The sequence below is a fragment of the Neisseria montereyensis genome (assembly GCF_024834045.1).
Taxonomy (GTDB): domain Bacteria; phylum Pseudomonadota; class Gammaproteobacteria; order Burkholderiales; family Neisseriaceae; genus Neisseria; species Neisseria montereyensis.
In genome coordinates this window covers 173,014-288,356 of sequence record NZ_JANUXW010000001.1, presented here as the reverse complement: position 1 = coordinate 288,356, position 115,343 = coordinate 173,014, and the positions used below count along the sequence as shown (strand labels likewise).

103 protein-coding genes and 2 tRNA genes (2 of these 105 only partly in view) are annotated in these 115,343 nt (G+C 46.5%); 54 read left to right on the top strand and 51 right to left on the bottom strand.

What is annotated here, in order from left to right; all coding sequences use genetic code 11:
* From NXS09_RS01290 to NXS09_RS01260, 7 genes are all read left to right on the top strand, one after another.
* A protein-coding gene (locus NXS09_RS01290) for a tetratricopeptide repeat protein (protein ID WP_259290753.1) crosses the window boundary here: on the top strand, positions 1 to 1,534 show its 3' portion. 776 nt of this gene lie to the left of the window's left edge; only the last 1,534 of its 2,310 coding nucleotides appear in the window; the start codon falls outside the window, past its left edge; it ends in the stop codon at positions 1,532 to 1,534.
* Positions 1,535 to 1,644: 110 nt separating this feature from the next.
* On the top strand, positions 1,645 to 1,989 hold the full coding sequence (locus NXS09_RS01285; RefSeq protein WP_259290752.1) for a hypothetical protein: 345 nt from the start codon (positions 1,645 to 1,647) through the stop codon (positions 1,987 to 1,989).
* Positions 1,977 to 2,288, top strand: a complete 312-nt coding sequence (locus NXS09_RS01280) for a hypothetical protein (protein ID WP_259290751.1) — start codon at positions 1,977 to 1,979, stop codon at positions 2,286 to 2,288. Before NXS09_RS01285 ends, NXS09_RS01280 begins: the two co-directional genes overlap by 13 nt.
* On the top strand, positions 2,285 to 2,563 hold the full coding sequence (locus NXS09_RS01275; protein WP_259290750.1) for a hypothetical protein: 279 nt from the start codon (positions 2,285 to 2,287) through the stop codon (positions 2,561 to 2,563). Before NXS09_RS01280 ends, NXS09_RS01275 begins: the two co-directional genes overlap by 4 nt.
* Entirely contained in the window at positions 2,560 to 2,736 is a 177-nt protein-coding gene (locus NXS09_RS01270; RefSeq protein WP_259290749.1) for a hypothetical protein, read from the top strand. Before NXS09_RS01275 ends, NXS09_RS01270 begins: the two co-directional genes overlap by 4 nt.
* A 126-nt stretch (positions 2,737 to 2,862) precedes the next feature.
* On the top strand, positions 2,863 to 3,171 hold the full coding sequence (locus NXS09_RS01265; RefSeq protein ID WP_259290748.1) for a hypothetical protein: 309 nt from the start codon (positions 2,863 to 2,865) through the stop codon (positions 3,169 to 3,171).
* Positions 3,168 to 3,398, top strand: a complete 231-nt coding sequence (locus NXS09_RS01260; RefSeq protein WP_259290747.1) for a hypothetical protein — start codon at positions 3,168 to 3,170, stop codon at positions 3,396 to 3,398. Before NXS09_RS01265 ends, NXS09_RS01260 begins: the two co-directional genes overlap by 4 nt.
* Positions 3,399 to 3,476: 78 nt before the next feature.
* Here NXS09_RS01260 and msrAB read toward each other — a convergent pair whose 3' ends face one another.
* Positions 3,477 to 5,051: a bifunctional peptide-methionine (S)-S-oxide reductase MsrA/peptide-methionine (R)-S-oxide reductase MsrB gene (gene msrAB, locus NXS09_RS01255; RefSeq protein ID WP_259290746.1), complete on the bottom strand. Its 1,575-nt coding sequence runs from the start codon at positions 5,049 to 5,051 to the stop codon at positions 3,477 to 3,479.
* A 317-nt stretch (positions 5,052 to 5,368) separates the two neighbouring features.
* Here msrAB and NXS09_RS01250 point away from each other — a divergent pair, with 317 nt between their 5' ends.
* The 6 genes from NXS09_RS01250 (at position 5,369) to NXS09_RS01225 (ending at position 11,539) form a co-directional block, all read left to right on the top strand.
* Positions 5,369 to 6,058, top strand: coding sequence for a cold shock and DUF1294 domain-containing protein (locus NXS09_RS01250; RefSeq protein WP_259290745.1), 690 nt, complete (start codon positions 5,369 to 5,371; stop codon positions 6,056 to 6,058).
* Complete coding sequence (locus NXS09_RS01245) at positions 6,055 to 8,328, top strand: Tex family protein (RefSeq protein ID WP_259290744.1); 2,274 nt, start codon at positions 6,055 to 6,057, stop codon at positions 8,326 to 8,328. Before NXS09_RS01250 ends, NXS09_RS01245 begins: the two co-directional genes overlap by 4 nt.
* A 5-nt stretch (positions 8,329 to 8,333) precedes the next feature.
* A complete protein-coding gene (locus tag NXS09_RS01240) occupies positions 8,334 to 8,462 on the top strand; it encodes a virulence RhuM family protein (protein WP_259290743.1) in 129 nt (42 codons plus the stop codon).
* Positions 8,463 to 8,618: 156 nt separating this feature from the next.
* Entirely contained in the window at positions 8,619 to 10,637 is a 2,019-nt protein-coding gene (locus NXS09_RS01235) for a tetratricopeptide repeat protein (RefSeq protein WP_259290742.1), read from the top strand.
* Between the two features lie 8 nt (positions 10,638 to 10,645).
* Positions 10,646 to 11,236, top strand: a complete 591-nt coding sequence (locus NXS09_RS01230) for a uracil-DNA glycosylase family protein (protein WP_259290741.1) — start codon at positions 10,646 to 10,648, stop codon at positions 11,234 to 11,236.
* Between the two features lie 108 nt (positions 11,237 to 11,344).
* Positions 11,345 to 11,539 carry a hypothetical protein gene (locus tag NXS09_RS01225; RefSeq protein ID WP_259290740.1) on the top strand — a complete coding sequence of 65 codons (195 nt, stop codon included), beginning with the start codon at positions 11,345 to 11,347 and terminating at the stop codon, positions 11,537 to 11,539.
* A gap of 1,481 nt (positions 11,540 to 13,020) precedes the next feature.
* On the opposite strand, the gene NXS09_RS01220 is transcribed toward NXS09_RS01225, so the two are convergent.
* Positions 13,021 to 14,736, bottom strand: a complete 1,716-nt coding sequence (locus NXS09_RS01220) for a proline--tRNA ligase (RefSeq protein ID WP_259290739.1) — start codon at positions 14,734 to 14,736, stop codon at positions 13,021 to 13,023.
* A 673-nt stretch (positions 14,737 to 15,409) separates the two neighbouring features.
* On the opposite strand from NXS09_RS01220, the gene NXS09_RS01215 reads away from it, so the two are divergent.
* The 4 genes from NXS09_RS01215 to NXS09_RS01200 are packed head-to-tail and all read left to right on the top strand — an operon-like array spanning position 15,410 to position 20,398.
* Entirely contained in the window at positions 15,410 to 15,991 is a 582-nt protein-coding gene (locus NXS09_RS01215; protein ID WP_259290738.1) for a Csu type fimbrial protein, read from the top strand.
* 27 nt (positions 15,992 to 16,018) lie between these two features.
* A complete protein-coding gene (locus NXS09_RS01210; RefSeq protein WP_259290737.1) occupies positions 16,019 to 16,744 on the top strand; it encodes a fimbrial biogenesis chaperone in 726 nt (241 codons plus the stop codon).
* Complete coding sequence (locus tag NXS09_RS01205) at positions 16,731 to 19,331, top strand: fimbria/pilus outer membrane usher protein (RefSeq protein ID WP_259290736.1); 2,601 nt, start codon at positions 16,731 to 16,733, stop codon at positions 19,329 to 19,331. Before NXS09_RS01210 ends, NXS09_RS01205 begins: the two co-directional genes overlap by 14 nt.
* Before the next feature lie 5 nt (positions 19,332 to 19,336).
* Positions 19,337 to 20,398, top strand: coding sequence for a Csu type fimbrial protein (locus NXS09_RS01200; RefSeq protein ID WP_259290735.1), 1,062 nt, complete (start codon positions 19,337 to 19,339; stop codon positions 20,396 to 20,398).
* 124 nt (positions 20,399 to 20,522) lie between these two features.
* On the opposite strand, the gene NXS09_RS01195 is transcribed toward NXS09_RS01200, so the two are convergent.
* The 9 genes from NXS09_RS01195 to NXS09_RS01155 form a co-directional block, all read right to left on the bottom strand.
* Positions 20,523 to 21,005, bottom strand: a complete 483-nt coding sequence (locus NXS09_RS01195) for a GNAT family N-acetyltransferase (protein WP_259290734.1) — start codon at positions 21,003 to 21,005, stop codon at positions 20,523 to 20,525.
* A gap of 200 nt (positions 21,006 to 21,205) precedes the next feature.
* Positions 21,206 to 21,811 carry a recombination mediator RecR gene (gene recR / locus NXS09_RS01190; RefSeq protein WP_259290733.1) on the bottom strand — a complete coding sequence of 202 codons (606 nt, stop codon included), beginning with the start codon at positions 21,809 to 21,811 and terminating at the stop codon, positions 21,206 to 21,208.
* A 167-nt stretch (positions 21,812 to 21,978) separates the two neighbouring features.
* On the bottom strand, positions 21,979 to 22,896 hold the full coding sequence (gene rbsB / locus NXS09_RS01185) for a ribose ABC transporter substrate-binding protein RbsB (protein WP_259290732.1): 918 nt from the start codon (positions 22,894 to 22,896) through the stop codon (positions 21,979 to 21,981).
* A gap of 32 nt (positions 22,897 to 22,928) precedes the next feature.
* On the bottom strand, positions 22,929 to 23,867 hold the full coding sequence (locus NXS09_RS01180) for an ABC transporter permease (protein ID WP_259290731.1): 939 nt from the start codon (positions 23,865 to 23,867) through the stop codon (positions 22,929 to 22,931).
* Positions 23,864 to 25,360: a sugar ABC transporter ATP-binding protein gene (locus NXS09_RS01175; RefSeq protein ID WP_289623047.1), complete on the bottom strand. Its 1,497-nt coding sequence runs from the start codon at positions 25,358 to 25,360 to the stop codon at positions 23,864 to 23,866. Before NXS09_RS01175 ends, NXS09_RS01180 begins: the two co-directional genes overlap by 4 nt.
* The gene (gene rbsD, locus NXS09_RS01170) at positions 25,357 to 25,761 is read right to left on the bottom strand and encodes a D-ribose pyranase (RefSeq protein ID WP_259290730.1); all 405 of its coding nucleotides are present in this window, start codon (positions 25,759 to 25,761) and stop codon (positions 25,357 to 25,359) included. The genes NXS09_RS01175 and rbsD overlap by 4 nt, the downstream gene beginning before the upstream one ends.
* A gap of 90 nt (positions 25,762 to 25,851) precedes the next feature.
* Positions 25,852 to 26,058 carry a hypothetical protein gene (locus NXS09_RS01165; protein WP_259290729.1) on the bottom strand — a complete coding sequence of 69 codons (207 nt, stop codon included), beginning with the start codon at positions 26,056 to 26,058 and terminating at the stop codon, positions 25,852 to 25,854.
* 286 nt (positions 26,059 to 26,344) lie between these two features.
* The gene (locus NXS09_RS01160; RefSeq protein WP_259290728.1) at positions 26,345 to 27,310 is read right to left on the bottom strand and encodes a phosphatidate cytidylyltransferase; all 966 of its coding nucleotides are present in this window, start codon (positions 27,308 to 27,310) and stop codon (positions 26,345 to 26,347) included.
* On the bottom strand, positions 27,307 to 27,999 hold the full coding sequence (locus tag NXS09_RS01155) for a lysophospholipid acyltransferase family protein (protein WP_259290727.1): 693 nt from the start codon (positions 27,997 to 27,999) through the stop codon (positions 27,307 to 27,309). Before NXS09_RS01155 ends, NXS09_RS01160 begins: the two co-directional genes overlap by 4 nt.
* Positions 28,000 to 28,195: 196 nt before the next feature.
* On the opposite strand from NXS09_RS01155, the gene NXS09_RS01150 reads away from it, so the two are divergent.
* Positions 28,196 to 28,858, top strand: coding sequence for a hypothetical protein (locus tag NXS09_RS01150; RefSeq protein WP_259290726.1), 663 nt, complete (start codon positions 28,196 to 28,198; stop codon positions 28,856 to 28,858).
* A gap of 51 nt (positions 28,859 to 28,909) precedes the next feature.
* Here NXS09_RS01150 and NXS09_RS01145 read toward each other — a convergent pair whose 3' ends face one another.
* The 4 genes from NXS09_RS01145 to NXS09_RS01130 all read right to left on the bottom strand — a co-directional run bounded on the left by NXS09_RS01145 (position 28,910) and on the right by NXS09_RS01130 (position 32,132).
* Entirely contained in the window at positions 28,910 to 29,515 is a 606-nt protein-coding gene (locus tag NXS09_RS01145) for a CDP-alcohol phosphatidyltransferase family protein (RefSeq protein WP_259290946.1), read from the bottom strand.
* Between the two features lie 117 nt (positions 29,516 to 29,632).
* Positions 29,633 to 30,328: a lipoprotein-releasing ABC transporter ATP-binding protein LolD gene (gene lolD / locus NXS09_RS01140; protein WP_259290725.1), complete on the bottom strand. Its 696-nt coding sequence runs from the start codon at positions 30,326 to 30,328 to the stop codon at positions 29,633 to 29,635.
* Positions 30,321 to 31,571, bottom strand: a complete 1,251-nt coding sequence (locus tag NXS09_RS01135; protein ID WP_259290724.1) for a lipoprotein-releasing ABC transporter permease subunit — start codon at positions 31,569 to 31,571, stop codon at positions 30,321 to 30,323. The genes lolD and NXS09_RS01135 overlap by 8 nt, the downstream gene beginning before the upstream one ends.
* Before the next feature lie 189 nt (positions 31,572 to 31,760).
* On the bottom strand, positions 31,761 to 32,132 hold the full coding sequence (locus tag NXS09_RS01130; RefSeq protein ID WP_259290723.1) for an Mth938-like domain-containing protein: 372 nt from the start codon (positions 32,130 to 32,132) through the stop codon (positions 31,761 to 31,763).
* A 137-nt stretch (positions 32,133 to 32,269) separates the two neighbouring features.
* On the opposite strand from NXS09_RS01130, the gene NXS09_RS01125 reads away from it, so the two are divergent.
* The 4 genes from NXS09_RS01125 to NXS09_RS01110 all read left to right on the top strand — a co-directional run bounded on the left by NXS09_RS01125 (position 32,270) and on the right by NXS09_RS01110 (position 38,317).
* Positions 32,270 to 33,586, top strand: a complete 1,317-nt coding sequence (locus NXS09_RS01125) for a homoserine dehydrogenase (RefSeq protein ID WP_259290722.1) — start codon at positions 32,270 to 32,272, stop codon at positions 33,584 to 33,586.
* Positions 33,570 to 33,995 (top strand): hypothetical protein, encoded by a 426-nt coding sequence (locus NXS09_RS01120; RefSeq protein WP_259290721.1) that lies wholly within the window; start codon positions 33,570 to 33,572, stop codon positions 33,993 to 33,995. The genes NXS09_RS01125 and NXS09_RS01120 overlap by 17 nt, the downstream gene beginning before the upstream one ends.
* Positions 33,996 to 34,303: 308 nt before the next feature.
* Complete coding sequence (locus tag NXS09_RS01115; protein ID WP_259290720.1) at positions 34,304 to 34,648, top strand: hypothetical protein; 345 nt, start codon at positions 34,304 to 34,306, stop codon at positions 34,646 to 34,648.
* 435 nt (positions 34,649 to 35,083) lie between these two features.
* On the top strand, positions 35,084 to 38,317 hold the full coding sequence (locus NXS09_RS01110; protein ID WP_259290719.1) for an AAA domain-containing protein: 3,234 nt from the start codon (positions 35,084 to 35,086) through the stop codon (positions 38,315 to 38,317).
* A gap of 242 nt (positions 38,318 to 38,559) precedes the next feature.
* Here the strand turns inward: NXS09_RS01110 and NXS09_RS01105 are convergent, their stop codons facing one another.
* Positions 38,560 to 39,387, bottom strand: coding sequence for a mechanosensitive ion channel family protein (locus NXS09_RS01105; protein WP_259290718.1), 828 nt, complete (start codon positions 39,385 to 39,387; stop codon positions 38,560 to 38,562).
* Positions 39,388 to 39,622: 235 nt separating this feature from the next.
* On the opposite strand from NXS09_RS01105, the gene hemL reads away from it, so the two are divergent.
* Complete coding sequence (gene hemL, locus NXS09_RS01100) at positions 39,623 to 40,906, top strand: glutamate-1-semialdehyde 2,1-aminomutase (RefSeq protein ID WP_259290717.1); 1,284 nt, start codon at positions 39,623 to 39,625, stop codon at positions 40,904 to 40,906.
* An 80-nt stretch (positions 40,907 to 40,986) separates the two neighbouring features.
* On the opposite strand, the gene NXS09_RS01095 is transcribed toward hemL, so the two are convergent.
* A complete protein-coding gene (locus NXS09_RS01095) occupies positions 40,987 to 41,196 on the bottom strand; it encodes a hypothetical protein (protein WP_259290716.1) in 210 nt (69 codons plus the stop codon).
* 78 nt (positions 41,197 to 41,274) lie between these two features.
* Entirely contained in the window at positions 41,275 to 41,421 is a 147-nt protein-coding gene (locus NXS09_RS01090) for a hypothetical protein (RefSeq protein WP_259290715.1), read from the bottom strand.
* Positions 41,422 to 41,476: 55 nt separating this feature from the next.
* Between NXS09_RS01090 and NXS09_RS10840 the strand changes: the two genes are divergently transcribed.
* Positions 41,477 to 41,656 carry a hypothetical protein gene (locus NXS09_RS10840; RefSeq protein WP_434802995.1) on the top strand — a complete coding sequence of 60 codons (180 nt, stop codon included), beginning with the start codon at positions 41,477 to 41,479 and terminating at the stop codon, positions 41,654 to 41,656.
* A 341-nt stretch (positions 41,657 to 41,997) separates the two neighbouring features.
* Positions 41,998 to 42,861, top strand: a complete 864-nt coding sequence (pdxY, locus tag NXS09_RS01085; protein WP_259290714.1) for a pyridoxal kinase PdxY — start codon at positions 41,998 to 42,000, stop codon at positions 42,859 to 42,861.
* Between the two features lie 25 nt (positions 42,862 to 42,886).
* Here the strand turns inward: pdxY and NXS09_RS01080 are convergent, their stop codons facing one another.
* The 4 genes from NXS09_RS01080 to NXS09_RS01065 all read right to left on the bottom strand — a co-directional run bounded on the left by NXS09_RS01080 (position 42,887) and on the right by NXS09_RS01065 (position 44,034).
* Positions 42,887 to 43,042, bottom strand: a complete 156-nt coding sequence (locus NXS09_RS01080) for a hypothetical protein (RefSeq protein WP_259290713.1) — start codon at positions 43,040 to 43,042, stop codon at positions 42,887 to 42,889.
* Entirely contained in the window at positions 43,026 to 43,172 is a 147-nt protein-coding gene (locus NXS09_RS01075; RefSeq protein ID WP_259290712.1) for a hypothetical protein, read from the bottom strand. The genes NXS09_RS01080 and NXS09_RS01075 overlap by 17 nt, the downstream gene beginning before the upstream one ends.
* Positions 43,173 to 43,280: 108 nt before the next feature.
* Entirely contained in the window at positions 43,281 to 43,847 is a 567-nt protein-coding gene (locus NXS09_RS01070; RefSeq protein ID WP_259290711.1) for an ankyrin repeat domain-containing protein, read from the bottom strand.
* Between the two features lies 1 nt (position 43,848).
* The gene (locus tag NXS09_RS01065; protein WP_259290710.1) at positions 43,849 to 44,034 is read right to left on the bottom strand and encodes a hypothetical protein; all 186 of its coding nucleotides are present in this window, start codon (positions 44,032 to 44,034) and stop codon (positions 43,849 to 43,851) included.
* 3 nt (positions 44,035 to 44,037) lie between these two features.
* Between NXS09_RS01065 and NXS09_RS01060 the strand changes: the two genes are divergently transcribed.
* From NXS09_RS01060 to recA, 12 genes are all read left to right on the top strand, one after another.
* Entirely contained in the window at positions 44,038 to 44,196 is a 159-nt protein-coding gene (locus NXS09_RS01060) for a hypothetical protein (protein ID WP_259290709.1), read from the top strand.
* A 427-nt stretch (positions 44,197 to 44,623) separates the two neighbouring features.
* A complete protein-coding gene (locus NXS09_RS01055; protein WP_259290708.1) occupies positions 44,624 to 45,160 on the top strand; it encodes a glutathione peroxidase in 537 nt (178 codons plus the stop codon).
* Between the two features lie 33 nt (positions 45,161 to 45,193).
* Positions 45,194 to 46,246, top strand: a complete 1,053-nt coding sequence (locus NXS09_RS01050; RefSeq protein ID WP_259290707.1) for an NADP(H)-dependent aldo-keto reductase — start codon at positions 45,194 to 45,196, stop codon at positions 46,244 to 46,246.
* A gap of 155 nt (positions 46,247 to 46,401) precedes the next feature.
* A complete protein-coding gene (locus NXS09_RS01045) occupies positions 46,402 to 47,535 on the top strand; it encodes a M14 family metallopeptidase (protein WP_259290945.1) in 1,134 nt (377 codons plus the stop codon).
* 142 nt (positions 47,536 to 47,677) lie between these two features.
* Positions 47,678 to 48,256 carry a PH domain-containing protein gene (locus NXS09_RS01040; RefSeq protein WP_259290706.1) on the top strand — a complete coding sequence of 193 codons (579 nt, stop codon included), beginning with the start codon at positions 47,678 to 47,680 and terminating at the stop codon, positions 48,254 to 48,256.
* Between the two features lie 79 nt (positions 48,257 to 48,335).
* A complete protein-coding gene (locus tag NXS09_RS01035; RefSeq protein WP_259290705.1) occupies positions 48,336 to 49,208 on the top strand; it encodes a DUF1853 family protein in 873 nt (290 codons plus the stop codon).
* Positions 49,209 to 49,417: 209 nt separating this feature from the next.
* Positions 49,418 to 49,807 carry a hypothetical protein gene (locus NXS09_RS01030; protein ID WP_259290704.1) on the top strand — a complete coding sequence of 130 codons (390 nt, stop codon included), beginning with the start codon at positions 49,418 to 49,420 and terminating at the stop codon, positions 49,805 to 49,807.
* A gap of 295 nt (positions 49,808 to 50,102) precedes the next feature.
* Positions 50,103 to 51,344: an aromatic amino acid transporter gene (locus tag NXS09_RS01025; protein WP_259290703.1), complete on the top strand. Its 1,242-nt coding sequence runs from the start codon at positions 50,103 to 50,105 to the stop codon at positions 51,342 to 51,344.
* A gap of 248 nt (positions 51,345 to 51,592) precedes the next feature.
* A complete protein-coding gene (gene rpsO, locus NXS09_RS01020; RefSeq protein ID WP_085362895.1) occupies positions 51,593 to 51,862 on the top strand; it encodes a 30S ribosomal protein S15 in 270 nt (89 codons plus the stop codon).
* 216 nt (positions 51,863 to 52,078) lie between these two features.
* The gene (locus NXS09_RS01015) at positions 52,079 to 52,762 is read left to right on the top strand and encodes a pseudouridine synthase (RefSeq protein ID WP_259290702.1); all 684 of its coding nucleotides are present in this window, start codon (positions 52,079 to 52,081) and stop codon (positions 52,760 to 52,762) included.
* 865 nt (positions 52,763 to 53,627) lie between these two features.
* The gene (locus NXS09_RS01010) at positions 53,628 to 55,664 is read left to right on the top strand and encodes an OPT family oligopeptide transporter (protein ID WP_259290701.1); all 2,037 of its coding nucleotides are present in this window, start codon (positions 53,628 to 53,630) and stop codon (positions 55,662 to 55,664) included.
* A 227-nt stretch (positions 55,665 to 55,891) separates the two neighbouring features.
* Positions 55,892 to 56,938: a recombinase RecA gene (gene recA / locus NXS09_RS01005; protein ID WP_259290700.1), complete on the top strand. Its 1,047-nt coding sequence runs from the start codon at positions 55,892 to 55,894 to the stop codon at positions 56,936 to 56,938.
* Between the two features lie 61 nt (positions 56,939 to 56,999).
* On the opposite strand, the gene rep is transcribed toward recA, so the two are convergent.
* On the bottom strand, positions 57,000 to 59,012 hold the full coding sequence (gene rep / locus NXS09_RS01000) for a DNA helicase Rep (RefSeq protein ID WP_259290699.1): 2,013 nt from the start codon (positions 59,010 to 59,012) through the stop codon (positions 57,000 to 57,002).
* 282 nt (positions 59,013 to 59,294) lie between these two features.
* Here rep and NXS09_RS00995 point away from each other — a divergent pair, with 282 nt between their 5' ends.
* Complete coding sequence (locus NXS09_RS00995) at positions 59,295 to 59,783, top strand: DUF456 domain-containing protein (RefSeq protein ID WP_259290698.1); 489 nt, start codon at positions 59,295 to 59,297, stop codon at positions 59,781 to 59,783.
* Positions 59,784 to 59,845: 62 nt separating this feature from the next.
* Here the strand turns inward: NXS09_RS00995 and NXS09_RS00990 are convergent, their stop codons facing one another.
* From NXS09_RS00990 to NXS09_RS00905, 18 genes are all read right to left on the bottom strand, one after another.
* A complete protein-coding gene (locus tag NXS09_RS00990; protein ID WP_151050598.1) occupies positions 59,846 to 60,145 on the bottom strand; it encodes an AzlD family protein in 300 nt (99 codons plus the stop codon).
* Positions 60,142 to 60,852: an AzlC family ABC transporter permease gene (locus tag NXS09_RS00985; RefSeq protein ID WP_259290697.1), complete on the bottom strand. Its 711-nt coding sequence runs from the start codon at positions 60,850 to 60,852 to the stop codon at positions 60,142 to 60,144. Before NXS09_RS00985 ends, NXS09_RS00990 begins: the two co-directional genes overlap by 4 nt.
* A gap of 84 nt (positions 60,853 to 60,936) precedes the next feature.
* On the bottom strand, positions 60,937 to 62,040 hold the full coding sequence (gene serC / locus NXS09_RS00980; RefSeq protein ID WP_259290696.1) for a phosphoserine transaminase: 1,104 nt from the start codon (positions 62,038 to 62,040) through the stop codon (positions 60,937 to 60,939).
* Between the two features lie 332 nt (positions 62,041 to 62,372).
* The gene (gene paeA / locus NXS09_RS00975) at positions 62,373 to 63,719 is read right to left on the bottom strand and encodes a polyamine export protein PaeA (RefSeq protein WP_259290695.1); all 1,347 of its coding nucleotides are present in this window, start codon (positions 63,717 to 63,719) and stop codon (positions 62,373 to 62,375) included.
* 265 nt (positions 63,720 to 63,984) lie between these two features.
* Positions 63,985 to 65,442 carry an aldehyde dehydrogenase family protein gene (locus tag NXS09_RS00970; protein WP_259290694.1) on the bottom strand — a complete coding sequence of 486 codons (1,458 nt, stop codon included), beginning with the start codon at positions 65,440 to 65,442 and terminating at the stop codon, positions 63,985 to 63,987.
* A 346-nt stretch (positions 65,443 to 65,788) separates the two neighbouring features.
* Positions 65,789 to 67,138 carry a deoxyguanosinetriphosphate triphosphohydrolase gene (locus NXS09_RS00965; RefSeq protein WP_434802993.1) on the bottom strand — a complete coding sequence of 450 codons (1,350 nt, stop codon included), beginning with the start codon at positions 67,136 to 67,138 and terminating at the stop codon, positions 65,789 to 65,791.
* A gap of 137 nt (positions 67,139 to 67,275) precedes the next feature.
* A complete protein-coding gene (gene rho, locus NXS09_RS00960) occupies positions 67,276 to 68,535 on the bottom strand; it encodes a transcription termination factor Rho (protein WP_259290692.1) in 1,260 nt (419 codons plus the stop codon).
* Positions 68,536 to 68,914: 379 nt separating this feature from the next.
* Positions 68,915 to 70,600: a glutamine--tRNA ligase/YqeY domain fusion protein gene (locus NXS09_RS00955; protein ID WP_259290691.1), complete on the bottom strand. Its 1,686-nt coding sequence runs from the start codon at positions 70,598 to 70,600 to the stop codon at positions 68,915 to 68,917.
* A 212-nt stretch (positions 70,601 to 70,812) separates the two neighbouring features.
* Positions 70,813 to 72,036 carry an HlyD family type I secretion periplasmic adaptor subunit gene (locus tag NXS09_RS00950; RefSeq protein ID WP_259290690.1) on the bottom strand — a complete coding sequence of 408 codons (1,224 nt, stop codon included), beginning with the start codon at positions 72,034 to 72,036 and terminating at the stop codon, positions 70,813 to 70,815.
* Between the two features lie 92 nt (positions 72,037 to 72,128).
* Positions 72,129 to 74,279 carry a type I secretion system permease/ATPase gene (locus tag NXS09_RS00945; RefSeq protein ID WP_259290689.1) on the bottom strand — a complete coding sequence of 717 codons (2,151 nt, stop codon included), beginning with the start codon at positions 74,277 to 74,279 and terminating at the stop codon, positions 72,129 to 72,131.
* A gap of 45 nt (positions 74,280 to 74,324) precedes the next feature.
* Complete coding sequence (locus NXS09_RS00940) at positions 74,325 to 75,533, bottom strand: TolC family protein (RefSeq protein ID WP_259290944.1); 1,209 nt, start codon at positions 75,531 to 75,533, stop codon at positions 74,325 to 74,327.
* 556 nt (positions 75,534 to 76,089) lie between these two features.
* On the bottom strand, positions 76,090 to 76,662 hold the full coding sequence (locus NXS09_RS00935) for a 50S ribosomal protein L25/general stress protein Ctc (RefSeq protein ID WP_259290688.1): 573 nt from the start codon (positions 76,660 to 76,662) through the stop codon (positions 76,090 to 76,092).
* Between the two features lie 66 nt (positions 76,663 to 76,728).
* The gene (locus tag NXS09_RS00930) at positions 76,729 to 77,715 is read right to left on the bottom strand and encodes a ribose-phosphate pyrophosphokinase (protein WP_259290943.1); all 987 of its coding nucleotides are present in this window, start codon (positions 77,713 to 77,715) and stop codon (positions 76,729 to 76,731) included.
* A 316-nt stretch (positions 77,716 to 78,031) separates the two neighbouring features.
* Positions 78,032 to 78,107, bottom strand: a tRNA-Gln gene (locus NXS09_RS00925).
* An 8-nt stretch (positions 78,108 to 78,115) separates the two neighbouring features.
* Positions 78,116 to 78,191, bottom strand: a tRNA-Gln gene (locus tag NXS09_RS00920).
* Between the two features lie 18 nt (positions 78,192 to 78,209).
* Positions 78,210 to 79,055, bottom strand: coding sequence for a 4-(cytidine 5'-diphospho)-2-C-methyl-D-erythritol kinase (ispE, locus tag NXS09_RS00915; RefSeq protein ID WP_434802992.1), 846 nt, complete (start codon positions 79,053 to 79,055; stop codon positions 78,210 to 78,212).
* Positions 79,056 to 79,074: 19 nt separating this feature from the next.
* Entirely contained in the window at positions 79,075 to 79,668 is a 594-nt protein-coding gene (gene lolB, locus NXS09_RS00910) for a lipoprotein insertase outer membrane protein LolB (protein WP_259290686.1), read from the bottom strand.
* A gap of 100 nt (positions 79,669 to 79,768) precedes the next feature.
* Positions 79,769 to 81,628, bottom strand: coding sequence for a tetratricopeptide repeat protein (locus NXS09_RS00905; protein ID WP_259290685.1), 1,860 nt, complete (start codon positions 81,626 to 81,628; stop codon positions 79,769 to 79,771).
* A 222-nt stretch (positions 81,629 to 81,850) separates the two neighbouring features.
* Here NXS09_RS00905 and NXS09_RS00900 point away from each other — a divergent pair, with 222 nt between their 5' ends.
* Positions 81,851 to 82,456, top strand: coding sequence for an NUDIX hydrolase (locus tag NXS09_RS00900; protein ID WP_259290684.1), 606 nt, complete (start codon positions 81,851 to 81,853; stop codon positions 82,454 to 82,456).
* 101 nt (positions 82,457 to 82,557) lie between these two features.
* On the opposite strand, the gene prmB is transcribed toward NXS09_RS00900, so the two are convergent.
* Complete coding sequence (prmB, locus tag NXS09_RS00895) at positions 82,558 to 83,469, bottom strand: 50S ribosomal protein L3 N(5)-glutamine methyltransferase (RefSeq protein WP_259290683.1); 912 nt, start codon at positions 83,467 to 83,469, stop codon at positions 82,558 to 82,560.
* A 278-nt stretch (positions 83,470 to 83,747) separates the two neighbouring features.
* Here prmB and cysG point away from each other — a divergent pair, with 278 nt between their 5' ends.
* From cysG to NXS09_RS00855, 8 genes are all read left to right on the top strand, one after another.
* Positions 83,748 to 85,172, top strand: coding sequence for a siroheme synthase CysG (gene cysG / locus NXS09_RS00890; protein ID WP_259290682.1), 1,425 nt, complete (start codon positions 83,748 to 83,750; stop codon positions 85,170 to 85,172).
* Between the two features lie 81 nt (positions 85,173 to 85,253).
* Entirely contained in the window at positions 85,254 to 87,038 is a 1,785-nt protein-coding gene (locus NXS09_RS00885; protein WP_259290681.1) for an assimilatory sulfite reductase (NADPH) flavoprotein subunit, read from the top strand.
* A 127-nt stretch (positions 87,039 to 87,165) separates the two neighbouring features.
* Positions 87,166 to 88,029: a taurine dioxygenase gene (gene tauD, locus NXS09_RS00880; RefSeq protein WP_259290680.1), complete on the top strand. Its 864-nt coding sequence runs from the start codon at positions 87,166 to 87,168 to the stop codon at positions 88,027 to 88,029.
* 87 nt (positions 88,030 to 88,116) lie between these two features.
* Complete coding sequence (locus NXS09_RS00875; protein ID WP_259290679.1) at positions 88,117 to 89,472, top strand: APC family permease; 1,356 nt, start codon at positions 88,117 to 88,119, stop codon at positions 89,470 to 89,472.
* An 89-nt stretch (positions 89,473 to 89,561) separates the two neighbouring features.
* Positions 89,562 to 91,325, top strand: coding sequence for an assimilatory sulfite reductase (NADPH) hemoprotein subunit (gene cysI, locus NXS09_RS00870; protein ID WP_259290678.1), 1,764 nt, complete (start codon positions 89,562 to 89,564; stop codon positions 91,323 to 91,325).
* Positions 91,326 to 91,494: 169 nt separating this feature from the next.
* Entirely contained in the window at positions 91,495 to 91,992 is a 498-nt protein-coding gene (gene greB / locus NXS09_RS00865; RefSeq protein ID WP_151050556.1) for a transcription elongation factor GreB, read from the top strand.
* 204 nt (positions 91,993 to 92,196) lie between these two features.
* Positions 92,197 to 92,973 (top strand): exodeoxyribonuclease III, encoded by a 777-nt coding sequence (locus tag NXS09_RS00860; protein ID WP_259290677.1) that lies wholly within the window; start codon positions 92,197 to 92,199, stop codon positions 92,971 to 92,973.
* A gap of 23 nt (positions 92,974 to 92,996) precedes the next feature.
* The gene (locus NXS09_RS00855; RefSeq protein WP_259290676.1) at positions 92,997 to 93,530 is read left to right on the top strand and encodes an alpha/beta hydrolase; all 534 of its coding nucleotides are present in this window, start codon (positions 92,997 to 92,999) and stop codon (positions 93,528 to 93,530) included.
* A gap of 159 nt (positions 93,531 to 93,689) precedes the next feature.
* On the opposite strand, the gene acnB is transcribed toward NXS09_RS00855, so the two are convergent.
* The 5 genes from acnB to pgaA form a co-directional block, all read right to left on the bottom strand.
* Positions 93,690 to 96,275 carry a bifunctional aconitate hydratase 2/2-methylisocitrate dehydratase gene (gene acnB / locus NXS09_RS00850; RefSeq protein WP_259290675.1) on the bottom strand — a complete coding sequence of 862 codons (2,586 nt, stop codon included), beginning with the start codon at positions 96,273 to 96,275 and terminating at the stop codon, positions 93,690 to 93,692.
* A 262-nt stretch (positions 96,276 to 96,537) separates the two neighbouring features.
* Positions 96,538 to 96,825, bottom strand: coding sequence for a hypothetical protein (locus NXS09_RS00845; RefSeq protein ID WP_259290674.1), 288 nt, complete (start codon positions 96,823 to 96,825; stop codon positions 96,538 to 96,540).
* A 38-nt stretch (positions 96,826 to 96,863) separates the two neighbouring features.
* Complete coding sequence (gene pgaC / locus NXS09_RS00840; RefSeq protein WP_259290673.1) at positions 96,864 to 98,090, bottom strand: poly-beta-1,6-N-acetyl-D-glucosamine synthase; 1,227 nt, start codon at positions 98,088 to 98,090, stop codon at positions 96,864 to 96,866.
* 173 nt (positions 98,091 to 98,263) lie between these two features.
* A complete protein-coding gene (pgaB, locus tag NXS09_RS00835) occupies positions 98,264 to 100,189 on the bottom strand; it encodes a poly-beta-1,6-N-acetyl-D-glucosamine N-deacetylase PgaB (RefSeq protein ID WP_259290672.1) in 1,926 nt (641 codons plus the stop codon).
* A 97-nt stretch (positions 100,190 to 100,286) separates the two neighbouring features.
* Positions 100,287 to 102,695 (bottom strand): poly-beta-1,6 N-acetyl-D-glucosamine export porin PgaA, encoded by a 2,409-nt coding sequence (pgaA, locus tag NXS09_RS00830; protein WP_259290671.1) that lies wholly within the window; start codon positions 102,693 to 102,695, stop codon positions 100,287 to 100,289.
* Positions 102,696 to 103,236: 541 nt separating this feature from the next.
* Here pgaA and NXS09_RS00825 point away from each other — a divergent pair.
* Both NXS09_RS00825 and glnE read left to right on the top strand, forming a co-directional pair.
* Positions 103,237 to 103,779, top strand: coding sequence for an isochorismatase family protein (locus NXS09_RS00825; protein WP_259290670.1), 543 nt, complete (start codon positions 103,237 to 103,239; stop codon positions 103,777 to 103,779).
* 117 nt (positions 103,780 to 103,896) lie between these two features.
* Positions 103,897 to 106,590 (top strand): bifunctional [glutamate--ammonia ligase]-adenylyl-L-tyrosine phosphorylase/[glutamate--ammonia-ligase] adenylyltransferase, encoded by a 2,694-nt coding sequence (gene glnE, locus NXS09_RS00820; RefSeq protein ID WP_259290669.1) that lies wholly within the window; start codon positions 103,897 to 103,899, stop codon positions 106,588 to 106,590.
* 85 nt (positions 106,591 to 106,675) lie between these two features.
* Here glnE and NXS09_RS00815 read toward each other — a convergent pair whose 3' ends face one another.
* Together NXS09_RS00815 and NXS09_RS00810 are read right to left on the bottom strand one after the other, a co-directional pair.
* Positions 106,676 to 108,496, bottom strand: a complete 1,821-nt coding sequence (locus NXS09_RS00815; RefSeq protein ID WP_259290668.1) for a monovalent cation:proton antiporter-2 (CPA2) family protein — start codon at positions 108,494 to 108,496, stop codon at positions 106,676 to 106,678.
* 279 nt (positions 108,497 to 108,775) lie between these two features.
* Positions 108,776 to 109,231 carry a c-type cytochrome gene (locus tag NXS09_RS00810; protein WP_259290667.1) on the bottom strand — a complete coding sequence of 152 codons (456 nt, stop codon included), beginning with the start codon at positions 109,229 to 109,231 and terminating at the stop codon, positions 108,776 to 108,778.
* Positions 109,232 to 109,400: 169 nt separating this feature from the next.
* Between NXS09_RS00810 and NXS09_RS00805 the strand changes: the two genes are divergently transcribed.
* Positions 109,401 to 110,228: an SDR family oxidoreductase gene (locus NXS09_RS00805; protein ID WP_259290666.1), complete on the top strand. Its 828-nt coding sequence runs from the start codon at positions 109,401 to 109,403 to the stop codon at positions 110,226 to 110,228.
* 78 nt (positions 110,229 to 110,306) lie between these two features.
* Here NXS09_RS00805 and NXS09_RS00800 read toward each other — a convergent pair whose 3' ends face one another.
* Both NXS09_RS00800 and rnhA read right to left on the bottom strand, forming a co-directional pair.
* Positions 110,307 to 111,779 carry a protein adenylyltransferase SelO gene (locus NXS09_RS00800; RefSeq protein ID WP_259290665.1) on the bottom strand — a complete coding sequence of 491 codons (1,473 nt, stop codon included), beginning with the start codon at positions 111,777 to 111,779 and terminating at the stop codon, positions 110,307 to 110,309.
* Between the two features lie 89 nt (positions 111,780 to 111,868).
* Positions 111,869 to 112,306: a ribonuclease HI gene (gene rnhA / locus NXS09_RS00795; protein ID WP_259290664.1), complete on the bottom strand. Its 438-nt coding sequence runs from the start codon at positions 112,304 to 112,306 to the stop codon at positions 111,869 to 111,871.
* Between the two features lie 194 nt (positions 112,307 to 112,500).
* Between rnhA and NXS09_RS00790 the strand changes: the two genes are divergently transcribed.
* From NXS09_RS00790 to NXS09_RS00775, 4 genes are all read left to right on the top strand, one after another.
* Positions 112,501 to 112,737, top strand: coding sequence for an NGO_0222 family membrane protein (locus NXS09_RS00790; RefSeq protein ID WP_259290663.1), 237 nt, complete (start codon positions 112,501 to 112,503; stop codon positions 112,735 to 112,737).
* A gap of 15 nt (positions 112,738 to 112,752) precedes the next feature.
* Positions 112,753 to 113,352 (top strand): RdgB/HAM1 family non-canonical purine NTP pyrophosphatase, encoded by a 600-nt coding sequence (gene rdgB / locus NXS09_RS00785; RefSeq protein WP_259290662.1) that lies wholly within the window; start codon positions 112,753 to 112,755, stop codon positions 113,350 to 113,352.
* 132 nt (positions 113,353 to 113,484) lie between these two features.
* On the top strand, positions 113,485 to 114,660 hold the full coding sequence (gene hemW / locus NXS09_RS00780; RefSeq protein ID WP_259290661.1) for a radical SAM family heme chaperone HemW: 1,176 nt from the start codon (positions 113,485 to 113,487) through the stop codon (positions 114,658 to 114,660).
* A 175-nt stretch (positions 114,661 to 114,835) separates the two neighbouring features.
* Positions 114,836 to 115,343, top strand: partial view of a LemA family protein gene (locus NXS09_RS00775; RefSeq protein WP_259290660.1) — the 5' portion only. 89 nt of this gene lie beyond the right edge of the window; only the first 508 of its 597 coding nucleotides appear in the window; it begins with the start codon at positions 114,836 to 114,838; its stop codon lies beyond the right edge, outside the window.

Here is a 115,343-nt window from a genome sequence, read left to right as displayed (position 1 = left end):
AAGCATTAAAAAACAAAGTAATGCCAACTATATACTAAGCGCATGTTATTTTCAGTGGTTCTCTAAAAGCAATAACTCAAAGAAAACAAAGGAACTTTTAGATAAGGCTATCAACTATCTTAAAATCCAGTTAGAGTTAGCTAAAGAATTAACTGATAAGCAAACAAGCTCCCAAGAGCAAAATAATGCCAATCTTGCATTAGGCCGCTGCTATATAAAACAATCATTTAAAAACAACAACTTATCAAAAAAAACTGAAGATTTTCAACATGCTAAACAATATTATGAGCAAGCATTAACATTGGCTACTCAACTCCAAGATAAACAACAACAAAATTCGGCTAAATATTGGATAGCTTTTTGTAATTTCAAATTAGGGCTATTTCCAGATTATTTTAAAAAGAAAGCTGAAAGAATTGGAAATAGCCTTAATAGTATTAAAAATAAAAAACTAAAGAACAATATTGCTAAAATTCATGCTGTTCTCAGTATTAATCCTGTTGAAATAGAAAATATGTATTTTGCCCACTATACCAATCCCAAAGTTTGTGATTTGCTCTTGGGTACTGTACCTACACAAGGCAAAAATCAATCTTTTAATAAAATGCGTATGAATAGCTGTACCTATATGAACGACCCAACCGAAGGCAAAAGCCTGCTCGACTTTCTAGGCCATCAGGAGTTATCTTTAGAAAATAAAATCAGCTTTAAAAGCCATAATGCTTTTGCGACCTGTTTTTCAGCAAGAGTCAACGATTTAAATCAGTTCCGCTTATATGGCAAAGTCGGCACTATCGAGGCCTCTGGCTGCTGTTTGATATTTAATAAAACAGGGGATTGGGTAAAACAACCTGATATGAGTTCAGCATTCCGACTACCTACTAATATAAATGAACAATCTATTAATATAAATGAACAATTTATTAATACAAATGAACAATTTATTAATACAAATGAACAATCTATTAATGTAAATAACTCTACACTACCTAATACCAATATCGAATCTAACTCTAATAACCTGCCACTATTCCAAGTAGCCTATATTTACAAAAAAGATGAATATATTCAAAATGATGAAGATAATATTCTTGATAGTGATAAATTTGGTATTCGCTTAAAACCAATTAGTCAAAATAAAATTTGGCACGATTTAAGAAAAAAGGAATTAAAAAAAGCATTGGTTAGTTTACAGAAGCTCTTAAAATTAGACACCAAACTGGAAGAATCCGATATCCAAAATGCTTTAGAGTATATCCGCTATCTCTTTAAAGACTATGCCTTTAGGGATGAAGAAGAATTCCGCCTGCTGCGGATTGAAGCGATTGATAGTGAAAATGTTAAACTTTGCCCGCATACTCATGCCATTTATTTGGAATATGATTTTATTGACGGCATGATAGATGAAGTGATTTTGGGTACCAATTATGAGCACACGGATGAAAAACGGAAAACCGAAACTTTCCGCTATTTATTAAAACAACGTTTCCCACATATTGCCGTGAGCCATAGTACACTGCCGATTAATCATTAAACATTGGTGAATGCCCTATTCGGTTCAAAGCCAATATCAAATTATTAGGCCGTCTGAAATGTTTTCAGACGGCCTAATTTATTATCTTTTATTCCCCTTGCGGTAGGGTGTTGTGGTATAGCCACGCACGCGGTTTTTATTCCTCCAACCAACGCGTGCGTGCCGTCGGCATACACCCTACGCCTGAGCGTTGCAACGGTTTCAAATGGTTTTTTGTAGGGGCGGATTATATATCCGCCCGCGCCTGCCCATCGGCAATGCAACCCTCTACCGCACATGCCAAAACCACACAATCGCGGTTGTATTTTACCGATAACACAATTCAAACAACGGGCGGATATGCAATCCGCCCCTACAAACATTTCTTAATAACAAAAGGCCATCTGAAACATTATCTTTCAGACGGCCTCTATTTATTATCGTTTGTTTCCCTTGCGGTAGGGTGTGTAGCATAAGCCACGCACGCGGTTTTTATTCCCCCAACCAATGCGTGCGTGCCGTCGGCACACACCTTGCGCCTGAGCGTTGCAACGGTTTCAAACGGCTTTTTGTAGGGGCGGATTATATATCCGCCCGTGCCTGCCCATCGGCAATACAACCCTCTACCGCACATGCCCAAACCACGCAATCGCGGTTGTATTTTACCGATAACACAATTCAAACAACGGACGGATATGCAATCCGCCCCTACAAACATTCCATAACCCATGTAGGTCGGATTCTCGAATCCGACATCAACACATTATCACCATGATTCAATATTTCCATCATATCAACCGTTTTGTCGGATACCAGTATCCGACCTACGCTTGTTTTCAGACGGCCTGTACGGGCGGATTAAATATCCGCCCGTACCTGCCCATCGGCAATGTAACCTCTACCGCACATGCCCAAACCACGCAATCGCGGTTATATTTTACCGATAGCGCAATTCAAACAACGGGCGGATATGCAATCCGCCCCTACAAACATTCCATAACCCATGCAGGTCGGATTCTCGAATCCGACATCAACACATTATCACCATGATTCAATATTTCCATCATATCAACCGTTTTGTCGGATACCAGTATCCGACCTACACTTGTTTTCAGACGGCCTGTAGGGGCGGATTATATATCCGCCCGCGCCTGCCCATCGGTAATGCAACCCTCTACCGCACATGCCAAAACCACACAATCGCGGTTGTATTTTACCGATAGTGCAATCCCGACAACGGGCGGATATGCAATCCGCCCCTACAAACATTTCTTAATAACAAAAGGCCATCTGAAACATTATCTTTCAGACGGCCTAATTTATTATATTTGTTTCCCTTGCGGTAGGGTGTGTGGCATAGCCACGCACGCGGTTTTTATTCCTCCAACCAACGCGTGCGTGCCGTCGGCACACACCTTGCGCCTGAGCGTTGCAACGGTTTCAAACGGCTTTTTGTAGGGGCGGATTATATATCCGCCCGCGCCTGCCCATCGGCAATACAACCCTCTACCGCACATGCCCAAACCACGCAATCGCGGTTATATTTTACCGATAACACAATTCAAACAACGGGCGGATATGCAATCCGCCCCTACAAACATTCCATAACCCATGTGGGTCGGATTCTCGAATCCGACATCAACACATTATCACCATGATTCAATATTTCCATCATATCAACCGTTTTGTCGGATACCAGTATCCGACCTACGCTTGTTTTCAGACGGCCTGTAGGGGCGGATTATATATCCGCCCGCGCTACCCCATTCAACAATGCAACCCTCTACCGCACATGCCAAAACCACACAATCGCGGTTGTATTTTACCGATAGCGCAATTCAAACAACGGGCGGATATGCAATCCGCCCCTACAAACATTTCTTAATAACAAAAGGCCGTCTGAAACATTATCTTTCAGACGGCCTTTATATGGTGTTTAAACCGTTAATCCAATCTTTAATATTTAGCGCACTTTGCTAATCAAATCGCCATAGCCTTCGGCTTCCATTTGTTCCAGCGGGATAAAGCGTAGGCTGGCGCCGTTGATGCAGTAGCGCAATCCGCCTTTGTCTGCCGGGCCGTCGGGGAATACATGGCCTAAGTGTGAATCGGCGGCATGGCTGCGTACTTCTACGCGCTGCATATTGTAGCTGTTGTCGTTGCGGCGGGTGATGGCGGAATCTTGAATCGGTTTGGTAAAGCTCGGCCAGCCGCATTGCGAATCGTATTTGTCGGCCGAACTAAACAGAGGCTCGCCGCTCACTACGTCTACATAAATACCGGGCGCAAACAGATGATCGTAATCATGGCTGAAGGCGTATTCGGTGCCGCTTTGTTGGGTTACGCGGTATTGCTCTTCGGTGAGCATGCGTTTTAATTCGGCATCGTCGGGCTTTTTGTATGTGGCGGCATCGAAGCCTTTGGCTTTCGGTTTTTCTTTGCCGGGCAGCGGTTCGTCGGCTTTGCGGATGTCGATATGGCAATAGCCGTTCGGGTTTTTAATCAGATAATCCTGATGATATTCTTCGGCTTCGGCAAATTGTTTCAAGGGCTGGTTTTCCACCACAATCGGCAGTTTGTATTTGGCCTGCTCTCTTTTGAGGGCGGCGGCAATCACGGGCTGCTCGGCGGCATCGGTAAAGTAAATGCCGGTGCGGTATTGTGTGCCGCGGTCGTTGCCTTGTTTATTGAGGCTGGTCGGGTCTACCACGCGGAAGTAGTATTGGAGGATGTCGTCGAGGCTGAGTTTGTCGGCATCGTAGGTTACGCGCACGGTTTCGGCATGGCCGGTGTCGCGGTAAACCACGTCTTCATAAGAGGGATGCTCGGTTTTGCCGTTGGCATAGCCGGAAACGGCATCAACCACGCCGTCGATACGTTGGAAATAGGCTTCCAAACCCCAGAAGCAACCGCCGGCCAAATAGATGGTTTTGGTATTCATCACAGCAGATTCCTTTTTCTGTTTGTCTACTTTATAAAATGTGTGTTGCAAGCTGCTGATTTCGGCTTCGGGATTGTCGATCAACGCCAGCGCCTGCGCTTCGTTAATGCTGCCTTTCACGACCCGCGCCAAATCGCCTTTTTTGTCTAACACTGCCCAAGAGGGATAAACCGCTATATTGAGGCTTTTGGCGATATTGCCACCCTTATCGACAATCACGGGCAGTTTCGGATAGTTTAATCCGGCATACCATTGCTGAAATTCGCCGTCTTTTTTCTCGCCGAGAAAACCGGGTGAGGCCACGGTAATCAGATTGGCTTTTTGTTGAAAACGTTGGTCTTTCGCCCAGCCTTCGGTGTGTTCAAGCTCTGATAAACACAGCGGGCACCAGCTCGCCCAGAATTTAATCAGGGTCGGCTTGCCCTCTTGCAAATAAGATTCTGCCGGCTTGCCCTGTATGTCTTTCAATTTACTCAAAGCCGTAGGAATAGGCGCCGCCGATACTTTCTGCATCTGCGGCAGCAATAATGCCGCGCCCACAATCACACCACCCACCAGTAAGGCCGCTTTCAGGCCGAAGTTTTTTTTCTTAGTCATTATATTTTCCCAAATTTATAGGTTGGTATGGTTTAGACGAAGCAGCCGGAAAATTCTTACAGCCGGTACTGTAAAGATTCGGTTAGGTATCGTAAAGACAACACTATGTTTTCTTTTCAGACGGCCTTGATTCAAGCCGATAGCGATATAGCGTAATATTAACCATATTAAATAATAAACAGGCTTTTTCAAGCCTTTTAAACGGGCATCAATCAACGTTTTATCCCATCACATTACAGGATATTGCCGCTCAGGAAAAATTAAAACGGTTTTGTGCTTCGGTTTCTTTTCTATCATTTATAATAAAAAGGCAGTTTATGAACAGCTCACTAAGCGGCCATCAGCATGGCCAAGGCACCATTTGCCGCTGGAACGACGAACGCGGTTTCGGGTTTATCCGCCCAAGCCAAACGCAAGAAGAAATCTTTTTCCATATTTCCGCATTCGAGGGCGGCGGCAGGCCGAAAGACGGCGAGCGGGTTTACTTTGTAGCAGAACGCGACGGCAAACGCCGCAAAGCCATTAAAGTCTATTCGCAAGACAACCCTTCCAAACAGCAAAAACAACGCATCCGCAAAATCGAACGCCGCCAAAGGGCAAAAGAGCGTTATGCGCGTTTGAGTTGGAAATTATTTTTCTCGGTTTTGGCTTTTGCCGCATGGTTTGCGATAATCGCCCTTTTTATGCCCAAGCTGCTGTTTGCCGTTGATGCGCTGCTGTCGCTGATTTTATTTGTGATGTATGTTAACGATAAAAATGCCGCCTTAAATGGCGAGTGGCGCACTTCCGAAGCGCAGCTACACTTTTTTGCACTAATCGGCGGCTGGCCGGGCGCTTTAATTGCCCGCTATATGCTCAACCACAAAACAGTAAAAACCGAATTTGTGATCACATTTTGGATAACGGTTGTATTGAATATCGCCGCTGCGATTTATTTAAGCACCCATCCGCAATTATTAAGCGATACCTTACCTTTTCTGAAAAACCTATTGAAAACCCTATTATGAATATTACCCAACTGATTGCCAAAGAACTTTCCGTTTCCGCTTCGCAAATCCAAGCCGCGGTCGACCTGCTCGACGACGGCGCCACCGTGCCTTTTGTTGCGCGCTACCGCAAAGAAGCCACCGGCGGATTAGACGACACCCAATTAAGAACCTTATCCGAACGCCTGCAATATCTGCGCGAGCTTGAAGACCGCAAACAAACCGTGCTCAAAAGCATTGAAGAACAAGGCAAGCTCACCCCCGAACTGGCCGCAGCCATTGCCGAAACCGACAATAAAACCGCACTCGAAGACCTTTATCTACCTTACAAACCCAAACGCCGCACCAAAGCCCAAATCGCGCGCGAAAACGGTTTGCAGCCCCTAGCCGATTTACTGCTAAACACCCCGTCCGACCAACCCGAAAAAGAAGCCGAAGCCTATCTCGGCGACAAGGTGCCCGACACCAAAGCCGCGCTCGACGGTGCACGCGCCATTTTGATGGAACAATTCGCCGAAGAAGCCGAACTCATCGGCCACCTGCGCGAAAAACTATGGGCAGAAGCCGAAGTACACGCGCAAGTTGTCGCCGGAAAAGAAAGCGAGGGCGAAAAATTCAAAGATTATTTCGACCACCGCGAAGCCATCCGCACCATGCCCAGCCACCGCGCCCTTGCCGTTTTGCGCGGCCGCAATGAAGGCATTTTGCACGTCGCCCTCAAATACCAGCCCGACGAAACCCCGATTACCGAGCAAAGCGATTATGAAAAAATCATTGCCGCCCATTTCCATATCGGCGACAACAAATGGCTGAAAGACACCGTGCGCCTCACATGGCGCGCCAAAATCTTCCTCTCGCTAGAGCTCGACGCCTTTAACCGCCTCAAAGAAGCCGCCGACACCGACGCCATCACCGTATTCGCGCACAACCTCAAAGATTTATTACTCGCAGCCCCCGCCGGCCGCTTGGCCACCATGGGCTTAGACCCCGGTTTTCGCACCGGCATTAAAGTGGCCGTGGTCGACGATACCGGCAAATTAATCGACACCGCCGTTGCCTATCTGCACCAAGAAAGCAACGCCCTAGCCACCCTTGCCCGCCTAATTAAACAACACGGCGTTAAACTGATTGCCATCGGCAACGGCACCGCCAGCCGCGAAACCGACAAACTGGCGGGCGAATTGGTGAAAGGCCTGCCTGAAGCCAAGCTGCACAAAATCGTGGTTAGCGAAGCGGGCGCATCGGTCTATTCCGCTTCCGAACTGGCGGCCAAAGAATTCCCCGAACTCGATGTATCCCTACGCGGCGCAGTATCCATTGCCCGCCGCCTGCAAGACCCGTTGGCCGAACTGGTGAAAATCGACCCCAAATCCATCGGCGTCGGCCAATATCAGCACGACGTCAACCAAAGCCAGCTAGCCAAATCGCTCGATGCCGTGGTCGAAGATTGCGTAAACGCCGTCGGCGTGGATGTGAACACCGCTTCCGCGCCCCTGCTCGCGCGCATTTCCGGCCTCAATCAAACACTGGCGCAAAATATCGTGGCATGGCGCGATGAAAACGGCGCTTTCGACAGCCGCCGCAAGCTCTTGAAAGTACCGCGCTTGGGTGAAAAAACCTACGAACAAGCCGCCGGCTTCCTGCGCATTAACGGCGGCAAAGAACCGCTCGACGCTTCCGCCGTACACCCCGAAGCCTACCCCATTGTCGCCAAAATGCTCGACGACCTGCACATCAAAGCCGCCGACCTTATCGGCAACCGCGAAAAAATCAAACAAATCAAGCCCACCGCCTACACCACCGAACAATTCGGCCTGCCCACCATTATGGATATCCTCGCCGAACTCGAAAAACCCGGCCGCGACCCGCGCGGCGAATTTCAGACAGCCACATTTGCCGAAGGTGTTAACGAAATCAGCGATTTGGAAATCGGCATGATTCTTGAAGGCGTGGTCAGCAACGTCGCCAACTTCGGCGCATTCGTCGATATCGGCGTCCACCAAGACGGCCTCGTGCATATTTCCGCCCTATCCGACAAATTCGTCCAAGACCCGCGCGAAGTGGTGAAAGCCGGCGACGTGGTAAAAGTAAAAGTGCTCGAAGTAGACCCCGCCCGCAAACGCATCGCCCTAACCATGCGCCTAGACGACCAACCCGGCAGCAGTTCCGCCAGAAATAGGCCGTCTGAAAACCGCAATACACGCGGCGCTAATAAAGCGCAAGGCAACCAGCGCGATAAGCAGCCGGGTAATACTGCGATGGCGGATGCTTTTGCGAAGTTGAAGAAATAATCAAGATGACTGACAACAGCTTAATTCTCTACACCACTTCAGACGGCCAAGCCCAATTCACCCTACGCGAATTGGGCGGCCAGCTTTGGCTGAAAGCGAGCTATCAGAAAGTTCAGTTGTCAACTTACAGTTGACAACTGCTGCAGGCCGTCTGAAAACTGGAAGACATATGGTTGTTCTAATAAAATATATAATAACTAACACAATAAATAATCAGGATATATAAAAGTAGTAGATATTTTTGCGAAATTGAAACATTGAATTTTTATTTTGAATTTAGGAGAAATAATATGAAATCGGCACAAGAATGGTTTGAAGAAGGGGTAAACCTATACAAACAAAACGACCTTGATGGTGCCATTGAGGCATGGAGCAATATTCAGCCCAAGGATTCGCCAAAGTTATATATCCAAGCACAAGTTAATTTGGGCGCGGCCTTGGACGAACAGGGAAAACTTAATGAGGCCATTGAAGCATATCGCAATATTCAGCCCGAGGATTCGCCAGAGTTATATGCCATAGCACAATTTAATTTAGGTAACACCTTACGTAAACAAAATGACCTCGATGGAGCCATTAAAGCATATCGCAATATTCAGCCCAAGGATTCGCCAGAAGTATATATCCAAGCACAAGTTAATTTGGGCGCGGCCTTGGACGAACAGGGAAAACTTAATGAGGCCATTGAAGCATATCGCAATATTCAGCCCGAGGATTCGCCAGAGGCATATGCCATAGCACAATTTAATTTAGGTAACACCTTACGCGAACAAAACGACTTTGACGAAGCCATTAAAGCATATCGCAATATTCAGCCCGAGGATTCGCTAGAAGTATATATCCGGGCACAAGTTAATTTGGGCGCGGCCTTGGCCGAACAAGAAAAACTTAATGAGGCCATTGAAGCATATCGCAATATTCAGCATAAGGGTTCGCCGGAACAATATGCCAAAGCACAATTTAATTTAGGTAACACCTTACGTAAACAAAATGACCTTGATGGAGCCATTAAAGCATATCGCAATATTCAGTCCGAGGATTCGGTAGAGATATATGCCCAAGCTCTGTTGAGCTTGGGCATGCTCTTGGTTGAACAACAAAATATTGATGAAGCAATTGAAATATATAAAAATATTGACGTCAAATATCAATATCATTTTCTTATTAAATTAATGAATATAATTTCAAATTGTAATAAAAAATATTTCAAAAAATTGCTAACAATCATCAAAAAACTCTCTGACTTAATGGATGAGCTTTTTGTTTTTTCTGAAAGCAAATATGAATTAAAAGTAGCCCATTACAGCCGTGGCTCTACTATTTGGAACATGATAGTGGAAGAAAACCCTTCGGCATTTCGCTTAAACACCATTAAAAATGTGAATGACCCTATGGAGGGCTTGGTTTTAAACCAGTATTTACAAAAATCTTGTCAGCCTAAAAACGAACTGTTACCTCAACCCATTATAGAAAATACAAAAAATCAACAGCAATCTGTTTTTATTAGTTGTTTTACTTTCAATCATGATAGTTTGAACCAATTCCGCCTGTATGGTAAAGAGCAAGAGCGCGAAGCTTCGGGGGTAAGCTTGGTTTTTGCAAAAGATTTTTTTAATTACGATCAAAGATATAATATTAATTTTATTGCATCAAACAAAGAACTTGAAATTGGCAATAAAAATCTATCAATAAATAAAAAAGAATCAAATAGCGGACTATTATTAAATAAATTACCGCTTTACCGCTGTATTTATATCGATCCCGAAACAGGCTATTTAAGCTTAGCTTGCAGAGACCAAATCACGTTTTACCATGAAATATTAGCAGGAAATCCTACACAAGATTTTAATAAATTATTTAAGGAAGCTAACAAGCAATGGAATAATTATCAGAAAGAAATATCAACTAAAACAAAAGAAATTAAGACCCTTTTAAAAACAATCATCACCAATATTAAGCATTTAAATACAGCCTTAAATCGCTCAAAAAAAGAAGAAAAAGAAGAAATATTCGAAACATTAAACCTTATTCTGCTGCCGCTTCAATATCTGGTAAAACATGCGGCTTTCCAAGAAGAGCAAGAATGCCGAATAATGTATATCACGCAATTATCCGATAAAAAAATCCAAATGGATTGGAAAAACAAGCAGATGTATGTCGAATATGAGCCGAATGTCAAAGAAAATATAGATAAAATCTATTTATCACCCGGTGCTAAAAGTTATGAAGACTTTTTCAGAAAAGTATTAAATGATAACGGGGATAAAAAGAAAGTCAGAATTTCTACTAATCCGTTTAGAAATAAATAGTCAATGAAATGGCTGATTTGATGGTTGAAACCCACCCCCTCCCCCCATTCGCCCCACCAAACGCCAAGCTGCTGATGCTCGGTTCTTTTCCGCCGCCGCGTGCGCGTTGGAAAATGGATTTTTATTATCCGAATTTTCAAAACGATATGTGGCGGATTTTCGGCTTGGTCTTTTTCGGCGATAAGGATTATTTTGTTGAAGCGGGCGGTAAGGCGTTTAAAGAGGGGTTAATCCGAGCGTTTTTAGCGGAAAAAGGGATTTCCATTAGTGATACCGCTTATCAGGTGCGGCGCTTGCAGGGGAATGCGGCGGATAAGTTTTTGCAGATTGTAAAGCCGTTGGATTTGGCGGCTTTATTAGCCACCATGCCGCATTGCCAAACGGTGATGACGACGGGTGAACTGGCTACCGATACCCTGCTTTCACTAATGCCGTCTGAAACGGCCAAACCGAAAATCGGGCATTATGTGCAAGCCGAGTTTGGCGGGCGCCTATTGCATCTTTACCGTATGCCCTCTTCATCCCGCGCCTACCCCTTGGCCTTGGATAAAAAAGCCGCGATATATGAACGGTTTTTTAAGGAAATCGGTTTATTGTAATCCGAATAGGATTGAATCTAATCATCAAGCAACACGTGCGTACGCCCCCACTACAAAACCAACCATCTCATGAGTAGGGTGTGTGGCATAGCCACGCACGCGGGTTTTATGAAATCCCAACCATTGCGTGCGTGCCGTCGGCACACACCCTACCTATGCTTTCAGACGGCCTGTAGGGGCGGATTATATATCCGCCCGCGCCTAAACATTCTGCTATGCAATCCATTCGTCGCCAATACCAAACCCACACAATCGCGGCTGTATTTACCGATAGCACAATCCCAACAACGGGCGGATATGTAATCCGCCCCTACACATATTCCTTAATAATATCAGGCCGTCTGAAACATTATCTTTCAGACGGCCTTATCAATAAATCACCAATCTAGGTCGGGTTCTCGAATCCGACATTAACACATCATACCAACCGTTTTTCGGATACAAGTATCCAACCTACACTGGCTTTCAGACGGCCTGTAGGGGCGGATTATATATCCGCCCGTGCCTAAACATTCTGCTATCCAATCCATTCGTCGCCAATACCAAACCCACACAATCGCGGCTGTATTTACCGATAGCACAATCCCAACAACGGGCGGATATGCAATCCGCCCCTACAAACATTCTTTATCAATAAATCATCAATATAGGTCGGATTCTCGAATCGGACATTAACACATCATACCAACCGTTTTGTCAGATACAAGAATCCAACCTACGCCGGCTTTCAGACGGCCTGTAGGGGCGGATTATATATCCGCCCGCGCCTAAACATTCTGCTATCCAATCCATTCGTCGCCAATACCAAACCCACACAATCGCGGCTGTATTTACCGATAGCGCAATTCAAACAACGGGCGGATATTCAATCCGCCCCTACAAACATTCTGCTATGCAATCCATTTGTCGCCAATGCTAAACCCACACAATCGCGGCTGTATTTACCGATAGCACAATTCAAACAACGGGCGGATATGCAATCCGCCCCTACAAACATTCTGCTATGCAATCCATTTGTCGCCAATGCTAAACCCACACAATCGCGGCTGTATTTACCGATAGCGCAATCCCAACAACGGGCGGATATGTAATCCGCCCCTACAAATATTCCTTAATAATAAAAGGCCGTCTGAAACATTATCTTTCAGACGGCCTTATTAATGAATCACCAATCTAGGTCGGGTTCTCGAATCCGACATTAACATCATGCCAACCGTTTATCGGATACAAGTATCCGAGCTACGCCGGCTTTCAGACGGCCTGTAGGGGCGGATTATATATCCGCCCGTGCCTAAACATTCTGTTATGCAATCCATTCGTCGCCAATGCTAAACCCACACAATCGCGGCTGTATTTGCCGATAGCGCAATCCCAACAACGGGCGGATATGCAATCCGCCCCTACAAATATTCCTTAATAATATCAGGCTGTCTGAAATATTATCTTTCAGACGGCCTTATCAATAAATCACCAATCTAGGTCGGGTTCTCGAATCCGACATTAACATCATACCAACCGTTTTTCGGATACAAGTATCCAACCTACGCTGGCTTTCAGACGGCCTGTAGGGGCGGATTATATATCCGCCCGTGCCTAAACATTCTGCTATGCAATCCATTCGTCGCCAATGCCAAACCCACACAATCTCGGCTGTATTTACCGATAGCGCAACGCAAACAACGGGCGGATATGCAATCCGCCCCTACAAACATTCCTTAATAATAAAGGCCGTCTGAAATATTATCTTTCAGACGGCCTTATCAATCAGCAAAAAAAACAAATATTTAAGCTTTCAATACCGCGTTAATTTTGCCGACAATTTCACTCAAAGCTACGGTTTGCGCTTGATTTTCGCGGCGGTCGGCATATTCTACATTGCCCTCTTTTAAGGCGCGGTCGCCGATAACGATGCGGTGCGGAATGCCCAATAATTCGCTGTCGTTGAGCAATACGCCGGCGCGTTCGTCGCGGTCGTCCAGCAACACATCAATGCCTTGTTCGGAAAGTTCGGCATAAATCTTGTCGGCCGCTTCTTTTACCGCTGCGGATTTTTTATAGTTCATCGGCACAATCACCACGGCAAACGGTGCCATGGCTTGCGTCCAAATAATGCCGCGCTCGTCATTGTTTTGCTCGATGGCGGCGGCCACAATGCGGGTGATTCCGATGCCGTAGCAGCCCATTTCCATTACTTGTGATTTGCCGTTATTGTCTAAAACCGTGGCATTCATGGCTTGCGAATATTTATCGCGCAGTTGGAACACATGGCCGACTTCGATACCTCGCGCAAGTTTCAGACGGCCTTTGCCATCGGGGCTGGGGTCGCCCTCAACCACATTGCGCAAATCGACAAACACCGGCTCGGCCGCATCGCGCCCGAAATTAAAGCCGGTATAGTGATGGTCGTCTTCATTGGCACCGATAACCCAATCTGCTGCTTTTTCAACGGCATAATCGGCATAAACCCTGCCTTTAAAACCAACCGGGCCGAGTGAGCCGCCGTTGGCACCGAATGTGCGGCGAATGGCTTCGGGCGACGCCATAGTCAGCGGTGATTTCACGCCTGCGAGTTTTTCGGCTTTAATATCGTTAAACTCATGATCGCCGCGCAATAGCAATAGAACCAATTCGCCCTCTTCTTCACCTTCCACCACAATCGATTTCAGTGTTTTTTCGGCAGGAATATTTAAAAAGTTAACCAAATCGGCAATGGTTTTGGCGTTCGGGGTGTTCACTTTGGTAAGCGTTTCAGTGGCGGCTGCGCGGTCGCCTTCTAGCGGCAGCGTCGGCGCCAATTCAACGTTGGCGGCGAAATCGGATTCGTCGCTGTATGCAATCACGTCTTCACCGCTTTCGGCCAACACTTGGAATTCATGCGAACCGGTGCCGCCGATGCTGCCGGTGTCGGCCGCAACCGGTCGGTAGTTCAAACCCAAGCGGTTAAACACGCGGCAATAGGCGTCATACATCGGCTGATAGCCGTCTTTCACCAAAGATTCATAATCGGTATGGAATGAATAAGCATCTTTCATCACAAATTCGCGGGCGCGCATCACGCCGAAACGCGGGCGCACTTCGTCGCGGAATTTGGTTTGGATATGGTAGAAATTTTTCGGCAGTTGTTTGTAGCTGGTGATTTCCTTACGCACAATATCGGTAATCACTTCTTCACAAGTCGGCCCCATGCAAAAATCGCGGTCATGGCGGTCTTTCAGGCGCAGCAGCTCTTTGCCGTAAAATTCCCAGCGGCCGCTTTCCTGCCATAGCTCGGCAGGTTGCACCACCGGCATGAGCAATTCCACCGCACCGGCGCGGTTCATCTCTTCGCGCACAATATTTTCAACTTTACGCAATACGCGCAAACCCATCGGCATCCATGTGTATAAACCCGATGCATTGGCTTTAATCAGGCCGGCGCGCAACATCAGTTTATGGCTGGCAAGCGTGGCTTCGGCAGGTGCTTCTTTTAAGGTGGAAATAAAAAATCGGCTGGCTTTCATATTGGCTTTACAGATAGATAAATAAAAGGGGGATTGTACCGCAAAGTGACTATGCATCGGGGGATTTGCAGCGGATTTTTATTGCCAACACTATTCATCCGCATATTTCAAAAACGATTATTTAGCAGGCCGTCTGAAATTTCAGACGGCCTGCTAGCAGTAAAATAGCATACTCACCCATGGAAACCGCCTCATTACCTCAACCGCACACTACAATCCTATTACCACACCACCCAAACCTAAAACGGGCAGACATAAATTCTGCTTCCACAAAGTTTATATCCTGCTTTTCATGCTTTCCATAAATAAAATAATGTATTTTTTGTATCATCAAATCCACATTCCTATTGGTATTTAATGTTATGCAACATAATTTCTAAATTTAAAATGCCAACAAACAATACTTATCACAATAAAGTTTCAATCCACCCAAAACTATCTTTTTCTTACAAATATCTTCATATATTTAATTTTAGTTAAGAATTGCTTTTTAATGCAAACAATAAGATAATGCCAATATCTTGATAGTTATTATTTCTAAGTTTATATACTTAATAAATATACTGAATCCGTATTATTGGGGAATATTCGGTTTCAGACGGCCTCAAGATAATTTTATTCACATTAGACAAAACAAGCTTTTATATCAAAAGCATAATAAAGGATTTAACACATGAAAACGGTAAAAAATATCTTTACTCTCACTTCCGTTATGGCCGCATTATTGGCTTCAGGCCATGCTGCCGCTGAAGAAGAAAAATCAGCAGATTTCTATGTCACGATTCGGATCATACCGATTTGCGAAGTTGTCACAAGCACAGGCAACAAACCGACTCAAGAAGCAACCGCACCCTCTGCAGGCGCAGATATTAACTTTGGCGAATATGAATCCAATCATAAAGCCAATGTCGATAAAGAAAGTGAAGGCAATAGTTCGGGCGCTATTCAAGTGCAATGTACTAAAGGCACACCTTATAAAGTCGCCCTCACACCTGAAACAGATGATGACAATGCCGGTGGCGGTAAGATGAATGCATTAAACACCAGCAATACTGAAAAAATCGGCTACCACTTATTCCAAGATGCAGGCCGTGCCAAAGCTTGGGGTAATCAAGATGGCAATATGTTAGAAGCCGAAGGTAAAGGTTTTGGCGAAAAAGTGAATCATATTGTTTATGGTCGTGTAAATTCCGATCAGTTTGATAAACCAGCCGGCCGTTATTCAGACAAAGTAACCGTAACGGTTAAATACTAATCAAAATTATTCAATATAATCAAAAATATGCAATGGTATAAACTCAAACCTGTCCTCACCGGCATTGCCCTGAGCGCCTACGCACTCGCAAGCCATGCCGCCGGGCTGCAAATCAGCCCGACAGGGCTTTCCCTGCCCGCCAAACAGCGGGCGGGTATTTTCACCCTGACCAATACGGACGGCGCACCGCTAACCGCGCAAGTGCGTGTTTACCGTTGGACTCAAGATGAAAACGGCCAAGACATGCTCACGCCAACCCGCGATGTGATTGCCAGCCCGCCCATGGTGAAGCTGGCCGCAGGCGGCATACAGCAATTCAGGGTTATCCGCGCACAACCGGCAAAAACGGCAGAAGAAGCCTATCGTTTGGTTATCGACGAGTTGCCAGCAGCGGATAAACAGCCTCAAAAAGGTTTGCAATTTGTATTGCGTTATTCCGTACCATTGTTTTTAAACCAATCCGAAAACCCAGATACACAACTTCAATGGCAGGCTGAAGCATCCGGCGGCAAAGTTATTCTGAAAGCGAAAAACACCGGTGCCGCCCATGCCCAGCTCAGCCATATTGTTTTCAACCGTGCGGCCGACAATAGCGGTAAAAATTTGGTTGCCGGGCTGGCAGGCTATGTATTGCCGGGGAAAACCGGGCAATACACCTTAGATATATCACCCGCCGCCCTGCGCCAAGGCCAGTTGTCGGTTACCGTAAACGGCCGCCCTATCCGACCGGAGGTTCGGTTTGCAGCCCCTTAATGCTGCCTTCCCTTTAAAGCAAACTGTTTACGGCATTTTGTTGTGTTTCTGCACACCCGCATTCGCTGCACAACAAAATCCGCCGCAAACAGCTGCTTACTCTCAAGAATGGCTACCTGTCTATCCGCAAGTATCGGTAAACGGCCGTGTTTCAGACGGCCTATTTCCTTTTATGTCGGATAACGGGCGCATTTTTGTGCAAACCGACACATTATACGCATTAGGCATAAACGTTCCGCAGGCCATTTTACAACAGGCAGATACGCGCCAAAAAAGCCTGAATACCGACACCGAAACCATCACAACAAACGAGCCCCCCCTATCGGCAGTGCCATCCGAAACCCCCGCCGAAGAAGCGGCAACACCTGCCGCATCCGAACCCATCCAAACCGCATACGAACCCACCGTATCGGAAAACCATACCGAATCCGGTAACACGCAAATATGGACGGATTTAAGCTCTATTACCGGTTTGGATATTGAATATAATGCCGCAGAGCAAACCCTTGCCCTAACCGCCCCACTCGACTGGCTAAACCTACCCACCACCGTTATCGGCCAAAAACCGGAACGGGCATACGATATCGCCAAACCGGGCTTTGCCGGCATCCTCAATTACGATGCCAATATCACCCGCAACAGCAGCGGCGGCTCAACACAGGGCATCTTGGCCGAAGCACGTTTCACCACACCCGCCGGCTATCTCAGCCACCAACACATTTGGAGCCGTACCCGCTTTTCGGCAGAGCGCATCAAATCCCAAAACCGTAATGTCCGCTTGGATACTTTCTGGCGCAGCGTATGGCCGGAACAAGGTTTGATTATGACCGCGGGCGACCTGATCACCGGCCAAACAGGCATTTCCGGCAGCGCCCGTATCGGCGGCTTCAAACTGGAACATTCCTATAGAACGCAGCCTTGGCGCAATACCTCGCCGTTACGCGCTTATGTCGGGGAAAGCACACTGCCCGGTACGGTCGATTTATATTTAAACGGCGTCAGACAATACAGCCAAGATGTGGCCGCCGGAGAATATGAAATTACCCTGCCGCCCTCTATTAGCGGACGGGGGAACGCCCAAGTTGTCGCCACCGATATGCTGGGGCGTACCGTCGTTGTCGATATGCCTTTATACGGCGGCAGCGATATGTTGGCCAAAGGCTTGAACGAATGGTCGCTAGAAGCCGGTTATCTGCGCAAAAACTACGGCCTGAAATCTTTTGATTATGATAAGCAACTGGTCGGCAGCGGCACATTGCGCTACGGCCTCACCAATTTCGTTACCACCCAACTTCATGCCGAGGGCGGCGGCGGTTACCGCCGTTTCGGAATCGAAGCCAATACGGTATTGGGCTCATTAGGGCAACTGAATCTCAGCCATGCGCAAAGCTTTTTCAAACAACATAAAGGCAAACAAAGCAGTATTTTCTTCAGTACACAATACGGCAATTGGACATTCGGTTCCGGCTGGAGCAGCACCGACGACGCTTTTACCGGATTCAACGCATTACTCGCCCCGGCGGGCTATCACCCCGAAGCGTTTAAAAGACGCACGGCTTCCGTATCCGTCGGCTGGCACAGCAAATCTTTAGGCTCGTTTAACCTTTCCTATCTGCGCCTTAAATCCGACCGCGATCAAACCGATAAAACCGGCACACTCAACTGGAGCCGCAATATCGGCCGCCGCGCCAGTGTTTTTATGAGTGCATCCAAATATTCCGGCAATCACAACACTTATCACAGCATTTACGGCGGCCTTTCCATCAGCTTCGATAGGGGCTATTCGGCATCTGTAAGTGCACGGCATGAAAGCGGCCGCGAAAACAGCTACCGTGTGGCTTTAAATAAATCCGGCAGCGGTGTCGGCAGCACTTCATGGAATATCGGCTGGGAACAACAAAATAATGCCAACGGCCGCAATAGAGGCCGTCTGAACGGCTTTGTCCGCCATGAAACCCAATACGGCGACGCCCATGCCGCCATTTACCATACGCCGCAATCCACCAACTGGGATGCCGGCTGGCGCGGCGGCTTGGTATGGATGAAAGGTGGGCTGTTCCCCACCCGCAATGTTTACGACAGTTTCGCCGTTGTCAGCACAGCGGGCTTAGCCGGCATACCGGTATCGCTTTCTAATAATCATGTCGGCAAAACCAATAGTAGCGGTTTACTGCTGGTGCCTAATTTATCGGCCTACCAAAAAAATATGATCGGTATCGACACCACCGATTTGCCGCAGGATATTCGGGTCGAACGCGCACGCATTCAAGCCGTTCCCTCGGAACGTTCCGGTATGGCGGTAGACTTCAAACTCAAGCGGATGCAGGCCGCATCCATGATTTTAAAAGATGAAAACGGCCAAGTGTTACCTGCCAACAGCACCGTTTTCCACGCAGACGACACCCCTATTGCCGTAGTGGGTTTCGACGGCCAAACCTTCATCGAACATTTGGTATCCGGCAACAATACTTTTGAAGTATCGCTGCCGGAAGAAGGCGGAATATGCCGCTTTAACATTGACTATCAGGCCAAAAGCCACCTCGGCAGCCTGCCCGATTTAGGTGAAATCTTATGTATCAGACAATAAAACGAATGAACAAACAAACACGGATCCAATATCGTTATAAAGTTTTTGCGTCCCGCAATATTATACTGGCTATAATATGCACTTTGGGTTTATTGCCGGCGCAAGAAGTGGCGGCAGCAAACGGCTGCAATGTTACAATGTCCGATATTAACTTTGGGAAAATCAACGTTATTGACCCTAACCAGCCGTTAGAAGGTTTAGCTACAGTTAAAGTTTCTTGCAGTCGGGGTGGCACACCTAACTCTATAGAAAAGGTCAATGTTTGCCTGGCTGCCGATGGCGGCAGCTCCGCACAAACAAGATCACAGATTAACCCACGCTATCTTTGTGAAAACGGAACATGCGGCACCAATAACCGCTTGGAGTTCAACATTTATACCGACCCGAACCACAGTAAAATATTGGGTTCCCCCAACTACAACATTAAAAATACAATCAATACAATTGTAACTATCGAACCAGGGAAATTGAGTTCCGACGAAGTAGATATTCCCGTATATGCGAGACTAAACGCACCTTTATCGAATGTTACACCGGGCATATATAAAAATGTATTTTCTCAAGGTTCTACCGCTGTGGCATACGAAACCGTCACAAACGACACAGCCCAAAATTGCACTTCAAGATTGCAATCCATCCGCTTTGATTTCAATGTATTAGCAGAAGTGGAAAAAAACTGCATTATCAATAAACCGCAAGATATTGCTTTCGGCACGGTTAATTCTACCGCTACCAATCTTGAAGGACAGACTGCGGTTAATGTTACCTGCACCCAAGGCGTGCCCTACAACGTTAAATTAGAACCGTCCAATCAAAATACAAATGGCAGCGGTGAAATGGCATCAACCCGCGCCGGCAACCCCGACAGAGTCCCCTACCAACTCCGTTCAGGCAGCGGTATGAATGGTAAGATTTGGGGTAATATTGCACTCGGCGCTTCTAACAATACCATTAGCGGCAATGGCAGCGGCCAAACTCAACAACATAAAATCTACGCCACCGTTCCTTCCACCGACTACCGTGCCGGTGATTATCGCGATACGGTCACTGTTAAGGTTGATTATTAAGGTTTTATTGATGGCCGTCTGAATACTTTTCTTGACCATTTAGTAAGCTATCAATCAAACAAGGGCGGATATATATCCGCCCTTGTTTGATTAATCGCTTACGGATTAAAAAATCCATGTCGTATTAAAGGTATTTCCTCATTAACTCGCATTCCACCGTTACATCACGGTTTAAGGGTAATTCGGCACTGCCAAGCGATTCATAGCCGTTGAGTTGGTAAAATGTTACCGAATTGAGCGACGCATAAAGTTTCACCAAACTCAGCCCTGCATTTAATGCCAATTCTTCCGCCCGTTGCAACAATGCCGTACCCAAACCATGATTGTGCACAAAGGGATGTACATATAAGGCATCTAACTGGCCGTCTTTCAAATCCAACTGAAAAAAACCCTGAATATGACCTCGGTATTCCGCCACCCACAAAGCCTTACCGGAGTCTGTCATGGTATCAAGATAACCCGAGGGCGTAAGCAATTTGCTCCACGCTTCCAATATCTGTTGGTTGTAGCTGCGGGTACAAGTATATTGCACCGCATATCGATGGGCATTGTAAATATGCTCGCAATCTTGCGGCACGGCCGGGCGGAGTACGGTAATCAGGCTCATAGTGCATGGTCTTCGGTAGGGTTTTGGAATATGGGAGGCCGTCTGAAAAGAAACGGCAAACAGACATTTAGCGATACCGCTATAGTGTATAAGATACGTTATTTAGCACAAACTGAAAAGTGCCTGTAAATAAACGCGCATTTTTTAAGGCAGGCGGATTGATATTGTCATAGCCATTTTAATCGGCCAAGATGCTGTTTTTATTCTTTCAACATACGCCGCTCATACACCGCCTGCGCCAATGTGCCGGCATCCACATATTCCAATTCGCCGCCCAACGGAATGCCGCGTGCCAAGCGGCTGACTTTATAAGGCAGGTTTTTAAATAATTCGGCCAACACATAAGCCGTGGCATCGCCCTCGGCGGTGAAATTGGTGGCAATAATGATTTCTTCCACTTCGCTATTTTGCAAGCGCGCTACCAGTTTATCCAAGGCAATATGACTTAAATCCATGCCCTGCACCGGATTCACCTGCCCCATTAGCACAAAATACAAACCGTCGTGGCAATTGGCCGCTTCCATACCCGACACATCGGCCGGCATATGCACAATCATTAAGCGGCGCGGATCACGGCTGCTGTCGGCGCAAATATCGCATAAAGTGCCTTCGCAAAAGGTATTGCAGCGTTCGCAATGATGCACTTGTTTTAAGGCGTGTTGCAACGCTTCGGATAATTCCTGCGCACCGTCCCGATTATGCTGTAAAAGCTGATAAGCCATGCGCTGCGCCGACTTCGGCCCGACATTGGGCAGAATTTTCAAAGCATTAATCAAACGGGTAAACGCATCCGGATTTTTAGACATGGTTTCAGACGGCCTAAAGAAATAATTCAATAAAAACGGAATTATAGCCTATATCAAAAACATTGGCTTGATGCACAACACCCGTAAAAAAACCGTGCTCAAGCCAAACAGCCCGAACACGGTTTTATAAAGGCCGCCATCTATCCGACAGCCCGCCATTAGCAAAATTATTGCTGTATCAATTCCAATTCAACGGGAATAGAGGATTCAACGGTTTCGCCGGCAATCACTTTTTGCGCGGTATCCACACCGATTTGACCGATTTCAGCCGGTTTTTGAGCCACTGTCGCCGCCATTTTGCCCGCTTTCACTGCCGCTTGGGCATCATCGGTTGCATCAAAGCCGACCACAATCACATCGTTTTTTTGTGCTGCTTCCAATGCTTTTACTGCACCCAATGCCATCTCATCATTATGGGCAAAAACGGCTTTGACATTCGGATGGCTTTGCAAAATATTTTCCATCACCGTCAGGCCTTTGGTACGGTCGAAATCGGCCGGCTGCTTGGCAACGATTTTAATATTTTGCTGCGCATCCATCACCTGATGGAAACCTTCGCCGCGTTCGCGTGCGGCCGAAGAACCGGGAATCCCTTCCAATTCGACCATCTCACCGCCGGAAGGCAGTTTCGATACGATAAATTCGGCCGCCATTTTGCCGCCGGCAACATTATCCGAAGCCACATGCGACACCACTTCCGCCCCTTGCACGGAACGGTCGATAGAAATCACCGGCACACCCGCTTCATTGGCACGTTTCACCGATGCCGCAGCCGCTTCCGAATCGGTCGGATTAATCAGCAATACTTTGATATTTTGTTGCAATAAATCGTCCACACCGGCAGCCTGTTTGCCTGAATCGTCATTGGCATCCACCACAACCAGTTTCAAACCCAGCTTGTCGGCCTCTGCCTGCGCACCGTCTTTTAAGGTCACAAAAAACGGATTGTTTTGCGTGGAAATCGCCAACCCTACGGTATCTCCATCGGCGGCGGCAGGTGTTTGGTTTTCTGCCTGTTGCTGACCACAAGCAGACAAAATAAGGCCGGCAATCAGCAAACCGGAAGCTTTGCGTAAAAATTTCATTGTGTTCTCCATAGAAACGGTTGGGTTAAAACTTAAGTATTTTTGCGGTCTAGCAGCACGGCAAACAAAATCACCGCGCCCTTAATAATCAATTGATAATTGGCCGACACATTGAGCAGGTTCAAACCGTTGCCCAACACACCGAGCAACACCACGCCGACCAAAGTGCCGAACAACCAGCCGCGCCCGCCGGAAAGGCTGGTACCGCCCAACACAACAGCGGCAATCGCATCCAATTCATACATTATCCCCGCATTGGGGCTGGCCGAAGAAAGACGGCTGGTCACCACCAAAGCCGCCATGCCGGAAAGCAGGCCGGATAAGGTATAGACCCATAATTTCAGGCTTTTCACTTTCAAGCCGGAAATCCGCGCCACCTCTTCACTGCCGCCCAAAGCATAAACATAGCGGCCGAAACGGGTTTTTCTTAACACAAACCATAATACCGCAAAAACCGCCAACATCAACACCACCGGCGTCGGCACCGTGCCAAACAAATAGCCCGAACCTATTTCATTAAAAAAACCGTCTACATTAATGGTAATCGGTCGGGATTGCGAATATTCCTGCGCTATACCGCGAAACAGAATCATGGTTGCCAACGTGGCAATAAAGGGAGCGATACGGCCGATAGACACCAATAAACCGTTTGCCGCACCGCAAAGCGCCCCAAGCAATACGCCGGCAAAAGAAGCCAAAACCGGATCTATGCCGCTCTGAATCAGGCTGGCGGTAATAATCCCCACCAGTGCCAAAATCGCGCCCACCGATAAATCGATGCCGCCGATTAAAATCACAAAAGTCATGCCGAACGCCAGCAACCCGCTATAAGTTACCTGCCGCAACACGCTGAATAAATTGCTGGATGTTAAAAAATTGGGCGTCGCCACACTCAAAACGGCCGATAAAACAATCAACCCCAATAACGGCCCCATTTTTTTCACGGTTGCACCGATTGCCAATGGTTTCATACTGCACTTCCTCCGGCTGCCAATGCCATAATTTTTTCTTGGTCAGCCTCTTTGGTATTCAAAATGCCGTTCAGACGGCCCTCATTCATCACGGCAATCCTATCGGATACACCGAGCACTTCCGGCAATTCCGACGAAATCATCATAATGGCGACACCTTGTCGGCTTAATTCGTTGATAATCCGATAAATTTCCGCTTTACCGCCGACATCGACCCCGCGCGTGGGTTCGTCCAAAATCAGCACTTCGGGCAACTCGACCAACCATTTAGCCAATACGACTTTCTGCTGATTACCGCCGGAAAGCCGCCGAACCGCCTCTTCCGAATCGGCCACTTTGATATTTAATTTTTCAATGGCTTCGCGAATATGTTTCTGCTCGGCGGCATGGTCTATCATGCCGTTGCGGGTCGGTAGATAAACCAACGTGCCGTTTTCGCGCACGCTCATATCTAAAATCAGCCCTTTGGCTTTGCGGTCTTCGGTTACATACGCCATGCGATGGCCGATGGCATCGGCAGGCCGTTTAATCCGCACCGCTTTACCGTTAATCGAAACCGTGCCCGCCGTTATCGGCGAAAGCCCAAACAGGGCATTGGCGATTTCGGTACGTCCCGAACCAATCAGTCCGGCAAACGCCAGAATTTCACCGGCGCGTATATCAAAGCTGATATCGCGAACGGTATGGCCGTCTGAAAGGCCGGACACCTGAAACTTCACTTCGCCGATACGGCTGTCCCGTTCGGGGAAGCGCTCGTCCAACGCCCTTCCCACCATCATGCTCACCACATCGTCAAAATGCGTATCGGCAATGTCTTTGGTGCCGACGGATACGCCGTCGCGCAATACGGTGATGCGTTGGCAGATTTGGAAAATTTCTTCCATCCGGTGCGATACATAAACCAAGCCCACGCCCTGCTCTGCCAACTGGCGCACAATCGCAAACAATTGTTGGATTTCAGGCTCGGTTAATGCGGCAGTCGGCTCGTCCATAATAATGATTTTGGCATGAACGGAAAGCGCACGCGCAATTTCCACCAATTGCTGTTGGCCGACCGAAAGCGATTTCACCAAGGTATCCGGCCCGAAATTGGCCTGCAATGCAGCCAATTGTTCGGCGACTATCCGCTTCATTTCCTGCTTTTGCAAAATACCGTAGCGGACAATCTCACGGCCTAAAAAGAAATTTTCCGCCACCGTCATTTCCGGCAGCAGGTTTAATTCCTGATGGATAATGGCAATACCGAGTTTTTGTGCATCTACCGGCGTTTTAATAATCTCTTCGCGCCCTTCTATCCGCACGCTGCCGCTGTCGGCCTGATAGATGCCGGTAAGAATTTTCATTAAGGTGGATTTTCCGGCACCGTTCTCACCCATCAAAGCATGCACTTCGCCGGCGCGCAAATTAAAATCGACACCGCTCAACACCTGAACCGGGCCGAATGCTTTATTGATTTGCCGCATTTCCACCAATAAGCGGGGTTCGGTAGTCAAAACGGTACTCCGGAATGAAGAATAATATTGGTATAAGGCGTGTTATCACCGGTACGCACCACTGCACGGGCCTCTCGCGACAACTGCTTGAACTGCTCATGAGGTACTTCATCCAATGATACGCGATCGTTTGTATGGATATAATTATCGGTAAACCGCCATAATGCACGACTACGGGTTGCGGTTTCTTCCGCCAGCGTGATTTTTTCCAAACACACTTCGTCCAAAACCGCTTCCAAAACCTGCTGCAAGGTCGGCACACCGAGCGATACGGCCAAATCGATACACGGCACTTGCGGCGGCACCGGTAATCCTGCATCACCGATTACCAACATATCGCCATGCCCAAGCGAAGCAATCACTCTGGCCAATTCCGCATTTAATACACCTGTTTTTTTCATACCCTATCCTGTGCATATACATCTATTTTAAGAATACAAGATATTCGTCCAGCCCTAATAAATATCAAGGATCAATCTAGTTGATTATATTTATCTCAGATACATTCGGGATAATACATATAAAGAAAAAGTTATTACGATTGTAAGAATTATTGCTTGATATATTCTTATCTTTTTTAGTTGTGTCTTATAGTATTCAGACCCTTTAATAGATGAAACTAATTTATCAATAGATTCACTATCTACATTGGATAAATCCAGCATTCCTACATTTTTATTTTTACTTTTATTTTTCATGATGTAAATCCTATTTAGTTAGTATTTAAATTACTATTTACTAATATTGAGCATTAGAAAGAAAGAAAATTTTATTGCTATTTCAAACAAAAAACCTTGTTATACCACCAAATGAAATATTGCCCACATTAGCCAAACGGATTGTGCCAAATATAAGGTATTCATTACAAGGTTTGACGATAAAAGAATGAAACATGTATCAAACGGCAACTATCATTAGCAAATAGAGAAAGGCCGTCTGAAACATTTTCAGACGGCCTATAAATCAATCTATCAAAAACACGATTTAACCGTGCCAGAAATAACGAATAATATGGAAAAACACCGGCGCGGCAAAACAAATCGAATCAACACGGTCAAGCATACCGCCATGCCCCTGAATCATATTGCCCCAGTCTTTCACACCATGATCACGCTTAATCGCCGACATCACCAATCCGCCGAAGAAACCCATCAGGCAGATAACCAAACCAATCAAACCGGCCTGCCAAGTAGAAAACGGCGTTAGCGGCGCCATCAGCATAGCAACCACAACAGCCGAAGCAATACCGCCCACCGTTCCGGCTACGGTTTTACTCGGCGATAAAGACGGCATAATCTTACGTTTACCCAAAGTTTTGCCCCAAATATATTGCAAGACATCACTGGCCTGAACCACACCGATCATAAAGATTAACAACAATATATTCTGTTCTTGCGGGAAACCGTCCAAATGCAAAGTCAACAATGCCGGCACATGCGACAAACAGAAAACAGATATCATCGCCGCCCATTGGGTTTTCGCCGCCCGCTCCAGAAAATGCTCGGTTCTGCCGCTCAAACTACCGATAATCGGCAGGATTAAAAAGCCGTAAACCGGAATAAAGATGGAAAACATGCCGTACCACTCAGTAAACACAAAGTAATACTGAACCGGCAAAAGAATATAGAAACACACCAGCATCACGCTGTAATCGCTGCGGTATTTATAAACCAACGTAAGAAATTCACGCAATGCGGCAAACGAGACGAGGAAAAATAAAACCACCGTGCCTGTTTTGCCGAACCAAAACGCCAGCAACAACACCAGCGTCATCACCCACCAGGCATAAACACGGGCATTCAAATTGGCAACGGTTGTATTATCGCTGCCTTTTTTATATTCCAGCCACTTCCCAATCGCACTGGCGACCATCAATACGATAAAAATAGCCACAAACACCCAGCCGGCCTGAACCGGCATGGCGTATACATTGGAAACAACCGGATTCATAGCGCAGCCTCCCCATTATGCTGATCATTTACAGCGGCTTGTTGTTGTTTTTCAGGCGGCGCCAATGCCAGCAGCGCATCACGGCTGCGCTTTAGAAAAGCGTCTTTATCTTCGTTTTCCTGTAAATACACCACCTCGCCGATATTCACATCACACAACAGCGGCACCGGCAGAAAAGTGCCTTTGGGCAACACATGGTTGATATTGTTGATCCACATCGGCACAAAACCGACATCGGGGTTTTCCCTTGCCAAATGATAAATGCCGCTCTTAAAAGACAACAGCGTCACTTGGTCATCCGTATTGCGGGTACCTTCGGGGAAAATAATCAGCGAATCCTCGTTTTGCAACGCTTCGGTCATCTGTTCGGTAATCGCTTGCGGGTTACCGCTGTTGCGCGGAATCAACAGCGCATTGAACACCCTTTGGATAATGAAACGTTTCAAACGGTTGGTGAGCCAATAATCGGATCCCGCTACCGGACGCACACAGGCACGCCAGCGCTTAGGCAGGGAAATCCACACCAACACAAAATCGCCATGGCTGCCATGATTGGCATAATAAACTTTACGCTGCGGCGTAAAGCCCAAACTCTTGGCCGCTTTCGGCCGCACACCCGTTAAAAACGAAACAAACAGGCAAAGCGCCTGATCGGTCAGCCATGCCAACCGCTGCTTTATCCACTCCATCTTTCTCCCTTTCCGCCGAATATCCAACTATCGGCCTCCACATTAAAAACAAACATATTTTAAATATTACTTTAGATATAATTATTTAAATTAAGATTTCTTTTTTGAAATCAATAAGAAAAATATTCCATTATGATTGTTTTATGACATTTTAATCATTAAAATAGCATTTTTTCAAAACGATAACACAATCCATATGGGCAGTATTTTAAATAATCTCCAACTTTTAGGCATAGCGGCCATGATTCTTGCGGCGCTTCTGCTGATGTATTGGGGCATCACGGTTTACCGCAACACACAGCGGGAAAGCCAACCCGCTTACCAATTGTCTTTTCATAGCAGCAGCCACCCGCTTGCCCCGCAGGTTTTTGCCGACACCTGCCAAAGCCTGAATATCTTTACACAATACAACAACCCTCAAGACGAACGTTTCTTAGCACAATACCCGATAGGCCGGACATTAGCCTACGACGGCGAGAGCTATTTGATTTCCCGCGTGAAAAAATACCTCACCCTCGACGACAAGCAACAACCCCAATTCGGCTATGCCGTTTATTTTCAGGTGTATGAAAAAAGCGAATTTCCACTACATATCGGTTTTACCGACCAAAAACGCTATATTGGCATAATGCTCGATGCAAAAGGCTGCACCGTGATTCAAACCGACGGCAAAATCAGCCGCCTACCCTATGCCGAATTATGCGTAAAAATCAGACGGCAACGCTTTACCATGAAAACACCGCGATACGAACACACCATCAAACGCAGCGATCTGAGTTTGGCCGACGGTACACTTTTAGCAGCCGTATTGCAAAAATACGCAGCTAAATTAGATCTTGACACTACCGATATCGCATAATACCGTTTTCTCATATCACGATTTTAGGCCGTCTGAACCACGCATAAGCGTTCAGACGGCCGCTTTCAACCCGTTTTGCACACGGCGCACGCAGGTATAGGCCAATACCGCCACCAACAACCACATCACCCACACCGTCCAACCCGGCAGCACGCCTGCCAGCGCATACCACAAACCCAAAGCGCCGAACAAAAACGCACGGTCGCTTTTACCGGCCGGGCCGTCGTAACGCCGCCCGTTCTGCCCGTGTACCTGCCCCAGCACCCCGCAAAATTCGCTCATTGCCGCCAGCCAGATAAACAAAGCAATTTGAAAAGCATTAAAAGGCAATACAAAAGCAAACGGCAGATACAAAGCCGCATCGGCCACCACATCGGTGATTTCGTTCAAATAGCCGCCGAGTTTCGACTGATGGCCGAATTCACGCGCCAACATACCGTCGGCCGCATTCAGCGCCATGCGCACAAACAGCCATATCGGCAATAGCCAGAATAAAGCGGGCACATCGGCAAATCCGGCCAACAACACGCCGATAAAAATAGAAATCCCGCAGGCGGTAAGTGTTACCTGATTGGCGGTTACCCCCCGATTATGCAGCTTGCGTACCAGCGGGCGCAGAAGATTTTGAAATTTAGGTTTGAGTGCGTAGATGCTCATCATTAGGCCGTCTGAAAAAAAATAACGATTCGGATTATACCGCATATAGCAAAATCCATTTGCAAAGGCCGTCTGAAAAGTTTTTCAGACGGCCTTTTAAACCTTGCGGCTTGTTACTTACTTATCTTTATCCAGTAACGACAAACAACCGTCATGCATCGTCAGTACACGGTCGAAGCGGTAGGCCAGTTCGTCATCATGCGTCACCACAATCAGGCTGGTACCCAATTCGTTTTTCAAATCCAACATCATATCGAGTACGTTTTGGGCGTTTTTGCGGTCGAGGTTGCCTGTCGGTTCGTCGGCCAATAAGCATTTAGGTTGCGTAACCAAGGCACGGGCAATAGCCGCACGCTGGCGTTCGCCGCCGGAAAGCTCGCTCGGACGGTGCAGCATACGCGCTTTCAGGCCGACTTTATCCAACATCGCCGTGGCGCGTTCTTCTGCTTCGGCTTTCGGTTTTTTACCGATTAACAACGGCATCATCACGTTTTCCAAAGCCGAAAACTCAGGCAATAAATGATGGAATTGGTAAACAAAACCCAGATAGCGGTTGCGCAGTTCGCCCAACTGCTTCTGATTCATTTCACTCAAGTTATGCCCCATCAGGTTCACGCTACCCGAAGTCGGCATATCCAAGCCGCCCAGAATATGCAGCAAGGTGGATTTACCGCTACCCGAAGCACCGATAATACTCACGCTCTGCCCGCCGGCTACTTCCAAGTTCAAACCGTTGAGTACCTGAACATTTAAAGCGCCGTCTTGATAACTCCGATAAAGGTTATCGCATTTCAAAACAATCTGATTATTCATAGCGCAAAGCCTCCGCAGGTTGGGTTTTCGATGCCCGCCAGCTCGGATACAGCGTTGCGATAAAAGCCAATGCCAATGAGATGCAGGCAATCACCACCACATCGCCGGCATTCACATCGCTGGGCACATAATCGATAAAATAAACTTGGGAATTAATCAGGTGCGTACCGGTAATCCGCTCGAAAAAAGCAATCCAATGGCCGATATTCACACCGGTAAACACGCCGGTGACTACGCCGACCAAAGTGCCCATAAATCCGGCAAACGCCCCCTGAACCATAAAGATTTTCATCACCCCGCCCGGCGAAAGCCCTAAGGTGCGCAAAATGGCAATATCGGCCTGTTTCTCGGTTACCGCCATCACCAAAGAAGACACCAGATTAAACGCCGCTACGGCAATAATGAGCGTTAAGATAATAAACATCATGCGTTTTTCCAATTCCACCGCTTCAAAATAACTGCGGTTGGAAAAGGTCCAGTCGCGCGCCCAGATTTTATCCTGATCGGCGGGCGGTATCAGGTTGCGGATAAAGTCCGGCGCATTTTGCGGATCGGACAATCTAATGCGCAACCCACCGACATTGCTGCCCAAACGGTACAACACTTGGGCATCTTGCATGTGAATCATGGCCAAGCTGTTGTCCACTTCGTAAACCCCTGTTTTCACCACGCCGACCACATTAAACTGTTTCAAACGCGGCACCACGCCGGCGGGCGTCACATTACCCTCAGGCGTAATCACGGTCACTTTGCCGCCCACTTCCGCACCCAAAACTTCGGCCAAGTCTTCACCGAGAATAATATCGAACTCGCCCGGTTTTAAGTCGTCGAAGCTGCCTTGCGGCATATCGTTGCCGTAATCGACCACATTTTTTTCTTCTTCGGGCAACACACCGCGAATCTGTACGCCGCGCACTTCGCCCGAATTGGCCAACAAAGCCTGATCAGCCACATAAGGCGCAGTAGCCAATACGCCTTTTTTGCCTTGAACAATCGCGCGTAAGTCTTGCCATGTTTCGCCGTTTTCAGCCGTGTAATAACCGATTTCGGCATGCGGCGCCACATTGAGCAGCTGACCGCGGATTTCTTTTTGGAAACCGTTCATCACCGACAGCACCACAATCAGCGCCCAAACGCCCAATGCAATGCCCAAAATCGAGATAACGGTAATAAACGACATGAATCCGTTGCGTTTTTTTGCCCGCAGATAGCGCAGGCCGATCCAAGTTTCTAATGAAGCCATGTGCGGAAGCACCCTTATATTCAATCAAAATAAACGCGCATTGTACCGTATTTCAAGCTAAACCGCTTTAAGGTATGCCGTTGCTTTGTTAAGAAATTCAATAAACATAGCCGCCTGTTTGCCAAAACAGGCGGCCGTCTGAAAAAAGCGGGAAAATTTAAAGTTTAAACAGTCACGCGCAACAACCGCTTAAGGCCACAACCAAGCCCAAACACGACGGCCTTCACTTTGCAAAATCATAAACGTGCGGCAGGCGGCAGCGGTAGACATACATTCCAAACCGATGCCTTTGGCTGCCAATGCAACGGCTATTTTCGGATGCAGAAACACCTGTTTTTCACCCGTGCCCACCAAAATCACTTCAGGCGGCACCCCTTCGGATACGGCCTCAATAAAATCTTGTGCCGATAAAGCCGCAGGCTCTGTTTGAGTCGGCTTTTCAATACCGGTATCTTTTAAAACAACGGCTTCGGTATAAGCCCGACTATTGATTTCGATTTGGCCGGGGGCGTAGCCGTTAATCTCATTTTGTCCGCCCGGCTGGGTTTCTTCAATCAGCATAAATATTCCTCTTTTTTATCGATACAGGCCGTCTGAAATTCAGGTGCAGAAGCAGCTAAATTCAGGTAGGATAACAGCCTTTGCACCGAATAACAGTGCGCACAGAATACTAACATACAACGGCTTAAGGAGACAGAATGAAGCCAGTGAATATCGGAATATTAGGGTTAGGCACCGTAGGCAGCGGTACCGCCCGCGTTTTACAAGATAATGCACAAGAAATCAGCCGCCGTCTCGGGCGGGACATACACATTGCCGCCGTTTGCCATAGAAGTGAAGAAAAAGCCCGCCAAATCTGCCCCGATGCGGTTTTTGTAGAAGATCCGTTTGCATTGGTAGCGCGTGATGACGTGGATGTAGTGGTCGAACTGTTCGGCGGCACCGGCGTTGCCAAAGAAGCAGTGATTAAAGCTATCGAACATGGTAAACATATTGTCACCGCCAACAAAAAACTATTGGCCGAATACGGCAACGAAATTTTCCCGTTGGCCGAACAAAAAAATGTGATGGTTCAATTTGAAGCGGCCGTTGCCGGCGGCATTCCGATTATTAAAGCCCTACGCGAAGGCTTATCCGCCAACAATATCCGCTCTATTGCCGGCATTATCAACGGCACCAGCAATTTCATTCTGACCGAAATGCGCGAAAAAGGCAGCAATTTTGCCGACGTTTTGCAAAAAGCCCAAGAGTTGGGCTATGCCGAAGCCGACCCGACTTTCGATATCGAAGGCCATGATGCCGGACATAAAATCACCATTATGAGCGCATTGGCATTCGGCACCCCCGTAAACTTCGAATCCTGCTATCTCGAGGGCATTAGCAAACTTGAAAGCCGCGATATCAAATATGCCGAAGAACTCGGCTACCGTGTGAAACTGCTCGGTATCACCCGCAAAACCGATAAAGGCATCGAATTGCGCGTTCACCCGACCCTGATTCCCGAATGCCGCTTATTGGCCAATGTCAACGGCGTGATGAATGCCGTGCGCGTCGATGCCGATATGGTAGGCGAAACGCTTTATTATGGTGCCGGTGCAGGTGCGCTGCCGACTGCCAGTGCCGTGGTCGCCGATATTATCGACATCGGCCGCCTGATTACCGCAGATACGGGCAATCGTGTACCGCATCTGGCCTTCCAACCCAGCCAAGTCAAAGTTCAACCTATGCTGCCGATGGACGACATCACCAGCAGCTATTATCTGCGTGTACAGGCACTCGACGAACCCGGTGTATTAGGCAGAATTGCCAACCTGTTGGCGAAAGAAGGCGTTTCCATCGAAGCGCTGATTCAAAAAGGCGTTATCGACGGCACGCTGGCGGAAATCGTTATCCTCACCCACAGCACCATTGAGAAAAATGTGAAAACCGCCATGAATGCCATCCAAGCACTCAGCGAAGTGAAATCCCCTATTGTGATGATACGCATGGAGAGCCTACATGGACAAAACGGATAAGCCCGAAAACACACCGCAAGCACAACGCAAAAAAGCCCGCGCTAAAATCCGCACCGTCCGCATTTGGGGCTTTGTGGTTTTGGGCCTATTGGCCGTATTCGGTTTATTGTCTAATTGGGCGCTTTCCAAACCGAAAGCCAAACAAGCCATTGTGGATTCCTGCGTAAAAAACGTACCGTTTTCCGAGAAATGGCAAAACGATTTGCAAACAGTCGGCCTGGCCGATAAATCAGACCAAGTCATTCAAGACTACTGCGTTTGCATGTGGGACGAACCATTGGAAAAGCTGAGTGAAGAACAAATCCAATCGCTCAGTTCTCTCGGCCCGGAAGAGCAACTCAACCTGCTTGGTGGTGCGGAAGCTTTCGAAGCACGCGACAAACAATGTATCGCTTCGTTAAAGCCCTAACAAAGTAGTTTTATGCATAATCAAACAAAAAGCCGTCTGAAAGCTTTCAGACGGCTTTTTATATCAAACATAGTGATGCAACCTACGTGCTTCCGAAGAGCCTCGCCCATATTAACTAAAACTGTTCAGATTTTAGGGCATTAAAATTTTCATACAGTTATGCCAATTTTATTTTTTTACTATTTATACAATAACTTATATTTAAATGTTACTATATATCCATCGATTAATACTGATGAATATATAAGTTTGCCCATTAATCGAAAAGGTAATATTTTGGGCCGTATCATTTTTAATAGGAGTGAAATATGCGTTACTTATCTATGCTCGGTTTAGTGTTTTTGTTAGGTGCCTGTGCAGGTTTAGGAGGCAGCACATATCAGGGCAATAGTACAGCCTATGGCAGCCGTACACTGCGCAACGATGTAATGAATAATATCAAGCTGTTTGAAAGAGGAACTTATTCTTGTAACAGCATTCAGTCGGTTAATGCCCAAGTATTGGATTTGAAAGAGGTGCGCGGGCTGGTTCAAGCATTGGAATCATGGCAAGTACAAGCTTGCGGTCAAACACACACCTATCAGGTGAGCTTACGCCAAAGCAGCGATGGCGGCACCAATATCGGCGTAACCTTTAAGAAAGAAGAAGAATAATAGCAGGCAACCGCATAATATTATTCATGCTTCCGATATCTTGACTTAAATATTGGTTTCAACATACAAGGGGGTGTGACACGAACGCATGCGGTTATGAATGATGGCAAAACACATCTGCGTGCCATGCCGTGTGACACATCCTACAAATACAGCGATACTTGGTTATTATTTGACCGAAAAAACCGCACCAATAAGGCGGTTGTTTATGCGCTTTGTTTTATAAAAAAGTTCTCATTACTTTGTTTAATATCAAGAAGACCATTACACTTCCCGCTCATCTATCATTGAAATTTGAACGATATTATTTTAGCGGACCGGTGATTAATCGGCATTTCCTAAATTATCCACGCAGCCACCCGTCTTTTGCATTATGAATAGATATTATTTTTAGATGATTGTATGATATAAAAAAAATTAACTAGCAAAAATATAATGACACAAAGACCTTATTCTGAAAAAGTAATCGATGAGTTTGAAGAGAATCCTCAAACACCTATTACCAATGATCCTCAAAATATTCTGCGCACTTGGACCGCTCTTGAAGTACTTTCCCCGCAAAGTTACCGCAGAGAAACAGATTTAGTGGGAGGGCAACATTCCTATGTTGCACGATTTGAAAAATCCGACCTTCCATGGCAAAAAAATGAAAAAGCCCCACCACCCAAAAAGCGGCTTTATTATGAACTCATTCTTGGCTCGGTTGCCTTAGGCCCTGCTGTAGAGAGTTTGCTCAAAATCTATGCCGACACGCGCCCCGATCAACCGAGTATGCAGGGGTATTGCCCTATTGCCAGCATCCTTCTAGACAATCAAGGGCGCCCGCTTACGGAAAGCAATAGCTTTGCCATTTCCAGCTTTGCATGGGGTGTTCCGATTGCACTTAAAGGCGATCTGCACGCGCTGGCAGAATGGCCTAATTGTGAACAGATTCTGAAAGGTGCATTCCAACAACTTCTATTTCAATGCGATGATCAAGAAAATATATTACCTCTTACTAAAGAGCATATATCCCAACTTTTCAACTTTTTAGTTAACAAAATGAATCTCGATGTATTGGAATTGAAACAACCTTATTTTGCATTGCGGCGCTATGAATATATTGCCAGTAAAACCCCACCTGAGCCGCGCTTACTTAACTCATTTTTTCTGAATGATCTATCTGTTGCAAGAAACCACATAAAAAATGGTACGCTTCCGCATGCCTTGCGCCATTATTTAGGGATAGAAAAGCCCGCGCATAAAATCAATCTTCTTGAAGACACTTTAAAATTACAGCAATTGCTTCAGCCGTCTCAAACACCGTTGGGCAAATGGCCGGGGAACGGCCGCTTTCCGCTGGCTCTATTACAACAGGCTGCCGTAAACGCAGCAACACCTGCATTGATGGAAACAGGGATACTGGGGGTTAACGGCCCGCCCGGTACCGGTAAAACAACATTATTACGAGATGTCGTAGCTGCACGGATTATCGAGCGCGCAGAAGTGATGTCCACCTACACCAATCCGGCAGATGCCTTCTCCCCCACATCTCAAACTTTGCAAAGAAGCGGAGCAAAAATCACACTCCATAAGCTTGATGAAAAGTTGAAAGGCTTCGAGATGGTCGTTACATCTTCCAACAATAAGGCTGTGGAAAATGTCAGTGCCGAACTCCCTGTTATTGAGGCGATTGCCAGCGATGCGCCTGAATTGCGTTATTTTAAAACGATTTCCGATAAACTTTTGGAATGCGATACTTGGGGAACCATCTCTGCCGTGTTGGGAAACGCCGACAACCGCTATAATTTTTCACAAAAATTCTGGCGAGATAATGAAAACGGTTTCTCAACCTATTTAAATCATGCCTGCGGCATTCCTCAGATAGCTTTCGAACGGCAGGATGACGGCACATCAATAAGACGTTATCGAAATATTGTTAACCGCGAATGCCCGCCGGCAAACCCAAAAGAAGCTAATGCACGTTGGGAAGAGGCCCGCATACATTTTCAGCAAGCACTAAAAGCGTCTAAAGATAGCCAAAAAACACTGCAAAAACTGCATACCCAACTACAACGTTTGCTTGCTATCGCTACGGAAATAAAGGATATCGAATCAACGCAATCAGAATTACTCGATAAGATAGCCTCATTTCAATCAGCATTATCAGAAGCCCAACAGCAACTTAAAATGGCAGAAGCTGATAAAACGCAAAAACAAAACCTCAAAGAAACACGCCTTTCCGCACGTCCGGGACTTTTTGCTCGCCTGCTTCAGACACGTCGTTTCCGAGAATGGTCAGCCGAGATTAGCGAGCTGGAAGAAAAAGCACATGCATCCGACAAAATTTATAATAATTGCCGAGAACAGGTTAATACGCTCCACAACGAGCTCACAAAACAACAATCCTTAAGCAACGCATCTGCAAACGAAATTGAAAAATTAGCAGAAGAAAAAAATCGTTTGGATACCCAAACAAAGCAAATGCGTGAAGATTTTGAAGTTCCGGTATTAGATGACGCCTTTTTCACCAATACGCATGAAGATATTCAAAAAGCCAGTGTTTGGTTTAATCAGACTGCCAACAAACTCAGAGACAATTTATTTGAAGCCGCTATTCACCTGCACCGCGCTTTTATTGATGCCGCAGCCGATCCGCTGCGTCAGAATTTATCGATTTTTATTGAATCATTCGGTACCCGTTCTCTTGGAACGGCACAAAAAGATGCATTAATCGCTGATTTATGGGCCTCGTTTTTTCTTGTAATACCCATAGTTTCCACAACCTTTGCTTCAGTTAACAGAATGTTTTCCCGTCTCGCACCGGAATCGCTCGGATGGTTATTGGTAGACGAAGCCGGCCAGGCAGCTCCGCAAGCGGCCGTAGGCGCCATGCTGCGTACAAAACGGGCGGTCATCGTTGGTGATCCGCTTCAAATCGAGCCGGTCGTAACCTTACCGAATAGTTTGACCGAAAAAATATGTGCTTTCTTTGGTGTTGACCCACTTAAATACAACCCGCCCGAAGCATCGGTACAAACCGTCGCCGATATGGCCAGTATGTATTACGCGCGCTTTCCTATCGGTAGCGGTTATAGAGATGTAGGCGCCCCCCTGCTTGTACATCGACGTTGCAACAGTCCGATGTTTGAAATTTCAAACGAGATTGCTTATTCAAACCTAATGGTACAAGCCAAAAAACCTTCACCGGCAAATACCATTCTCGGCCCTTCCGCTTGGATCAATGTACAAGGCAATCCGGGCCCGGATAAATGGTGTGCCGATGAAGCGAATGTACTCATTGATAAACTATACCGATTGCGGCGTGGCGGTATGGATGCCGATTTATATATAGTAACGCCTTTTGTTATCGTGCAAGATAACTTGCGGCAGGCAATCTTAAAAAGCCATGTCCTAAATGATTGGGTAGACAAACCGGATGCTTGGGTTCAGGAACATGTAGGAACAGTGCATACGGTACAGGGACGCGAAGCAAAAATTGTATTTTTCGTGCTCGGTGCCCAAATGACCTCGCAAAATGGCGCCCGCGCTTGGGCCGGAGGAAAGCCGAACCTCGTCAACGTAGCTATCACCCGTGCCAAAGAGTCTCTCTATGTTATTGGCAATAGACATCTTTGGAAAACTGCAGGTGTTTTTGCCGTATTAGATAGATACCTTCCAGATTATTAATCGTTTTTTACGAGTTGGAATGTGTTAATGTCGGATTCGAGGATCCAACCTACTGTTCGTAGTGGCGGATTGCATATCCGTTCACCGTTTGGCATGGCACTATCGCTACAATATACGATTGCGTAGCTTCGACATGTGCGGTAAAAGATGGCATTGTCGAACAGATAGACACGGGCGGATATATAATCCGCACTTATAAAAAGCCGTCTGAAAGGTTTCAGACGGCTTTTTATATTTAGGGCTTATGCTTCGGTAGGCGGCATCAACAGCGGCCGAACACACGACAATACTTGGTCGGTAACATGATGGTCATCACCATAGCCCTGCGCCCACCAATACAACTCAAGCGTTGCCGCCGTATCCGAAAGCGCGGTCATCACCACTTCGGGATCTTCAATATTTTGGCAACGTTCCTTCAAAACTTTCAAAATATCCTGTTTTACCTGTTCGGGGTCGCGCCCTGACGGCAGGGTTAACGTGGTGCTTTGGCGGTATCGTCGGCCGCTGGTGTTCACGGTAACCGGCGAAGTAAACAACTGCGAATTCGGAATCACAATACGCCGCCCGTTGCTCGTACGCAGTGTGGTGGCACGGATTTCGATATTTTCCACCTTCCCCTCAAAATCACCCGAAACAATACGGTCGCCGATTTGAAAAGGTTCGCTCAACAGCAGCAGAATCCCCGACAACAGGTTTTGAAAAATATCTTTAAAAGCAAAACCAATGGCCACCGAACCGATACCCAACGTGCTAATCAGCTTGGTCGGCGTAAAATCAGGCAATGCAATCATCATGGCAGCCAAGAAACCTGAAAACACAATTAAGGCTGCCCCGATACGCTGCAACACCAGCAATAGGTTCATGCGCTCGGCCAAACGTTTGGCCAACAGTTTGCGCACCGTCAATTTAAATAAGCGCGAAACAAACCAAAAAATAATAAATACGGCCAACGCCGTCAGCATATAAGGCACCCGCGCCCAAAATGCCGCCACCATGCTCTGCACCTCTGCCGTCATCACGCCGTAAGGCACATGATTTACCGCTTGTTCAAGTACTTGCTCTGTATCCATAAGTCTATAATTAATTCGATTTTTATCGTCCGAAAGCGTAAAGAGGCCGTCTGAAAACACATGCCTACACGCTTCCCCATCAGGGCGGCAACGGCAACCCGGCCGCATAAAAAACGGCAATATATACCATATTGCCCGGCTTTGGAACGGCAACCGATAAAGCTGTTAAAATACCGCTTTATCTTTGCCGACGGCACGCACCGCCGCTGTTTACCCAATCAAGGAGTTCCCTGCCATGAACCGCAACGAAACATTATTCAACCGAGCCAAAAACATTATTCCCGGCGGGGTTAACTCGCCCGTACGCGCATTCGGCAGCGTCGGCGGCGTACCGCGTTTTATCAAAAAAGCCCAAGGCGCATATGTGTGGGATGAAAACGACACCCGCTATATCGACTACGTCGGCTCATGGGGCCCCGCCATTGTCGGCCATGCCCACCCCGAAGTAGTCGAAGCCGTGCGCGAAGCCGCTTTAGGCGGGCTGTCGTTCGGCGCGCCTACCGAAGGCGAAATCATTATTGCCGAAACCATTGCCGAAATCGTGCCCAGCGTCGAACAACTGCGCCTGGTCAGCTCCGGCACCGAAGCTACCATGAGTGCCATCCGCTTAGCACGCGGCTTTACCAAGCGCGACAAAATCATCAAATTCGAAGGCTGCTATCACGGCCATTCCGACAGCCTGTTGGTTAAAGCCGGCAGCGGCCTGCTCACCTTCGGCAACCCCAGCTCCGCCGGTGTACCCGAAGATTTCACCAAACACACGCTGGTTTTGGAATACAACCATGTCGGCCAACTTGAAGAAACCTTCGCCCGAATCGGCAGCGAAATCGCCTGCGTGATTGTCGAGCCCTTTGCCGGCAATATGAATCTGGTGAAACCTTCCGAAGCGTTTATCCGCGCCTTGCGCAGCCTCACCGAACAGCACGGCGCAGTATTGATTTACGACGAAGTGATGACCGGATTCCGCGTTGCCCTCGGCGGCGCACAATCCTTACACGGCATCCGCCCCGACCTCACCACAATGGGCAAAGTTATCGGCGGCGGCATGCCCTTAGCCGCTTTCGGCGGACGCAAAGACATTATGGCCTGCATTTCCCCGCTCGGCGGTGTTTATCAGGCCGGCACGCTTTCCGGCAATCCCGTGGCCGTCGCCGCCGGATTAAAAACCCTCGAAATCATCCGCCGTAAAGGTTTTTACGAACAACTCACCGAACACACCCAAAGGCTGACAAACGGCTTCCAAGCAGCCGCCAAAGAAGCCGGCGTTACCTTCAGCGCCGATTCGGTCGGCGGCATGTTCGGCCTGTATTTTGCCGACAGCAAACCGCAAAGCTATGCCGATATGACCCGTTCCGACACCGAAAACTTCAAACGCTTCTTCCACGGCATGCTCGAACGCGGCATTGCTTTCGGCCCCTCCGCCTACGAAGCCTCTTTTATGTCTGCCGCCCACACGCCCGAACTGATCGACGAAACCATCGCTACCGCACGGGCAGTTTTCCAAAATATGGCAGCTTAAACCCATTATCGGCAAGCATATATTGATATGGTTTCAAGGCCGTCTGACAGATAAGATTCAGACGGCCTTTTAGACAAATATCAGCAAGCGTAGGTCGGATACTTGTATCCGGCAAAACGGTCGGTATGATGGAAACGTTTAAGCATCGTGATAATGCCCATGTCGGATTCGAAAATCCGACCTACTGTTCGTAGGGGCGGATTGCATATCCGCCCGCCGTTTGAAATGGCGCTATCGATAAAATATAGCCGCGATTGTTTGGCTTTGACTTGCGCGGTAAAGGATTGCACGGTCAATGTGCAGACACGGGCGGATATATAATCCGCCCCTACCAAAGGCCGTCTGAAACCGTTCAGACGACCTTTGTATCAGGCGTATTTTTCCATGAGGGCGATTACGGGCTTGACTTCCTCTTTATCACCAAAATCATCTTTAATTCTGCCTAAAACGCCCAACGGATTGGCGCCCGTTTCCAACATCAATAATGCCGCATCGCATAATGCAATAGCGTGCAACCGCCTCCGGCCTGAAGGCTAACATCCGCTCCGCACGATATAAAAACTCAACTTAATTGATAATATTGTGCCGGAACCATTAGGCGGAGCACATAGAAATACAGATGAAATGGCAAAAAATCTTAAACAATGCCTTTTAGACGATCCGGCTGAATGGGATGAGTTAGAAAATACCGAAGGATTAGTGGACAGACGCTATCAGCGCTTAATGAGCTATGGTTACGTGTCATTGTGATAACAAATAAAACGGCAAGATTAGGTAAATTTTTTACCCAATCTTGCCGTTTTTTAATTCTACATTTTATCGATACAACGTTAAAAAGAAAATCGTTAGGGTATACTGAAAAGTAGTGAATTTAGTAGGGGAATTATAAGGTGAAATGGTGCCGACTATCAAAATAGAACCGGCAACCTACTGATTACAAGCCGGTTACTCTACCTACTAAGCTAAATCGACATATTAATTTGCTATTAAACAGGCATGAATTTTAAGGATTGTTCATCTTGCAAATCGCAATCCGCATCATATCAATAGCTAAAAAGTACTCAAATATAGCAAAAATAAGGAAATCACAAATGAAAAATGTTCTCTCAATCCAATCGCATGTTGTTTATGGTTATGCAGGAAACAAGGCTGCTGTGTTTCCAATGCAATTATTGGGAATTGATACATGGGCATTAAATACCGTACAGTTTTCCAACCATACTCAATACGGACACTGGAAAGGTATGGTTATTCCTAAGGAGCAAATAGGTGAAATAACTCAAGGAATTGATGAAATTAATGCCTTACATGAATGTGATGCAGTTCTTTCCGGTTATATCGGTGCCGCAGAACAAGGTGCTGAAATTATAGCTTCTGTTGAAAAAATCAAAACAAAAAATCCAAATGCCATCTATTTTTGCGACCCGGTAATGGGACATCCTGATAAGGGATGTATCGTTGCAACAGGCGTTTCTGATTTTTTACGGGATGAAGCAATGGCAAAAGCAGATATCATTGCGCCAAACTTAGTTGAATTACGCGAGCTTACAGGCTTACCGGTAGAAAATTTTGAACAAGCCATTGAAGCCATCAAATTTATCTTAAAGAAAGGGCCTAAAATTGTATTAGTGAAACATTTAAGCCGAGTAGGAAAAGACCCGAGTAAATTTGAAATGGTATTAGCAACACAATCAGGCATTTGGCATATCAGCCGCCCGCTACACGAATTTGTTGGTAAAGATCCTGTCGGGGTGGGTGATTTAACCAGCGGATTATTTCTTGCAAATTTATTAAATGGAAAATCTGAAATTGAAGCTTTTGAGCACACTGCAAATGCAGTCAATGATGTAATGAGCATTACCCACCAAAGCGGTAAATATGAGTTACAAATTATTAAAGCCCGTGATGTGATTATTCATCCGCAAAGTGCTTATAAAGCAGTAAAAATTGCTTAATCAAGATAACGGTTAATTTATCTTTTTAATAAGGATAAATTAACCTATAAAACGCATTGGTTTCCGGCGGGCTCTGTTTAACCCTACTCATATCCGCCAGCGTAGGGGCGGATTGCATATCCGCCCGTTGTTTGGATTGCGCTATTGCTAGAATACAGCCGCGATTATCTGGCTTTGGCATGTGCGGTAAACAGCTTGCATGGCAGGATGTTTAGGCACGGGCGGATATATAATCCGCCCCTACCAAAGGCCGTCTGAAACCTTTCGGCAGGCGTAGGTCGGATTCTTGCATCCGACAAAACGGTCGGCATGATGGAAATGTTTAAGCATCGTGATAATGCCCTTGTCGGATTCGAGAATCCGACCTACACGGGGTATTAATCAATAGGCCGTCTGAAACCTTTCAGACGGCCTTTCTATCAGGCGTATTTTTCCATAAGGGCGATAATCGGTTGGGCTTCTTTATCATCCGACGAATTAAGCTTAAGCTCTTCCAAAACCCCAACCTCATTACCACCGCTCAAATAATGTACATCACCACCGTTTTCCAACATCTTTTCCAATACATCCAAACGGTCCGGCATCGCCAACATCATCGCCAATGGAATAACTTGATGGCGGTCGGGAATATTCGGATTGGCACCCGCTTCCAGCATTAATAATGCTACATCGCCGTTACCCACCCGCATCGCATAATGCAATGGCGTGCAACCGTCTCCCGACTGAAGGTTAACATCCACTCCGCGCGAAATATAAAACGCATTGGTTTCCGGCGGGCTCTGTCTAACCCTACTCATATTTACCAGATGCAGATAATTCCAATTTTCATACGGTGTTACCATTAACGGTTCAAGCTTTCCCTCCGCTTCCATCTGCTCTAATAATGCTATATCACCCGCTTTGTTAGCCAATAGGATCAACCTATCGAAATTATCTTCGTATTCTTTCTTCATTTCTTCATAGTTTTGTTTATCTTTATCGTCCATTTTATCTTCCTGTGTCTAAAAAATTTTGTATTTCTTCTTTAATCTCTTCTATTGCCTTTCTATTCATATAAGGATCGTTTCTAGGCATTTCATTTTTATGCGACATGTTTTCTATGCCGTTTTCCAATCTAAAATAATCAGGGCGGCTGTTTACAAAATCATTAAAATCCGACTGACTCAGGCCCATTTCATGGGCCGCATCCCTCAGCCTCCAATGCTCTTTGCCATAGCAAGCGTAGGGGCGGATTGCATATCCGCCCGTTGTTTGGATTGCGCTATCGGTAAAATACAGCCGCGATTATCTGGCTTCGGCATGTGCGGTAAACAGCCTGCATGGCAGGATGTTTAGGCACGGGCGGATATATAATCCGCCCCTACCAAAGGCCGTCTGAAACCTTTCGGCAGGCGTAGGTCGGATACTTGTATCCGACAAAACGGTCGGTATGATGGAAAATGTTTAAGCATCGTGATAATGCCCTTGTCGGATTCGGGAATCCGACCTACACGGGGTATTAATCAATAGGCCGTCTGAAACCTTTCAGACGGCCTTTAATCAGGCGTATTGTTCCGTCTCAATAATCATCAATATTTTATTGATATATCATTGTGAATAAGTTATAGAAAAAGTCAAAAGCCTTTAAACAGACGGCTCCCCAAAGTGATAAAAATATAAAATCTTGTTCCGCCGTTTTACGCTTGATGAAGCGCCCACCGTATCGCTTAAATTAATTTGCGCTACAATGGCAACGTTTGCGATGCCTGAAAAGGAATGATTAATGAGCAATATTTACGGCTTTACGGTTAAAAATACGCAAGGTGCGGATATTCCGTTGTCGGATTATGCGGGTAAGGTTGTGTTGATTGTGAACACGGCCACGCACTGCGGTTTCACGCCGCAATATCGGGAATTGCAAACTTTATATAGCCGCTATGCCGCCGAAGGTTTTGAAATCTTGGATTTTCCGTGTAACCAATTTCGTGCTCAGGCGCCGGAAAGCGGCAGTGAAATCGCGCAAATATGCGAAACCCGTTTCGGCACACAATTTACGACATTTGAAAAAATTGATGTCAACGGTGCCGATGCCCATCCGCTTTATGTTTATTTGAAAACGCAACAGCCGAAAGACGAAGGCGGCCGCCTGATAACGGACGGGCTGTTAAAGCTGGCTTCCTTGGGCAGCAAACGGGCACACGGTGATATTCAATGGAATTTCACTAAGTTTTTGGTTAACCGCGAGGGGTTGGTAACGGCACGTTTTGTGCCGTCGCTTGCGCCGCTTGCTATTGATAAGGCTATCCGCGAATTGCTTTGAACGGCAAACGGATACGATTGGGAAAGGAATAAAATGGAAAAACGCGAACTGGGCAAAACCGGCATTCAGGTAACGAAAATATGCTTGGGCACAATGACTTGGGGCGAACAGAATACGGAAGCCGAAGCGCACGAGCAATTAGACTATGCATTGGCCAACGGTGTGAATTTTATCGACACGGCCGAGATGTATCCGGTGCCGCCGAGCAAGGAAACCTATACCCGCACCGAACAATATATCGGCAATTGGATCAAACGGCGCGGCAAGCGCGATGATTTTGTATTGGCCAGTAAAATCGCGGGGCCGATGCGTTCGAATAATGCACAAAGCTATATTAGAAACGGCAATGATTTTTCACGCGCGCAGATTATCGAAGCATGCGAAGCGAGCCTGAAACGTTTGAACACCGATTATCTGGATTTGTATCAGCTTCACTGGCCGGAACGCCAAGTTAATTTTTTCGGTAAATCCGGTGTTTCCGCACTGCCCGATACCGAGCAATTTACGCCGTTTGACGAAGTGTTGGATGCTTTATCGCTATTGGTTCGACAAGGAAAAATCAGAGCGTTCGGGCTGTCGAACGAAACCCCGTGGGGTACGATGCGCTATTTAAACGAATATGAACGCAATAACGAATTGCCGAGAGTGGCGACCATACAAAACCCTTATAACCTGCTCAACCGCAGCTACGAAACCGGCATGAGTGAAATTTCCCTACGCGAACAGGTGCCGCTATTGGCTTATTCGCCGCTGGCATTCGGTATGCTCACCGGCAAATACCGCAACGGCGCCATGCCCGAAAAAGCCCGCCTCACCTTATACAAACGTTTCCAACGTTATAACAAGCCGCTGGCGTTTACCGCTGTCGATCGTTATGCCGAAATTGCCGAACGATACGGATTAAGCCTAGCCCAAATGTCGCTTGCTTTTGTGAGCAGCCGTTCTTTTGTAGCCAGCAATATTATCGGCGCGACCACGATGGAGCAGTTGCGTGAAAATATTGCTTCCGCCGATTTGGTATTAAAAGACGAAGTGGTTGCCGCCATTAATGCGGTACATGAAGAAATTATGAATCCCTGCCCTTAAGCGACCACTGTTAATATTCCGGCCGTCTGAAAAGCCTTACCTGCTTTCAGACGGCCTTATTTTATATAGCCGAATGACCCGCCGGTAAAGACACACGCAGCCAAACCGTTTACAATATAAAAAGGTGCTTACTTAAAGTCTGAATAGGACAATACATCATGAAAATCACGACCCAGTTTGATGCCGGTTCCGTTATCGTTACCGATTTAAGCAATCCGGCCGATATCCGCCTGAAACTCCGCCCCGACAATGCCTCCGATTTTGCCCAATGGTTTTATTTCCGTTTACAGGGCGCCGCTTATCAAAATTGCGTCATGCATTTTGAAAATGCCGCTTCATCGGCCTACCCCGCCGGTTGGGAAGATTATCAGGCCGTTGCTTCTTACGATCGTCAAAACTGGTTCCGTGTGCCATCCCGTTATGAAAACGGCGTGTTCACCATTGATCACACCCCATTGGCCAATAGTGTTTATTATGCCTATTTCGAGCCCTATTCCAACGAACAACATTTAAACCTGCTCGGCGACGCCCAAGGCAGCGGTTTATGCCAGATTGACGACTTGGGCAGCACCGTTCAAGGCCGCGATATCAATCTGCTGACCATCGGCAATCAAGTGGCCAGCGACCTTAAAGTTTGGATTATCGCCCGCCAACACCCTGGCGAAACCATGGCCGAATGGTTTATCGAAGGCTTGCTCGGCCGCCTGCTCGACTCGCAAGACCCAACCGCCCGCGCATTATTAGACGGCGCAACCTTTTATATCGTCCCCAATATGAACCCCGACGGCGCAGTGTTGGGCAATCTGCGCACCAATGCCGCCGGTGCCAATCTCAACCGCGAATGGCTGGAGCCGACGGTGGAACGCAGCCCCGAAGTGTATTATGTGCGTGAAAAAATGCAGGAAACCGGCGTGGATTTATTTCTCGATATCCACGGCGACGAAGCCATTCCGTTTGTGTTTGCCGCAGGCACCGAAGGCGTCCCCTCTTACAACGAACGTATGGCCGCACTGGAAACACAATTCAAAACCGCTTTTCTCGCCGCCAGCCCCGATTTTCAAGATGTTCACGGTTATGACAAAGACAAACCCGGCGAAGCCAATCTAAGCATGGCCACCGCTTGGGTGGGCGAACATTTCCGCTGCCTGGCCTACACTTTGGAAATGCCGTTTAAAGACAACGACAACCTGCCCGACAGCGACTTCGGCTGGAACGGCCAACGTTCTTTGCGTTTGGGCGAATCCATTTTATCGGCCATCTTAAACGTATTGCCCGATTTACGCGCCTAACGGTACAGCCAAATAACCTTTAAAAAGATGTTAAAGAGAAACAGTGTAATCCGCCCTTGAAGTGCAATAATGGTATTTGTGTATAGCTCAATTACCATCCATACAAAAGTTTATAACGACTTTAATCGCAGTGGAGGCAGCAATGACACCATTAAATGCTTTATTGGATAGTAGAGAAACCGTTATTTGGCAAGGTAAACCCAGCCATTTGCTTTATACCATAGGTACAAAACCTTGGTTTTACGTTTTTGCCATATTCTGGGGTCTTTTTGATTGGCAGTTTTTTCTCACTTTTAACAACTTTGGTTCGGCCGCTCACCAAGTTCCTGTTTTCCCTATCAACCTATTTATACTGATTCATCTTGCTCCGGTGTGGTATGCAATATTCGCACCTACTTACCGTTTTTTTAACTGGTATAGAGTAATTTACGCACTAACCGACCGGCGTATTTATCTCACTTCAGGCTTAGTAGGCAACGATATAAAAAGTATAGAATGGCCGGAAGTAAAAAATCTTTCGGTCGATGTAGGCTTTCTAGAAAACATGATGCAACGCGGCACAATATCGGTATCCGGATATAAGTTAATGGGTGTAGAAAATCCATATGATTTGTATAAGAGAATTAAAGATATGGCTGTAGATATCAGTAGCGACCGTACCTTCCCCAATGAATTCCGCCCGGCAGAAAACCCCGGTTATAACACACGCTATAAAGCATAGTATAGCATCATCATGCCGCATCTAAGATGCGGCATGATGCTATAAAGAATGACTTACTATCAAAGAAATAAAAATAACTATGAATTACGCCCTTGATGCCTTATGGTGGCGGCTGACTGATCCTTATGTACGCGATTTGGCCGCCATTCTAACCGCCCCGCCGCTATGGCACAGCGGTTCCGAATTATCGGTGCGCACTTTATTGGGCGAAACGGGCTTTCGCTATCTGCTGGATTTAAACGACTACCCCAAACAACTGCAACAATCGGTGAACAACAAACAGCCGTTTGCCGGCCGTTTGGGTTTTTATGCAGAACATTTATTGGCATTTTGGCTGGAAAACGCACCGCACACCGAATTGCTCGGTCACAATGTCGTTTTAAAAAATGCCGACGGACAAACCGAAGGCGCGGCCGACTTTATCGCCTTATTCAATGGCGAACCCTATCATCTCGAACTCACCTGCAAATATTACGGCTGCCTTTCCGGCAGGCCGTCTGAAATGGTAGGGCTCAATCCGAACGACAGTCTGCTGCAAAAAGCATCCAAGTTAAAACATCAATTGGGTTTGCTCAATAGCGAATCCGGCAAAAAAATATTATCTAGCCTGCGTGTAGACCCGCAAAAAATAAAAACCGCTTCGATTGTACGCGGTATCGGCTTTTCCGCCCAATCCCAACCCGTACCAACCGAGCCGTTAAACGCCTACGGCTGGCATGGCCGATATGTGGAACACTGGACGGACAATATATTTTCAGACGGCCTAGAGCAGCGTTATTATGTTTTCCCACGCATGAATCTACTTGCACCTGCCAGAGTGCGCAGTGAGGATACTGTCGGACAGGCCGAAATCCGTGCGCTAAAAAGTGGTATCGTTGCGGCATTAACACAACGGCCGGACGGCTACTGGCATGAAAGCCAACGCTTTATGAAAGTAGATACCGGCATATAAAAACCCCAGGCCGTCTGAAAACCGTATCCGCACTTGAAATTTGCCGGCGAAACACCCATTACTATTTTAATCGTTACCTAATACCTAAAAAATTATCTTTCCTCACGCTTTTTACATAAATTTTAAAATCCATGACAGTGCAATCAGACACAAAAAAGCGTAAATTAACAAAATAGAAATCGATAACCCTTATCAATAAGGAGTGCAAGATGAATATTATTCGAACAACCGTTGCTTTATCTGCCGCCTTATCGCTTGCCGCCTGCGCCATCACACCCGAACAAAAAGCCGCCCGCGAAGCCGCCCGCATACAATATGAACAAGACTTACAAGTTTCCCTCGCCGCCCAATGCGACAGAGATGCGGCGAACCTGATGCGTGAACAGTTCAGCAACCGGCCTCGTAGCGAACAAGAACAAAAAGAATTCCGTACACGCTATGTCGATAAAATATCCGATCCGCTGTTCCAAGCCTGTTACAGATTGGCATGGCAAAACCATATTGCCCAACAACGGCTTGACCGCATGCGCTATTACCACGATTGGGACGACTTTTATTACCCGTTCCACCGTCGGCGTTTTTGCTACTACTGTTGGTAAACTTTTTTCAGACGGCCTTAAGGCCGTCTGAATGTTTACATTCTCTTAAAAATTACCACCTCTACCCAGTCATCCATTTTTTACAATACGCACTGCCTATCCGCATTTTTTTAACTTATTTGGGCATATCGATTGATATTCCTTGCTTTTTATCCAATATCCGTTAATTTCCCCTGCATTTCGGTCAGGCATTCAGGCATAATACGCACTTTTCTATCCGCCTATTTTTATTAGCGTTCAAACTGCTCATAATTGCACGGCCAAATAACAATAAACAAATAGATAAAGGAAATTTATGTCTGCCCAAAATCCGTCGCTTATCGGCGGCGCATTGATTATCGCCGGAACCGTGATCGGTGCCGGTATGTTTGCCAACCCTACCGCCACTTCGGGCGTGTGGTTTACCGGATCGTTGGTTGTGCTGCTTTATACTTGGTTTTCCATGTTATCCAGCGGTTTGATGCTGTTGGAAGTGAATACCCACTATCCGCACGGTGCCAGTTTCGACACAATGGTGAAAGACTTGCTCGGCAAAAGCTGGAATATTATCAACGGCATTGCCGTTGCTTTCGTGCTCTATCTGCTCACTTATGCTTATATTTTTGTCGGCGGCGATTTAACGGCTCAAGGCTTGGGTAACCTGCTACACGGCCGAGTCGGCCTGCCCTCGGGGCAATTAATCTTTTTTACCGTGCTGGCCTTCTGCGTTTGGGCTTCCACTTATCTGGTCGACCGGCTCACCAGCATCTTAATCGGCGGCATGGTCATTGCCTTTTTCTGGGCAACCGGCGGATTATTATCCGAAGTGCAATTGCCCGTTTTATTCGACAGCCAAGCCGAAGCCGGCACGCAATATTGGATTTATACCGCATCCGCCCTACCCGTCTGCCTTGCTTCATTCGGCTTTCACGGCAATGTTTCCAGCTTATTGAAATATTTTAACGGCAATGCCCGCAAAGTCGCCCGTGCCCTGCAACTCGGCACGCTGATTGCCCTAACTATTTATATCGTGTGGCAATTGGCCATTCAAGGCAATCTGCCGCGCAGCAGTTTTGCCCCGGTGATTGAAGCGGGCGGACAGGTATCGGTGTTGATTGATACGCTATCTAAATATGTGCCTACCGGCAGCATGAATACCATTTTGTCGTTTTTTGCCTATATGGCGATTGCCACCTCGTTTTTAGGGGTTACTTTGGGCTTGTTCGATTATCTGGCCGACTTGTTCAAATGGGACGACAGCACCGCAGGGCGCACAAAAACCGCCGCACTCACTTTTCTGCCGCCTCTCATCTGTTGTTTGTTGTTCCCGACAGGTTTTGTGACCGTTATCGGCTATGTCGGGCTGGCGGCTACGGTTTGGACGGCATTGATTCCGGCCATGCTGCTGTTTAAAGCACGCAAAAAATTTCCGGAAAACGAAAGCTACCGTGTTTATGGCGGCTTATGGTTAATCGTATGGGTTTTCGCATTCGGTCTGATTAATATTGCCGCACAAATATTAAGCCAACTGGAAATCGTGCCGGTATTTAAAGGCTAAAAGCCGTCTGAACGGTTTCAGACGGCCTTGAAATTAAGAAAATTAAACGTTTATTCATAACCTTAAAATAAAATCGGCAGCCATACCACAACCGCACCGGCAAGCACCGCAAAAATCGTGCAAACGGCAGCCGTTTATGGCATAATCGCCCATTCCGTTACCAACGGATTTCAGGAGTTTGTACAGGTTAAGGCTTGGCAAACTTGTCCGAACCGCAAGGTTCTTTATATTTTTCGGAGTTATCCATTATGGCATTAAGCGTAGAACAAAAAGCCCAAATCGTTAAAGATTTCCAACGCAAAGAAGGCGATACCGGCTCTTCTGAAGTACAAGTCGCTTTGTTGACTTTCCGCATCAACGACTTAACCCCTCACTTCAAAGCCAATCCTAAAGATCACCACAGCCGTCGCGGCTTGTTGAAAATGGTGAGCCAACGCCGCCGTTTGCTGGCCTACTTGCGCCGCACTCAGCCCGATACTTATCGCAATCTGATTACCCGTTTGGGTCTGCGTAAATAATCTTGCTGTTTTAAGCTGTTTCAAAACGCCGCTATATATTCAAGCGGCGTTTTTGTTTGGTTTGCCGACGCGCAACCCTGTCTCACCCGCTATCAATATGATGATTGCTACGCTTCTTCAATACGATTTCCGATAGCACCCGACAATACGGTACAATCATCAGCTTTCGATTACTACACGGCGGCTTAAAGGCCGTCTGAAAACCATATCCCCATTATGCAACTTTTCAAATACCTACAAGCGCAAGGACTGGGCAGCCGCAAAGAATGCCTGTGGCTCATTGAAAACGGCTGTATCGCCATTAATGGCGAAGTACGCAACCAACCGCGCGATACCGTCAACCCCGATGAAGTCAAAATGCTTGAAGTAGACGGCAAGCCGTTTACCGTTATTCCCCTGCCCTATTTTTATATTCTGCTCAATAAACCCGCAGGCTATGAAACTTCACACAAGCCGCAACACTACCCCAGCATATTCAGCCTATTCCCCGCCAATATGCGCAATATCGATATGCAGGCAGTCGGCCGTTTGGATGCCGATACCACCGGCGTTCTGCTGATTACCAATGACGGCCGCTTTAACCACAAACAAACCTCCCCAAAACACAAAGTCCCCAAAATCTATCGGGTAACCTTAAAACATCCGGCCGACGAAACATTGTGCAGCCGGTTAAAACAAGGAGTATTGCTCCATGACGAAAACGAAACCGTTACCGCTGCCGATGCTGTGTTAGAATCGCCGCAAATGCTGATACTCACGATAACCGAAGGAAAATATCATCAAGTAAAACGTATGATTGCGGCAGCAGGAAACCGTGTCGAACAACTACACCGCAGCCATTTCGGTGCATGGCATATAGAAAACATATCCGAAGGCAGCTGGAAATTTATAGATATGTAAAGATTTTGTAATAAAAATAAATCTAATTTAAACTTTTTTCTATTTTAAAACAATAATGTATAAAAAAATTTATTGTATTTACAAAAATTAATACAAAAAATTATGAACTAATATATAATTCTTATGTCTGAGTAACACTTGCTCCGAAAGGAGTAAGTAAGTGAGTAAGACGTTTTCCCCGTAATGTGTTTGGCCATCTATACTTTTCCCCTTAGTATAGATGGTTTTTTTTATTTATAAAAAATTGATTATTTTTTATATATTAAACATATTTACTATTATTAAAACGATATTTATATTGATTATCTATATTTTATTGTCATGCTTATATCTGTTATCAAAAAATAAATCGATATTTTATTCATTTTGATAATATCCGATACAATCTCATCAACTTTTTTTACACTAATCTTATTAAAAACCGATAGTAGTATCCCGTAAAAACCAATCATAAATAAAATGACATTGTCAATTAAAATCAGCTTATTAATACAATTAGAGCTTCCCATCCATTATATTTTTCAGACGGCTTTTTAACCAAAATAAAATCATTTATGGCATAACAAATAATTCAATCAATAAGACCGATATATAGCCAATATAACACCTTAACAGTTATTTACACTTATTAATTTTCTTTAAAAAACGGTTTATCGGTAACTTTTCAATTGTATTCTAAAAAATAAAAATACTATTTCATTTCAATATAAACAACTATCAAGATAACAAAAATTTAAATAAATATTCTATATAAATAGTTAATAATCACCTCGTCAAAAAATAAAACGGCTTATTCTACTTAAACCCATCTTGATATCCTCCGTTTCACACAATAATATTCAATTTTGCCAAACGGAGAAAAAGTATGTCGATAACATCAAAACATCATGATCCTTATGCCGGATACCGTGAGTTAACCTTGCGCGGTATGATTTTGGGTGCGTTGATTACCGTTATTTTCACGGCATCCAATGTTTATCTCGGTTTAAAAGTCGGTCTGACTTTTGCTTCTTCCATTCCTGCCGCCGTGATTTCTATGGCGGTTTTGAAATTTGCCAAAGACAGTAATATTCTGGAAAACAATATGGTGCAAACCCAAGCATCTGCTGCGGGCACGCTTTCTACCATTATTTTTGTTTTACCCGGCTTATTAATGGCGGGCTATTGGAGCGGGTTCCCGTTTTGGCAAACAACGCTACTGTGTATGGCCGGCGGTATTTTAGGTGTGATTTTTACCATTCCCCTGCGCTATGCGATGGTGGTAAAAAGTGATTTACCCTATCCGGAAGGGGTGGCTGCGGCAGAAATTTTGAGAGTCGGCAGCGGCGAACATGACGATGAAACCATTGGCAACAATGAAAGCGGTATTAAAGAAATTGCCGCAGGCGGTATTCTGGCCGGCCTAATGAGTTTTTTCAGTAACGGCTTGCGTGTGATTGCCGATAGTGCGAGCTATTGGTTTAAATCCGGCAATGCCATCTTCCAATTGCCGATGGGCTTTTCGCTGGCTCTACTCGGTGCGGGCTATCTGGTCGGGCTAACAGGCGGTATTGCCATTTTGGTCGGCATCTTTATTGCATGGGGTGTAGCAGTGCCCTACTTTTCCGCTACCGCGCCCCAACCGGCCGATATGGAAATGGTGGCCTACGCAATGGATCTTTGGCAAACCAAAGTACGCTTTATCGGCGCGGGCACCATCGGTATTGCCGCCGTATGGACACTTATTTTGCTCTTTAAACCGATGATGGAAGGGATGCGCCTTTCTTTCCAAACGTTTAGCGGTAAAGCTGAAGCTTCCGAACACCGTGTCGAGCAAGACCTTTCACCCAAAGCCATGATTTTTTGGGTTTTGGGTATGATGCTGATTTTGGCGTTTTCGTTTTATCATTTTATTGAAAATGCCGGCATTTCCTCAGGATTGGCTTGGTTGTTGGTGATTGTCTGCACTTTGCTGACTTCGGTTATCGGCTTTTTGGTGGCCGCCGCCTGTGGTTATATGGCCGGTTTGGTGGGTTCTTCCTCCAGCCCGATTTCCGGTATCGGCATTGTGTCTATCCTAACCATTTCCATCGTATTGCTGCTAATTGGCGAATCTTCCGGTTTGTTTGCCGATGAAGGCAGCCGCCAGTTTATGTTGGCATTGGCGCTATTCTGCGGCTCGGCCGTTATTTCGGTAGCCTCTATTTCCAATGACAACCTGCAAGATTTAAAAACCGGCTATTTGGTTCATGCTACGCCTTGGCGACAACAAGTGGCACTGATTATCGGTTGTGTGGTTGGTGCCATTGTGATTGCGCCGGTATTGGAAATCCTCTATCAGGCTTATGGTTTCACCGGCGCCATGCCGCGCGAAGGTATGGATGCCGCTCAAGCATTAGCCGCACCGCAAGCCACACTGATGACCACGATCGCACAAGGTATTTTTGCGCATAACCTGCAATGGACTTATATCTTCACCGGCGTGGCTATCGGCATTGCCTTGATTATTGTGGATTGGTTGCTGAAAAAAGGTTCGGCATCTAAATTGAGCCTGCCCGTTCTGGCTGTGGGCATGGGCATCTATCTGCCGCCCTCTATCAATATGCCGATTGTTATCGGTGCGGTTTTAGCGGCCGTTTTGAAATCTATCGTGCGCAAACGCTATCCCTCGGATACCGAACGCCGTCTGAAACAAGCCGACCGTACCGGTACGCTGCTTGCCGCCGGTTTGATTGTCGGCGAGAGCCTGATTGGCGTGATTATGGCGTTTATTATTGCCGCTTCCGTCACCAGCGGCGGTTCCGATGCACCTCTGGCACTCAATTTGGAAAACTGGCATACCACCGCTTCATGGCTGGGCTTGGCGGTATTTATTGCCGGCATGCTGATTGTGGCGAAACGGGTATTGTCTTCCGTACGCTAACCAATCTCGAATCAATACCTACTTCATCCAATACTGCCGAAAACAGACTGTTTTCGGCAGTATTTTCTTTATCAGAAACAGATAAGCTTTCACTGACGCAAGCGTTTCGCCGCACTGCTTTAAGAGAAAATAAAGATTCCGGACAGGCCGATGAAAACTTTTTCGGAATACGGCGATTTATGCGATAATCTTTATCTAAACCCTTAATATTCCATACAGGAACATTCATGTCAGACGAAAAAAGCAAAGCATTAGCAGCAGCACTTGCACAGATTGAAAAAAACTTTGGCAAAGGCTCCATTATGAAAATGGACGGCAGCCATAAAGATGAAAATTTAGAAGTGATTTCCACCGGTTCGCTCGGTTTGGATTTAGCACTCGGTGTAGGCGGTTTGCCGCGCGGCCGCGTGGTTGAAATTTTCGGCCCCGAATCTTCTGGTAAAACCACTTTATGTTTGGAAGCCGTGGCTCAGTGTCAGAAAAACGGCGGCACTTGTGCCTTTATCGATGCCGAAAATGCCTTCGACCCCATTTATGCCCGTAAATTGGGCGTGAAAGTAGAAGATTTACTGGTTTCCCAACCCGATACCGGTGAGCAGGCACTGGAAATTTGCGATATGTTGGTTCGTTCCGGCGGCGTGGATATGGTTGTGGTCGATTCCGTGGCCGCACTGGTGCCGAAAGCTGAAATCGAAGGCGAAATGGGCGACAGCCATGTCGGCCTGCAAGCGCGCCTGATGAGCCAAGCCTTGCGTAAACTCACCGGCCATATCAAAAAAACCAACACACTGGTGATTTTTATTAACCAAATCCGTATGAAAATCGGTGTGATGTTCGGCAGCCCCGAAACCACTACCGGCGGTAATGCCTTGAAATTCTACGCTTCCGTCCGCCTGGATATCCGCCGCACCGGTGCGATTAAAAAAGGCGATGATGTTTTGGGTAATGAAACCAAAGTCAAAGTGATTAAAAACAAAGTGGCGCCGCCATTCCGCCAAGCCGAATTCGATATTCTTTATGGCGAAGGGATTAGCTGGGAAGGCGAACTGATTGATTTAGGCGTGAAATTCGATATCGTTGAAAAATCAGGTGCTTGGTATAGCTACAATGGCGCCAAAATCGGCCAAGGCAAAGACAATGTGCGCGTATGGCTGAAAGAAAACCCTGAGGTTGCCAATGAAATCGATGCGAAAATCCGTGCCAAAGCAGGCATTAATGTTCAAATCACCGAAGGTACGCTAGACGACACCGATGGCGAACAGCCTGAAGAATAAAAGGTTTTCCATATAAACAGGCCGTCTGAAACTTTTTCAGACGGCCTGTTTTATTGATACTTTAAGGTGTTTGGCTGTTTTTTGCTTTTGACGCCAACATTGCCCTCAAGCCGGCCAGATTGCTTTTACCCTCTTCTTTGCTCACAATCGGTTCGCCGCCTTTTCTGCCTAAAATCTTCAAATCGTCTTGCGGCATTTCGTCGATAAAGCGGCTGGGATCGGGAAACTGCCAAGTGCCCTGCCGTTTTCTTTTCACGCAATGGGTCAGTGTTAATTGGCGTTTGGCGCGGGTAATACCGACATACATCAAACGCCGTTCTTCCTCTACATTGGATTCTTCGATACTGTCGGCATGCGGCAGCATCCCTTCTTCACAACCGACCAAAAACACATAAGGATATTCCAACCCTTTGGAAGCATGGAGTGTAGAGAGTTTCACCGCATCTACTTCGTCTTCGTTTTTCCCTTCCAACAAGGTCATCAAGGCAATGGTTTGGGCGATTTCAATAATATTTTTATCGTCTTGGCTGCCTTTGCGCGCCAACCAGTCGGTTAAGTCGGTTACATTGCGCCATTTGATTTCGCCTGCCTTACCCTCTTCGCTGTTGAGCAAATGGGCTTCATAGGCAATATCGCCAAGCAAATTGTTCACCAACACACCGGCATCATCACGTTCCGCACGGGCGCGGTATTGCTCCATCAATGCCATAAACTGCTGCAAATGTTCGCGGTTTTGCGTGTTGAGCGTCGACAATGCTTCTGGCTTCAAGGCCGCTTCATACAGGCTGCACTCGTGATCATGGGCATAAGCGTTCAGTTTACCCAGCGTCACCTCGCCGATACCGCGCTTGGGTGTGGTTACTGCGCGTAAAAAAGCGGGATCGTCATCGGGATTGGCCAATAAACGGATATAGGCCAAAACATCTTTGATTTCCGCCTTGTCAAAAAAACTCTGGCCGCCTGAAAGCTGGTAGGGAATGCGGGCGCTGCGCAGCGCTTCTTCAAAAATCCGCGCCTGATGATTGCCGCGGTAAAGCACGGCAAAATCGGCATATTTGGTTTTATCGCCACCCACCAGTTTTTGTTTCACAATCTGGCTAACCACCCATTCCGCTTCATGCTGCTCATGCTGGCACGCCACCACCTTAACATGCTCACCCATGCCGAATTGCGACCACAAGGTTTTTTTAAACAATTTGGGGTTGTTTTCAATCACCTTATTGGCCACTTTTAAAATCCGCGCCGTGGAACGATAATTCTGCTCCAACTTAATCACTTTCATTTGCGGATAGTCTTCCTGCATACGGCGCAGGTTTTCGATATCGGCACCGCGCCAGGCATAGATGGATTGGTCGTCGTCGCCTACGGCGGTAAACATGCCCTCCGCACCGGTTAACAGCTTCATCAACGTGTATTGGCAGGCATTGGTATCTTGGCACTCGTCCACCAACAAATAGCGCAACCGCAACTGCCACTTATGGCGGATATCGCTGTTTTGTTGCAACAAAACGGCAGGCAGTCGGATTAAATCGTCGAAATCCACCGCCTGATAACTTTCCAAAGTCGCCTGATAACCGGCATACAGTTTGGCCGTTTGGCTTTTCCATTCGTTTTCGGCCGTCTGAAAAGCTTCTTCGGGGGTTTGCAAATCGTTTTTCCACAAAGAAATCTGATGGCGGGCTTTATAAACGGCTTCTTTGCCCGCACTGCTCAGCAGCTCGCTGATAATTTTGGCGCTGTCGGTGCTATCGAGAATGGAAAAGTTTTTTTTGTAGCCGATATTGGCCGCTTCTTCACGCAAAATCCGCATACCGAGCGAGTGGAACGTACAGATGGTCAAGCCGCGGGTTTGGTTTTTCGGCAACATTTTTCCTACCCGCTCCTGCATTTCTTTAGCGGCTTTATTGGTAAAAGTGATGGCGGCGATTTGATGGGCAGGATAGCCGACACTTGTAATCAAATATTTGATTTTCTGCGTAATCACACCGGTTTTGCCGCTGCCGGCGCCGGCTAAAACCAGCAAAGGGCCGCCGAGATATTGTACGGCTTGCTGTTGTTGCGGATTGAGTTTCATGAAGAATAAGGCCGTCTGAAAAAATGCGGACTTGATTATAACATTTTGCACCCTGCCTCACTGCCATATAACAAACACTGTCGACCGGCTTCCCCAACCGGCTTTATTTATTTTTGCACGGTGACGCTACTGAAACGCAAGGCTTCGGGTTAAAATACAGGCTTTGCGGCGTGCCATACCGTATTCATAAATATCGTTGGTACGCCACTGCTTTCCCATACTGCTTAGGCCGTCTGAAAACAATCGGCATTCAGACGGCCTGCTATTAAAAAAGGATGTTAAATGACTGCTATTCTGGTTGCGCTCGGCCTGATTGCCCTCATTGCCGGACTACTCGGCACGATTTACCCCGCCCTTCCCGGCTTGGGTTTGATGTTCGGCGGGGCATGGTTGCTGGCCTATGCAGACGGCTATCACATTATCGGCACCAATACGCTGATTTTTCTCGCTGTCGTTACCATACTGGGCACGGCAACCGATTATGTAGCAGGGATGCTGGGTGCCAAATTTACCGGCGCCAGCAAAACGGCCATCTGGGGTTCACTTATCGGCGGTATTATCGGGGCGTTTTTTTCACTGCCCGGCCTGTTATTAGGGCCTTTGCTTGGCGCCGCTATCGGTGAATTTTGGGCGCGCAAAGATTTATGGTCTGCAGGCAAAGTCAGTATCGGCACGTTTATCGGCTTTATTATCGGCGTTGTCGCTAAGGTTGGCTGCGCACTCACCATATTGCTAACGCTTATCGTATTAGGCATCTTCAGCCTGTTTTAATATTCCATATAGTAAAAGGCCGTCTGAAAACAGTTCAGACGGCTTTTTATCTATAACATACTTTATTTCATTAAGTGCCCCAATACACCCGCCGAAACCACACCGACCAACACCGTCGGCAGCATCCCCCAGCGGCTGGCGGCAAAAACCGTTAACGCCAGCGCAATCAACTCACTCGGTTTGTCAGACACAAAATACGGTGCAATCACGGCAATCAATACACAGCCCGGCGCCGCATCGGCAACCGCTGCCGCACGCTTGCTTAAGGTTCGGTTGCGTAAGGCAAAAAAGCCGATTAAACGGGTGAAGTAGGTCACTGCCATCATACCCAGAATCGTGAGTAGCGAAGCCCATGAAATCATGATTTACCCACCTGAATATAGGTTGCCAACAGCCCCGCCAACGCACCTGCGGGCACATACCAAGCCCCGTCTATATTCACATACACCACAATCGCGGTGAGAAAACTCACCAGCCACGGCAAGGCGGCAGAAAACCCTTTCCACAAACTGCGCAACAACACCAAAAACACTGCCGGAAACGCCATGCCGAAACCCCATGCCGCCACATCGCCGAATTGCGGCCCCACCGCCGCACCGATACCGGCAAACGGAAACCAGACAAAATAAACCGTTAGGCTCACACCCATATAATAAGCCAGGCTAAACGGCTGTTCCCCCGATTTTTTACGCTTATTGATATCCGCCAAACTCAACGCCCAGCTTTCATCAGTCATAAAAAACAAGGCCGGCAAAACTTTCTTCAGCGGCAGCCCTTTTAAATAAGGCGTTAAGGCCGCCCCCATCAAAATATGGCGGGTATTAATCATAAGTGTTACCGCAATAATCAGCAGCACCGGCAGCGGATCTGCCCACAAACCGACGGCGGCAAATTCCGATCCGCCGGCAAAATTCAATCCCGTCATCAGCATCATTTCCAACCAGCTTATTCCCTGCTGACTGCCCTGCACGCCCAGAATTAAGGCAAACGGCAATAATCCGATGGTAACGGGCAGGCATTCTTTTATACCGCGCTTAAACTCCGCCATAGGGGAATCGGACACATTCATAATCGATACTCGGAAAAATAAAGAACAACATGATAATAAGGCCGCCTGAAATATTTTCAGACGGCCTATACACCCTTAAACCGCTTAACCGTAGCGGCGTTGGAATTCTTCCATAAACGCAATCAAAGCTTCCACGCCTTGCAAGGTCATGGCATTGTAAATGCTGGCACGCATACCGCCCATGGTTTTATAACCGCGCAGTAACTGCAAACCGCGGGTAGTCGATTCTTGTGCAAACAATTCATCCAAGCGTTTATCGCCGGTGGTGAAAATCACATTCATTTTAGAGCGCGCACCCGGATGAACATTATTGATATAGAAACCGCCGCTGTTATCAATCGCTTCATATAATGTTTTGGCTTTCAGCGTATTGATGGTTTCCATATGCGCCACCCCGCCTTGCGACTGCAACCAGCGGAACACCAAGCCGGAAATATAAATCGGATAGGTAGCCGGCGTGTTATACATACCTTGTCTATTAATATGCGATTTGTAGTTCCACACATCGGGGATACGGTCGGAACATCTGTCCAACAGGTCTTCGCGAATAATCACAATCGTGGCACCGGAAGGGCCGATATTTTTCTGGGCACCCGCATAAATCACACCGAAATCAGATACATTAATCGGGCGCGATAAAATTTCACTCGACATATCGCAAACCAACGGCGGCATATCGTCGCCTAATTTGGGCACTTCCCGATACTGCAAACCATGTACGGTTTCGTTAATCACAAAATGTACAAACGCAGAATTTTTATCAATATCCCAAGAATTTACCGGCGGCAGGTTGGTGTAGTTGAACAGCTTACCGCCGTCGGCCGCCAAATGAATTTCGGCATCGGAAAGTTTACCCATTTGGGAATGAGCAATAGCAGACCAGTTACCGGTTACCACCGAATCCACGCGCTTGAAGCCATTCGCAAAATTCATCACCACCATATTAAATTGCGCACTGGCACCACCCTGTAAAAACAATACTTTGTAGTTATCGGGAATATTCAATAATTGGCGCAAGTCTTGTTCGGCATGATACAAAATGCTCATAAACACTTCGGAACGGTGACTCATGGTCATCACCGAAAAACCCGTGCCGTTATAGTCGAACATTTCATTTTGAGCCGTGCTTAATACGGAATCCGGCAAAATAGCGGGGCCGGCGGAGAAGTTATAGATCGGGGGTAACATATTGGTTGTGCCTTTTTTCTTCTGATTGGGTTGCTAGCCGGCATACTCCGGCAACATAACGAAAAATATACGGTTGACGTTGGATTCTAGACGCTGGAAAAGCTTTCTGCAAGATAGAAAACAGTATTTTATGCTTCCGGCCCAAAATTTTAATTCAGTGAATTTTATTAAAAATACATATTTTAAAGATATTAAATAGTTTATATCACCAAAAATAAATTTATTTATATATCTATTCACTAAATAAACAGATTAATACAAGATATATCGATAATAACAAACAGGCCGTCTGAAAGCTTTTTCAGACGGCCTGTTGAATAAGATTCGGCATACTATCCCGCTTCTTTGCCGGATATATTACCGGATACATTGCTATTGTCAGATTCCGAGGCATCCTGATAAACCGATACCAGCAACTGATCGATTTTAAAATTTTCCGTATCAATAATTTCAAATTTATATTTATCAAAAATCACAAAATCGGTTTTCTTCGGAATCTTCCGCAACGAATACATCATAAACCCGCTTAGCGTTTCATAGTTTTCCGCATCCGGAAACATGGGAATATCCAGTGCCCGCATCACATCTTCTAAAGGCGTGGCACCATCTATCAGCCAAGAAGTTTCATCGCGCCGGATAATCTGCGGTTCTTCTTCGGTTGCCACCAATTCGCCCATCACAATATTCATCACGTCTTTCAACGTCACCACACCGACCACCAAAGCGTATTCGTTAATAATCACCGCAAAATCTTCACCGGCATTTTTAAACGTTTCCAATACTTCGTATAACGACAAGGTATCAGGAATAAACAAAGCTTTGCGCAATACCCTACGGTCGGTCGGCCGGATATTTTTTTCTTTTAAATACAGCGTTAAAAACGTATGCGATTCGATATAGCCGAGTACTTTTTCCAATTCGCCATCACATACCAGAATTTTGGCATGCGGCATTTCGTCCATTTTGGCTAATACGGTGTCTATATCGTCGTCTTTATCAACATAAACAATATGTTCGCGCGTATTCATGGTTGAAGTCACCGTGCGCGTCTGCATATCGAAAATATTTTCAATCAGGTAGTGTTCCTGCTGCTTCAATACCCCTGCCTGCGCACCGGCATCTACGACCGCATAAATATCTTCCGAAGTTAATTGATCCGTGCGTACTGTTGAAATTCTCAAAGAACGAAATAATAGATTGGCCATGCCATCAAAAAAGAATACCAACGGCTTCAATATAAAAATCAACAACATCACGGGGCGAACCACACGCACTGCCACGCGTTCGGGATTAATCATGGCAAAGCGTTTGGGCATCAGATCGGCGAATAAAATAAACACCGCCGTCACCAATAAAAATGACAATAACGATGCCGCAGATTCCCACTCTGAAGATATACCGTAGCGGTTGAATAATTGGCTGAAAAAAGGACTGATGGCCGCTTCACCGATAATACCGCCCAAAACCGCAACCGCATTCAGGCCGATTTGAACAATCGTAATAAAGCTGCCCGGCTGTTCCTGCATCGCCAAAACTTCCAATGCACGCACATCCCCTTCTTTACCCATCACCTGCAATTTAATTTTGCGCGAAGATGCAAGTGCCAACTCGGCTGCGGAAACAAACCCGCTCATCAGAATCAATAAGAATAAAACGAAACCGGCTTCAAGAATGCTCATAAAAAAGAATTATTTGTTCTAGATAGTTGGAATTGTAGCATTTAATCGGCTAGACGTTCTAAGCTTTATAAAATAATAATCGTCATAAAATGATTTACTTATTTTTGGGACATGAACTCATCACATTAAAATTTATTGAAATCCAATAAACAATTAAATATAAATATCAGCAACCAATCTTTTATGGTTAAATATTGGCGATTTATCTTCATAACACAAAAAAAACCGCCAGAATCTGGCGGTTTTTTCTACCAATATTACCGATTTATTTATCGATAGTACCCGGTTGCAATACAATGTGTTTTACTTCTACGAATTCGCTAACGCTGGTCATACCGCGCAGACGGCCGACACCACTTTGTTTGTAGCCGCCTTCTTCAAATTCGTCACGCATAACAACCCAATCGTTAATCCAAACCGTACCGGCTTCGATTTCACGACCAACGCGTAAAGGACGGTCAACATCTCTGGTCCAAATACTAGCTGCCAAACCGTATTCGGTTGCATTGGCTTTTTCAACCGCTTCACGTTCGGTTTCGAATACTTCCAAAGTCAATACAGGGCCGAAAACTTCCAATTGAACGATATCGGCTTGGCTGTCATTCACTTCCAACAAAGTCGGACGGTAGAACGCACCTTTAGCCAATTCGCCTTCGGTGTAAGGACCACCGCGAACCAATGCTTTCGCACCTTTGGCAATTGCATCTTCCACCATGCCGTTCACACGTTGAACGTTTTTCATGTCGATCAATGCACCCATATCGTATTGCGGATCCATTGCCGGACCGACTTTCACTTGAGACAATGCTTCAGACAGGCGTTTGCGTACTTCGTCGGCAATCCCTTTTTGTACTAAAATACGGCTACCGGTCATACAGAATTGGCCTGAGAATACAGTCAACGCTTTAACTGCTTTAGGAATCAGGGCATCCAAATCGGCATCATCAAATACGATTAACGGTGTTTTACCGCCAAGCTCTAAGCTCAAGCGTTTGAGGTATTTCGCACCTTCTACTTGCAAAGCACGTCCGGTGCTGGTGCTGCCGGTAAAGCTGATAACGGGAACGGCAGGATTGGAAATCAGGGGTTCCAATACTTCATGACCGCCGGTTACCATATTAATCACGCCTTTAGGCAATGATTTCACGCTGGCCAAAACTTCAGCAATTAAGCCGTTGGTTAATGCGGTTTGATCCGGCATTTTCAATACGGTTGTACAACCGACAGCCAAAGCAGGTGCCAAAGAACGAATCAACAAAGCAAGCGGTGAATTCCAAGGGGTACTGATACCCACCACACCGACAGGCTCTTTTACCAACATAGAATATTTACCGGCACCCCATTCTGCGGCACGACCATAGTCTGTATAAACCGTAGCGGCAGCAAAGTGCAAACCCGGTTTTACAAACTCAGTTTCGAAGCTGGCTTCGGCAAATAATTTACCGTTTTCGGTAGCAATCATAGTAGCCAAATCTTTTTTGCGCGCTTCAAAAGCCTCCGCCATTTCCAACAGAACTTTATGACGCAATTCACGGTTGGTTCTCCAATCGGTATTGGCAAATGCTTCTTGCGCGGCTTTAATAGCCAACTCAGCTTCTTCTTTGCCACCCTTAACATAGGTGCCGATTACTTCACCGGTAGAAGGGTTGGTGGTTTCACGGTTGCTGCCGCTATTAACCCATTCGCCGTTAATCCAATGTTGCGTATGATTTTTTGATGCCATTTTCTCACTTCCTATTTAATTTACTTCAGATTTACCATAAACGGTTAAACAAAATTAAATAAAATCAAATGATTATAAAACTAAGAAATCATATTTATAAAATTTTCATAAAATTAAATTTTATCCGCTATGGCGATATTCCTTTCTTAATAAAGAAAGGTACGTTTAATTAAGCCAATATATTTTCTATACAAATAATGGTGTATTACAATATTTTGCTATAAAAATATATGTAAAAAAATAGTTTTCCATAACAATTATGGATTATTTATATTTAAATTTGCGTTAACTTTTTTTATTTATTATTCATAATTGCATTTATATAAATAATATTTATCTAAATCTACTAAACCATCCCGATACCGGAAACTTCCCGTGCCATCTTAGCCGCTGCGTTGTCCGTCATACCGCCGACAAAGTCTAGGATTTTCATATATGCCTGATAGAGTGAATTTTCAAGTGTTACCGGATCATCCTGTTTCAATAATTCCAAAGCCAAAGATTGGCGGGTACTCACTTGCCCTTCCACAATCAAAGCATACACTGCCGGAACCAATAAATCCAATACCGAACCCAAACACGGGAAAGCCGCAATTTCGGTAATCAATTTGCTTTGATGGCGGAAAATACGCGTACGGGCTAACTCTTTAGCTTTCTCAAGGGTATTTTGAACCTCAGGGCTGCATAAGGCCAATAAATCTTTCCCCTTAAACGTACCACTGAGTAAATCCTGTTGATGCGTCATAAACGTTTGCGCCACATCATCAATCGCACGCCCGATGGCCATACCGCGCAACATGGCACAACGCTGACGGCTGCTTTGCGCCTGCCATGCACCTGCGGTTTCGGTGAATGTTAATTCCGATAAAATACTTTCTACTTCCGCATCACCCAACAGCCCTATTTCTACCGCATCTTCCAAATCCAGTAAGGCATAACAAATATCATCGGCGGCTTCCATCAAATAAGATAACGGATGCCGTGCCCAACGATCATTGCCCTGCTCTAATAATCCTAACTCTTCCGCCACCCTGCGGATAAAGGGCAATTCGGTCTGATAAATATTAAATTTTTTCACGCCGGCAGGATCAAGTGTTGTCCACGGATATTTCAATAAAGCACCAATCGTTGCTGCCGTTAAGCGCATCCCGCCTTTATTGCGATACATTTCCAAGCTGGCCAAAATCCGCAGGCTATGCGCATTTCCTTCATAGGTTTGAATGTCATTGCGCTCGGCCGTTGATAAAGCATCTAAATAACGGCTATTTACCGGATTGCGGAACCAATCGCGCAAAGCATCTTCACCGGTATGACCGAAAGGTGGATTGCCTAGATCATGCGCCAAACAGGCCACCTGTACTACCGCACCGATATCACTCGGTGTATTGCCCTGCGGCAAAAAACCACCGGCCTGAAGCATAACGCCGACGCGGTTTCCCAAACTACGTCCGACACTGGCGACTTCGACGCTATGTGTCAAGCGGTTATGGGTCAGATCATGCTCGGCAAAGGGATGAACTTGTGTTTTACGGCCTAAACGACGAAATGCACCGGAAAATACAACCCGATCATAGTCAATATGAAAATCTGTACGCAACGCGTCGGCACCTTCTTGGGTTGACGGCGTAACAGTGGGGACGATTTCCCCATCTTTCAAACGGAACCGACGGGTAGAAAGCAATTGCGGCCAACTCATCATACTCATCATTTATCCAATTTTCTCTAATTTCACAATGAATACAAAATATATGATCTTAATTCGTATTCCATACTAGGCTTGTTATCATTTTGAATCATAAGGCCGTCTGAAAATGTTTCAGACGGCCTTATGATTTACTTACCACGCATTAGCTCAAAAAAATCATTATTGTCTTTGGAATCTTTCAGCTTACCGATTAAAAACTCGGTTGCTTCGATTTCATCCATCGGGTGCAGGAATTTCCGCAGCAGCCACATACGTTGCAGTTGATCATTCGGCACCAATAATTCTTCGCGACGGGTACCCGATTTATTAATATTAATCGCCGGGAACATACGTTTTTCTGCCATACGGCGGTCGAGATGCAGCTCCATATTGCCCGTGCCTTTAAATTCTTCATAAATCACATCGTCCATACGGCTGCCGGTTTCCACCAATGCCGTTGCAATAATAGTCAGCGAGCCGCCTTCTTCCACATTTCGTGCCGCACCAAAAAACCGCTTCGGACGGTGCAATGCATTGGCATCGACACCACCGGTCAAGATTTTTCCGGATGCCGGAACCACTGTATTATAAGCACGAGCCAAACGGGTAATCGAATCGAGTAGAATCACCACATCTTTCTTATGCTCCACCATGCGTTTGGCTTTTTCCAAAACCATTTCGGCCACCTGAACATGGCGCGAAGCCGGCTCGTCAAAGGTGGAAGACACCACTTCGCCACGTACGCTGCGTGCCATTTCGGTCACTTCCTCCGGACGTTCGTCAATCAGCAAAACAATCAATTCGACTTCGGGATAATTTGCCGTAATCGCATGGGCAATATTTTGCAGCATCACGGTTTTACCGGTTTTCGGCGGTGCGACCAATAAAGCACGCTGGCCACGGCCAATAGGCGAAACCAGATCAATAGCGCGGCTAGTCAGATTTTCTTCGGCCTTAATATCGCGTTCGAGCTTAAGTTGCTTGGTCGGAAAAAGCGGGGTGAGATTTTCAAAAAGAATTTTATGTTTGCAAACTTCAGGATTATCGCCATTAATCGTATCGAGGCGGACAAGGGCAAAATAACGTTCGTTGTCTTTGGGAACGCGCACGCTGCCTTCAATCGTATCGCCCGTATGCAGATTAAAACGGCGGATTTGGCTTGGCGAAACATAAATATCATCCGGCCCTGCCAAATAAGAAGTATCTGAGCTGCGTAGAAATCCGAAGCCGTCTGGCAGTATTTCTAGAGTACCTGAGCAGGTAAAAGACTGCCCCTGTTTCATCAGTTGGCGGACAATGGAAAAAACAAGATCTTGCTTGCGCAAACGGTTACCATTTTCAATACCGTTCTGTTCGGCCATTTCCAGAAGTTTGGATATGTGTTGGGTTTGTAGTTCGGAAACGTGCATAATGAATAATTTAATTGATAGATAAATCTGATGCCGACAGCTATGCCGTGCAAATAAAGAGGTTAGAAATTTCGGAAACCGAAGCGACTGGATAAAGAATGGCAAAATGCTTGCCAGAATTGAATTGTAGGTAATTGCTTATAGCGTGTCAAATGTATTTATATGACAATCATCAAAATATAATAAACTATTTTTATTAAGATTAAGGCCGTCTGAAATTTTTTTAATTATTTCAGGCGGCCTATAATGAAACTCATCATATAGAGACAATATTTTACCTGTTGCGACTACCCGGCCAATACCATAATTCGGATAAAAAATTATCCCGCTAATGCCATACAGCTATATTTTACAAGTTAACCTAGTAACTTCTTTTCACTCAAGATGTTTTCTGCCAAGTATCTTTCAAGCTTACCGTGCGGTTAAATACCGGTTTCTCTTTACTGTGATCAAAACGATCGGTTACGAAATAACCCAACCGTTCAAATTGCCAACGGCTTTCCGGTGCTAACGTAGCCGCTACCGGCTCTACATAAGCTGCCACTTCTTTCACCGAATCAGGGTTGAGAAAATCGGTAAATGGCCGGTATTCGCCATCTTCACCACGAATCGCATCGGGTCTCGGCTCGGTAAATAAACGATCATATAAACGAACGGTAGCCGTAACCGCATGCTCGGCCGAAAGCCAATGAATCACACCTTTCACTTTACGGCCTTCCGGTTTTTTACCTAAGGTATCATGGTCAATGCTGCATTTCAGTTCAATCACTTTACCGCTGTCATCTTTCACTACTTCATCACATTTAATCACATAGCTGTAACGCAAACGAACTTCGCCGCCGGGTGTCAACCGTTGCCAACCTTTAGGCGGATTTTCACTGAAATCATCGGCTTCAATATAAATAGTAGGTGAAATCGGTATTTCCCGCTCACCCATTTCTTCATGGTGCGGATGATAAGGCGCACTACGGCTTTGGGTTTTTCCTACTTCAAAATTGGTCAATGTGACCTTAATCGGGTTCAAAACCGCCATCATGCGTGGTGAAGAATCCTCCAACTCTTCGCGAACAGCACCTTCAAGTACACTCATATCCACCACATTTTCCGATTTTGAAATACCCACCCGTTTGGCAAATAAACGTAAACCTTCCGGCGTATAACCGCGACGGCGCATGCCGGAAATAGTCGGCATACGCGGATCATCCCAGCCTTTAACGTGGCCGTCTGTAACCAATTGATTGAGTTTGCGTTTGGATGTAATCGAATACAGCAGTTCCAAACGGGAAAATTCATATTGTCGGGGATGATTGTCAATGGAAATATTATCCAGCACCCAGTCATAAAGCGGACGATGTGCTTCAAACTCAAGCGTACACAATGAATGGGTAACGTGTTCAATCGCATCCGAAATAGCATGGGTATAATCATACATCGGGTAAATGCACCATTTATCACCGGTATTATGATGATGTGCACGGCGAATCCGATAAATAACCGGGTCGCGAAGATTAACATTACCGGCAGCCATATCAATTTTTAAGCGCAGGGTTTTGCTACCATCCGGAAACTCACCGTTTTTCATACGCATAAATAAATCGAGATTTTCTTCGATACTGCGGTCACGATATGGGCTGTTCTTACCCGGTTCGGTTAGCGTACCACGATAAGCACGCATTTCTTCCGGTGTTAAATCATCGACATAGGCTTTACCGTCACGAATCAAACCAACGGCATAATCAAACAATTGATCGAAATAGTCGGAAGCATATCTCGGCTCACCCACCCATTGAAAACCCAACCAGTGAACATCTTCTTTAATGGCATCAACATATTCTTGGTTTTCTTTTTCAGGATTCGTATCATCAAACCGTAAATTACATAAACCGTCATAGATATAGGCCAATCCGAAATTCAAACAAATAGATTTGGCATGGCCGATGTGCAGATAACCATTAGGTTCGGGAGGGAAACGGGTATGGACAGTTTGAGTTTTACCGGTTTCCAAGTCTTCCTCAATAATATTGCGGATAAAGTGATGGTCTGCAAATTGGTCTTTATTCATCATAATATATAAGCTTATTTCAATTGTTTTCAGACGGCCTTTTAAGTATATTCAGGCCGTCTGAAAAGGAAGTTAGATAAATGTGGCATTGTACCTTATTTCCAAGTGCTTTTCAGACGGCCTTTATATATTGTGATTGTTTTATCATTTTTCACTATACCTAAAAGGCTATATTAAAAAATATCCCGGCAAAACCGGGATATTTTGTCATTCGATTAACGTTCTCTTAATGCCTGCTTCATACGCGTAATCGGTTTGATGAGATATTGGAAAACAGTTTTTTCTCCGGTTTTCACATCTACCGTTGCCACCATACCCGGAATAATCGGCATATCTTTCCCATTACGGTCTTTTAAGCTATTGGAATCCGTTTGAACCAAAATCCGATAATAAACCTGATTAGGATCCAATTTCAAATCATTTGCCCTTGCCTGATTGCTCACCGTATCCGGGCTGATCAACGTAACTTTTCCATCCAAGCCACCATAAATTGAATAATCATAAGCGCTAACTTTCACTACGGCAGGCAATCCGGGGCGCATAAACGCTACATCTTGAGGACGAATATAAGCTTCAACCAATAATTTATCATCTAACGGTACGATTTGCAGAATATCCTGACCGACATTCACAACACCACCAACCGTATTGATTTGAATATTTTTCACAATACCGCGCATAGGTGCACGAATTTGTGAGCGCTCTACCGGGTCGGCACGCATCGCCATATTTTCTTTAGCTTGGGCAAGTTCGGATTCTGCCTGCACTAACTCGTTATTGGCATCTGCCATATAGCGGTTTTTCCGCTCGGAAATTTGCAATGCCAAATCACTTGATTCACGTTGCATACGTAACAATTCCACTTCCGAAACCACACCTTGAGCTACCATCGGTGCAGTAATACTGATTTCTTTATCTAAGGTAGCCTTGCTAACAGTCAGATTATGAATAGCATCAGTTACGGAACGACGGCGTGCTACAAAAGCAGCACGTTCCCGTTGCCTTAATTCATCACTAATCCCATCAGGAAAATTTAATGGAGCGCCTAATGCTTCAGCTTTCAAGCGTGCAATCATTGCTTCAAGGTTTTGTACTTTTGCTTCGCTTTCACGCAAAATTGCCGAACTTCTCGTATCATCCAGTCTTAATAAAACCTGATCTTTTTCAACAACATCCCCTTCTTTTACCAACATTTCGGTAATAATACCGGGATCAAGACTTTGTACAACCTGCTCCCTACTACTGGGAATGACATTACCTTGTCCACGGGTTACTTCTTCAATCGGACTGTTATAAGCCCAAATGACGAAGACAACCAAAAATATAAAAAATAAAATAATGACCCAAAACTGCCCGCTGTGTTTTTCTTTCTGTAAAGCGGCATTCAAATCATTGACCAATGCCAAATCTTTAGACTTAATATTGTTTTCGCTACTCATAATGATAATTACCTTTACGGTTTGTTATAGGCCGTCTGAAACAGTTCGGCTTTATCATGTTATATGGCTAATAACCTTTATTGGTATTGATTTTATGCGGCAGTCTCAAGTTGAGGGCTGTCTTTTTTTTCGCTCTGCATTAATTTTTGCAATACCAAATCACGCGGGCCGTCCATGACAACTTTGCCATTATCCATAACGATAATACGGTTAACAATCTGAAGCACTTGTGGACGATGGGTAACCACAATCATTGTGCGGTCTTTTGCCCATTCCGCCACAGAGTTTAATGCCATACGTTCCGTAGCCTGATCCAACCCGGTAGTCGGTTCATCCAGCAATACAACTTTTGGATCTCTTAAGGTCATACGAGCCAACGCAATAATCTGTTTTTGACCGCCGGACAATCCTAAACCATCTTCCCCCAGGGGCATATCCAAACCACGCGGATGACTGCGGATAATACGGTCAAGCCCGAAACGTCTTAAGGCTACCAATAAATCTTGATCGGTCGAATAGCCATCGGTACGCGCCAAATCCATATTTTCACGCAATGTTCCCAAAAATAAACGTGGCGACTGGCTTAACAATACAACTTGATTGCGTAGGAAATTCGGATCAATCTGTCTCATATCGACACCATCCAACATCACACTACCTTTAGCGGTATCATATAAGCCACTGGCCAGTTTCAACATGGTGCTTTTACCACTGCCGATACGTCCTAAAACACCTATTTTTTCCCCAGGTCTGATATTCAAACGTAAATCGGTAACAGCGGCATTGCCCTCGTCCTGATATTTGAATGACACATTTTCAAAGGTAATATTGCCCTGAACATGATCTAAAGTAATATATTGACGTTCCGGGCTTCTTTCGATAGGCCGTTCTACAATATTATTGACACCTTCCAAAGCCAATTTGGCTTGTTGAAACCGTGTTGCCAATCCGGCTATTTGTGCCAAGGGTGCTAGTGCCCTACCTGATAAAATAACCGAAGCAATCAACGCACCCATGGTAATCCGTTCTGCGGGATTATCTGCATGAATTAAATAAGTACCCAACAAAACCCAAAATACCGTATTGAGCTGTTGCATACCCGTTGCAAAATTCACCATAAAGTTACTGGTATCTTTCACTTTAATAGAAGAAGCAGAAGTTTTAGCCGTATATTCATCCCAACGTTGCTGAGCCCAAGAAGTTGCATTATTGGTTTTTAACGTTTCAATCCCTTCAATCGCCTCTACCGCCAAACCTGAACGTTGGGAAGACTCTTTCATAGACTCGTTGATATGACGTGATAAAGGGCGCTGAACCAATAATCCTACAATGGCTACAATAGGAATAATCGTTAATGGAACCAAAGCTAACTTTCCGCCAACAATGGCAATAACCGTAATGAATAATAAAAGGAACGGCAAATCGACCAATGTCAACAAACTTGCGCTTGTCATAAACTCGCGTACAGATTCAAATTCGCGCAAGTTATTGGCATATGAACCCGCAGACGCCGGGCGATCAGCCAAACGCAAAGCCATCACGCGACGAAACAAAGCGGAGCTAATAATCAAATCGGCTTTTTTACCTGCAATATCGGTTAAATGGCCACGAATCAATTTAGCGGCAAATTCAAAAGAAATCGCCAATATCACACCGATACTCAATACCCACAAAGTTTCATAAGCCTGGTTAGGAATAACTCTGTCATAAACATTCATGACATATAGGGAACTAACCAACGCTAAAAAATTAATAATAAAAGTCGCTAAAATAACTTGATAATAATAAGCCCTAAACCGCCAAATAACTTTCCAAAACCATGACTTAGGCAAATGGTATTCCGGTAATTCAGAACGCATATCGGAAACCATTTTAGGCTTAATAAACCAACAGTAGCCCAAATACAAAATCATCAATTGCTCATGATCCAATACTTGAGCCAACCCATCTGTTTGACGCACATGATATTTTCTATCTAAGCCACTACCCTCGATTTTAGTCACCACTGCAGCTTCTTCATTATGCAATATCACAACTACCGGAACGGCTAATGAAGGTATATCCTGTAAACTACGTTTTGAAAGTGTATTTTCAAAACCGTGGCTCTTTAAAACCTCAGATAATGAATGAAAATTAACGTTTAGCTTTTTATCCCGCACAACTTCTGCAGAGAGTGCTGCCTCAGACACAGGTACACCCAACAAGCGGGTAGCCAACGCAATGTGTTCTATAATAGATTTCATAATAATGATTTTTCAAGTAAAGTAATTTATTGATTTTTTTTTGTTTTAGTTATTCACACCCGCCCAATTGGCAATTTGCGACTGTGAAACCAAATATTCCAACGCAGCATCTCTAAAGTCATTACGGGCATTAATATTTTCTTGCTCTATTCCTGCCAATTCATTATATGAGCCCAAAACATCGGTTAATGTGCGTCTGGCTATTTTGAATTGCAACTCATAGTTTTTAACCACTTCTTTTTGCGCAATGATATGCTGTTCGGTAATCTCTATACGTTGCTTACTTCGCGCCATATCAATTTCAGCCGTACGTGCTTTTTCTTCGACTTCGCGTAGAATCTGTTCGGATTTAGAATCGGCTGCAATCAAAGCTTGTGCATTTTTTTCCACATTGTGCCTTGCGGCCATATCCAATACATTCCAAGATAAATTCAAATAAAGTTCTTTAGCATCTTTAGTAGCAAGTCCTTCTAAATTAATAGCAGGCAATCTGGCCGCTTTCGTTACATCAAGATCGGCTTTAACACTCTCCCGCTCGGCTACTTGTGCCAAATAGGAAGGATTTAGCCCTTTATTTTCTAATTTATATTTTTCGATTAGGGATGCTGAAGAAGTCGCCGGGAAAGGGTCTTCTAAATCTTTAGGGGCTATTGGTTTCCCCGTGTATTTTGATAAACGGCTCAGCGCCAATTCCATTGTTCTTTGAAATTGCGCTATAGAAGTAGCGACCTGCAACTGTCGCGACCGTGCTTCAATTAATTCTGAACGGCGACCACCGTCGTATTTAACAATAACAGTTAAATCTTTCAATAAATTATTATGGCGTTCAAAGCTCTCTCTGCTTACTTCAATGGACTCTTTTGCCCGTAATGCCGTTAAATACAATCTGCCAATATCCCCACCCAATTGCTCTTGTGTTTCAAAATATTTATGTCCATAGTAGATTTCTTTATTTTTATCTCTTCTAACGGCCGCACTAATTCCACCCCAAGAATAAATATTTAAACTGCCTCGAACACCAAAGCCATTATCTCTATCATTACTGTCATATTTATGGCTTTGAGAAAGAAATTGGGTACCCGTTAAAGCCAACACCGGATAATGCCCGGCGCGTGTCGCTTTAGTTGTACTTTTAGCAGCATTTTCTGTTGCTTTTGCCTCCTTTAAAACAGGATCATTAACCAAAGACTGCCTCAGGATTTCTTTTAAACTTTGAGCATAAACAGAATGCGTGTTCAAGAAAAACAACATCATACCGATTGAAAATATTTTCAATCGGTTGCTCAAAAAAGAATTAGGGAAACTATTGTTCATTTTTTACAGTTTAATCGTAATGTTTATGAATATATTATGTATCTGCAGCAGCTTAATTATATAAGTTTTAATTTTAAATTTCCTTACTAATTCCAGCAGCATAACACTATATCCAAAATCTCTGTACAACTCAGAGATAAAAGGTAGATATAAGAAACCAAAAGAATAGGATATTGATTACTATAAAAATAATAATCACAAAAACAATATACCACACCTTTAAGGGATAGTTAAAATTTTAAAGGAATCCGTAAAAATATCCCAATAAAAACTCTATGCTAATTTCTGATTCCAAATTGAAAAACAACAAATAAATTATTTATGTAAAGTAAATTATTTATTTGTCAAATAAATAAAAATTTATTTTAAACAATTACTTAAAAAATATCAAGTAAAAATCATTTTCATTATATTTATAATTTTAGCCAATGCTATCACCAAAAAACTAAACCGCACCCAAAATTAGGTACGGTTTAATTTTATACATATTTAAATACTAACGTTTCTTACCGGTAACAGTAGCAACAGCCAAATCTGCCTGACGCTTCAGTGCAACACTTTGCACACCTTCCGGAAATTTGATATCAGATAAATGTAAAATATCTCCGGCCACAACATTGGCACAATCCAACTCCAGGGCAGCAGGGATATCTTTAGGTAATGCAACAACTTCAACTGTTGTATTCAACAAAGAAACCCGACCACCTTGTAATTTGACGGCTTGTGAAGTTTCTGCATTAATAATATGCAGGGGTACTTTAATACGCAACGGTTTAGCTGCATCAACAACTTGAAAGTCAATATGTTGAACTTGTTGGCGATATGGATGCATCTGAAAATCACGCACAATAACGTCTTGTGTTTTTCCGTTCAAAGTTAATTTAATCAATGCAGTATGAAAAGATTCTTTTTCCAATGCGTAATACATAGTTTTATGATTAACCGCAATAGCAGTCGGCTCTTGACCCTCACCATACAATACTGCCGGGATTTGTCCTTCCCGACGCAGGCGGCGGCTCGCACCAGTGCCCTGTGCATTACGGGAAGTAGCTTGAATTTCGTATGACATAATAAATACTCCAAATATAAAGAAAAAGTGCTGTCTTTGCCGCGACCAGCTCAAGACAGCATGGTATTAAGGCAGAAAAACACTGCCGGTTGTCAACACATCTTCATTGAAAAGATATGAGACGGATTCTTCATTGCTGATACGGCGAACGGTTTCCGCCAATAATCCTGCAATGGTGACCTGACGAATACGATCGCAATTTTGTGCAGCCTCGGATAACGGTATCGTATCGGTAACCACAATCTGATCGATATCGGATGAGGCAATACGCGAAACGGCCTCGCCGGAAAATACAGGGTGGGTTGCATAAGCAAAAACACTTGACGCCCCCCGCTCTTTCAAAGCCGAAGCAGCTTTACACAAGGTATTAGCCGTATCAATCATATCATCCACAATAAGGCATGTACGGTTCTCAATATCACCGATAATATTCATCACCTCTGCCACATTAGCTTTAGGGCGACGCTTATCAATAATCGCTAAATCTGCATCCAACATCTTAGCAACGGCACGGGCACGCACTACACCGCCGATATCAGGGCTGACTACAGTCAAATTTTCATGCCGCTGACGCTGAATATCATTAATTAAAATCGGTGTGGCATAAATATTGTCAACAGGAATATCAAAAAAGCCTTGAATCTGGTCGGCATGCAAATCAACAGTCAGAACACGGTCAATACCCGCCGAGTACAACATATTAGCAACCAACTTAGCTGAAATCGGAACCCGCACCGAACGGGGACGACGATCTTGGCGTGCATATCCGAAATATGGAATCGCGGCAGTAATACGGCCTGCCGAAGCACGCTTCAGCGCATCCGCCATCGTGAGAATTTCCATTAAATTATCGTTTGTAGGCGCACAAGTCGGCTGTAAAATAAACACATCTCGACCACGTACGTTTTCCAAAAGCTCTATGGCTACTTCTCCATCTGAAAACTTACTTACAGCAGCATTTCCTAAAGAAATACCTAAATGTTTGACTACTTTTTCAGCCAAATCCGGGTTGGCATTACCGGTAAAAACCATCAAACTGTCATACGCAGCCATATTATCACCTAGATTATTTTGGGGGTTGTGCTCGGAAAACATAACGCTTCCTTATGCTTTTTTGGCAACTCTGCCGGAGCGCATCATTATACGCATCATCAGGCTGTATTCAAAGCCCTATACATATTTATCTTAACGATTTTTATAACAATCTAAATTATAGCAAACCAACCAAACCGAAAACATACAATGTTTTAACATGATATCAAGTCATTTATTATGAAAAAGACAATGTGGTTCTCTCAGATAGCCATACATTTTTTAAAACTACTAGCAATAATAAAAAGCGTGTAAGTAAACTCACACGCTTTTTATCTGGCTGGGGAGGAAGGATTCGAACCTTCGCATGCTGGAATCAAAATCCAGTGTCTTAACCACTTGACGACTCCCCAAAAGGAGTTGGCTGGGGAGGAAGGATTCGAACCTTCGCATGCTGGAATCAAAATCCAGTGTCTTAACCACTTGACGACTCCCCAACACATCTTAAACTTTTATCATTGAAGCAACGGATGTCGGATAAGACCCTCTACACAATATGCTTCACAAATATCCGAAATCTGACGATAAGCAGCCAATGCCTCTTCTTTATTTTCAAAAGATATAAATAAACAGGAGCCGGAACCGGTCATTAAAGTTTTACCAAATGGTTCGAGCTGTTTATATACTTTTAAAACTTCAGGGTATTCTTGAAATACCACTTCCTGCATATCATTCCTGAATGGCTGCAATGATTCGAAAGACGGCATTATGCTGGGTTCGGAATCCCGTGTCAAGCGCCTATGCGAAAAAATCGCGGCGGTACTCACTTCTACCGGCGGCCGGGCGACAACAAACCATTGTTTGGGTAAGTTAATTGCCTGTAGCTTTTCTCCTACTCCTCTGGCAAATGCATTTTTTCCAAAGACAAAAAACGGCACATCCGCACCAAGCTTAAGCCCTAAATTCATCAAATCGCTGCATGACAAACCACATTTCCATAGCCGGTTCAATACCATCAAAACCGTTGCGGCATCGGAACTCCCGCCACCTAAGCCTCCTCCCATCGGTATACGCTTTTCCAACCATATATCGGCACCGGCAAATTCAATATTCGCATAAGGCTGCAAAATAGCAGCAGCGCGATAAGTCAAATCACACTCTATTGGCACACCAGCCACCGGCGTATGCAATATTATTTTATTGTCATTGCGCACAGCCAAATAAACGGTATCCTGCAAATCAATCAGACAAAAAATACTTTCCAAATCATGATAGCCGTCTGAACGCTGACCGGTGATTCTCAAATCTAAATTTAGTTTGGCTGGTGCAGGATAAGCAGGTATATTTTCAGGAACAACGATTTTCATAGATTAAATATCCTTACTCCCGTGCCGCACATTGATTGGGAGCATTAACAGCTGTTAACTGTTGCATCTGATCAAATACCAAACGCAAGGTCAGCTTGGGGCTTTCTAATAATAAAATACGCGGGCTGCCGTCTTCATTTAACAAACGGGAAACCGTCCATTCAAATTGTTGTAACCGCCCATCATCCAATAATCGATAGGGGGCATTTTTTACCCATTGTCCATTCGCCCAGACATGCAGATATTGAACCGGCAACTCAAATCCCAATAACTGCCTGCTTAATGCTTGCGGTGTATCTGCATGATATATTTTACCTTTTCCATCTATAGCCAATACGCCTTGGCTATCTTGGCAAAGCTGGCCCAATGTACTGCCTAGCGGTGTGTTGATATTAATAGTCTGAACCTGATTTTGATAACTCCAATCAAAATTGGCATAAGAGCCTTTGCCATCCGCCTGTACTGCCAACCGCCCGTCGGCATTAAAATCTGCAATATCGGTTTGGGCATGCCAGCTTTCTTTAGCCGTCATTTTAGGCTGGGCACACGCGGCTAATATCACTGCGGAAATAACATATGAAATGAATGTGGATTTTCTTTGCTTCATGACTACGGCACACCTATTTAGTCTCAATATCATTGTGAATTTAAAAGGCCGTCTGAAGAACCAAACCATAACGATTTTTTCAGACGGCCTTTAATTAAGTTTATTTCTTTTTCACCGTTGTTTTAGGTAGTGTTACCCCAAAACGCTGTAACGTTTTTTTCAGCAAGGCGGTATCACCTTCTTTGGTTAAACCTTCCTGCCATACTTGGCGGGCCTTATCCTGTTGTCCTAATTTCCATAACACTTCACCCAAATGGGCGGAAACTTCGGCATCAGGGTATTCTTTAAATGCATATTCCAAGTAAGGTAAGGCAGTTTGCGCATCGCCTTTTAAATAATATACCCAGCCGAGACTATCGTTAATGGCGGCAGACTCCGGCTCTTGCTGATAAGCTGCCTGAATCAATCTGAATGCCTCTTCAATATTGTAATCAGGCAAAGACAGCATGGTATAACCCAAAGCATTCAAGCCCGCCGCACTATTAGGGCTCAATGCCAGATAACGGCGTAAATCCACTATGGCTTTTTCCGGGCTGTTCAGCTGATCGGCATACAGCATAGCACGTTGATAAAGGATATCCGGCAGATATTCCCGACTATTAGGCTGTTGCTCCACCGAGGTAGCCAGTGCATTTAATTCTTTCAATACTTCCTGAGGGTTGTTATTTTTGCTCAATGCAAACAAATATACCCGCTGGATATCGCCCATATTGAAGAAGCGCCCTTCTTGATCAGGTAGTTGACGGGCTCGGCGTACTTCAGCCAAAGCATTAGCACCGTTGCCCTGCTCTGCTTCGATAGAGGCGCTCAAGACAATTTTATCGAAGGCATATTCGGGTGAGGTGATTTTATCAGCCCACGCTTTCGCTTCTTTAAATTTTTTGGCTTCCGCATAACGCATGGCTCCGATAACGGCGGCACGACTTTTTTGCTCGCCGGTTCCGATTCGGTAAGCTTTATCTAAATAATTACCGACAACGGAAACATCTTCCTGACGGGTAACCGATAAAATGGCAGCCTGAATATATAAATCTGCATTAGGATTTTCATTTAATAATGTTTGTAACCGTCGGTATGCTCTATCCGGTTGTCCTTGTGCAAGCAAACTGCTGATTTCCAACTCCTGCCACACCGGTGAAAGTTTCGAGCTATTGGTCTCATCAAAAAACCGACTCAAAATTTTCGGACTATGGCGCGCAACCAAACGCAAGGTCACTTCGGTAGGCGGCAAGATTTGGGTATCCAGTTCGGCCAATCTCTGCAAAGCGGCTACTGCATCCCGTTCTCTACCCCTTTGCGCACTGAAAATCACATCGGCAATGGCTGCTTCCGGCATAGATTTGTATTCTCGCGCCGCTTTGTGGATATCTTTACCGGCTTTTTGTGCCAAATCCGACTGTTGCAGACTCAACTGCGCCAACATTAAAAAGATACGGCGCACCCGTTCTTCACCGGCATGATCCAAGATATCTTTCAACTCTCGGCCAGTCGAATCATTTTGACCGATAACCAAATTGCGCATCCATGCCATACGTCTTTGCGCTTCACCCGGTTCGGGTTCGATTTCGCGCCATTTTTGAAAAATCTGTTCTGCCTGCCGATAAGCATGTAATGAAATGGCCATTTCCATAGCACGTTCTGCCACGGCTGCATCTTTGGTACGGTCCAGCATCACGATATAAGTGGCTAAAGCCGTGCCTGTTTGCCCCTTTTGCAGCGACATTTCACCGCCTAAAAGGGTAAACAATTTATTGGCCCTATCAACAATACCGACACGGCGCTCATACTCCGAAAGCCTTTCGTTCGAGCGATCCGAGTTAGAACCCGTTGTAACAGGATTAACCGACCTCACATACTCTTGCGGCTGTTTTGTAGCTTCGCCCAAAGCATTGGCTTGGGCTGCAAACAACAACAATACTGCCGCAACAGAAGAACGGATTCGGACATTTCCAAAAAACATAATACTTCCTTCAATGTTGTATGTAGAGAAACAGACTGTTTTTTCAGACGGCCTGTATTCCAATATAAAGATGTGCGATACTTTTAACTTATAAAACTGCGTGATATTGATACTTTATCACAAGCTATGTGTTTTGTTGATATTGCGACTATCATAACGATAAACAACCACCAGACAAAAATTTAAAACATACAGGCCGTCTGAAACCATTGGCAACACCACATGATGACTTATAACGAATTAACTCAATTTTTTACACACGCCGCACACTATCCGGCCGAAACCGGCCGCCGTAGAAATACATTACTTAACAATAGAACAATGCGTGAAGCCGCTGTTTTACTGGCCGTGGTTTTCCGAGAACAGCAATGGCAAATTCTATTAACCAAACGTTCCGCCGCCCTTTCCAACCATGCCGGACAAATTGCGCTGGCCGGCGGCAGCCGTGATCAAGAAGATGCCAGCCTAACCGATACCGCGCTACGCGAAACCTTGGAAGAAACCGGCATTCAGAAGCAATATTGGGAAACGTTTACGCCCTTTCCGGCTTATTACACCCCGTCCGGCTATTCTGTTTCCCCGATACCCGCCCTCTGCACCACCAGTCCGCAAACCACACCGAACAGCGATGAAGTGGAAGAAATTTTTTACCTACCCTTGGCTTTGGCCTTAGATAAATCTTCCTACACCAAACGCAAACTTCAATATAGCGGCACACACATCAATACGCCGGCACTGCCCTATTTGGATTACGATATCTGGGGATTAACCGCCATGATTCTTTACGACTTGGCAGACCGTTACAGTCAATACCGCCAAACTGCTTAAACAAATACTTTATAGCCGATTTTAAATTATCGTGATAAACCATAGGCCGTCTGAAAACTTTCAGACGGCTTAATACTGTGTATTCAATATTCCCACAACTATCAGACATCCTGAACGGTTTGCCCCAATAATTGCTCACGGGTCAGCAGGAATACAAAACCGTCACCACCGCTGGTTTCCATCCAAGTAAACGGCAGTTCGGGATAAGCAGCTTCCAACACATCACGGTTATGTCCGATTTCAACCAACAGCACACCTTTCGGATTCAGAAATTTCGCTGCTTGCAGAAGAATCTCACGGGTCGCATCCAAACCGTCCGAACCGCTGCCCAACGCTAATTCAGGTTCGTGCAGATACTCCGGCGGCAATGCCTCAACCGATTCCTCATCCACATAAGGCGGATTGGATACGATTAAATCGTATGTATCTTCCAAGCCCTCAAATAAATCGGTATGAATCAGGTTAATTCTGTCTTTTAAATCATAATCTTCAACATTAATGGCCGCCACTTCCAATGCATCCAAACTCAAATCTACCGCATCGATTTCGGCTGCCGGATAATGATAGGCCATCTGAACCGCCAAACAACCGCTGCCCGTACATAAATCAAGGGCACGGTGAACCAACTCTTCATGCTCTATCCACGGTTGCAAACGCTCGCCCAACAGCTCGTAAATAAACGAACGCGGCACAATCACCCGCTCATCCACATAAAAATCAAAATCACCCTGCCATGCCTGATGGGTCAGATAAGCCACAGGAACACGGGTTGTTACCCGTTGTTCAATCAACGCCAGCACCTGTTCTTTTTCACTTTGCAGTAATACCGCATCCAAATACGGATCTAATATATCCAAAGGCAAATGCAGAGTATGCAAAATCAAATAAGCCGCTTCATCATGGGCATTATCGCTACCATGCCCGAAATACAAACCTGCTTCATTAAATCGGCTAACGGCAAAGCGCAACAAGTCGCGGACAGTCGAAAACTGTTTGGCTGCTTCGGCAAACATAAAAAATCTCTGTTCTATTTAGAAAAACGCGATTATATCGCCAAACAACTTAATGGTTCTACAAAGTTTCAATCAACAGCCACCCCTCATTAACACTCAGCGAAACGACACTCAAAAGCCATACATTCCCAATCAAGTGGGATGCCGCCTTTCAGACGGCCTTATATCTTTTACTTCTATCCATAAAAAAAAACGTTATTTCCGACATTTGATTTATTTACTTAATATCTATCCCCAAACACTTTACAAAACCCTATCCTAAAAATAAGAAAGCACACATGGACTACCTACCGATTTTTATCAGCCTAAAAAACCGCCCCGTATTGGTCGTCGGCGGCGGCACTGTCGCACAACGCAAAGTTGATATGCTACTGAAAGCCGGCGCCCAAGTCAGCATTGTTGCCAAAAAGCTAAGCACAACACTCCAAACACAACACACATCAGGCAACGTGCAATGGTTAGGGCAGGATTTCACCGAAAGCCAATTAGATAACGTTTATCTCGTGATTGCCGCCACCGACGATGCCGCACTCAACCGCCGCGTTTTCGATGCCGCCGAAGCCAGACAACGGTTGTGCAATACGGTAGACGACCAAGACCATTGTAATTTTATCTTTCCGGCCATTATCGACCGTAGCCCGATTCAGCTCGCCATTTCCAGCGGCGGCACTGCCCCCGTATTGGCCAGACTACTCCGCGAAAAACTCGAGGCCTTGCTACCGCAAAATCTCGGTTTAATGGCACAAACTGCCGCCAAATGGCGGCAACGGGTGAAAGAATCTCTACCTTCCATCAGCCAACGCCGCCGCTTTTGGGAACGCCTATTCGCCGCCCCGACTTTCCAACATCTAACCGCCACCCATCAACCAGACGAAGCAGATGCTTTTCTCGCAGAACAACTCAGCGCCCCCCAATCCAACCAGGGCGAAGTCACTTTGGTCGGTGCCGGGCCCGGCGATGCCGGACTGCTGACGCTGAAAGGTTTGCAAAAAATCCAAGCCGCCGATGTAGTGTTGTATGACGCACTGGTATCCGAACAAGTATTGGAATTGGTTCGACGCGATGCCGAAAAGATTTTTGTCGGCAAACGGGCAGGCAATCATCACGTCCGCCAAGAAGAAACCAACCGGATGCTGGTCGAATTGGCTCGGCAAGGTAAGCGCGTAGTGCGCTTAAAAGGCGGCGATCCGTTCGTATTCGGACGTGGCGGTGAAGAACTGGAAACCCTAAAAGAAGCCGGTATCACCTTTGAAGTGGTACCGGGCATCACCGCAGCCTTAGGCGCAACCGCCTATGCCGGCATACCACTCACCCACCGCGACCACGCACAAACCGCCATGTTTATCACGGGACACTGCCGCGTTGATGGAAAAACATTGTCTTGGTCAACACTGGCGCAAGGCAATCAAACCTTAGTGGTGTATATGGGCACCATTAAAGCCGCCGAACTGGCCACCGGACTCATGGCAAACGGTCGCAGCGGCGATACTCCGGCCGCTGTCATCAGCAAAGGTACTTTGCCCGAGCAAAAAGTTTACTCAGGCCGTCTGAAAGATTTACCCGAGCTTGCCGCCCAAGCCGAAAGCCCTGCTTTGATGGTAATTGGCGAAACCGCCGCACTCCGAAATGAACTGGCTTGGTTTGGCACCGTGCCAGCAGAACAACCGGCAAACCATACCAATGCCACTATTTTGGCCGCCTGAAAATAATAACAACAGGCACATGCCAACCCTCAATCTCTGAACACCATTATTTAATCCAATATAAAAATACAAGGAAACGCCATGAATGCCATTCCTACGGAACTGATGCAAGCCCTACAAAACCTAAACCCACAACAGCTGGCTTGGCTTTCAGGTTGGTGTTGGGCAAAATCAGACGGCACCGTTTTATCCGCTGCCGCGCCCACAGCAGCCCAAACACCGGCCACAGCAGCCGCACCCACTGCCGAAGCTTTAAAAATTACCGTTTTATCCGCCTCCCAAACAGGCAACGCACGCCAAATCGCCGACGACTTAACCACACGCTTAACAGCAGCCGGTTTATCGGTATCGCATATCCATGCCGGCGACTACAAAACCAAACAATTGGCCGATGAAAAACTGCTCTTATTGGTTACCTCCACACAGGGCGAAGGCGAACCGCCAGAAGAAGCCGTTAGCCTGCATAAATTCCTAACCGGCAAAAAAGCCCCGAATTTAAACGGCCTCAAATTTGCCGTACTCGGCTTGGGCGACTCCAGCTATCCGCAATTTTGTGCCGCCGGTAATATCTTTGATGCACGCTTGGCCGAGTTAGGCGGCACCCGCCTAGCAGATCGTACGGATTGTGATTTGGATTTCCAAGCAACCGCCGCCGCTTGGTTGGAAAAAATCGTACCGATTGTCGAAGAACAAGCCGGCAGCGCAACGGCTCACAATAGTGTAGCCCTTGATACCTCAAACGAAATACACACCCCAAGCTTATTCCATAAAGAGAACCCTTTCCCCGCCCCATTATTGGTTCGCCAAAAAATTACCGGCCGCTACTCAGATAAAGATGTCCGCCATATCGAATTGGATTTAAGCGGTTCCGGCTTGCAATACCGTGCAGGCGATACCTTAGGCGTATGGTTTGATAATGATACGGCGCTGGTCGATAGCATTTTGGCCGCCGTACAACTCGACGGTTCGGAAACCATCGAACTCAACACCCAAACCAAAACCATTCGTGATGCACTGATTCATGATTTAGAAATCACACAAAACACACCGCAATTCACCAAAGGCTATGCCGAATTAGCCGGTAACGACGAACTTTCGGCAGCCGTCGCCGCAGACTTACACGGCTTTATTGCCGCCAACCCGATTGCCGGATTGGTAGAAAAATACCCGTCCAAGCTCACGGCCACCGAATTAAGCAGCTTATTGCGCCCTATTTCACCGCGTTTGTATTCCATCGCCTCGGCGCCGGAGGAAACCGACGAAGAAGTTCATCTTACCGTCGGTGCGCTGCGCTATACCTATAACAGCAAAACCTATACCGGCGGGGCCTCCAGCTATTTGACCGAACGATTAGAAGAAGATGGTTCGGTGCGTGTGTTTATCGAACACAACCCTTCATTCAGACTGCCTGAAGATCCGAATACTCCGATTATTATGATTGGCGCCGGAACAGGCATCGCCCCTTTTCGTGCCTTTATGCAGCAACGCGCCGCTACCGAGGCTGAAGGTAAAAACTGGCTGATTTTCGGTAATCCGCATTTTTCCGAAGATTTCCTATACCAAACCGAATGGCAAAGCTTGGCTAAAGACGGCTATCTGCACAAATACAGTTTTGCCTGGTCGCGTGACCAAAAAGAAAAAATTTATGTGCAAGACAAAATCAGAGAAAACAGTGCCGATGTATGGCAGTGGCTGCAAGATGGTGCCTACCTCTACGTTTGCGGTGATGCCGCACGCATGGCGAAAGATGTAGAAGCCGCATTATTAGACGTTATCAGCCGTGAAGGCGGCCTCAATGAAGAGGATGCGGAAGAATATCTCGACAACCTCAGACAAGAAAAACGCTACCGTCGCGATGTGTATTAATACATACACACTTACCAAGTGGTTATAACTGATAGCAATAAGCAATGAATCATAAATTATTTCTTTTTAATTTATCAATAATTTATGATGAAACCCATCTATAAACCAATATGATGAAAGAACAATAATGACAAAATCGCTATTAAACATTACTCCGATAAAACCCACAATCGGTGCCATTATTCACGATATCGACTTAAACCGGATTGATGAAGATACCCGTGCCGCCATCAAACAAGCTTTGTTGGATTATCAAGTTATCTTCTTCCGTAACCAACAGCTTCAGCCTACCGCACAAACGGCATTGGCTCGACAATTCGGCAGCCTACATATTCATCCGGTTTTTCCCAATCTGCCCGAAGCACCGGAAATTATCGTACTAGACAGCCATCGTTTGGATCTGCGCGACAACGAGCTATGGCATACCGATGTCACGTTCAGCAAAACCCCGCCGATGGGCTGCGTATTAAAAGCTGTCAAAATACCCGAACACGGCGGCGATACCATGTGGGCAAGCGGAACGGCAGCATTCGATGCGCTAGAGCCTGAGTTGCAGGAAAAACTAAAAACACTTACAGCCGAACACGATATCCGCTTATCTTTCCCTGAAGAGCGTTTTGCACGCAGTGAAGAAGAAAGACAAAAACTGGAAGCGGTTATCGCCAAAAACCCGCCGGTGACCCACCCCGTAGTGAGAACCCATCCTGAAACCGGCAAACAGGCTTTGTTTGTTAGCGAAGGCTTTACATCACGCATTAACGGTTTACCCGAAGAAGAAGGCCGCGCCCTGCTGAATTTCCTAACACAACATGCCATCAAACCCGAATTCCATCTGCGTTGGCAATGGCAGGAGGGTGACGTTGCCATTTGGGACAACCGCTGCACCCAACATAAAGCCTTATTCGATTATGGCGACGCACACCGCATTATGCACCGCGCCACCGTAAACGGCGGCGAGCCGTATTTTAAAGAAACGGCTTTAGCCGCCTAATATCGGTAGAGAAATGTAATGCCGTCTGAACAGGCTTCGGCTTTCAATATAAATAATAAATAGTTTCAGACGGCCAAGAGGATAATTATGACCCAAGCTACCAAGCAACCAAATATCTCTTTTTATGAAGCCATCGCCATCAGCCTCGGCGCCATTATCGGCTGGGGTGCTTATGTGATGCCCGGCGATTTGTTTCTAAAATCAGGATTATACGGCTCATCGGCTGCCATTCTTATCGGTACTTTATTGATTGCCCTTATTGCCAAACCTTATATCAACCTTTCCTCAAGGGAATCAGACCGCCGTTTGGGCAGTATCGGCTGGATTGCCACACACCTAAACCGCACACACGCCCTTATCTACAGTTGGTGCATATTGGCAGGCTATATCGCCATCATTGCCCTGAATATTTCCGCCATCACCTTACTGATGCGCTACTTCCTACCCGCGTCATGGCAAATCGGCTACCTTTATACCATTTCAGGTTGGGATGTTTATGCCAGCGAAGCCGCCGTCTGCATGGCGGTTGTCTGCCTGTTTTCCTATACCAACTATAAAGGCATTCGTGCAGGGGCAAAAACCCAACTGTATATCGCCCTATTGATGGTATTGTCGCTGTTTGCCTTATTGGCAGCTTCTTTATATGCGGCGCCAAACCATATCCTGCCATTGGTTTCCGCCGAAATACATCATGCTGGTTCGGAAAACAGCACATGGTTGGCCGTGCTCGCCGTGATGCCTTGGGCTTATATCGGTTTTGAAACCACCCCCCAGCTTTCCAAAGTGATCAGCCGTTCCAAAACGCAGACTAAATTTATTATTTTATTTTCCATCGCTGCCGGCTGTTTTTTCTATTTAGCCATTAACTACCTAACCGCCCTGAATCTGAATTTCGATTATGCGGCCATTGCCCATTCGCCATGGGCAACCGGCGAAGGCATCCGCCATATCGCAGGCACATGGGGCATGGCCATTTTGGCAACGGCGATGGTGTGCTCGATTCTCAGCGGCATCAACGGCTTTATGTTGGCCACCGGCAAACTGTTCGAATCCATGCACGATTTAGGTGCGCTGCCCTCATGGTTGACCGCACCCGACCGTAGCTTTTCCCAAAAACGAACCGGTTTGCTGATTTTGGTTTTGTGTCTGTTTGCCCCGTGGCTGGGTAGAAACCATCTGTCGGATATGGTGAATACCGCCTCTTTCGGTATTGCCATCGGCTTCTTTTATGTCGCCTTTGCCGATTTGGTTCGTTTGAGAAAAAATGCCCGACACCCTATTTCCGCCTATTTAGCGGTCATCACCAGCATCGTCTTTATTGTTTTACTGCTGATGCCCGATGCACTCAACCACTTATCGATGAGTAGCCTCGGCATTATGATTACCGCGCTGGGCTTATGTTTTGCATACCTTGTATTACGATGCCGCCGGCTATCTTGCTAAACCCAAACCACACACTTTACCCATACCAACAACCAAATATACCGGCACCATTATCCGTTGTTGCCGACTACCATTAAAGGAACACCATAATGAATGATAAAACCCCAAAACTTTCCGATAACGAACGCCTAAAAGGGCAAAGCGATTATTTAAAAGGCACTATCAAAGAAGACTTACAAGAACAGCTCACCGGCGGCTTCAAAGGCGACAACTTTCAGCTTATCCGCTTTCACGGCATGTATGAGCAAGACGACCGCGATATCCGCGCCGAGCGCCTCGAACAAAAACTGGAGCCGAATAAAAACGTGATGCTGCGCTGCCGCTTGCCCGGTGGTATTATCCAGCCCAAACAATGGCTCGGTATCGACCAATTCGCCGACGAGCACACGCTTTACGGCAGTATCCGGCTGACCAACCGCCAAACCTTCCAATACCATGGCGTATTGAAAAGCGACATCAAACCCATGCACCAATGGCTGCATCACCTCGGCTTGGATTCCATCGCAACCGCCGGCGACGTTAACCGCAATGTATTGTGCACATCCAATCCGGTAGAGAGCGAACTACACCGCCAAGCTTACGAATGGGCGAAAAAAATCAGCGAGCACCTACTGCCCAAAACCCGCGCCTATGCCGAAATCTGGCTGGACGGCGAGAAAGTGGAATCCACCGAAACCATGCCGCCCACGCCGCTTAAAGACGGCGTGAAAAGCGGCGACCAAACCGAACCCGTACTCGGCAAAAACTACCTGCCGCGTAAATTCAAAACCACCGTGGTGATTCCGCCGCATAACGATGTCGATTTACACGCCAACGATTTGAACTTTGTCGCCATCGGCGAAAACGGCAACCTAATCGGCTTTAATGTATTGGTCGGCGGCGGTCTTTCTATGGAACATGGCAACCACCAAACCTACCCGAACACCGCACAAGAATTCGGTTTTATCCCATTAGAAAAAACACTGGACTGCGCCGCAGCCGTCGTATCGGTACAGCGCGACTGGGGCAACCGCAGCAACCGTAAAAACGCCAAAACCCGCTATACGCTGCAAAACAAAGGCATCGACAACTTTATTGCCGAAGTGGAAAAACGGATGGAAGCCAAATTCCAACCGATTCAACCTTATGAATTCACATCACGCGGCGACCGTATCGGTTGGGTACAAGGCGAAGATAAAAAATGGCATTTAACCTTATTCATTGAAAACGGCCGCTTACTCGACTACCCCGACCGCCCTCTGAAAAGCGGTATACGCGAAATTGCCAAAGTTCACAAAGGCGATTTCCGTCTAACCGCCAATCAAAACCTGATTGTGGCCAATGTGCCTGAAGAAGACAAAGAAAATATCGAACGCATTGCCCGCGAACACAAACTGATAAACAATTCCACTACGCCGCAACGCGAACACAGCATGGCCTGCGTTTCACTGCCGACCTGCCCGTTGGCGATGGCCGAAGCCGAGCGTTTCTTGCCGAAATTTATCGACAAAATCGATGAATTGTTTGCCCGTCACGGTTTGTCTGAAGAGCATATCGTATTGCGCGTTACCGGCTGCCCCAACGGCTGCGGCCGCGCCATGCTGGCAGAAATCGGCATGGTCGGCAAAGCACCGGGCCGCTATAACCTGCACGTCGGCGGCAATCGCGAAGGCACACGCATCCCGCGCCTGTTTAAAGAAAATATTACAGAGCCGGAAATTCTGGAAATTATCGACGGCTGGTTGGCTGCATGGGCGGCAGGCCGTCTGAAAGATGAAGGATTCGGCGACTTTGCCGTACGCACGGGCATTATCAAACCCGTAATCAATGCTCCGACAGATTTCTGGGCAACAGAAGAAGCGCTGCCTGCTTAATAAACTCATGGTTGTACTATAAAACTTAAATGCTGCCGTTTCCCCAACAACGGCAGCATTATTTTATAAAAAACCTATCCGGGCATTACAATGAAAAATAAAAAAACACGCCTAAAAACGTGTTGATAGACTAAAATAACGCTTTATGATTTTTCAGACGGCCTCAGCTATGAGCAACGACGATACGCCCAAAAACTATATCACCCCCACCGGCTGGCAAGCGTTAAAAGACGAACTGTATCAGCTCGTGAATAAAGAGCGTCCTGAAATCGTACAAATCGTCAACTGGGCGGCCAGCAACGGTGACCGCAGCGAAAACGGCGATTATCTCTACGGCAAACGCCGCATGCGCGAAATCGACCGCCGTATCCGCTTTCTCACCAAAAGGCTGGAAGCCGCACAAGTGGTCGACCCCGAAACACGGGAAGCCACCGATCAGGTTTTCTTCGGCGCCACCGTCGGCCTGTTGCGCGGCGACGGCAGCGAACAAACGGTAAAAATTGTCGGTATTGATGAAATCGATACGGGCAAGAATAAAATTTCATGGATTTCCCCGCTCGCACGCAGCCTGCTAAAAGCCCACGAAGGCGACGAAGTCGTATTGGCAGGGCCGGAAGGCAAAGAAATTATTGAAATATTGTCGGTTGAATATATCCGCATTGATTAAATTGAATCAAGCGGTATCGCTTATCAAATAAATATTGTTATAAGATTAGGCCGTCTGAAAATTTTTCAGACGGCCTAATCTTCCGTAACCATAGCCGCATCCAACCCATACCATACACAAAACAACCGCAGATTTTTCCCTAGACTAAGTTGTATGAAAAATATTTCAGGTACAATGCGGCTTTTATCCGGATATTTTCATACCATGCTTAAAATCATTTCAGCCAATGTCAACGGCATTCGTTCCGCCTACCGAAAAGGTTTTCATGAATATATCGCTGCTTCGGGGGCGGATATTGTGTGCGTTCAAGAATTAAAAGCACAAGAAGCCGATTTATCCGATGATATGAAAAACCCGCACGGTATGCATGGCGTGTGGCATTGTGCCGAAAAGCGCGGTTACAGCGGTGTGGCCATCTATAGCAAACAACGCCCCGATCATGTTCAAACCGGTATGGGTATTGAAGAGTTTGACCGCGAAGGACGCTTTGTCCGTGCCGATTTTGGCAATCTAAGCGTGATTTCGCTATACCTGCCCTCAGGTACCAGTGCACCGGAACGACAAGAATTAAAATACCGTTTTCTTGATGCGTTTTATCCAATGTTGGCCGAAATGAAAGCAGGCGGACGCGATATTGTGGTTTGCGGCGACTGGAATATCGCCCACCAAAATATTGATTTGAAAAACTGGAAAGGCAATCAGAAGAATTCCGGCTTTCTGCCCGAAGAGCGCGAGTGGATCGGCAAAGTGATTGCCGACTTAGGTTGGGTCGATATGTGGCGCACCCTTTATCCCGACATACCGGGCTATACTTGGTGGAGTAACCGCGGCCAAGCGTATGCCAAAGATGTAGGGTGGCGCATCGATTATCATATGGTCACACCCGAACTGGCTGCTAAAGCTACTCAGGCTTATGTTTATAAAGATGAAAAGTTTTCCGACCATGCACCTTTGGTTGTGGAATATGACTACGCCATTTAAAGATAAAAGCAACTTAATTGATTATGCACAGCCAAGACCTCGAAGATTTAACCCTGCTGCTGATACGCGATGCCGACGAACCCAAAATGTGGATAGACCGTTGGGCCGTCAGCTATCCGACCGTCCGGATGGCCGAAATATCCCGCCATCAAAATATTCAAGAATGGCAAACTACTATTCAGACGGCCTTTGCCACAATATACAGTAAAAATATCGCCGTGGTTGCACACGGTTCGGGTGTATCGGGCTGGCTGGCATGGCTCTATCTGGCCGGGGTTCATACACAAAAGCGTATCCGCACCATGATGTTGGTGTCACCCAATCCTGCGGTTTTTCCCGATGACGAACAGCATACGCTAATGCGGGTACGTTGCCACTGCCCGACAGCATTGGTTATCGGTAACCAAGATACCGTTTGCGCCGAAGAATGGGCGCAGCAACAAGCCGCACTATGGGGCGCACGGTTATTGATAGCCCCACAAGAAGGCCGTCTGAACCAAGGTTTAAACGGTTGGCAATGGGGAGCAAAGCTATTACAGGAAATGTTATTAGCTTAAGTTATCACTAAAATTTTATGAATAAATCATGCGATTAAAGCCGTCTGAAATTGTTCAGACGGCTTTAATCAAAAAGAAACCGGATAGCTTAAACTATCCGGCTTCTTTTTTTCAGACAGCTGCTTTAATCCAATTTAAAGGCCGTCTGAATCTTTGCCATTATACGTTTACTTTTTCGGCTACTTCGTTATAAGTGTCGATTTCGTTAAAGTTCATATAACGGTAAATTTCTGCACCTTGCTCGTTAATAATACCGATATTGGCTTGATACTCTTCAAGTGTCGGGATTTTACCCAGTTTCGAGCAGATTGCCGCCAACTCGGCAGAACCCAAGAACACGTTTGAGTTTTTACCCAAGCGGTTCGGGAAGTTACGGGTTGAAGTGGACATTACAGTCGCACCTTCATGCACCTGCGCTTGGTTACCCATACACAGAGAGCAACCCGGCATTTCCATACGGGCACCGGCACGACCCAATACACCATAGTGGCCTTCTTCGCTCAATTCATGGGCATCCATTTTAGTTGGCGGCGCAATCCATAAGCGTACCGGAATATCACTCTTACCTTCCAACAGTTTGGAAGCAGCACGGAAGTGACCGATATTGGTCATACAAGAACCGATAAATACTTCGTCGATCTTCGTACCGGATACTTCAGTCATGAACTTCACATCATCGGGATCGTTCGGACAAGCCACGATAGGCTCTTTAATATCGTCCATATTGATTTCGATAACTGCAGCGTATTCGGCATCTTTATCGGCTTCCAATAATTGCGGATCGGCCAACCATGCTTCCATCGCTTTAATACGGCGCTCTAAAGTACGCGGATCTTTATAGCCGTTGGCAATCATGTTTTTCATCAATACAACATTAGATTTCATGTATTCGATGATCGGCTCTTTGTTCAGTTTCACGGTACAACCGGCAGCAGAACGTTCGGCGGAAGCATCAGACAATTCAAATGCTTGTTCTACTTTCAAATCGGGCAAGCCTTCGATTTCCAGAATGCGGCCGGAGAAGATGTTTTTCTTACCGGCTTTAGCTACGGTCAGCAAGCCTTCTTTAATGGCATACAACGGAATGGCATTCACCAAGTCACGCAGGGTAACACCCGGTTGCAATTTACCACTGAAGCGTACCAATACAGACTCAGGCATATCCAACGGCATTACACCGGTTGCCGCAGCAAACGCCACCAAACCTGAACCTGCCGGGAAGGAAATACCCAATGGGAAACGGGTATGCGAGTCACCACCGGTACCTACGGTATCGGGTAACAGCAAACGGTTTAACCATGAGTGAATCACACCGTCACCCGGATTCAAAGATACACCGCCACGGGTAGAGATAAACGCAGGCAGCTCTTTGTGGGTTTTCACGTCAATCGGTTTCGGATAAGCAGCAGTGTGACAGAAAGACTGCATCACCAAATCGGCAGAGAAGCCTAAACAAGCCAAGTCTTTCAACTCGTCACGGGTCATCGGGCCGGTGGTATCTTGTGAGCCCACTGTAGTCATACGCGGTTCGCAATAAGTACCCGGACGAACACCTTTGCCTTCAGGCAGGCCGCAAGCACGGCCAACCATTTTTTGTGCCAAAGAGAAGCCGGCATTGCTTTCGGCAGGTGCTTTCGGCAAGCGGAATTCGGTAGAAGCAGGCAGGCCTAAAGCTTCGCGGGCTTTGGCAGTCAAGCCGCGACCGATAATCAGGTTAATACGACCACCGGCTTGAACTTCGTCCAGCAACACTTCTGATTTCAATTCGAATTCGGCTACGGTTTCGCCGTCTTTCACAATTTTGCCTTCATAAGGCAGGATGTCGACAACATCTCCCATTTTCAACGCTGATACATCTACTTCAATCGGCAATGCGCCGGAGTCTTCTTGGGTATTGAAGAAAATCGGTGCGATTTTACCGCCCAAGCAGATACCGCCGTAGCGTTTGTTCGGTACATACGGAATATCCAAACCGGTATGCCAAATCACAGAGTTGGTAGCGGATTTACGCGAAGAACCGGTACCGACTACGTCACCGACATAAGCCACAGGGTGGCCTTTGGCTTTTAATTCTTCCAACAATTTGATAGGACCGATTTCGCCGGATTTATCGGGTGTAATACCGTCGCGCGGGTTTTTCAGCATAGCCAAGGCATGCAGCGGGATATCCGGACGCGACCATGCATCCGGTGCGGGAGACAAATCATCGGTATTGGTTTCACCGTCTACTTTGAAAACGGTTACGGTAATTTTTTCAGGCACTTTTTCACGCTCGGTAAACCATTCGGCATTGGCCCAAGATTCCATAACGGCTTTGGCATATTCATTGCCTTGTTCGGCTTTTTCCTGAACATCATGGAATGCATCGAACATCAATAATGTATGTTTCAGGGCTTGAGCGGCAATCGGTGCCAGTTTTTCATTATCTAAGAGTTCGATTAGCGGGTGGATATTGTAGCCACCGAGCATCGTGCCCAACAATTCGGTTGCGTATTCGGGTGTAATCAGCGGGGTGCTGACACTACCTTCGGCAACAGCGGCAAGGAAAGATGCTTTCACTTTGGAAGCATCGTCCACACCGGGCGGTACGCGGTGGGCAAGCAATTCGACTAAGAACTCACCTTCGCCTTCAGGCGGATTTTTCAACAGTTCGACTAATTCGGCAGTCTGTTGTGCGGTGAGTGGGAGGGCGGGAATGCCCAGAGCTTCGCGCTCTGCGGCAGCTTTGCGATAAGCTTCTAACATCTCGTGGTTCCTTTTAGTGATTTTTCTTCTCAGGGGTGGCATATAACATAAAAATACAGCATCGACACAAACAAATCATTCGGTTTATCCGCAACAATGGCATAATATGTTGTATACCGTAGTCTATAGATAATAAACTAAAATCGTATAAATAGGAACTTTCTTTAAGACTTTTTATAACCGCCTTTAAGACTTTTTATAGCAAGAGGGCCGCCTGAAAATATTTTCAGACGGCCCTCTTGCTAGGTAATAAAAATCTTTATCAATCCCGTGACTTACCTGCTATAAAAATTGACCACAATAACAATATGTTCAATTGCCCCAACACAATAATGGCAGCAGCTTTGCACAACTCTTCCAATGTCCAGTCACCGATAATAGGGTTATATAGTAATGCTTGGTGTTCACGGACAATCAGATAAGCTGTCAACAACCACAACGACCATGTAATAATAAAAATCAACATGCTTTTGGTACTGATTACCCTGTTGGGATTACGCGCTTTATGAATCACCATTAATTCGCGTAGATCTTGCATTTGTTCCGTCATAATATGCTCCTTTCTTATTATTGAAGTATCAATTACTTTTATTGCACGCCTCTATCAGGGCTAACCCATGTAGCCTTACGGTGTTTGTCACGAAACAAGGCTTTGGGAAAGCCATGAATCAATGTAACGCTATTTATCAACCAAAATGCATAGGGATACCAAATACAACTGATGAAATAACGAAACAAATTCCGTTCATAACGGCTGTCGATAAATATGCTCACTGAAAACTGCAAAATGAACATCATGAATGTCATCAAACTGGCTACTTTAAACGGGGTAAAGTCATGTTGATAGCCGAATATCCATCCTAAAACACCCAACAACGTAATAATGAATAAAGCATAAGCCCAAAATAGCGTTAAGAAATATTCGATATAAAGCGGCCATAACCGGATATTTTTCAGCTTCCAGATATGTTTTAAATATTTCATAATGACTTCGGCACCGCCCTGCGCCCAACGTAACCGCTGACGGTATAAGCCGCGGATGGTTTCCGGCATCAACACCCAACATAGGGCGCGTGGTTCGTAAGCAATGTTGTAGCCGGCCATCTGGGTTTTCCAACTGATATCAATATCATCTGTAATCATGTTGTCGCTCCAACCGCCGATTTCATTTAGTACTTCCTTGCGGATACACATGATTACACCGGATACGGTAAATAAAGTGCCTACTACGCTTTGTGAGCGTTTAATCAAACCGATAATGGAACTGAATTCTGCCACTTGGAGTTTGCCCAAAACGGTACTGCGGTTGCGGACACGCGGGTTACCGGTTACCGCACCTAAATCAGGATTGTTTTCCATATTCTGAATCATGTATTCAATGGCGCTGTAATCCAAAATGGCATCGCCGTCGATACCGACGATATATTCGCCCTGCGCATGCCGTGCACCGGTGTTCATAGCCACCGCTTTACCGTTGTTCGGCTGGTCGATAACAACAATTTTCTCGGCCTCCAAGGCCCAACGGCGGATAATTTCCAAAGTATTGTCGCTACTGCCGTCGTTAATAAAAATAAGTTCGTAGTTCGGATAGGTCAGATTTAATAGATGCGGGATAGAAATATCCAGATTGTCTGCTTCGTTGTAGCAGGGAATCAGCACACTAACCATAGGTGCATATTCCCGGAAAGCATATTCCGGCTCTTCCGTACGGCTTTCCCAAAACAGAAAATAAAACAGACCGGATAACGTCCAATACATGGCCATAATGCCCGGATATAGCATGACGAAAACGGCTAAATATTCATACCAGTCCATTTGGTATATTCCTTATTGGTATTGTTTGTATCGGCAACCAATTTTCTTTATTCATTTGCTTGTCAAAGCAATGACATTCATATTTTGGCGTCACATTTTTCAGACGGCCTCCTTTACACATAACGCAATAAGAGGCTTACTCAAGCAACCCATTTACATCTATATTTATTTGATTACTTTACTGAAAATATCGGTCGAACATTTTCCATTAACGGCTGATTCCCCAGATAATCATCCGGCGAATAAGCCAAGTTTTTCACGCCTTCTTTTCTCAACAGCTGCATCCAGCTAACCATTTCTCTACTATCAATCGGCTGTCTGGTATCCACATCAACAGATTGAAGTTCAAATACGGTTTTATCCAACGGCACACCACTGTCTTTCACATCTGCAACCAGTCCGCTCATCCATTTTTCTGCGGCTTGACGATTGGTTTTCACACCACCTGACTCATAAGGCATAGCGATAATGGCGGTATAGTTATAATTCTGTGTAAACAGCGGCAAATATGCAGTAAGCCTTTGTTTTACCTCTATATCATTTCCTTCTACATACAGATTGCGAACAGTCTTTAATTCTTGAGGTCCGTTGAAGCTGTATTTCAATACCGCCTGCTTAAGTAGATTGGAATAATTGATTAGATTGCTTCTTTGCTGCCCTTCTAAAACGACATCGGATACAGGGCGCTTCATGGCAATATTGCCTCCGTCGCCTGCTATCAAACTATCCTCGCCGAATACCAACCCGTTAAACCGGCTGTTGAAAGCCAAATCTTCATAAAGATCGACGACCGCTTGGCGGTTTTGACTACTGGATGGGGATAAATACAATTTCTTACGCGCACTTGTACGACCGCTATCCTTATCGGTGATGTATTCATAGCCATCACCCAAATCAAAGGCCGTCATAGGCATCTGTGCATAAACTTTCACACCGGAACGGGTCATCATCTGCCATGCAACACGGCTGAACAAATCGGCTTTCATTTTTAAATGCCGATTGGGGAAATAGGCCGAATCCACCAGTCCGTCGCCATCTTCATCAGAAAAAGCTTGCAGATAGACGGTAGTTACACCCATTTTGTAAACCCGCTCAATCAACTTATCGAATTTACTTTCCAATTTTTTCGGATCGGCATCGTAAAGAGAGTCCAAATCGATATACATCGCCCGTTGGTGCGGCGGCGTATATATGGCTTCATCCAAATAGGCTTTCATAAGGGCATAACCGGTTTCGTTATCCACCAAAGCCCTACCGATACTATGCTGTTCAACGGTATTCAGTGTGTTATCAAATAAAGTAAAGTCATTGGTGAGCCCCACACTGTGGGCAATGGCCTGCGCTTCCTGACTAAATTGCCCGTAAGGCCACACTAAAACATTCGGGCGAAACCCTGTACGTTTGGTGATGATATCTACCGATTTTTGCAAATCATCGCGTATGCGTTTTTCATACTCGGCTTTTGTTTCATAACGGCCGTTTTTATATTCGGGGAACATAGCGGCAAACTGCGTACCATAAGGATTTCCGGTCACACTGTGATGCAGGTCATGCGTATGCGAAGCCACTTCGACTAAACCGCTTTGCACCATTTCACGCATTTGTGCCCAAGTAATAAAAGCGGAGCGCGGCAATTTTTCTTTACCATAAGTAATCATGCTGCCTTCCGGCTGCTCCAACCAGGAAGTCACCAAAGCAAAAACAGCCGGATAGTTATAAGCCTTCAATAACGGATAAATTTTGGTGTAAAAACTGGCATAACCATCGTCGAAAGTGAGTAATACCGGCTTGGGCGGCAGCTCGCCTTTGCCTGCACGCGCATCTTCAATCTGTTTGAAGCTCACCGGTGTATAACCGTTATCACGCAGCCAGTTAAAATGTGCTGTCAACCGTTCGACAGTAATGGTTTGCGGAAAATATTGGCGTTTCATTTCGCCTTTCATATCCGCCATATCATTTGCTACATCCACACTTCCGAGAGATTGAGCCCCATCAATCACATCGTGATAACAAATCACCCCGTAGCGTACATCGGCGGCATAAACCGTTTGTAAACCGCAGGCTAAAAACAGACCGGCAAGCAGGTGGGTATATTTCATTTTGTTTGCTTTTCTAATATTTGGTTAACATGATGAATCGGCTTTCAGGCAGTCAGAAATCTGTAGGCCGTCTGAAAATCTTTTATTCAGTTATCTATCAATATAATTTCAGGCTAAGATTGAGACTGCCGAAATTGTGATATTCGGGTGCGCCGTCATATACGGCTTGACGACGGCCGAATTCATATCCCAATACCGCGCGACGACCGAAGCTCCAACCATGCCCGTATTTAATCTGCCAAGTGTTTTCGGTTTTCCGTCCCGTTTGGCTATAGCGCCCTGCGCCGCCGCTTAGGGTTTGTCTGAAAATAATTTGGTTGTCCATCGGAATGGTATAAGTCAGAGCCAAGAGACCATCAAAACTCTTATTCTTTTCAGGGTTATAATAAAATGCTTCGGGAATATTTTTATTTCTGCCATAGTCGGCAGATAAAGAACCGTCTAACTTCCAACGGTTATATTGGAAAATATTATGATTCAGCCAAATACCGGCACTCTTGCGGGTATTGCCGTCATCAAACTTGAAGATACCGGCACTTGCACCAACCGTTGTTTTGGCCGAAGGGTTATACCTTGCACCAATCGAATATTCATCGGCATACACACCTTGCTTTAACGCTTTGACCGGTGTGTTTTCACTATTGATAGCAGCGCGGGCATTCAGGCTTAAATCATCATTTACACGATAGTCCACACCCAAAGAGCCATAGCCTTTATCGTTGAGCTGGGTTCCCCGACCTGCTTCCGCCTGAACCACAAACGGATGCAAATTTACTTCTAGGCCTGCGCCGACGCGGCCGCTTGCCAATTGATCACCGTGATTAGGAACATGAATACGCTGTTGAAGCACATAAGCACGATGCCCTTCACGGCTGCGCGGACTATATAATTGCATGGTCTCGCTCCATTCCGTACCGTCTTCCGGTGAAGTCGCTTTCATTGCGGAACCGGAAATATTCAGTTGTGCCGCACGTTCCAAATCATAGGCTCGCCAAAAATCATTGAGGCCGACTTCATCGCGTGATAATCCTATGGCCAAGTCATTAACGGCAGACCAATTGCCTGCGGCCATATAGGCTGTTGCCGATTTGGCATCTATAAATTGTTGTTCCCGTTCCGGCAAATACTCGCGTGCTTCATCAAAATAAGCCACCGCCTCATCTTCTTTACCGTCTGACTGCTTAAATTCACCCTGCAATATCATGGCCCACGGATCGGCGGGATGCTCGTCAAGCCAGCTATCCATCAACACCTGCGCACCTTTTGCATCACCTTTCCACGCTTTCAGGCGGGCATTCCAAAAATATGCAGTCTCATAATATGGATTTTTAATTTGAACATTATGTGTAAAATCAGGAATATATTGACTTGTATTCCATAATTTGACATTTTCTTCGGCCTTATCGAAATGCATTAAATCCGACTCTTTACGAACCAGCAGCTCAACCAGCTCCGGATTAATCTTGCCGCTTTTCGTGCTTTCCTGCCGCTTTCTCTCGGCATCCAATATAGGCCCCGCTTTATTGGGACTGCCGGACATTAACAAAGCTTGGACATACTCTTTCTGTACATAAGGCGGTTGCACGCCTTGCTTTTCCAAAATACGGTAATCTTCCAAAGCCTGCTTATTTTTACCAACAGCAACTGCTGCAGCCATACGGTCGCGCAAAGCCTGAGTGTGAATGCCCGTACCCGGTACCGTTTTATCGACAACGGCACTTAGACGTTGGTAAGCCTCTTGTATTTTTGGTGAATGTCCCGCACTGCGCGAAGCACGCAGCGATATAGCGGCCTCCGTGGCTTCCAACCACAATTTATCCTGTTCGTTAAAATAATTCGGATAACGCTCCATCAACCGTTCTTGAAGCGGAAAGAGTTGCATCCGCGCTGCGGTACGGTATAAAGCCAATACATTGTCACGACTTTCCGGATTGGCTTCCAACTGCTTCTGCTGTTGCACCAACTGCACGGACAATGGCAAGATAAACTGATTTAGATAATTTTCAGCCTGTCGTATATCCGCATCGTCTCCAAAACGCTGCTTGTAAGCTTCAATCTGATTTTTAGCCGCTGCATATTCGGCCGCATCCGTCGCCGCTAAAGCCGCTCCCAAATAACCGACTTTACCGGCAGGCATTTTAATTTGGAGCTGACTGTATAAATCATAGGCCAAACGGGGTTGGCGGACATTTCTTGCCGCCTTACCGAGATTTTCCAATTCGTCCGGCGCATAATCCGTTACCGCACACGTCGGGCACACCGCCAACGCTTCGGCAGATTTATTCTGACGCAGCAGTAAAGCGATTAAATCTGCCCTCACTTTCGCATCGCCGCTTTGCGCATACAGTTTTTCCATTTGCGCGGCAGCTTCGGCCAATTGGGCGGCTCCATTGCGTGCATGTAAAGCCCAATGCTCGCGCTCGGCTTGAATATCTTGTGAAACGGCATAAGGTACGGACGCCAAAATAGCGACCACACAAAATGAGAATGGGTGGATTCGGCTCATAATATGAAGAGGGCTTTTAAAAATGTTTATACTTTAATAATCTGCATCTTAAATGCTTTTTGCATATTGGCAGTTGTATTAAAAAGATTAAATAGAATGTTTTAGCGATACAGGAAAATATCCAAAACAAATAGTCAAACTGAGAATTTATTATTAGAAAGCTTATATCAATTTAGCTAAAGATTGCTTGAGTAACACTTAAACGGTCGAATTACCGACTTGGCGGAATTATCGCCAGTTTTGGTATAATTGCACTAAAATAAATAACTTATATAAATATTCATTTATTCAAATATAATTTAATTAGATAATTTAAAAAATAGACATTCACCATATTACTTGTTCATCTCGCTACTTTCGCGCACAATATCTACTTAAAAACAAGTTAAGGCTGACAACCCCCATATAAATAGGTAAATTTAATATACATATAAAATAATTTATTCAAATATTTATATTTCCGGTTTAACCGAAACATCAAGCCGTCTGAAAAACCGACAACCCAACCAATCTATAAAACAGATAAACCAAGGAGAAAAAGATGCCCCAACTTCACCAAAACAACACCGTCTGTATCGTGATCGATATTCAAGAACGCCTGAATCCCGTATTGGCCGATGCCGACACCATGGTCGAACGCAGCAGAGTATTGCTACAAGGTTTACAGGCCATCGGTATCCCGCTGCTGGCTACGGAGCAATATCCGAAAGGCTTAGGGCATACCGTTCCCGCCATCCGCCTGCTGCTCGACGGTGTACCGATATTTGAAAAAACCCTGTTTTCCGCTTTCCTGCCCGAAATCAAAGAGGCATTAGAGAAGCACCATGCCGAAAATGTGATTTTGATTGGTGCCGAAACCCATGTTTGCATGTTGCAAACCGTATTGGATATGCGCTCTGCCGGCCTGAACGTTTATGTACCCTTTGAATGCACCACATCACGCGCACCCGCTAATAAAACCAATGCCTTAGAGCAAATGCAGGCCGCCGGTGCCGTGGTGTCCAATGTTGAAAGCCTGCTGTTCCAACTGCTGGGCGATGCCAAACATCCCGTATTCAAAACCGTATCCAAACTGATTCAATAAAACGGCAAACCGCGGACAACCACCCCGATAAATATGCCGTATCTACCCACTTTCATTTTCAGACGGCCGCAAACATTGTTATGATAGACCGTCTGAATCTTTTCACGTCTATACCTTATGAACCCGATTGAAAACGCCTGCCGCCATTCCCTTTTCCTCGCCCGCCACCTTGATAACGGCAAACTCAAGCCCGAAATACTGAATCCGATGCTGGAAAAAGCATTATCCGAAACGGATTTTGAAAACTTTGCCGACTGGGCCGCCATCCAAGCCGAAGAAAACGAAGAAGAACTCGCCCGCCAATTGCGCCTGCTGCGCCGTTATGTCGTTGCACAAATTATCGTTCGCGATATCAACCGTATCAGCGACCTGGCCGAAGTCACCCGCACCATTACCTTATTGGCCGACTTCGCCATCAACACCGCCCTACGCTTCGCCCATGCCTATTATCAAGATATGTACGGCACCCCAATCGGACGTCACAGCGGCGAGCCGCAATTTTTAAGCGTGGTTGCCATGGGCAAAGCCGGCGGCTACGAATTAAACGTATCTTCCGACATCGACCTGATTTTTATCTACCCCGAATCCGGCGACACCGACGGCAGGCGCGAACGCAGCAATCAGGAATTTTTTACCAAAGTCGGCCAAAAACTGATTACCCTGCTCAACGACATCACCGCCGACGGCCAAGTCTTCCGCGTCGATATGCGCTTACGCCCCGACGGCGACAGCGGTGCACTGGTATTGAGCGAAACCGCACTGGAACAATACCTCATCCAACAAGGACGGGAGTGGGAACGCTACGCATGGTGTAAAGGCCGCGTCGTTACCCCCTATCCCAACAGCATTGCTGCCTTAGTACGCCCGTTTGTATTCCGAAAATACCTCGATTTCAACGCCTATGAAGGCATGCGCCGGCTACACCGCCAGATACGCAGCGAAGTCAACCGCAAAGGCATGGCCGACAATATCAAACTCGGTGCCGGCGGCATTCGCGAAGTCGAATTTATCGCCCAGATTTTCCAATTGATACGCGGCGGGCAAATCCATGCCCTACAACTCAAAGGCACACAAGAAACCCTACGCGTTCTCGACATGCTCGAAATTCTCGACCACGACACCGTAGAAACCCTGCTCACCGCCTACCGTTTCCTACGCGATGTCGAACACCGCCTGCAATACTGGGACGACCAACAAACCCAAACCCTGCCCGAACAGCCCGAACAACAACAATTACTGGCCGAAAGCATGGGCTTTGCCGACTACCAAGCCTTTTCAGACGGCCTCAACCGACACCGCGACCAAGTCAACGCCGTCTTTAACGAAATCCTATCCGAACCCGAAGAACAAAACGCCTCACAAAGCAACGGCTGGCAATGTATTTGGCAGGAAAATACCGACGAAGAAGCCCGTTTCAACCGGCTGGCTGAACACGGTTTTAACGCTTCCCTGATTTCGCGCCAGCTCAACCAGCTTCAGCAAAGCAGCAAATACCGCCACCTTTCCGCACAGGCACAACTCTGCTTCGATGCCGTTATCCCGCTGCTCGCCCAAGCAGCGGCCACCCAACCCAACCCGACCGTTACCCTGCAACGCCTACTCGGTTTCCTAGAAAGCATCAGTCGCCGTTCGTCCTATCTCGCCTTTCTCTACGAACATCCGCAAGCACTCGATATCTTTGCCGGCATTATGGGACAAAGCTCATGGGTATCCGAATATCTAGTGCGCCACCCCGCCCTGCTCGACGAACTGCTCAGTGCACAACTCATGGAAACCGGTAACGACTGGCCGACACTGACCGCCGAACTTTCAGACGGCCTCAAGCGCACCGCAGGCGATACCGAAGCACAAATGGACGTCTTGCGCCATTTCCAACACGCCCACATCTTCCGCCTTGCCGTACAAGACTTGGCCGGACTCTGGACAGTCGAAGCCCTTTCCGACGAACTTTCCGCACTGGCCGACACCATCCTCACCGCCGCCGTACCCGCCGTATGGGCCGACACCCCCAAAACCCATACCGATACCCCCAATATCGCCATCATCGGCTACGGCAAACTCGGCGGCAAAGAACTGGGCTACACATCCGACCTCGATTTAGTCTATATCTACGACGATCCTAACCCTGCCGCCCCAGAAATTTACGCCAGCTTCGCCCGACGCCTCACCAGCTGGCTTTCCGCCGCCACCAACGCCGGCCAACTCTACGAAGTCGACCTGCGCCTGCGCCCCAACGGCGACAGCGGCTTTCTCACCCACAGCTTCGCCGCCTTTGAAAAATACCAACGCGAAAACGCATGGACATGGGAACACCAATCCCTCACCCGCGCCCGTTTTATCTGCGGCAGCCCCGCAATCGGTGCCGCATTCGACAAGCTACGCAGCGAAATCCTCACCCGCAACCGCAACCAAACCGCACTCGCACACGAAATCACCGAAATGCGCGAAAAAATGTTTGCCACCCATCCGCCCGAAGACAGCGATGTCAAATACGCACGCGGCGGCGTGGTCGATGTCGAATTTATCGTTCAATACCTCATCCTCGCCCACGCACACCAATACCCGCAACTGCTCGACAACTACGGCAATATCGCCCTACTCAGCATCGCCGCCGATGTCGGGCTGATAGATAAGCAACTGGCCGAACAATCCCGCGCCGCCTACCGCTTCTACCGCCAGCAACAACACAATACCAAACTGCGCGACGCCGAGAAAGTTGAAGAAACCGAAGAAGTCCTCGCTTACTACGACAACGTTAGAAAACTCTGGCATCAGGTATTCGGCGAAGAAGTCCGCTTCGAGGCCGTCTGAAAACCCTAATAAGGTTTCATTCCATTAAACAAAAAGCCGTCTGAACAAGTTTTCAGACGGCCTTCATCATAAATAACCACCTACATTAGGCTTTTTCCTCTTCTGCATCTACATCTTTATCATCTTCTGCATCATCTTCATTCACACCTTGGGTTTGATTCCCCAACAACAACGCCTGTCCGGCAAAATCATCACCAGCGGCTTCTAAGGCAAAACGTTCGCTATCCAAACGGCGGACTCGGGCGCTAATTTCTTCTGCCTCGCTGTCTTCCGCGCCCAACATTTTCACGGCGGTTTCACCCATATTGATGGCAGCATCGAATGTTTCGCGGATAAAGTAATCGGCTTCCGCTTTCAACAATGCCAACGCATGTTCGCGGTCATAAGCGCGGACGATGGTTTTCACATTGGGGAATAAATGGCGGACGGTTTCCACAATGCGGGTGGTGATTTCAATTTTATTAATACAAATCATAATACAATCGGCATTTTGCGCCCCTGCCGCCCGCAACACATCTGCGCGGACACCGTTGCCGTAGTAAACTTTGAAACCGTATTTTGCGGCGCGACGGATAACATTAGGATCCATATCAATAATTGAAATGTGGGCACCATAGGCAATCGGTGCCTGACTGGCAATCTGCCCGACCCTACCGAAACCGATAATCAAAACATTACCGCGTAATTCGTTATCCTGCACATCGTCCACGCCCTGCATATCCACTTGGTTATTATTTTTGAGAAACCGCTGCCCCAAAACCAATATCAAAGGGGTTAATGCCATAGACAATACGACAATAGCAGTCATATTCGCATGCGTTGTGGCACTCATCACACCTTGTTCGGCGGCGGCGGAATAAATCACAAAGGCAAACTCACCACCCTGCGCCATCATCATGGCGCGGCTTAAGGCATCACGGTGTTTGCTCTTGGTTAAACGAGCCACCAGATAAATCATAGAAGCATTACCCGCCATCAACGCCAATACACTGGAAACAACCATTAACGCATTATGCCAAACCACTTCCAAATTCAGGCTCATCCCCACACCGAGGAAAAACAACCCCAATAATAAGCCGCGAAACGGTTCGATATCGGCTTCAAGCTGATGACGGAAGCTGGATTCGGAAAGCAATACGCCGGCGATAAACGCCCCCATCGCCATAGATAAACCGCCGAGTTCCATTAAAAAAGCCGCGCCCAGCACCACCAACAACGCCGCTGCCGTCATCACTTCACGCGCTCTGGATTTGGCCAATATACGGAACATCGGATTGAGCAACCACAATCCGGCCGCTATCAAAATACCTAAAGAAAGTGCCGATTTGCCAATTTTCATCCAAATCGGTGTCTGATCCGCCAAAATAGCCGCCTCCGTTGTCGGTGCCAAAAATGCTACGGCGGCCAGCAAAGGCACAATCAATAAATCTTGAAACAAGAGAATAGAAACAATCCGCTGCCCTTCCGGTGTAGCAGATTCATGCCGTTCGGAAAGCAACTGCATCACAACGGCTGTCGAAGTCAACACAAAACCGGAAGCGCTCACAAACGACACCTGCCAAGGCATGCCCAATACGGTAATGCCCACAAACGTGAGCATAGAAGCCGCCAACACCACCTGCATGCTGCCCAATCCGAAAATCTGACGGCGCAGGTTCCACAAATTCGAGGGCTTCATTTCCAAGCCGATAACGAACAGGAACATCACCACGCCCAGCTCGGCAATATGAATCACCGATTCCGCATCATCAAAGAATTTCAACCCAAACGGGCCGATAACCAAACCGGCAGCCAAATACCCCAGTACCGAGCCGAGCCCCAAACGTTTGAACAGAGGGACTGCCACCACTGCCGCACCGAGCAGGGTAACCACCTGCAGCAACTGATCCGAACCTTCTGCCGCCATATCCGATACTCCTTTGAAAGGTAAGACGTAATTAGTAAAAATATCACAAAGAAAAAAAGAATAACTCATCCATATGCTTGATTACCACCCAAGTAAACACAAGTACATCAAACATACCACATACTGCCGAATTCTTTATTCATCGGTCTGTTTATTCAATATAGTCCGACAGGGCAAGGTTTCAATACCTACCATCGGCTAATCATTCAAACAGGCCGTCTGAAAATATTTTCAGACGGCCTGTTATGCCATCAACATTGGTATCCTCACCTCATGAGTTTAAGGGCGCCGGAAAGTATCGTGACACGCTTTGCAATTTACTTCCACGTTATTATAAGCCACTTTGATTTCTTCAAGGTTGCCGGATTGGGCTTTATTGTTAAGCTCGGCTACAGCGGCATGAAATTTCTCTTCAGTGGCTTTAAATTCATCCGGCTTTTCCCAGATAACCGGCAATGCATCGCCGTCGCCCAGTTCGTCATGTTGGAAATATTGGAACGGTTTTTGGCTCTCTTCGGCAAACGCCGCAGCCGCAGTTTTGAATTTTTCAATATCGTAAGGTTCGTCGCCCTGAACCATTTTGCGCATGCTGCTAAAGTTGGGCATCATCGATTTAAAAGCCGTTGTGCGGTCTTCCGAAATCGGGCCTTTGGCAACATCAGGTTCGGACGCACCACAACCTGCCAAAATCAACAGGGCTGCCAACGGCAAAAGTAAGGTGGTTTTGCTGTTCATGATGTTGTGTTCCTTTTCTAATGGTATTATGGTGAATATTATTTTTCTCGGCATCATACCCGAAACCTATAAAGGGAACCAGCCGCATACGGCCGGGTAACCGATAAATCGGCATTTGTTTAATAGAAAATACGGGGCGGTTTTATGCCTCGGGAATCAGGAGAAAACCATGGCAGTTTTGATTACCGGCGCATCGGCCGGTTTTGGCGAAGCGATGTGCCGCAGTTTTGTGGCGGCAGGTTATTATGTGATTGGCGCGGCACGGCGTATCGAAAAACTCGAAGCCTTGCAAGCGGAGTTGGGCGAACGTTTCCTACCGCTCGATATGGATGTTTCTTCCACCCAAGCCATCGATGACGCCCTTCAAGACCTGCCCGAACCTTTCGACACCATCGACGGCCTGATTAACAATGCCGGTTTGGCGCTCGGCTTGGATATGGCCGACAAAGCCCATTTCGACGACTGGCACACCATGATTCAAACCAATATTGTCGGCCTCACCTACCTAACCCATAAAATCCTGCCGCAAATGGTCGAACGTAAAAACGGCTACATTATCAATCTCGGTTCGATTGCCGGCACCTACCCCTACCCCGGCGGCAATGTATACGGCGCCAGCAAAGCCTATGTGCGCCAATTCAGCCTAAACCTACGTGCCGACTTGGCCGGTACCAATATCCGCGTTAGCAATGTCGAGCCGGGCTTGTGCGGTGATACCGAGTTTTCCAATGTGCGTTTTAAAGGCGATGATGAACGGGCGGCCAAACTATATGAAAATGTCGAATTTATCCGCCCGCAAGATATTGCCGAAACGGTTTTATGGCTATACCAACGCCCTTCCCATGTCAATGTAAACAGCATCGAAATCATGCCGGTAGCGCAAAGTTTCGGCGCTTTGCCCGTTTACCGTGAAGCACCGAAACCTGAACCGGTAGAAGATAATTTCGAACAACAAAGCACTTCGCTGTTCCAAAAAATCAAATCATGGTTTAAATAAGCGCAGAAGAAACATTTAAAACAAAGGCCGTCTGAAACCCTATTCAGACGGCCTTTTAAGATTATTTGATACCCTGTATCAGCTCGAACAACTCACACAAATACCACCGGCCCATTCGGGCGGCAAAACGGCAAAATCGGCAAACTCTTGTTGCTCGACAAACGGATTTTGCATACAGCGGTGCAGCCGTTCAATCTCTCTGAAATCACCGTTTTTCGCCAACTCAATGGCTTGCTCAAGCAGATAGTTTCTCAACACATACAGCGGATTGACCGCATTCATGCGCTCGGCACGCGCCGCCGGATCACTATTTTCCGCCCGCAAGCGGCCGCGGTAGCAGCCTATCCATGCCGTAAACGCTTCCATCGGGCCGTCAAACAAAGTGGTTAGCCGTTCCGGCAACGGCTCGCCATGCTGATTGCTCACTTCGCTCAAATATCGGAAAAACAAAGTGAAGTCCACTTTTCTGCCTTGCAGGGAAGCAAACATATCACCCACCAACTCTTCATCGTCTTTATCTATGGTTTGCAAACCGAGTTTCGCCCGCATACGGCTCAGATAGGCCGTCTGAAACATTTCCGGAAAACGTTCCAATTCCGCCACCAATTCACTTTCCGACACCATCGGCAACAGGCAGGAAGCAAAGCGCATCAGGTTCCAATGCACCACATAAGGCTGTTCGTTATAGGCATAACGCCCGCCGGTATCGGAATGGTTGCAGATATGATGGCGGTCGTAGGCATCTAAAAAGCCAAACGGGCCATAATCAATGGTCAGCCCCAATGCCGACATATTATCGGTATTCAATACGCCATGGCAAAACCCGACGCTCTGCCAGGCCGCCACCAATTCCGCCGTGCGGCGGTTCACTTCATGAAACAAGGCCAGATAAGGGTTTTCGGCATCGCGGCAGGCGGGGAAATGTTGGTCTATCAGATAGTCGGCCAACAAGGGTAGGTTTTGATGCTGTCCGGTGTGATACATATATTCGAAATGCCCGAAGCGGATAAACGACGGGGCAATCCGAGTCACCACCGCAGCGGTTTCCGCCTGTTCGCGGTAAACGGCATCGTTGCTGCCGGTGAGTGCCAACGCGCGGGTGGTGGGGATGCCCAAACCGTGCATGGCTTCGGAACACAAATATTCACGGATACTCGAACGCAATACGGCGCGACCGTCGGCAAAGCGCGAATACGGCGTTTTGCCCGCCCCTTTGAGCTGCCATTCCCAACGCTTACCGTCGGCAGCAACCGAATCGCCAATCAACATGGCGCGACCGTCGCCCAGCTGGCGCACATACACGCCGAACTGATGGCCGCTGTAAACCGTGGCTATCGGTGCAGGGTCGTATTGTTTAGCGCTGCCGGAAAGATAAAGCAGATTATCGGGGTTATCGAAAATTTCAGACGGCCTCAAACCCATTTCCGCCGCCAGCGTATGGTTTTGCGCCACCCAATAAGGCTCGCCCAACGGCTCGGGGCGGACACGACTATAAAAGCTTTCGGGCAACACCATTAGGGATTGCAGTTGTAGCGGGAGTGTGTGTGACATAATATTTATCCTATGGATGTGTGTGGTGTGTGTTATTTTGTTTTATATAAGGGCAAGCCGTCTGAAATACAGTAGCCATGTAAAACGGCTCAAACAAACTGCGCCGCGCCCTGATTGGCCAATTCATCGGCGCGCTCGTTATCGCGATGTCCGGCATGGCCTTTTACCCATACCCACGAAACATCATGCTGTTGTACCAATTCGTCTAGCTGCCGCCATAAATCTTCGTTCTTCACCGGCTTTTTGGCGGCGGTTTTCCAGCCGTTTTTCTTCCAGCCGTGTATCCAGCTTTCCATGCCGTTTTTAACATATTGCGAATCGGTATGGATTTCCACACGACAGCGCCGTTTCAACGCCTGCAAGCCCTTAATCACGGCCGTTAATTCCATACGGTTGTTTGTGGTTTCGGGCTCGCCGCCGCAAAGTTCTTTTTCATGGCTGCCGTAGCGCATCAACACGCCCCAGCCGCCCGCACCCGGATTGCCTTTACATGCCCCGTCGGTATAAAGATAAACGGTTTTTTCCATACCTATCCTGCTTTCTGAAAAGAGAGCGCATCATACCACAAGGCCGTCTGAATCTTTTTTTTCAGACGGCCTCGAATACACTATCCGCCCCATTCCCTATTCAATAGTTTATCAGCAGGATAGCATCGGTTTTCATATCCGGCACGGCAGGTAATTTGCTATAATGGCCGCCTTTCTTTTTCCTACCGCCCGATATGAACGCCCGCAAAACCTTCCTGCTCGGCATTGCTTTTTTCACCCTATTGTTTATGGCGCTGGTGCTGTTAGGCAGTTGGCTGCTCCACATCGGCAGCAAACAGTTTGCCATTGCCAGCTTTTTGTTTGCTTTTGGCGCCGTATTCGGACAAGTTGCCTGCCTCGCACTCTACATCCGCCAAACCGCACTTGAAAAAGCCGCCAAAGCCGCCGCCGAAAAAACACCGACACCGTAAAACAGGATACCCCCCATGCTCAAACAAATCGTATTAGCCAGCGGCAATGCCGGCAAACTGAAAGAGTTTACCCGCTGGTTTGCCGCCCACGATATCGAAGTCTTGCCGCAATCCGCATTCAACGTACCCGAATGCCCCGAGCCGCACCCTACTTTTATCGAAAATGCGATTGCCAAAGCCCGCCACGCCAGCAAACACAGCGGCAAGCCCGCCTTGGCCGACGACAGCGGCATCTGCGCCCCCGCCTTGGGCGGCGCACCCGGTATTTATTCGGCACGTTTTGCCGGAAGCAGCCCGAAATCCGATGCGGCCAACAATGCCAAACTTTCCGCCGAACTGGCCGGAAAAGCCGACCAACGCTGTTATTATGTTTGCGTGCTGGTGTTGGTACGCCATGAAAACGACCCGCAGCCGATTATTGCCGAAGGCATCTGGCACGGTACATGGCAGGCCGAAGCGGCAGGGGAAAACGGCTTCGGTTACGACCCGCACTTTTATATTCCCGAACTGGGTTGCACCGCTGCCCAATTAGATCCCGAAACCAAAAACCGCATCAGCCACCGCGGCTTGGCCCTAACCGAACTCAAACAAAAAATCGGCTTGCTTTATCCGTAAAACCCACCATATTAACAACCATCTTAAAGGCCGTCTGAATAGCCAAACAGGCGGCTAAGCAACACATACAGCGACAGCATCCGGCATGATTAAAAAAACCGAACCACCTGCCGCCACACACCGACCAAATTTATGCAAACCATCCATTTTTCCCAACCCGGCCACCTAACCGCCCTGCCCCCGCTGTCGCTTTATATCCATATTCCTTGGTGCGTGCGCAAATGCCCTTATTGCGATTTCAATTCGCATCAGGCCAAAACGGATCTTGCCGAACAAGCCTACATCGACGCACTGCTCACCGACCTGCAAACCGAGCTGCCGAATATCTGGGGCAGGCCGGTAGAAACCATTTTTATCGGCGGCGGTACACCCAGCCTGTTTCAGGCGGCCTCGATAGACCGCCTGCTCGGCGGCATCCGTTCGCTTGTCCGCTTACAGCCGCAAGCCGAAATCACCATGGAAGCCAACCCCGGCACCTTTGAAAAAGAAAAATTCCAAGGGTTTAAAGAAGCCGGTATCACACGGCTTTCCATCGGTGTACAAAGTTTTAACGACAACGCCCTCAAAAGCCTAGGCCGTATTCACGACCACCGCGAAGCCTTATCCGCCATCGAATATGCGCTGAATATTTTCGACAGGGTGAACGTTGATATAATGTACGCCCTACCCGGCCAAACCGTTCAGACGGCCTTAAACGATATCCAAACCGCCATTGCCACCGGCGCCAACCACATCAGCGCCTATCATCTGACTATGGAACCGAACACCCCGTTCGGCCACACCCCGCCCAAAGGCCTGCCGCAAGACGAAGCCGCCCAAGATATTGAAGACGCGGTACACAATGCCTTATACGCAGCCGGTTTCGAACATTATGAAACCTCCGCCTTCGCCCGCACCGGCCACCAATGTCGGCACAACCTAAACTACTGGCAATTCGGCGACTATCTCGGCATCGGCGCCGGCGCACACGGCAAAATTTCCTACCCGACCCATATCGAGCGCACCACCCGCAAACGCCATCCCAACGATTATCTCAACGCCATGCAAAACAACCCGGCCTCTGCCATCGAACGCAAAACCGTTGCCGCTTCGGATTTACCGTTCGAATTTATGATGAACGCACTGCGCCTCACCAACGGCGTGCCTGCCGAATGGCTGCCCGAACGCACCGGCATCCCCGCCGCCCGCATTACCGCCCAGATTCAAGCCGCCCAAGAACGCGGCCTGCTGGATACCGATCCGCATTATTTCAGGCCGTCTGAATTGGGCAGGCGTTTTTTAAATGATTTATTGCAGTGTTTTTTATAAAACAACTTATCAAACAACCATACGCCATCGTTATGACGTATAGCCGCCACACCCTATAACCCTATCGCAACATTATGATGCCGTTCGGCAGAAACCGCCCCTTTTCCCAATATTCTTTATGCTAAAATCAAATTTTCATTTCGCATAAATTTGCATAAATAAAGGGGTATTCATTATGGGCGGTTTAGTGGTTTTGATTATTGTCGTTGTCTGCGTAGTCGTACCAATTGTGATTTATAACCGTTTGGTACGCGCCCGAAACGAATACCGCAATGCATTTGCACAAATCCAAGTGCAACTCAAACGCCGGCACGACCTGATTCCCAATTTGGTCGAAACCGTCAAAGCTTATCTGACACACGAACAACACACCCTTGAAAACGTCATACAGGCGCGTAACCATGCCGCCGACACCCTCGCCGCTGCCGTTGCCCGCCCCGATGTCAACACAGAAATCGCGCAATTGGCCGAAGGGGAACACCAACTCAGCTCGGCATTGCGCCATTTGAGCGTGGTTGTAGAAGCTTATCCTGAATTACAGGCCGATAGAGCCGTTCAATCATTAAGCGAAGAATTGGCCGGTGCCGAAAGCCGTGTAGCGTTCGCCCGTCAAGCCTATAACGACGCCGTGCTGGCCTACAACAACACACGCGAAACCTTTCCCGCTTCACTGCTGGCGGATT

Coding starts and splice junctions, on each gene's coding strand:
- NXS09_RS01275 (WP_259290750.1), top strand. CDS start 2,285: ATGATTCAATATTTCCATCATATCAACCGTTTTGTCGGATACCAGTAT.
- NXS09_RS01270 (WP_259290749.1), top strand. CDS start 2,560: ATGATTCAATATTTCCATCATATCAACCGTTTTGTCGGATACCAGTAT.
- NXS09_RS01260 (WP_259290747.1), top strand. CDS start 3,168: ATGATTCAATATTTCCATCATATCAACCGTTTTGTCGGATACCAGTAT.
- msrAB (WP_259290746.1), bottom strand. CDS start 5,051: ATGACTAAGAAAAAAAACTTCGGCCTGAAAGCGGCCTTACTGGTGGGT.
- NXS09_RS01250 (WP_259290745.1), top strand. CDS start 5,369: ATGAACAGCTCACTAAGCGGCCATCAGCATGGCCAAGGCACCATTTGC.
- NXS09_RS01245 (WP_259290744.1), top strand. CDS start 6,055: ATGAATATTACCCAACTGATTGCCAAAGAACTTTCCGTTTCCGCTTCG.
- NXS09_RS01240 (WP_259290743.1), top strand. CDS start 8,334: ATGACTGACAACAGCTTAATTCTCTACACCACTTCAGACGGCCAAGCC.
- NXS09_RS01235 (WP_259290742.1), top strand. CDS start 8,619: ATGAAATCGGCACAAGAATGGTTTGAAGAAGGGGTAAACCTATACAAA.
- NXS09_RS01230 (WP_259290741.1), top strand. CDS start 10,646: ATGGCTGATTTGATGGTTGAAACCCACCCCCTCCCCCCATTCGCCCCA.
- NXS09_RS01225 (WP_259290740.1), top strand. CDS start 11,345: ATGAAATCCCAACCATTGCGTGCGTGCCGTCGGCACACACCCTACCTA.
- NXS09_RS01220 (WP_259290739.1), bottom strand. CDS start 14,736: ATGAAAGCCAGCCGATTTTTTATTTCCACCTTAAAAGAAGCACCTGCC.
- NXS09_RS01215 (WP_259290738.1), top strand. CDS start 15,410: ATGAAAACGGTAAAAAATATCTTTACTCTCACTTCCGTTATGGCCGCA.
- NXS09_RS01210 (WP_259290737.1), top strand. CDS start 16,019: ATGCAATGGTATAAACTCAAACCTGTCCTCACCGGCATTGCCCTGAGC.
- NXS09_RS01200 (WP_259290735.1), top strand. CDS start 19,337: ATGAACAAACAAACACGGATCCAATATCGTTATAAAGTTTTTGCGTCC.
- NXS09_RS01195 (WP_259290734.1), bottom strand. CDS start 21,005: ATGAGCCTGATTACCGTACTCCGCCCGGCCGTGCCGCAAGATTGCGAG.
- recR (WP_259290733.1), bottom strand. CDS start 21,811: ATGTCTAAAAATCCGGATGCGTTTACCCGTTTGATTAATGCTTTGAAA.
- rbsB (WP_259290732.1), bottom strand. CDS start 22,896: ATGAAATTTTTACGCAAAGCTTCCGGTTTGCTGATTGCCGGCCTTATT.
- NXS09_RS01180 (WP_259290731.1), bottom strand. CDS start 23,867: ATGAAACCATTGGCAATCGGTGCAACCGTGAAAAAAATGGGGCCGTTA.
- rbsD (WP_259290730.1), bottom strand. CDS start 25,761: ATGAAAAAAACAGGTGTATTAAATGCGGAATTGGCCAGAGTGATTGCT.
- NXS09_RS01165 (WP_259290729.1), bottom strand. CDS start 26,058: ATGAAAAATAAAAGTAAAAATAAAAATGTAGGAATGCTGGATTTATCC.
- NXS09_RS01160 (WP_259290728.1), bottom strand. CDS start 27,310: ATGAATCCGGTTGTTTCCAATGTATACGCCATGCCGGTTCAGGCCGGC.
- NXS09_RS01155 (WP_259290727.1), bottom strand. CDS start 27,999: ATGGAGTGGATAAAGCAGCGGTTGGCATGGCTGACCGATCAGGCGCTT.
- NXS09_RS01150 (WP_259290726.1), top strand. CDS start 28,196: ATGGGCAGTATTTTAAATAATCTCCAACTTTTAGGCATAGCGGCCATG.
- NXS09_RS01145 (WP_259290946.1), bottom strand. CDS start 29,515: ATGAGCATCTACGCACTCAAACCTAAATTTCAAAATCTTCTGCGCCCG.
- lolD (WP_259290725.1), bottom strand. CDS start 30,328: ATGAATAATCAGATTGTTTTGAAATGCGATAACCTTTATCGGAGTTAT.
- NXS09_RS01135 (WP_259290724.1), bottom strand. CDS start 31,571: ATGGCTTCATTAGAAACTTGGATCGGCCTGCGCTATCTGCGGGCAAAA.
- NXS09_RS01130 (WP_259290723.1), bottom strand. CDS start 32,132: ATGCTGATTGAAGAAACCCAGCCGGGCGGACAAAATGAGATTAACGGC.
- NXS09_RS01125 (WP_259290722.1), top strand. CDS start 32,270: ATGAAGCCAGTGAATATCGGAATATTAGGGTTAGGCACCGTAGGCAGC.
- NXS09_RS01120 (WP_259290721.1), top strand. CDS start 33,570: ATGGACAAAACGGATAAGCCCGAAAACACACCGCAAGCACAACGCAAA.
- NXS09_RS01115 (WP_259290720.1), top strand. CDS start 34,304: ATGCGTTACTTATCTATGCTCGGTTTAGTGTTTTTGTTAGGTGCCTGT.
- NXS09_RS01110 (WP_259290719.1), top strand. CDS start 35,084: ATGACACAAAGACCTTATTCTGAAAAAGTAATCGATGAGTTTGAAGAG.
- NXS09_RS01105 (WP_259290718.1), bottom strand. CDS start 39,387: ATGGATACAGAGCAAGTACTTGAACAAGCGGTAAATCATGTGCCTTAC.
- hemL (WP_259290717.1), top strand. CDS start 39,623: ATGAACCGCAACGAAACATTATTCAACCGAGCCAAAAACATTATTCCC.
- pdxY (WP_259290714.1), top strand. CDS start 41,998: ATGAAAAATGTTCTCTCAATCCAATCGCATGTTGTTTATGGTTATGCA.
- NXS09_RS01080 (WP_259290713.1), bottom strand. CDS start 43,042: ATGCCAAAGCCAGATAATCGCGGCTGTATTCTAGCAATAGCGCAATCC.
- NXS09_RS01075 (WP_259290712.1), bottom strand. CDS start 43,172: ATGCCGACCGTTTTGTCGGATGCAAGAATCCGACCTACGCCTGCCGAA.
- NXS09_RS01070 (WP_259290711.1), bottom strand. CDS start 43,847: ATGGACGATAAAGATAAACAAAACTATGAAGAAATGAAGAAAGAATAC.
- NXS09_RS01065 (WP_259290710.1), bottom strand. CDS start 44,034: ATGGGCCTGAGTCAGTCGGATTTTAATGATTTTGTAAACAGCCGCCCT.
- NXS09_RS01060 (WP_259290709.1), top strand. CDS start 44,038: ATGGGCCGCATCCCTCAGCCTCCAATGCTCTTTGCCATAGCAAGCGTA.
- NXS09_RS01055 (WP_259290708.1), top strand. CDS start 44,624: ATGAGCAATATTTACGGCTTTACGGTTAAAAATACGCAAGGTGCGGAT.
- NXS09_RS01050 (WP_259290707.1), top strand. CDS start 45,194: ATGGAAAAACGCGAACTGGGCAAAACCGGCATTCAGGTAACGAAAATA.
- NXS09_RS01040 (WP_259290706.1), top strand. CDS start 47,678: ATGACACCATTAAATGCTTTATTGGATAGTAGAGAAACCGTTATTTGG.
- NXS09_RS01035 (WP_259290705.1), top strand. CDS start 48,336: ATGAATTACGCCCTTGATGCCTTATGGTGGCGGCTGACTGATCCTTAT.
- NXS09_RS01030 (WP_259290704.1), top strand. CDS start 49,418: ATGAATATTATTCGAACAACCGTTGCTTTATCTGCCGCCTTATCGCTT.
- NXS09_RS01025 (WP_259290703.1), top strand. CDS start 50,103: ATGTCTGCCCAAAATCCGTCGCTTATCGGCGGCGCATTGATTATCGCC.
- rpsO (WP_085362895.1), top strand. CDS start 51,593: ATGGCATTAAGCGTAGAACAAAAAGCCCAAATCGTTAAAGATTTCCAA.
- NXS09_RS01015 (WP_259290702.1), top strand. CDS start 52,079: ATGCAACTTTTCAAATACCTACAAGCGCAAGGACTGGGCAGCCGCAAA.
- NXS09_RS01010 (WP_259290701.1), top strand. CDS start 53,628: ATGTCGATAACATCAAAACATCATGATCCTTATGCCGGATACCGTGAG.
- recA (WP_259290700.1), top strand. CDS start 55,892: ATGTCAGACGAAAAAAGCAAAGCATTAGCAGCAGCACTTGCACAGATT.
- rep (WP_259290699.1), bottom strand. CDS start 59,012: ATGAAACTCAATCCGCAACAACAGCAAGCCGTACAATATCTCGGCGGC.
- NXS09_RS00995 (WP_259290698.1), top strand. CDS start 59,295: ATGACTGCTATTCTGGTTGCGCTCGGCCTGATTGCCCTCATTGCCGGA.
- NXS09_RS00990 (WP_151050598.1), bottom strand. CDS start 60,145: ATGATTTCATGGGCTTCGCTACTCACGATTCTGGGTATGATGGCAGTG.
- NXS09_RS00985 (WP_259290697.1), bottom strand. CDS start 60,852: ATGAATGTGTCCGATTCCCCTATGGCGGAGTTTAAGCGCGGTATAAAA.
- serC (WP_259290696.1), bottom strand. CDS start 62,040: ATGTTACCCCCGATCTATAACTTCTCCGCCGGCCCCGCTATTTTGCCG.
- paeA (WP_259290695.1), bottom strand. CDS start 63,719: ATGAGCATTCTTGAAGCCGGTTTCGTTTTATTCTTATTGATTCTGATG.
- NXS09_RS00970 (WP_259290694.1), bottom strand. CDS start 65,442: ATGGCATCAAAAAATCATACGCAACATTGGATTAACGGCGAATGGGTT.
- NXS09_RS00965 (WP_434802993.1), bottom strand. CDS start 67,138: ATGAGTTGGCCGCAATTGCTTTCTACCCGTCGGTTCCGTTTGAAAGAT.
- rho (WP_259290692.1), bottom strand. CDS start 68,535: ATGCACGTTTCCGAACTACAAACCCAACACATATCCAAACTTCTGGAA.
- NXS09_RS00955 (WP_259290691.1), bottom strand. CDS start 70,600: ATGATGAATAAAGACCAATTTGCAGACCATCACTTTATCCGCAATATT.
- NXS09_RS00950 (WP_259290690.1), bottom strand. CDS start 72,036: ATGAGTAGCGAAAACAATATTAAGTCTAAAGATTTGGCATTGGTCAAT.
- NXS09_RS00945 (WP_259290689.1), bottom strand. CDS start 74,279: ATGAAATCTATTATAGAACACATTGCGTTGGCTACCCGCTTGTTGGGT.
- NXS09_RS00940 (WP_259290944.1), bottom strand. CDS start 75,533: ATGATGTTGTTTTTCTTGAACACGCATTCTGTTTATGCTCAAAGTTTA.
- NXS09_RS00935 (WP_259290688.1), bottom strand. CDS start 76,662: ATGTCATACGAAATTCAAGCTACTTCCCGTAATGCACAGGGCACTGGT.
- NXS09_RS00930 (WP_259290943.1), bottom strand. CDS start 77,715: ATGGCTGCGTATGACAGTTTGATGGTTTTTACCGGTAATGCCAACCCG.
- lolB (WP_259290686.1), bottom strand. CDS start 79,668: ATGAAGCAAAGAAAATCCACATTCATTTCATATGTTATTTCCGCAGTG.
- NXS09_RS00905 (WP_259290685.1), bottom strand. CDS start 81,628: ATGTTTTTTGGAAATGTCCGAATCCGTTCTTCTGTTGCGGCAGTATTG.
- NXS09_RS00900 (WP_259290684.1), top strand. CDS start 81,851: ATGATGACTTATAACGAATTAACTCAATTTTTTACACACGCCGCACAC.
- prmB (WP_259290683.1), bottom strand. CDS start 83,469: ATGTTTGCCGAAGCAGCCAAACAGTTTTCGACTGTCCGCGACTTGTTG.
- cysG (WP_259290682.1), top strand. CDS start 83,748: ATGGACTACCTACCGATTTTTATCAGCCTAAAAAACCGCCCCGTATTG.
- NXS09_RS00885 (WP_259290681.1), top strand. CDS start 85,254: ATGAATGCCATTCCTACGGAACTGATGCAAGCCCTACAAAACCTAAAC.
- tauD (WP_259290680.1), top strand. CDS start 87,166: ATGACAAAATCGCTATTAAACATTACTCCGATAAAACCCACAATCGGT.
- NXS09_RS00875 (WP_259290679.1), top strand. CDS start 88,117: ATGACCCAAGCTACCAAGCAACCAAATATCTCTTTTTATGAAGCCATC.
- cysI (WP_259290678.1), top strand. CDS start 89,562: ATGAATGATAAAACCCCAAAACTTTCCGATAACGAACGCCTAAAAGGG.
- greB (WP_151050556.1), top strand. CDS start 91,495: ATGAGCAACGACGATACGCCCAAAAACTATATCACCCCCACCGGCTGG.
- NXS09_RS00860 (WP_259290677.1), top strand. CDS start 92,197: ATGCTTAAAATCATTTCAGCCAATGTCAACGGCATTCGTTCCGCCTAC.
- NXS09_RS00855 (WP_259290676.1), top strand. CDS start 92,997: ATGCACAGCCAAGACCTCGAAGATTTAACCCTGCTGCTGATACGCGAT.
- acnB (WP_259290675.1), bottom strand. CDS start 96,275: ATGTTAGAAGCTTATCGCAAAGCTGCCGCAGAGCGCGAAGCTCTGGGC.
- NXS09_RS00845 (WP_259290674.1), bottom strand. CDS start 96,825: ATGACGGAACAAATGCAAGATCTACGCGAATTAATGGTGATTCATAAA.
- pgaC (WP_259290673.1), bottom strand. CDS start 98,090: ATGGACTGGTATGAATATTTAGCCGTTTTCGTCATGCTATATCCGGGC.
- pgaB (WP_259290672.1), bottom strand. CDS start 100,189: ATGAAATATACCCACCTGCTTGCCGGTCTGTTTTTAGCCTGCGGTTTA.
- pgaA (WP_259290671.1), bottom strand. CDS start 102,695: ATGAGCCGAATCCACCCATTCTCATTTTGTGTGGTCGCTATTTTGGCG.
- NXS09_RS00825 (WP_259290670.1), top strand. CDS start 103,237: ATGCCCCAACTTCACCAAAACAACACCGTCTGTATCGTGATCGATATT.
- glnE (WP_259290669.1), top strand. CDS start 103,897: ATGAACCCGATTGAAAACGCCTGCCGCCATTCCCTTTTCCTCGCCCGC.
- NXS09_RS00815 (WP_259290668.1), bottom strand. CDS start 108,496: ATGGCGGCAGAAGGTTCGGATCAGTTGCTGCAGGTGGTTACCCTGCTC.
- NXS09_RS00810 (WP_259290667.1), bottom strand. CDS start 109,231: ATGAACAGCAAAACCACCTTACTTTTGCCGTTGGCAGCCCTGTTGATT.
- NXS09_RS00805 (WP_259290666.1), top strand. CDS start 109,401: ATGGCAGTTTTGATTACCGGCGCATCGGCCGGTTTTGGCGAAGCGATG.
- NXS09_RS00800 (WP_259290665.1), bottom strand. CDS start 111,779: ATGTCACACACACTCCCGCTACAACTGCAATCCCTAATGGTGTTGCCC.
- rnhA (WP_259290664.1), bottom strand. CDS start 112,306: ATGGAAAAAACCGTTTATCTTTATACCGACGGGGCATGTAAAGGCAAT.
- NXS09_RS00790 (WP_259290663.1), top strand. CDS start 112,501: ATGAACGCCCGCAAAACCTTCCTGCTCGGCATTGCTTTTTTCACCCTA.
- rdgB (WP_259290662.1), top strand. CDS start 112,753: ATGCTCAAACAAATCGTATTAGCCAGCGGCAATGCCGGCAAACTGAAA.
- hemW (WP_259290661.1), top strand. CDS start 113,485: ATGCAAACCATCCATTTTTCCCAACCCGGCCACCTAACCGCCCTGCCC.